Annotated in this window: 111 protein-coding genes, 3 tRNA genes, 1 pseudogene and 1 riboswitch (2 of these 116 cut by a window edge); of the genes and pseudogenes, 78 read left to right on the top strand and 37 right to left on the bottom strand. The window is 61.3% G+C overall.

Going from position 1 to position 110,925, the window contains the following annotated elements; translation table 11 throughout:
• From terL to ASE60_RS20545, 8 genes are all read left to right on the top strand, one after another.
• On the top strand, window positions 1–191 hold the 3' portion of the coding sequence (gene terL, locus ASE60_RS20580) for a phage terminase large subunit (protein WP_057252486.1). It extends 1,210 nt beyond the left edge of the window; 191 of the gene's 1,401 nt are visible here — the last part of the coding sequence; the start codon falls outside the window, past its left edge; it ends in the stop codon at window positions 189–191.
• 8 nt (window positions 192–199) lie between these two features.
• Window positions 200–1,567 carry a phage portal protein gene (locus tag ASE60_RS20575; protein ID WP_057252484.1) on the top strand — a complete coding sequence of 456 codons (1,368 nt, stop codon included), beginning with the start codon at window positions 200–202 and terminating at the stop codon, window positions 1,565–1,567.
• 417 nt (window positions 1,568–1,984) lie between these two features.
• Window positions 1,985–3,133 (top strand): DUF2213 domain-containing protein, encoded by a 1,149-nt coding sequence (locus tag ASE60_RS20570; RefSeq protein ID WP_057252483.1) that lies wholly within the window; start codon window positions 1,985–1,987, stop codon window positions 3,131–3,133.
• Window positions 3,133–3,597 carry a DUF2190 family protein gene (locus ASE60_RS20565; protein WP_057252481.1) on the top strand — a complete coding sequence of 155 codons (465 nt, stop codon included), beginning with the start codon at window positions 3,133–3,135 and terminating at the stop codon, window positions 3,595–3,597. The genes ASE60_RS20570 and ASE60_RS20565 overlap by 1 nt, the downstream gene beginning before the upstream one ends.
• An 11-nt stretch (window positions 3,598–3,608) precedes the next feature.
• Window positions 3,609–4,547 carry a DUF2184 domain-containing protein gene (locus ASE60_RS20560; protein WP_057252479.1) on the top strand — a complete coding sequence of 313 codons (939 nt, stop codon included), beginning with the start codon at window positions 3,609–3,611 and terminating at the stop codon, window positions 4,545–4,547.
• A 12-nt stretch (window positions 4,548–4,559) separates the two neighbouring features.
• Window positions 4,560–4,916, top strand: a complete 357-nt coding sequence (locus ASE60_RS20555; protein ID WP_057252477.1) for a hypothetical protein — start codon at window positions 4,560–4,562, stop codon at window positions 4,914–4,916.
• Window positions 4,917–5,049: 133 nt separating this feature from the next.
• Window positions 5,050–5,544 carry a DnaT-like ssDNA-binding protein gene (locus ASE60_RS20550; protein WP_057252475.1) on the top strand — a complete coding sequence of 165 codons (495 nt, stop codon included), beginning with the start codon at window positions 5,050–5,052 and terminating at the stop codon, window positions 5,542–5,544.
• Window positions 5,544–5,906: a hypothetical protein gene (locus ASE60_RS20545; protein ID WP_057252473.1), complete on the top strand. Its 363-nt coding sequence runs from the start codon at window positions 5,544–5,546 to the stop codon at window positions 5,904–5,906. Before ASE60_RS20550 ends, ASE60_RS20545 begins: the two co-directional genes overlap by 1 nt.
• 8 nt (window positions 5,907–5,914) lie before the next feature.
• On the opposite strand, the gene ASE60_RS20540 is transcribed toward ASE60_RS20545, so the two are convergent.
• Window positions 5,915–6,487, bottom strand: coding sequence for a hypothetical protein (locus ASE60_RS20540; protein ID WP_057252471.1), 573 nt, complete (start codon window positions 6,485–6,487; stop codon window positions 5,915–5,917).
• A 96-nt stretch (window positions 6,488–6,583) separates the two neighbouring features.
• Between ASE60_RS20540 and ASE60_RS20535 the strand changes: the two genes are divergently transcribed.
• Window positions 6,584–7,621, top strand: coding sequence for a phage minor head protein (locus ASE60_RS20535; protein ID WP_057252469.1), 1,038 nt, complete (start codon window positions 6,584–6,586; stop codon window positions 7,619–7,621).
• Window positions 7,621–8,067 carry a hypothetical protein gene (locus tag ASE60_RS20530; RefSeq protein ID WP_057252468.1) on the top strand — a complete coding sequence of 149 codons (447 nt, stop codon included), beginning with the start codon at window positions 7,621–7,623 and terminating at the stop codon, window positions 8,065–8,067. The genes ASE60_RS20535 and ASE60_RS20530 overlap by 1 nt, the downstream gene beginning before the upstream one ends.
• Here the strand turns inward: ASE60_RS20530 and ASE60_RS34730 are convergent.
• A complete protein-coding gene (locus tag ASE60_RS34730) occupies window positions 8,018–8,260 on the bottom strand; it encodes a hypothetical protein (protein ID WP_156414690.1) in 243 nt (80 codons plus the stop codon). The genes ASE60_RS20530 and ASE60_RS34730 overlap by 50 nt on opposite strands.
• Window positions 8,261–8,273: 13 nt before the next feature.
• On the opposite strand from ASE60_RS34730, the gene ASE60_RS20525 reads away from it, so the two are divergent.
• Genes ASE60_RS20525 through ASE60_RS20515 form a run of 3 tightly spaced genes read left to right on the top strand, consistent with a single transcriptional unit; the run spans window position 8,274 to window position 9,590 of the window.
• Complete coding sequence (locus ASE60_RS20525) at window positions 8,274–8,699, top strand: phage tail terminator-like protein (RefSeq protein WP_057252466.1); 426 nt, start codon at window positions 8,274–8,276, stop codon at window positions 8,697–8,699.
• A 1-nt stretch (window position 8,700) separates the two neighbouring features.
• Window positions 8,701–9,186, top strand: coding sequence for a hypothetical protein (locus ASE60_RS20520; RefSeq protein WP_057252464.1), 486 nt, complete (start codon window positions 8,701–8,703; stop codon window positions 9,184–9,186).
• A 14-nt stretch (window positions 9,187–9,200) separates the two neighbouring features.
• A complete protein-coding gene (locus ASE60_RS20515; protein ID WP_057252462.1) occupies window positions 9,201–9,590 on the top strand; it encodes a hypothetical protein in 390 nt (129 codons plus the stop codon).
• A gap of 340 nt (window positions 9,591–9,930) precedes the next feature.
• Here ASE60_RS20515 and ASE60_RS20505 read toward each other — a convergent pair whose 3' ends face one another.
• Together ASE60_RS20505 and ASE60_RS20500 are read right to left on the bottom strand one after the other, a co-directional pair.
• Window positions 9,931–10,593 (bottom strand): hypothetical protein, encoded by a 663-nt coding sequence (locus tag ASE60_RS20505; protein WP_057252458.1) that lies wholly within the window; start codon window positions 10,591–10,593, stop codon window positions 9,931–9,933.
• A 120-nt stretch (window positions 10,594–10,713) separates the two neighbouring features.
• Entirely contained in the window at window positions 10,714–11,175 is a 462-nt protein-coding gene (locus tag ASE60_RS20500; RefSeq protein WP_057252457.1) for a hypothetical protein, read from the bottom strand.
• 60 nt (window positions 11,176–11,235) lie between these two features.
• Here ASE60_RS20500 and ASE60_RS20495 point away from each other — a divergent pair, with 60 nt between their 5' ends.
• From ASE60_RS20495 to ASE60_RS20485, 3 genes are read left to right on the top strand one after another with little or no spacing between them, the layout of a single operon-like run.
• Window positions 11,236–13,338, top strand: a complete 2,103-nt coding sequence (locus tag ASE60_RS20495) for a phage tail length tape measure family protein (RefSeq protein ID WP_057252455.1) — start codon at window positions 11,236–11,238, stop codon at window positions 13,336–13,338.
• Window positions 13,338–14,006 carry a hypothetical protein gene (locus tag ASE60_RS20490; protein WP_057252453.1) on the top strand — a complete coding sequence of 223 codons (669 nt, stop codon included), beginning with the start codon at window positions 13,338–13,340 and terminating at the stop codon, window positions 14,004–14,006. Before ASE60_RS20495 ends, ASE60_RS20490 begins: the two co-directional genes overlap by 1 nt.
• The gene (locus ASE60_RS20485) at window positions 14,003–14,596 is read left to right on the top strand and encodes a DUF2163 domain-containing protein (protein ID WP_057252451.1); all 594 of its coding nucleotides are present in this window, start codon (window positions 14,003–14,005) and stop codon (window positions 14,594–14,596) included. The genes ASE60_RS20490 and ASE60_RS20485 overlap by 4 nt, the downstream gene beginning before the upstream one ends.
• Before the next feature lie 6 nt (window positions 14,597–14,602).
• Here ASE60_RS20485 and ASE60_RS20480 read toward each other — a convergent pair whose 3' ends face one another.
• Entirely contained in the window at window positions 14,603–15,382 is a 780-nt protein-coding gene (locus ASE60_RS20480; protein ID WP_057252449.1) for a hypothetical protein, read from the bottom strand.
• Between the two features lie 90 nt (window positions 15,383–15,472).
• Here ASE60_RS20480 and ASE60_RS20475 point away from each other — a divergent pair, with 90 nt between their 5' ends.
• The 7 genes from ASE60_RS20475 (at window position 15,473) to ASE60_RS20445 (ending at window position 22,549) form a co-directional block, all read left to right on the top strand.
• On the top strand, window positions 15,473–15,877 hold the full coding sequence (locus ASE60_RS20475; protein WP_057252447.1) for a hypothetical protein: 405 nt from the start codon (window positions 15,473–15,475) through the stop codon (window positions 15,875–15,877).
• Window positions 15,878–15,884: 7 nt separating this feature from the next.
• On the top strand, window positions 15,885–18,641 hold the full coding sequence (locus ASE60_RS20470; RefSeq protein WP_057252444.1) for a DUF1983 domain-containing protein: 2,757 nt from the start codon (window positions 15,885–15,887) through the stop codon (window positions 18,639–18,641).
• Window positions 18,641–20,167 carry a hypothetical protein gene (locus tag ASE60_RS20465; protein WP_057252442.1) on the top strand — a complete coding sequence of 509 codons (1,527 nt, stop codon included), beginning with the start codon at window positions 18,641–18,643 and terminating at the stop codon, window positions 20,165–20,167. The genes ASE60_RS20470 and ASE60_RS20465 overlap by 1 nt, the downstream gene beginning before the upstream one ends.
• Window positions 20,168–20,179: 12 nt before the next feature.
• Window positions 20,180–21,265, top strand: a complete 1,086-nt coding sequence (locus tag ASE60_RS20460; RefSeq protein ID WP_057252441.1) for a pyocin knob domain-containing protein — start codon at window positions 20,180–20,182, stop codon at window positions 21,263–21,265.
• A complete protein-coding gene (locus ASE60_RS20455) occupies window positions 21,265–21,609 on the top strand; it encodes a hypothetical protein (protein ID WP_057252439.1) in 345 nt (114 codons plus the stop codon). The genes ASE60_RS20460 and ASE60_RS20455 overlap by 1 nt, the downstream gene beginning before the upstream one ends.
• Entirely contained in the window at window positions 21,596–21,997 is a 402-nt protein-coding gene (locus ASE60_RS20450) for a hypothetical protein (RefSeq protein ID WP_057252437.1), read from the top strand. Before ASE60_RS20455 ends, ASE60_RS20450 begins: the two co-directional genes overlap by 14 nt.
• Before the next feature lie 72 nt (window positions 21,998–22,069).
• Window positions 22,070–22,549 carry an NUDIX hydrolase gene (locus ASE60_RS20445; protein WP_057252435.1) on the top strand — a complete coding sequence of 160 codons (480 nt, stop codon included), beginning with the start codon at window positions 22,070–22,072 and terminating at the stop codon, window positions 22,547–22,549.
• A gap of 6 nt (window positions 22,550–22,555) precedes the next feature.
• On the opposite strand, the gene ASE60_RS20440 is transcribed toward ASE60_RS20445, so the two are convergent.
• A complete protein-coding gene (locus ASE60_RS20440; RefSeq protein ID WP_057252433.1) occupies window positions 22,556–22,810 on the bottom strand; it encodes a hypothetical protein in 255 nt (84 codons plus the stop codon).
• A gap of 258 nt (window positions 22,811–23,068) precedes the next feature.
• Window positions 23,069–23,365, bottom strand: coding sequence for a hypothetical protein (locus ASE60_RS33980; protein WP_200964194.1), 297 nt, complete (start codon window positions 23,363–23,365; stop codon window positions 23,069–23,071).
• Window positions 23,366–23,603: 238 nt separating this feature from the next.
• Between ASE60_RS33980 and ASE60_RS20435 the strand changes: the two genes are divergently transcribed.
• The 4 genes from ASE60_RS20435 to ASE60_RS20425 all read left to right on the top strand — a co-directional run bounded on the left by ASE60_RS20435 (window position 23,604) and on the right by ASE60_RS20425 (window position 25,132).
• Complete coding sequence (locus ASE60_RS20435) at window positions 23,604–24,128, top strand: N-acetylmuramoyl-L-alanine amidase (RefSeq protein ID WP_057252430.1); 525 nt, start codon at window positions 23,604–23,606, stop codon at window positions 24,126–24,128.
• A 29-nt stretch (window positions 24,129–24,157) separates the two neighbouring features.
• Window positions 24,158–24,481, top strand: coding sequence for a hypothetical protein (locus tag ASE60_RS20430; RefSeq protein WP_057252428.1), 324 nt, complete (start codon window positions 24,158–24,160; stop codon window positions 24,479–24,481).
• A gap of 12 nt (window positions 24,482–24,493) precedes the next feature.
• Window positions 24,494–24,667 carry a hypothetical protein gene (locus tag ASE60_RS35245; RefSeq protein ID WP_192495225.1) on the top strand — a complete coding sequence of 58 codons (174 nt, stop codon included), beginning with the start codon at window positions 24,494–24,496 and terminating at the stop codon, window positions 24,665–24,667.
• Between the two features lie 99 nt (window positions 24,668–24,766).
• Window positions 24,767–25,132: a hypothetical protein gene (locus tag ASE60_RS20425; protein WP_057252426.1), complete on the top strand. Its 366-nt coding sequence runs from the start codon at window positions 24,767–24,769 to the stop codon at window positions 25,130–25,132.
• A 409-nt stretch (window positions 25,133–25,541) separates the two neighbouring features.
• Here the strand turns inward: ASE60_RS20425 and ASE60_RS33975 are convergent, their stop codons facing one another.
• The 6 genes from ASE60_RS33975 to ASE60_RS20395 form a co-directional block, all read right to left on the bottom strand.
• The gene (locus ASE60_RS33975) at window positions 25,542–25,949 is read right to left on the bottom strand and encodes a GFA family protein (protein ID WP_082615947.1); all 408 of its coding nucleotides are present in this window, start codon (window positions 25,947–25,949) and stop codon (window positions 25,542–25,544) included.
• 92 nt (window positions 25,950–26,041) lie between these two features.
• Entirely contained in the window at window positions 26,042–26,308 is a 267-nt protein-coding gene (locus tag ASE60_RS20420) for a hypothetical protein (protein WP_057252425.1), read from the bottom strand.
• Window positions 26,309–26,863: 555 nt separating this feature from the next.
• Window positions 26,864–27,355 (bottom strand): hypothetical protein, encoded by a 492-nt coding sequence (locus tag ASE60_RS20415; RefSeq protein ID WP_057252423.1) that lies wholly within the window; start codon window positions 27,353–27,355, stop codon window positions 26,864–26,866.
• A 366-nt stretch (window positions 27,356–27,721) separates the two neighbouring features.
• Window positions 27,722–28,282: a YidB family protein gene (locus tag ASE60_RS20410; RefSeq protein WP_057252422.1), complete on the bottom strand. Its 561-nt coding sequence runs from the start codon at window positions 28,280–28,282 to the stop codon at window positions 27,722–27,724.
• A gap of 212 nt (window positions 28,283–28,494) precedes the next feature.
• Window positions 28,495–28,761, bottom strand: a complete 267-nt coding sequence (locus ASE60_RS20405; RefSeq protein ID WP_057252420.1) for a hypothetical protein — start codon at window positions 28,759–28,761, stop codon at window positions 28,495–28,497.
• A 1,413-nt stretch (window positions 28,762–30,174) separates the two neighbouring features.
• Entirely contained in the window at window positions 30,175–30,585 is a 411-nt protein-coding gene (locus tag ASE60_RS20395) for a hypothetical protein (protein ID WP_057252417.1), read from the bottom strand.
• 174 nt (window positions 30,586–30,759) lie between these two features.
• Between ASE60_RS20395 and ASE60_RS20390 the strand changes: the two genes are divergently transcribed.
• Window positions 30,760–31,071: a hypothetical protein gene (locus tag ASE60_RS20390; RefSeq protein ID WP_057252415.1), complete on the top strand. Its 312-nt coding sequence runs from the start codon at window positions 30,760–30,762 to the stop codon at window positions 31,069–31,071.
• Between the two features lie 3 nt (window positions 31,072–31,074).
• Here ASE60_RS20390 and ASE60_RS20385 read toward each other — a convergent pair whose 3' ends face one another.
• Window positions 31,075–31,338 carry a hypothetical protein gene (locus ASE60_RS20385; protein ID WP_156414689.1) on the bottom strand — a complete coding sequence of 88 codons (264 nt, stop codon included), beginning with the start codon at window positions 31,336–31,338 and terminating at the stop codon, window positions 31,075–31,077.
• 58 nt (window positions 31,339–31,396) lie between these two features.
• On the opposite strand from ASE60_RS20385, the gene ligD reads away from it, so the two are divergent.
• The gene (gene ligD / locus ASE60_RS20380) at window positions 31,397–32,371 is read left to right on the top strand and encodes a non-homologous end-joining DNA ligase (protein ID WP_057252412.1); all 975 of its coding nucleotides are present in this window, start codon (window positions 31,397–31,399) and stop codon (window positions 32,369–32,371) included.
• On the opposite strand, the gene ASE60_RS20375 is transcribed toward ligD, so the two are convergent.
• The 6 genes from ASE60_RS20375 to ASE60_RS20350 form a co-directional block, all read right to left on the bottom strand.
• Window positions 32,319–32,819 carry a hypothetical protein gene (locus ASE60_RS20375; RefSeq protein ID WP_057252410.1) on the bottom strand — a complete coding sequence of 167 codons (501 nt, stop codon included), beginning with the start codon at window positions 32,817–32,819 and terminating at the stop codon, window positions 32,319–32,321. The two genes, ligD and ASE60_RS20375, sit on opposite strands and share 53 nt — an antisense overlap.
• Before the next feature lie 397 nt (window positions 32,820–33,216).
• Window positions 33,217–34,410 (bottom strand): glycosyltransferase family 4 protein, encoded by a 1,194-nt coding sequence (locus ASE60_RS20370; RefSeq protein ID WP_057252408.1) that lies wholly within the window; start codon window positions 34,408–34,410, stop codon window positions 33,217–33,219.
• Window positions 34,411–34,412: 2 nt separating this feature from the next.
• The gene (locus tag ASE60_RS20365) at window positions 34,413–35,657 is read right to left on the bottom strand and encodes an O-antigen ligase family protein (RefSeq protein WP_057252406.1); all 1,245 of its coding nucleotides are present in this window, start codon (window positions 35,655–35,657) and stop codon (window positions 34,413–34,415) included.
• The gene (locus tag ASE60_RS20360; protein WP_057252403.1) at window positions 35,654–37,216 is read right to left on the bottom strand and encodes an undecaprenyl-phosphate glucose phosphotransferase; all 1,563 of its coding nucleotides are present in this window, start codon (window positions 37,214–37,216) and stop codon (window positions 35,654–35,656) included. The genes ASE60_RS20365 and ASE60_RS20360 overlap by 4 nt, the downstream gene beginning before the upstream one ends.
• A gap of 59 nt (window positions 37,217–37,275) precedes the next feature.
• The gene (locus ASE60_RS20355; RefSeq protein WP_057252401.1) at window positions 37,276–38,448 is read right to left on the bottom strand and encodes a glycosyltransferase family 4 protein; all 1,173 of its coding nucleotides are present in this window, start codon (window positions 38,446–38,448) and stop codon (window positions 37,276–37,278) included.
• Between the two features lie 5 nt (window positions 38,449–38,453).
• Window positions 38,454–39,029 (bottom strand): polysaccharide biosynthesis/export family protein, encoded by a 576-nt coding sequence (locus ASE60_RS20350; RefSeq protein WP_057252881.1) that lies wholly within the window; start codon window positions 39,027–39,029, stop codon window positions 38,454–38,456.
• A 204-nt stretch (window positions 39,030–39,233) separates the two neighbouring features.
• Between ASE60_RS20350 and ASE60_RS20345 the strand changes: the two genes are divergently transcribed.
• Complete coding sequence (locus ASE60_RS20345; RefSeq protein ID WP_057252399.1) at window positions 39,234–41,423, top strand: exopolysaccharide transport family protein; 2,190 nt, start codon at window positions 39,234–39,236, stop codon at window positions 41,421–41,423.
• Between the two features lie 55 nt (window positions 41,424–41,478).
• On the opposite strand, the gene ASE60_RS20340 is transcribed toward ASE60_RS20345, so the two are convergent.
• The 3 genes from ASE60_RS20340 to ASE60_RS20330 form a co-directional block, all read right to left on the bottom strand.
• On the bottom strand, window positions 41,479–42,666 hold the full coding sequence (locus tag ASE60_RS20340) for a GNAT family N-acetyltransferase (protein WP_309140261.1): 1,188 nt from the start codon (window positions 42,664–42,666) through the stop codon (window positions 41,479–41,481).
• Window positions 42,667–42,876: 210 nt separating this feature from the next.
• Window positions 42,877–43,617, bottom strand: coding sequence for a metallophosphoesterase family protein (locus ASE60_RS20335; protein ID WP_057252397.1), 741 nt, complete (start codon window positions 43,615–43,617; stop codon window positions 42,877–42,879).
• 33 nt (window positions 43,618–43,650) lie between these two features.
• Window positions 43,651–43,863 (bottom strand): DUF2842 domain-containing protein, encoded by a 213-nt coding sequence (locus ASE60_RS20330; protein WP_057252395.1) that lies wholly within the window; start codon window positions 43,861–43,863, stop codon window positions 43,651–43,653.
• Window positions 43,864–44,037: 174 nt separating this feature from the next.
• On the opposite strand from ASE60_RS20330, the gene ASE60_RS20325 reads away from it, so the two are divergent.
• Window positions 44,038–45,141 carry a COX15/CtaA family protein gene (locus tag ASE60_RS20325; protein WP_057252393.1) on the top strand — a complete coding sequence of 368 codons (1,104 nt, stop codon included), beginning with the start codon at window positions 44,038–44,040 and terminating at the stop codon, window positions 45,139–45,141.
• 75 nt (window positions 45,142–45,216) lie between these two features.
• Here ASE60_RS20325 and argC read toward each other — a convergent pair whose 3' ends face one another.
• The 3 genes from argC to ASE60_RS20310 form a co-directional block, all read right to left on the bottom strand.
• Window positions 45,217–46,149, bottom strand: a complete 933-nt coding sequence (gene argC, locus ASE60_RS20320; protein ID WP_057252391.1) for an N-acetyl-gamma-glutamyl-phosphate reductase — start codon at window positions 46,147–46,149, stop codon at window positions 45,217–45,219.
• A gap of 151 nt (window positions 46,150–46,300) precedes the next feature.
• A complete protein-coding gene (gene speB, locus ASE60_RS20315; protein WP_057252389.1) occupies window positions 46,301–47,263 on the bottom strand; it encodes an agmatinase in 963 nt (320 codons plus the stop codon).
• A 127-nt stretch (window positions 47,264–47,390) separates the two neighbouring features.
• Entirely contained in the window at window positions 47,391–48,182 is a 792-nt protein-coding gene (locus tag ASE60_RS20310) for a phenylalanine 4-monooxygenase (RefSeq protein ID WP_057252387.1), read from the bottom strand.
• 115 nt (window positions 48,183–48,297) lie between these two features.
• Here ASE60_RS20310 and ASE60_RS20305 point away from each other — a divergent pair, with 115 nt between their 5' ends.
• Window positions 48,298–48,771 (top strand): Lrp/AsnC family transcriptional regulator, encoded by a 474-nt coding sequence (locus ASE60_RS20305; RefSeq protein ID WP_057252385.1) that lies wholly within the window; start codon window positions 48,298–48,300, stop codon window positions 48,769–48,771.
• Between the two features lie 29 nt (window positions 48,772–48,800).
• Here ASE60_RS20305 and ASE60_RS20300 read toward each other — a convergent pair whose 3' ends face one another.
• From ASE60_RS20300 to ASE60_RS20285, 4 genes are all read right to left on the bottom strand, one after another.
• A complete protein-coding gene (locus tag ASE60_RS20300) occupies window positions 48,801–49,139 on the bottom strand; it encodes an antibiotic biosynthesis monooxygenase (RefSeq protein WP_057252383.1) in 339 nt (112 codons plus the stop codon).
• 104 nt (window positions 49,140–49,243) lie between these two features.
• Window positions 49,244–49,711, bottom strand: a complete 468-nt coding sequence (gene rpsI / locus ASE60_RS20295; protein WP_057252381.1) for a 30S ribosomal protein S9 — start codon at window positions 49,709–49,711, stop codon at window positions 49,244–49,246.
• A gap of 2 nt (window positions 49,712–49,713) precedes the next feature.
• Window positions 49,714–50,178: a 50S ribosomal protein L13 gene (gene rplM, locus ASE60_RS20290; RefSeq protein WP_057252379.1), complete on the bottom strand. Its 465-nt coding sequence runs from the start codon at window positions 50,176–50,178 to the stop codon at window positions 49,714–49,716.
• Between the two features lie 225 nt (window positions 50,179–50,403).
• Window positions 50,404–50,835, bottom strand: coding sequence for a PaaI family thioesterase (locus tag ASE60_RS20285; RefSeq protein ID WP_057252377.1), 432 nt, complete (start codon window positions 50,833–50,835; stop codon window positions 50,404–50,406).
• Window positions 50,836–51,003: 168 nt separating this feature from the next.
• Here ASE60_RS20285 and ASE60_RS20280 point away from each other — a divergent pair, with 168 nt between their 5' ends.
• Window positions 51,004–51,825, top strand: coding sequence for an enoyl-CoA hydratase (locus tag ASE60_RS20280; protein ID WP_057252375.1), 822 nt, complete (start codon window positions 51,004–51,006; stop codon window positions 51,823–51,825).
• A 12-nt stretch (window positions 51,826–51,837) separates the two neighbouring features.
• Here the strand turns inward: ASE60_RS20280 and ASE60_RS20275 are convergent, their stop codons facing one another.
• The gene (locus ASE60_RS20275; protein ID WP_057252374.1) at window positions 51,838–52,674 is read right to left on the bottom strand and encodes a DMT family transporter; all 837 of its coding nucleotides are present in this window, start codon (window positions 52,672–52,674) and stop codon (window positions 51,838–51,840) included.
• A gap of 179 nt (window positions 52,675–52,853) precedes the next feature.
• On the opposite strand from ASE60_RS20275, the gene ASE60_RS20270 reads away from it, so the two are divergent.
• From ASE60_RS20270 to ASE60_RS20240, 7 genes are all read left to right on the top strand, one after another.
• Window positions 52,854–53,282, top strand: coding sequence for a CoA-binding protein (locus tag ASE60_RS20270; protein WP_057252877.1), 429 nt, complete (start codon window positions 52,854–52,856; stop codon window positions 53,280–53,282).
• A 204-nt stretch (window positions 53,283–53,486) separates the two neighbouring features.
• On the top strand, window positions 53,487–54,770 hold the full coding sequence (locus ASE60_RS20265; RefSeq protein WP_057252373.1) for an O-acetylhomoserine aminocarboxypropyltransferase: 1,284 nt from the start codon (window positions 53,487–53,489) through the stop codon (window positions 54,768–54,770).
• 38 nt (window positions 54,771–54,808) lie between these two features.
• Entirely contained in the window at window positions 54,809–55,204 is a 396-nt protein-coding gene (locus ASE60_RS20260; protein ID WP_057252875.1) for a hypothetical protein, read from the top strand.
• 108 nt (window positions 55,205–55,312) lie between these two features.
• Window positions 55,313–55,717 (top strand): FixH family protein, encoded by a 405-nt coding sequence (locus ASE60_RS20255; protein ID WP_057252372.1) that lies wholly within the window; start codon window positions 55,313–55,315, stop codon window positions 55,715–55,717.
• Complete coding sequence (locus ASE60_RS20250) at window positions 55,714–57,144, top strand: efflux RND transporter periplasmic adaptor subunit (RefSeq protein WP_057252370.1); 1,431 nt, start codon at window positions 55,714–55,716, stop codon at window positions 57,142–57,144. The genes ASE60_RS20255 and ASE60_RS20250 overlap by 4 nt, the downstream gene beginning before the upstream one ends.
• Complete coding sequence (locus tag ASE60_RS20245) at window positions 57,141–60,329, top strand: CusA/CzcA family heavy metal efflux RND transporter (protein WP_057252368.1); 3,189 nt, start codon at window positions 57,141–57,143, stop codon at window positions 60,327–60,329. The genes ASE60_RS20250 and ASE60_RS20245 overlap by 4 nt, the downstream gene beginning before the upstream one ends.
• Before the next feature lie 211 nt (window positions 60,330–60,540).
• Window positions 60,541–60,885 (top strand): cupin domain-containing protein, encoded by a 345-nt coding sequence (locus tag ASE60_RS20240; RefSeq protein WP_057252366.1) that lies wholly within the window; start codon window positions 60,541–60,543, stop codon window positions 60,883–60,885.
• A 38-nt stretch (window positions 60,886–60,923) separates the two neighbouring features.
• Here the strand turns inward: ASE60_RS20240 and ASE60_RS20235 are convergent, their stop codons facing one another.
• Window positions 60,924–62,162, bottom strand: a complete 1,239-nt coding sequence (locus ASE60_RS20235; protein WP_057252364.1) for a cytochrome P450 — start codon at window positions 62,160–62,162, stop codon at window positions 60,924–60,926.
• 204 nt (window positions 62,163–62,366) lie between these two features.
• Here ASE60_RS20235 and ASE60_RS20230 point away from each other — a divergent pair, with 204 nt between their 5' ends.
• The 9 genes from ASE60_RS20230 to ASE60_RS20190 all read left to right on the top strand — a co-directional run bounded on the left by ASE60_RS20230 (window position 62,367) and on the right by ASE60_RS20190 (window position 74,956).
• Window positions 62,367–63,014, top strand: a complete 648-nt coding sequence (locus ASE60_RS20230) for a VOC family protein (protein ID WP_057252362.1) — start codon at window positions 62,367–62,369, stop codon at window positions 63,012–63,014.
• Between the two features lie 162 nt (window positions 63,015–63,176).
• On the top strand, window positions 63,177–64,034 hold the full coding sequence (locus ASE60_RS20225; protein ID WP_057252360.1) for an endonuclease/exonuclease/phosphatase family protein: 858 nt from the start codon (window positions 63,177–63,179) through the stop codon (window positions 64,032–64,034).
• A gap of 18 nt (window positions 64,035–64,052) precedes the next feature.
• Window positions 64,053–65,612: a phospholipase D family protein gene (locus tag ASE60_RS20220; protein WP_057252358.1), complete on the top strand. Its 1,560-nt coding sequence runs from the start codon at window positions 64,053–64,055 to the stop codon at window positions 65,610–65,612.
• A gap of 291 nt (window positions 65,613–65,903) precedes the next feature.
• Window positions 65,904–66,536: an ATP-dependent Clp protease proteolytic subunit gene (locus ASE60_RS20215; protein WP_057252356.1), complete on the top strand. Its 633-nt coding sequence runs from the start codon at window positions 65,904–65,906 to the stop codon at window positions 66,534–66,536.
• Window positions 66,537–66,819: 283 nt separating this feature from the next.
• Complete coding sequence (gene clpX, locus ASE60_RS20210) at window positions 66,820–68,097, top strand: ATP-dependent Clp protease ATP-binding subunit ClpX (protein ID WP_034803621.1); 1,278 nt, start codon at window positions 66,820–66,822, stop codon at window positions 68,095–68,097.
• Between the two features lie 374 nt (window positions 68,098–68,471).
• On the top strand, window positions 68,472–70,892 hold the full coding sequence (gene lon, locus ASE60_RS20205) for an endopeptidase La (RefSeq protein WP_057252354.1): 2,421 nt from the start codon (window positions 68,472–68,474) through the stop codon (window positions 70,890–70,892).
• A 220-nt stretch (window positions 70,893–71,112) separates the two neighbouring features.
• Entirely contained in the window at window positions 71,113–71,388 is a 276-nt protein-coding gene (gene hupB, locus ASE60_RS20200; RefSeq protein ID WP_057252351.1) for a DNA-binding protein HupB, read from the top strand.
• Window positions 71,389–71,513: 125 nt separating this feature from the next.
• Window positions 71,514–71,679: riboswitch (FMN riboswitch) on the top strand.
• A gap of 78 nt (window positions 71,680–71,757) precedes the next feature.
• Window positions 71,758–72,672: a DMT family transporter gene (locus ASE60_RS20195; RefSeq protein ID WP_192494661.1), complete on the top strand. Its 915-nt coding sequence runs from the start codon at window positions 71,758–71,760 to the stop codon at window positions 72,670–72,672.
• An 88-nt stretch (window positions 72,673–72,760) separates the two neighbouring features.
• Entirely contained in the window at window positions 72,761–74,956 is a 2,196-nt protein-coding gene (locus ASE60_RS20190; RefSeq protein ID WP_057252347.1) for an esterase-like activity of phytase family protein, read from the top strand.
• Between the two features lie 108 nt (window positions 74,957–75,064).
• Here the strand turns inward: ASE60_RS20190 and ASE60_RS20185 are convergent, their stop codons facing one another.
• A complete protein-coding gene (locus tag ASE60_RS20185) occupies window positions 75,065–75,541 on the bottom strand; it encodes a MarR family transcriptional regulator (RefSeq protein ID WP_057252345.1) in 477 nt (158 codons plus the stop codon).
• A 219-nt stretch (window positions 75,542–75,760) separates the two neighbouring features.
• Window positions 75,761–77,598 (bottom strand): annotated as a pseudogene (locus ASE60_RS20180) (methyl-accepting chemotaxis protein).
• Window positions 77,599–77,981: 383 nt separating this feature from the next.
• On the opposite strand from ASE60_RS20180, the gene ASE60_RS20175 reads away from it, so the two are divergent.
• The 3 genes from ASE60_RS20175 (at window position 77,982) to ASE60_RS20165 (ending at window position 83,208) form a co-directional block, all read left to right on the top strand.
• A complete protein-coding gene (locus ASE60_RS20175) occupies window positions 77,982–79,262 on the top strand; it encodes an exonuclease SbcCD subunit D (protein ID WP_057252872.1) in 1,281 nt (426 codons plus the stop codon).
• Window positions 79,262–82,720: an AAA family ATPase gene (locus ASE60_RS20170; RefSeq protein WP_057252342.1), complete on the top strand. Its 3,459-nt coding sequence runs from the start codon at window positions 79,262–79,264 to the stop codon at window positions 82,718–82,720. Before ASE60_RS20175 ends, ASE60_RS20170 begins: the two co-directional genes overlap by 1 nt.
• Before the next feature lie 89 nt (window positions 82,721–82,809).
• Window positions 82,810–83,208, top strand: a complete 399-nt coding sequence (locus ASE60_RS20165; RefSeq protein ID WP_057252339.1) for a cupin domain-containing protein — start codon at window positions 82,810–82,812, stop codon at window positions 83,206–83,208.
• A gap of 254 nt (window positions 83,209–83,462) precedes the next feature.
• Here ASE60_RS20165 and ASE60_RS20160 read toward each other — a convergent pair.
• Window positions 83,463–83,538, bottom strand: a tRNA-Val gene (locus tag ASE60_RS20160).
• A gap of 452 nt (window positions 83,539–83,990) precedes the next feature.
• Here ASE60_RS20160 and ASE60_RS20155 point away from each other — a divergent pair.
• The 25 genes from ASE60_RS20155 (at window position 83,991) to ASE60_RS20030 (ending at window position 107,989) form a co-directional block, all read left to right on the top strand.
• Window positions 83,991–84,067: transfer RNA gene (locus ASE60_RS20155), tRNA-Asp, on the top strand.
• Between the two features lie 76 nt (window positions 84,068–84,143).
• A tRNA-Asp gene (locus ASE60_RS20150) sits at window positions 84,144–84,220 on the top strand.
• A gap of 298 nt (window positions 84,221–84,518) precedes the next feature.
• Window positions 84,519–84,884: an NADH-quinone oxidoreductase subunit A gene (locus ASE60_RS20145; RefSeq protein ID WP_057252337.1), complete on the top strand. Its 366-nt coding sequence runs from the start codon at window positions 84,519–84,521 to the stop codon at window positions 84,882–84,884.
• A complete protein-coding gene (locus ASE60_RS20140) occupies window positions 84,875–85,456 on the top strand; it encodes an NADH-quinone oxidoreductase subunit B (protein ID WP_057252335.1) in 582 nt (193 codons plus the stop codon). The genes ASE60_RS20145 and ASE60_RS20140 overlap by 10 nt, the downstream gene beginning before the upstream one ends.
• Before the next feature lie 17 nt (window positions 85,457–85,473).
• Window positions 85,474–86,079, top strand: coding sequence for an NADH-quinone oxidoreductase subunit C (locus tag ASE60_RS20135; RefSeq protein ID WP_057252333.1), 606 nt, complete (start codon window positions 85,474–85,476; stop codon window positions 86,077–86,079).
• 57 nt (window positions 86,080–86,136) lie between these two features.
• Complete coding sequence (locus ASE60_RS20130) at window positions 86,137–87,327, top strand: NADH-quinone oxidoreductase subunit D (RefSeq protein ID WP_057252331.1); 1,191 nt, start codon at window positions 86,137–86,139, stop codon at window positions 87,325–87,327.
• Window positions 87,327–87,584, top strand: coding sequence for a hypothetical protein (locus ASE60_RS20125; protein ID WP_057252329.1), 258 nt, complete (start codon window positions 87,327–87,329; stop codon window positions 87,582–87,584). Before ASE60_RS20130 ends, ASE60_RS20125 begins: the two co-directional genes overlap by 1 nt.
• 16 nt (window positions 87,585–87,600) lie before the next feature.
• On the top strand, window positions 87,601–88,728 hold the full coding sequence (locus ASE60_RS20120; RefSeq protein ID WP_057252327.1) for an NADH-quinone oxidoreductase subunit E: 1,128 nt from the start codon (window positions 87,601–87,603) through the stop codon (window positions 88,726–88,728).
• A gap of 11 nt (window positions 88,729–88,739) precedes the next feature.
• Entirely contained in the window at window positions 88,740–90,044 is a 1,305-nt protein-coding gene (gene nuoF, locus ASE60_RS20115; protein WP_057252325.1) for an NADH-quinone oxidoreductase subunit NuoF, read from the top strand.
• Between the two features lie 6 nt (window positions 90,045–90,050).
• A complete protein-coding gene (locus tag ASE60_RS20110) occupies window positions 90,051–90,701 on the top strand; it encodes an NADH:ubiquinone oxidoreductase (RefSeq protein WP_057252320.1) in 651 nt (216 codons plus the stop codon).
• 110 nt (window positions 90,702–90,811) lie between these two features.
• A complete protein-coding gene (gene nuoG, locus ASE60_RS20105; protein ID WP_057252318.1) occupies window positions 90,812–92,893 on the top strand; it encodes an NADH-quinone oxidoreductase subunit NuoG in 2,082 nt (693 codons plus the stop codon).
• Between the two features lie 20 nt (window positions 92,894–92,913).
• Window positions 92,914–93,957 (top strand): NADH-quinone oxidoreductase subunit NuoH, encoded by a 1,044-nt coding sequence (gene nuoH, locus ASE60_RS20100; RefSeq protein WP_057252316.1) that lies wholly within the window; start codon window positions 92,914–92,916, stop codon window positions 93,955–93,957.
• Between the two features lie 64 nt (window positions 93,958–94,021).
• A complete protein-coding gene (nuoI, locus tag ASE60_RS20095) occupies window positions 94,022–94,513 on the top strand; it encodes an NADH-quinone oxidoreductase subunit NuoI (RefSeq protein ID WP_025426590.1) in 492 nt (163 codons plus the stop codon).
• 138 nt (window positions 94,514–94,651) lie between these two features.
• Window positions 94,652–95,266, top strand: coding sequence for an NADH-quinone oxidoreductase subunit J (locus ASE60_RS20090; protein WP_057252871.1), 615 nt, complete (start codon window positions 94,652–94,654; stop codon window positions 95,264–95,266).
• A 27-nt stretch (window positions 95,267–95,293) separates the two neighbouring features.
• The gene (gene nuoK, locus ASE60_RS20085; protein ID WP_034803568.1) at window positions 95,294–95,602 is read left to right on the top strand and encodes an NADH-quinone oxidoreductase subunit NuoK; all 309 of its coding nucleotides are present in this window, start codon (window positions 95,294–95,296) and stop codon (window positions 95,600–95,602) included.
• A 7-nt stretch (window positions 95,603–95,609) separates the two neighbouring features.
• Window positions 95,610–97,604 (top strand): NADH-quinone oxidoreductase subunit L, encoded by a 1,995-nt coding sequence (gene nuoL / locus ASE60_RS20080; protein WP_057252315.1) that lies wholly within the window; start codon window positions 95,610–95,612, stop codon window positions 97,602–97,604.
• A complete protein-coding gene (locus ASE60_RS20075) occupies window positions 97,604–99,115 on the top strand; it encodes an NADH-quinone oxidoreductase subunit M (RefSeq protein WP_057252314.1) in 1,512 nt (503 codons plus the stop codon). Before nuoL ends, ASE60_RS20075 begins: the two co-directional genes overlap by 1 nt.
• A gap of 19 nt (window positions 99,116–99,134) precedes the next feature.
• A complete protein-coding gene (gene nuoN / locus ASE60_RS20070; RefSeq protein ID WP_057252312.1) occupies window positions 99,135–100,577 on the top strand; it encodes an NADH-quinone oxidoreductase subunit NuoN in 1,443 nt (480 codons plus the stop codon).
• Window positions 100,574–101,341, top strand: a complete 768-nt coding sequence (locus ASE60_RS20065) for a biotin--[acetyl-CoA-carboxylase] ligase (protein ID WP_156414688.1) — start codon at window positions 100,574–100,576, stop codon at window positions 101,339–101,341. Before nuoN ends, ASE60_RS20065 begins: the two co-directional genes overlap by 4 nt.
• A gap of 26 nt (window positions 101,342–101,367) precedes the next feature.
• Entirely contained in the window at window positions 101,368–103,035 is a 1,668-nt protein-coding gene (locus ASE60_RS20060) for a ribonuclease J (protein WP_057252310.1), read from the top strand.
• Between the two features lie 58 nt (window positions 103,036–103,093).
• Complete coding sequence (gene mce, locus ASE60_RS20055; protein ID WP_057252308.1) at window positions 103,094–103,498, top strand: methylmalonyl-CoA epimerase; 405 nt, start codon at window positions 103,094–103,096, stop codon at window positions 103,496–103,498.
• A 127-nt stretch (window positions 103,499–103,625) separates the two neighbouring features.
• Window positions 103,626–103,895: a DUF1467 family protein gene (locus ASE60_RS20050; protein WP_057252306.1), complete on the top strand. Its 270-nt coding sequence runs from the start codon at window positions 103,626–103,628 to the stop codon at window positions 103,893–103,895.
• A 732-nt stretch (window positions 103,896–104,627) separates the two neighbouring features.
• Window positions 104,628–105,956, top strand: a complete 1,329-nt coding sequence (gene proS, locus ASE60_RS20040) for a proline--tRNA ligase (RefSeq protein WP_057252303.1) — start codon at window positions 104,628–104,630, stop codon at window positions 105,954–105,956.
• A 19-nt stretch (window positions 105,957–105,975) separates the two neighbouring features.
• Entirely contained in the window at window positions 105,976–107,286 is a 1,311-nt protein-coding gene (locus ASE60_RS20035) for a lipoprotein-releasing ABC transporter permease subunit (RefSeq protein ID WP_057252301.1), read from the top strand.
• 16 nt (window positions 107,287–107,302) lie between these two features.
• Window positions 107,303–107,989 (top strand): ABC transporter ATP-binding protein, encoded by a 687-nt coding sequence (locus ASE60_RS20030; protein ID WP_057252300.1) that lies wholly within the window; start codon window positions 107,303–107,305, stop codon window positions 107,987–107,989.
• 135 nt (window positions 107,990–108,124) lie between these two features.
• Here ASE60_RS20030 and ASE60_RS20025 read toward each other — a convergent pair whose 3' ends face one another.
• Both ASE60_RS20025 and ASE60_RS20020 read right to left on the bottom strand, forming a co-directional pair.
• Window positions 108,125–108,592: a DUF5680 domain-containing protein gene (locus ASE60_RS20025; RefSeq protein WP_057252298.1), complete on the bottom strand. Its 468-nt coding sequence runs from the start codon at window positions 108,590–108,592 to the stop codon at window positions 108,125–108,127.
• A 79-nt stretch (window positions 108,593–108,671) separates the two neighbouring features.
• Entirely contained in the window at window positions 108,672–109,244 is a 573-nt protein-coding gene (locus ASE60_RS20020; RefSeq protein WP_057252297.1) for an FG-GAP repeat protein, read from the bottom strand.
• Window positions 109,245–109,658: 414 nt separating this feature from the next.
• Between ASE60_RS20020 and dnaE the strand changes: the two genes are divergently transcribed.
• Window positions 109,659–110,925, top strand: partial view of a DNA polymerase III subunit alpha gene (gene dnaE, locus ASE60_RS20015; protein WP_057252296.1) — the beginning only. 2,231 nt of this gene lie beyond the right edge of the window; 1,267 of the gene's 3,498 nt are visible here — the first part of the coding sequence; the start codon lies at window positions 109,659–109,661; its stop codon lies beyond the right edge, outside the window.

Genomic DNA, 110,925 nt, shown 5'->3' with positions numbered 1-110,925 from the left:
CACGGTTCAGCCCGTTCTCTGCCCAGGCGGAAGCGGGCAACGTCCTGCTCCTTCGAGCGCCTTGGAATGCAGCATGGTTTTCGTCGCTCGAAGGCTTTCCTGAAGCGACACATGATGACGACGCCGACAGCACGAGCAGAGCATTCAATGCGCTTCTGAGCGCAAGCACGTTCACGCTGGCGAACGTTTAGGAGCGGACATGGGAAACATCATCGCTTTCGTCCGCGACAGCCTGACGAACATGGTTGCCAACATCGGCACCAGCCGGGACAAGGCGGCGTCGACCTTCTACTCGATGCCGGTGCTTTCGGACGAGGAACTGCTCAACGCCTACCGTGGCGCGTGGCTACCGCGGAAGATCGTGGATATCCCGGCATTCGATAGCGTCCGTGCCTGGCGCGACTGGCAGGCGAAGAAGGCTCAGATCGAGCTTATCGAGGCCGAAGAGAAGCGCCTCAACGTCAAGGGCAAGATCCTCGAAGCCAAGATCAAGGCTCGGCTCTGGGGCGGCGCTGCCGTCGTCATCGGTACCGGCGATCAGAACCTGACCGAGCCACTCGACGTCGAGCGCGTTGGCAAAGGCGGCCTGAAGTACCTCACGGTCATCTCGCGTCGCAATCTGACGGCGGGCGAGATCGATCGCGACCCGGCCTCCGAATGGTACGGCAAGCCCAAGGTCTACCAGATCAAGTCGACGGACGGCGTGCAGGTCGACATTCACCCGTCGCGCCTGGTCGTCTTCAACGGCGCCGCCCAGCCTGACGAGGAGATCGTCACCACGACCTATGCCGGCTGGGGCGACAGCGTGCTCCTGTCGGTCGTCGAGGCGATCAAGCAGGCCGACGGTACTGCGGCGAACATTGCCAGCCTCGTCTTCGAGGCGAAGGTCAACGTGATCCGCATCCCCGACTTCATGCAGAACGTCGGTGATGAGCGGTACCGCGCCAAGATCCTTGAACGCTACACACTGGCGGCCACGGCCAAAGGCATCAACGGCGACCTCCTCCTCGACAAGGAGGAGGAGTTCGAACAGAAGACGGCGAGCTTCGCCACACTCCCAGACGTGCTCATGTCGTTCATGCAGCTGGTATCCGGCGCGGCCGACATTCCGGCAACCCGGTTGCTCGGACAGTCGCCGGCAGGGATGAACGCCACTGGTGAAAGCGACCTTCGCAACTACTACGATCGCCTGCAGGCCATGCAGGAGGTCGAGATGACACCGGCAATGATGCGCCTCGACGAGTGCATCATCCGCAGCGGGACCGGCTCGCGCGACCCGGATATCTACTACGAGTGGGCACCGCTCTGGGGCATGTCGGAGAAGGAAAAGGCTGACGTCTTCAAGACGAAGGCTGATGCCGCGCGCCAATTGGTGGGCACTTCGCCGGGACAGGAAATTATTCCTCGTGAGGCTGTGTCCGACGCTCTGGTTAATGCGCTCGTCGAAGATGGGTCGCTGCCCGGCCTGGACGCGGCGATCGAGGAATATGGCAAGCTGAGCGAGCAGGAGCCCTCCGAAGACGAGCTTGCGGCCGCAGCAGTCGCACAGTCAATTCAGGAGCGATGAACCCGATAGGCTCATCAAGAGGCCGAGAATATCACCATGAAAAGTGCGGCCCAGAGTAAGGCCGACAACTCGGCCGCCAACAGAAATCCAAATGTGGTGTCGCTCATACAATCCTCCCTAGGCAACCTCCATTGCCGGGAGCAACTATAGGGGAGAGACGACGGCTCCGCTACTAACTAAGACGCAAGCAGTGAGTAAATCAGAACGCCGACAGAACCCCAGAAACCAACTATTACCAGCGCCATCGCGGCAACCAAAACCTTTGTCACGACAAAACTCCTTCGACTGTTGTGCGGGTCCAAAACCTAGCCCAGCGCTGAAATTTTAGTATCGGACCATGGTCTGATCTCGCTGCTTGCGTTGACGGTGTGTCGGACCGCCATCGCCGCAGATCGTTTTTCTTCTGAGGTACTACTCATGAAATTTACAGACACTGCGCCGATCGCGGGCACGCGACGGACCGCCGACGGCTACCTAGTTGCTGAGGTCCGGACAGCGCGTACTGGCATCCAGGACTATGCCGGTCACGAGGTCGGCAAGCCTGAATTGCCGGTGGTCAAGGTCTATCGTCCGGCCGATCAGGTCTTCGCCCGCGACAGCCTCGGCAGTTACGCCCACAAGCCGGTGACGAACGATCACCCGACCGAAGTGGTCACCGCCGACACATGGAAGGCAGTATCGGTCGGCCAGATCGGCGATGAGGTGGCGCGCGACGGAGAATTCGTCCGCATCCCGCTCGTCGTTATGGACGCCGCGGCAATCAAGGCGATCGACGAGGGCAAGCGCGAGCTTTCCGCCGGCTACACCTGCGATCTCGCATGGGAGCCGGGCACGACGCCCGAGGGCGAGAAGTACGACGCCATCCAGAAAGATATCCGGATCAACCACGTCGCCATCGTCGAGCGTGGCCGCGCCGGATCGCAAGCTCGCATCGGCGACGGTGCGGGACAGTGGGGCGCCGCCCCGTTCACCAGTGATCAGAAACCGAAAGAGGAAAAGATCATGACCCTGAAGACGGTTACCGTCGATGGCATCCCGGTTGAAGTAACCGACCAGGGCGCCACGGTGATCGGCACGCTCCAGCAGCGCCTTGCCGACGCCGTTTCCAAGCTTACCGCCACCGAAACGGCACATCAGACGGCTCTGGCCGCCAAGGATGCCGAGCTGGCGAAGAAGGATGCCGAGATTGACGCCACGAAGGCCAAGGTGCTTTCCGACGCCGACCTCGACAAGCGCGTTCAGGCCCGCGCCGATCTCGTCGCCAAGGCCAAGGTTCTGGCGAAGGACGTCAAGACCGCGGGCCTGTCCGATGCCGCCATCCGCAAGGCTGTGGTCGTCGCCAAGATCGGTGATGCTGCGGTCGCCGACAAGTCGGACGCCTACATCGATGCCCGCTTCGACATGCTCGTCGAGGACGTGGCCAAGAACCCCAGCGATCCGTTCCGCAGTGTCGTCAAGCAGGGGCTGACGTCGGACGCGGACCTCACCGACTCCAACAAGGCTTACGAGGCAATGCTTGCTCGCGATCGTAACGCTTGGATGGGCAATCAGAAGGAGAACGCATAATGGCCTTCCCTCCCGTCTCCTATTCGCGTGATACCCCGGCCGGCTATCCCGGCATGATCGCGACCAGCGAGCCGCATTTCATCACCTCGATGATCGTTGCGGCCGCCTCCGGCAACATCCCGTTTGGGGTCGGCGTCATCTACGACACCGTCGAGGACACGGTGAAGCTGCCGGCCGCCATCGGCAAGTTCGCCGGCGTCGCCGTCGTCGATCGCACGCTGCCCTTCGCCAACGGCGAGGTCTACAAGCCGTACGACCAGATCAGCGTCATGAAAAACGGTTCGATCTGGGTCACTGCGCTTGTCGCTGTCGCCCAAGGCGATCCCGTCTACATGACGCCAACAGGCGGCTTCACCAACGTTTCCAACTCGTCGGCCAACCAGCTGATCGAAAATGCCGAATGGGCAAGCGTCACGAGCGGTACCAACCAGCTCGCGCGCCTGCGCCTGGGCGTCACCAAGTAAGGAGAACACAGATGTTCACCACTGACGCGCCCGCGCTGGCGCTGAACTTCCTCCGCACGGCTCAGAACTACATCGAGCCGGGCATCTACGCTCGCGAGTATCCGGATTTCCAGTATCGTGAACTGGTTCCGGTCGATAATTCGGCGCCGGACTGGACCACCGCCATCGACTTCTTCTCGATGGGCGACGACGTCGGCCAGGCGCGAGAGTTTGCTCCGGATGGAGATGACATCCCGTTCGTCGACTTCAAGCTCGACAGCGGCAACAGCCGTGTCTGGATGGCAGCAATCGGCTACCGGTACAATCTGCAGGAGCTTGCCCATGCCCAGGCCTATGGCATCCGCCTGCAGAACGACCGCGCTGATGCGGCCCGTCGCAAGTACGAGCAGTACGTCGACAACGTCGCATTCCTCGGCCGCTCCAAGCTCGGCATGCAGGGCTTGCTCAACACGACCTCCGTTACCGCACTCACCGCGGCGTACGGGGCGGGCGGTACGGCGACCTGGACCACCAAGACGGCCGACGAGATCCTCGCCGACGTCAATAGCGTCCTCGGTGTGATCTTCACTGCCTCCAACGGCATCGAGCAGGCAGACACCATCCTGCTCGACCAGGACCGATATGCACTCATCGCCACAAAGCGTCTCGACGCGACGATGACCACCACCATCCTGGAACACATCCAGCGCGCAAACATCTACACCATTCGGACCGGCCGGCCGCTGACGATCCGTGCCGTGTTCGGGCTGGAAAACGCTGGCGCCGGGAGCACCCACCGCATGGTGGCTTACCGCCGCTCGCCCGACGTCGTGAAGATGCACGTGCCGATGCCGCTGCGCTGGTTGCAGGCCGAGCAGCGCCTGCTGAAGTTCGAAGTGCCGGGCATCTTCCGCCTCGGCGGTGTCGAAGTTCGTCGTCCCGGCGCGATGCGCTACCTCGACGGCATCTGAGGAGTTTTCGCTATGTCCAAGATTACCATTCAGAATACGCGCCCGGGTGGCTTCGGCATCCCGGGCGGTCCGGTCATTGCCGGCGGCGGCTCGCTCGAAGTCGAAACATCAGACTGGAAGACGATCAAGGGTCATCCGGTGGTCAAAGCCTGGGTGGATGCCGGCCATCTGACCCTTGATGGCGACGAGGAGGGTGCTGACGAAGGCGACGGTTCGAAGTCCGTGACCGAAGTCCTCGCGATGGCAACCGACCCGAACGTGCAGTTCATGTCTTTCAAGGCAGCAGCAGCCAAGCTGCTCGGCGACAAGACGCCGGCCAAGAAGGACGAGATCATCGCCGCTCTCGAAGACCTGGCAACCAAGCCCTGAAAGCAAATGGGGCCGCTGTAAAGACAGCGAGCCCCCTCCCTACGCCAGCAGTGTGAGTGCTGGCGCTCCCTGCTGTGAGCAAGAATGCACCGCCTTTATTGATGAAAGACTAATGTAATCTGAGAGGAATGACATGGCCGGATATGGCGATAACGACGGCTTCACGGCTTACGCTACGGCGGCCGGCTATGTCTTCCCCGATGGCACGACCGATGCTCAGAAGACCGCAGCGCGCCAGCGCGGTTCTCTGGTGATCGATCGGTACGAACCTCGGATCAATGGTCACCGCACCGGCGGATATGCCCAGGAGCGGGCATGGCCACGCACCGGCGCGTCCACCTATCACGGGGAGGCGATCCCATCGGGTGAGGTGCCAACCCCCATCATCAACGCTTCCTATGAGGCGGCATTCCTCGAACTGACGAACCCGGGCAGTCTTTCGCCCGTTGTCACCGGCACATCTACGGTCAAGCGCGAAAAGGTCGGGCAGCTTGAAGTCGAGTATGCGACTTCGTCGTCGACCGACATCGACGATGTGGTTGCACTGGCAACGCCGGTCGTCACCGCAATCGAGGGTCTGCTCTGGCCGTTCCTGACGCCGATCTGGCCCGGGGCGCTGGTAGTCTGATGGCCAACCCGCTTTACGCCCGTCTGCAAGCCACGGCGCAGCGCCTCATTGCCAAGTTCGGCCAGGTCGGCGTCGTCACGCGCATCACTCCTCCCGACAACGTTCTCGGCGGCGAGCCCGTGACCACGCCATACCCGGCAACACTTGTCCCGATGGCCTACGAGGCCCGCTACATCGACGGCACCACGATCAAGACCGGCGACATGCAGATCTACATCTCGTCCGTCGGCCTGGCGATCGAGCCGACCGTCGGCGACGTCGTCACGGCCAGCGGCAACGACTACGCCGTCATCGCCGGGGATCCGAACAAGTTCGACGGCATCACGCCGGTTGTGTTCATCGTGCAGGGAAGAACTCGCTGACCGGCGGCTTAGGGCATCTCGATCACGATGTCGTCGATGAGGTGCGCTTTTCCGTCTACTAATTCTACGAGGGACGCGTCTGAAAGCTGATCAAGTACTGTGGTTACATCGATATGCGCAGGCGTATGCGGATTTTGCCAACGACGTTTCGCGATTGCTTTTACGATCTCGGGCTCGGTCGCGTGTGCGCCACACTCATATACCGCTCTTAGCACGATGGCATGCTCTGGCTTTAGCGGTACGACCATTTTCGCCCTCGCGTCCCAAATGATCGCCAGGACAGCGAATGGCGTCAACCACGGCAGCTGCGCCGCGGAGACTGTAGCGAAAACGGCATTTGGTAAGGTCGTGCCCATAACAGAGCGCCAGTTAACGATGAGGTTTCTTGGTCGAATGTAAAAGCCGGCGGGCTCCTCTCCGGCCAAGACAATTTGGTGCTCATTGCCACTAGACTCATCAAAATAGTGGTCGGCTTGGCTTTCTGTCTCCCTAACCAGCAGTTTCTCCAGGATCGCAATATCTGCGGCACTCGTAGCGATCCCTGCGTTTGTGAGTGGTTCTGCAGCGACATCGGCAATCATGTTTTTGCCCCGTTCGATTGGACCCGAAGAAGCTCAGATAATGCCACAACTTCCCGAATAGTCGACTTGTGCGACCGGGGTGCGAAGAAAGACCCTATGACATTTGATGACCTGATTGCCACCTTCGAGCCGAGACTTGCCGCTGCATTTCGAGAGGCTTTCGACGAGATCCGCTCGTCCATCGTCCTAGCACGCGTCATTGAGCGGCTTGATCGTGGTGATATCAACGGCGCGGTCGAGGCAATGCAGATCGAGCCCGAAGCCTTCTCGGCACTCGAAATCGCCCTGCAGGAGGCCTTCAACGCTGGCGGCACGAACGCAATCGGTGAGCTGCCGAAGGTGACCGACCCGCAGGGCAACCGGGTCATCTGGCGCTTCGGCGTTCGCAACCCGGCCGCCGAGGCGATCCTGCGCGAGTTGTCGTCGACCATGGTCACCCACATCACCGACGACCAGCGGCAGGGCATCCGCCAGGCGCTGGAAGCCGGACTTGCCAGAGGCGCGAACCCGCGCTCGACGGCGCTCGACGTTGTCGGCCGCGTCAACAGAGTGAGCAAGCAGCGTGAGGGCGGCGTTATCGGCCTGACCCGTCACCAAATCGCGTTCATCGAGCGGGCGCGCCTCAATCTCGCGTCGGGCGACCCGAAGCTGATGGGCGAGTACTTCGAGCTTAAGACCCGCGACAAGCGCTTCGACCGCACCATCGCGGCGGCTATGCGGGAGGGGAAGCCGATCACCGGCGACGCTCTCACCAAAGTCCTCGGCAGGCTGCGCGACAAGAACCTGCTTCTCCGCGGCGAGATGCTGGCGCGCACTGAGACTATGATGGCGCTCGGCTCGGCCCGCGACGAAGCGATCCGCCAGCAGATCGAAGGCGGCAAAGTTCAGGCGCAGGACGTCACCAAGATATGGCGAGATGCTGGCGACAAACGCGTGCGTCACACGCACCGCGTCTTGAATGGCCAGGCAGTAGGCATAGACGAGGTGTTTCAGAGCCCATCCGGAGCGCTCCTGCGCTACCCGGGCGACCCGCGCGCGCCGGTCAGCGAGATCGCGGGCTGCCGTTGCCGGCTTGAATACAAGATCGACCACATCGGCGCCGTCGCGCGCCGTTTCCGTGCGGAGGCCGTCTGATGGCGACGCTGTCGTTCAGCGCAGCGGTCGCTCAGTGGGCCGACAAGATCGAGGGCGCGGTCGAAGCGGTCTTTAAAGAAAGCGTGCAAGAGGTCGTTGAGGAGATGCAGACGCCCGTCGGGCAGGGCGGGCGAATGCGCGTCGATACTGGCTTTCTGCGCGCCTCCCTGCTTGCGTCTTCGACGTCGATGCCGGCCATCAACGCCTCGTCCAAGCCAACCGAGGGCAGGGCATATAGTCCCGACTTCGCTCAGGTGGAAGCGGTGATTGCGGGCGCCGACATCGGGGATACGCTCTACTTCGGCTACACCGCAGCATATGCCGGCCATCGGGAGTATGGAGCAAACGGGCAGCCTGCCGACGGCTTTGTCCGGATGGCCGCTCAGAACTGGCCGATCATCGTGGATCGGAAGGCGGCAGAGTTGAAGTCTCGTCTGGGACTTTAATCGCGGCATTCACCTCGGTTCCGTTCTCGATGGAGACCAGCAGGCCAAGTTGAAGCACGGACAGTGCCTTGCGCGCCGCTTTGAAGGTGGTGTCGCCTCGCACTGTCGCGCCGTCGCCGCGTCCCAATGCCAGCAGGGCGTCGTGGATACGCTCGTAGACTTCATCGTCGCTGAGAGGCGGCTTTTCAGACATAGGCAATCGATACATGGCGACCGGTACCGACGCAATCATCTTCAAGGCGCTGACCGATCGGCTGCGGGCCATGCCGCAGGTTTTGCCGATAGCCGGCCCGAACGTCGTCTTTCCGGCGGCGGGACAGCCTACGCCGGCAAAGTACCTGCGCCTGTCCTTCATGCCCAACCGGACGCGTCAGATCACCATGGGCGACGATCCGCAGCAGAAGCGAGGGTTGTTGCAGGTCTCGGTCGTCTGGCCGGTCGGGCAGGGCATCATCGACGCGCTCGCGGTGGTCGACCAGGTCGTTGACCACTTCAAGAACCAGACACTCTTCGCCTCTGGCGTGAGGATCACGATCAGCAGCGAGCCTTGGGCGGCTGGCCCACTCCAAGAGGACGACCGGGTACAGATCCCCGTCTCCATTCCCTACCACGCCTTCGAACCGGAGAACTGACATGGCAAACAAGGCAACGAAGAAGGGCAGCAAGGTCTATGTTTGCGCGCTCGCCCAGAATACCGATTTGATCCAGTCCGCTTATGTGGCTCTAACCTGGGTGCAGGTCGGCAAGGTCGGCAACGTCGGCGATTTCGGCGCCGACAGCACGATGAACAGCTACAACACGCTCGACGAGCCGGTGACCCAGAAGCAGAAGGGCACGGCGAACGCCGGCGACCCGCAAATTGAGGTCGCGTCCGTCTTCGATGATGCCGGCCAGATCATCCTGCGCACCTTCGGCGACCCTCTCAACCTCGACAATATGGCGATCAAGATCGAGCGCAACGACGGCGGCGCCGGGAAGACGAACACGATCTTCTACAGTCGCGGCGTTGTTTCCGGCCCGCTCTACCCGGGCGGCGGCTCCGACGACTTCGAGCTCGAGCGCTTCACGATCGGCCTTAACCAGCTACCGATTCGCGTCAACCCGACCATCATCCCGTAATCTGAAGGTGAACCATGGACATTTCCAAGCTCGTCAATTCTGAACAGCTCTACGAACTGAAGCTCACCGGCCCGGATACGGACGAACCGATCGGCATCCGCTTCATGATCCGCTCGACCGAGAGCGACGCCGTCAAGCGGATCGCCCGCCAGCATAGCGACAAGTTCCTCGCCAGCCGCAAGAAGAAGCTGACGGCATCCAAGGTCGAGGCCGAGTACCTGGACCGGGCGGCGGCCGCGATCGCTTCCTGGGACTGGGGCGATCACGATTGGAAGGGCGAGAAGCCCGAATGCAACTTCGAGAAGGCCCGCGAGGTGCTGGAAGAGGCCGGCTGGATCTATGATCAGGTCGCATCTGCCGCGGAGGATCGCGCAAATTTTACGAAGAGCTCGGCGAGGCCCTAGCCGAGGCGGTCGCCGTCATCGCTCGATATGACAGCGTCCGAGATAAGGATGGCGAGACCAGGCGGGAACGCAATGAGGCGTTCGAGACTGAAAGTCCAGACGCAGAGGTGCCCGAACACGGCACCTTCATCTGGGATTGGTTCTGGGAACTCCGGCAGTCACAGCCGCCGGGCTTCTCGGGGCCGGTACCGGTTTCGAACCTTGATCTGATCGCCTGGTGCCAAGTCACGGGCAACATTGTCACACGCGAAGAGGCCTCAATTCTCAAGGCGATCGATGCGTGCTTTTGCGCTGAGATCGAGAAAGAGAGTGAGGCGATTAGAGCCAGAGAAGCTGCAAACTAACTGTCGGATGGCCCACCGTTCTTTGTCTTGGGTTTCCCTTTCAGTTCGACGACGCGGGCGCGGATCTTCTCCAACAATTCACGGGCGTCTTTCTGGACAAGCAACGCTTTCTCGATCGCATCGTCGGAACCGTAAATTGCGATAGAATCTACAACCCGGTCCACGCGGCGGAGTTGAGTCTCCGCTTTGCGCTCGATCTTCCTGAGCTCAGTGATGTTGGCTGCGGTGTCAACGGAGGCCGCTAATGCGGCGATAATCTCGGGTTCGTTGGAAACAAACTCCTCGCGTTGTTCCTCTTCCTTTTGGCGACGCTCTTCACGACGCTGCTCCGGCAACGATTGGTGTAGCGAGGGTAGGCGGTTCATGTGCCGGAGCGCTTCCGTCTTCGCTATGTCGACAGTCTCATACGGTTCGGAAAAATACGGTTCACGTCGATCGTTCGGGTCACCGATAGTGAATTTCCACCCACCATCGGATTCGAACACGGTGACGTTCTTGCCCTTGTAAACCTGAGTCGGGTTTCCCTTCTCGGAGGCACCCCATTCCTGTCGACGAGGCAGCGATTCTTGGTGCGCTTTCGGCGGTCTAGACTTCTGAAATAGATAAATAGCAGCACCTGCTGCGACCAATAAGACCAACCAGAAAATGCTAGCCTCCATTCGTGTGCGTCACCTTCGATCAAAGTGAAACACGCGTGTTGATTGATGTCGAGGCTCTAATATCCGCCTGGGCGAGAATAGGCACTTCGCCTACCGCACTTGTTCCCGATGGGCTCGGTGCTATTTATAAGGCATGTAGCTCGATCCGCCCCACACGCTCTGGTTCGGGAATGTAGCTTTCGCCGCCTCTCTGGCTTGGTCGAGTTTCTCGCTCAACGCGGTATCCGAAACAGCCTCGAACACCGGGTCGTCGAGTTTTGATCCCGATGGAAGAGCCTTTTTTAGATCTAGCGCGGCGCGGATGGCTTCAGTAACGCACACCGCAGTACCGATGGTGTTGCCCTTGTTTCGCTCGGCACATTTCGTTCGCAACGTTTGAGCCGCCGTCGGGTAAAGGTTCTCGAATGCGTCTAGTGTTTTGACGGCCACATGTGCATCGGGCAAGCACTCAGCGACCCCGACGAAAGTCCCCGTTGTCGCTTTGCAATAATCCACGGCTCGCGGATCGGCTTTTTCATCTGCCGCCTGGGCTAAGCAGACGTTCGCCAGAAAAATCAAAATCGCAACCGCAGTGCTGCGCATGAATCATCCTCCGATTGAAACGGCGGGACGATAGCGCACGTTCTCCGAAAAGGAAAAGCCATGGCAGACATCGCCCAACTCGGTATCCAGGTAAAGACGGACGGGACCGAGCGCGCCACGACGGAACTGAACAAGGTATCCGGTGCGGCGGCGCGGGCGCAGGCCGAGGTTGACGGACTGACCACCGCAAATCGTGGTGTGACTGGCGCGGCGTCAGCTGCCGCGAAAGCATATGCCGCCGAGGGCACCGCCGCTGCGGCGGCATCGAAGCAAATCCATTTGATGAACGTGGCGGCGAACCAGAACAGTCACAACGCGGGGGGGAGGGGCAATCTCGCCAACATCGCCGCTCAGTTCCAGGATATTGCCGTTTCCGCCCAGATGGGCATGGGGCCGATGCAGATTGCGTTGCAGCAGGGAACTCAGCTCGCCGCTGTGTTGTCGACAATGGAGAACCCAGTGCGGGGGCTCGGTGAAGCATTCCTGTCGGTCATATCGCCGGTAAGCCTGATCACAATTGGTCTGATCGCACTCGTGGCCGCTTTGCTGCAGTTCGTAAACTGGTCGAAGCTCGCCCAGTCCGCGCTGATAGGCCTAGCCGACGTGTTGGAGCCGATCGCCCCCTTTGCGATCGGAGCGGCAGGGGCTTTGACCCTGCTGTACGCTCCCACCATCGTCGGGGGTATTGTTTCTTTGATCGCTCTGCTCGGTCGCCTTGTCGTACAGTTGGGTATTGTTGCCGGCGCGTTCGCCTTGGCAAACCCTGCGATTGCCTTCGTTGCGGGTATTACCGCAGCTGTCGCCGCGGCCATCGTTTTCCGCGACGAACTGAAGGAGATCTTTGGGCGCGACATCGTCGCCGACGCGAAAAACGGCATCAATACCGTCATCGGCGCATTCATTGGCGGCTACGAAGCTATCAAGGCGGTATGGGGACGGCTCCCTGAAGCGATCGCAGATTTCGTCTATTCGACCGCAGACATGGTCATTCGCGGTATCGAGAGCATGGTTCAGAAGGCCGTAGATGGCCTCAACAACCTGATCAACAACTATGCGCTTTGGATGGAATCCATTGGGCAGCCGCTTAAGAATTACAACGACTTGATCATTGAGCCCGTGAAGTTCGGGCGTATAACCAACTCCAACTCCGGAGCTCTAGGCTCAGCCATGGAGGCCGCCCGCGATGCCTACAATTCCGCTCAAGGAACTGACTATGTCGGCGGCGTGGTGGACGCCATCGGTCGAGGCGCGTCGGCTGCCTCTGACAAACTGCGCGAGCTCGCTAAAGGCCTGACCGACGTCGACGAGAAGTCGAAGAAGCGCGCTGGCAAGAGCGAGCAGGAAAAATACGCCGACATCGTCGCCGGGGCGAAGCGCCAGATCGCAATGCTCGAGGCGGAGCGGGACGCAATGGGCCTCACAGAACGGGCGGCGGCCGCGCTCCGATATGAGCAGCAGTTCCTGAACGAAGCGCAGCAGCGCGGCATCTCGCTCACTGACGCCCAGAGGAGCGAACTGGCTGGCCTCGCCGAGACCATGGCGTCGATCGAGGAAGAGACTCGGCTGTTGGGCCAGGCGCTCGACTTCGGCAAGGTGCTCACCCAAGGCTTTTTCGATGACTTCTTCGCCGGTATCGAGCGCGGAAAGTCGATATGGCGATCCTTTGGTGACGCGGCACTCGGGGTCCTCGATCGCATCGCAGACAAGCTGCTGACCGACGTCATCGACGCCGTGTTCACGGTCAGCAATGCGGGGAAGGGTGGCGGTGGCCTGTTGGGACTGCTCGGCGGCATCTTCGGTGGCGGCTCATCGTCTGCCGATCCTTGGGCAGGTCTGCGCGGATACGCGACCGGCACCTCGTCGGCACGACCCGGGGTCGCTTGGGTCGGCGAGAAGGGGCCTGAGCTGGTCCGCTTCAAAGGCGGCGAAGAGGTGATCCCGAATCATCGCCTGTACCGGCCAGCAAACACCAACGCACCCGCACAAAGCAGTTCGCCCGCTCAAGCGCAGCCGATGCAGGTCGTCCTTCGCGTCATCGGGGAGGAAGGTCCGATGTTCCGGCCGACAATCCGATCCGAGAGCGAGAACGTGACCATCGAGAACATCCGCGCCTACGATCAGGGCAAGCAAAACGAGTACGACAACGGCGGTGAGGTCTACTGATGCCGGATCCAGTTCCTCTTCCGAAATTCACCGACGGACGGAAGGATTGGGCCGAATGCAGGTTCGACCCAATCCAGCCTCGCAATAGTGATCAGATGGAAGGCCGCCGAACCGAAAGCCAGACGTTCGGAACGCCCTATTGGGTCGCCAGCTACGTGACCCGTCCGCTGCTTCGTCCTGAGTTTGGCGTCATGGATGCTTTCATGATGCAGCTTGACGACAATGGGCAAACGTTCTTGGCTCATGATGTCTTCCGGCCCCGACCTCTAGCTCACGACACGGGTCTCCCGCTTTCCGGCACCAAAGCCGGGGGTGGGGCTTTCAACGGCGATGCCGTCCTTCAAGCAATCACGAACCCGACCACGATCGTAGTTTCCGGGCTTCCTGCTGGGTTCCGTCTGTCGGCCGGGGACTACGCCGAGATCAGGAAGAGCCAGCTTGTGCGGTCCCTGCATCGGATCATCGCGCCGGCGACCGCAAACGGAAGCGGCGTCGCGACGCTGACGATCCGATACGGCCTGGATACCGGCGTCTTCAACACAACTTGCACCGTTCATTTCGAGAAGCCTTCGTGCACCATGCAAATCGATCCCGGCAGTTACGACGGGAAGAAATCATGGGCAAACCGCTCTCCCTCGTTCACAGCAACTGAGGTTTTCTACTCATGAGCATTCTTGATCCCGCCGTCGTCGCTGCTCTTGAGAGCGGGCATATTTCACGTATCGACCTGATCCGCTTCGATTTGCCCGGCAAGACGGTTGGCTATCATCGGGGCGGTCGGCCCTACACTTACAATGGGCTGACCTACCTGCCGAACCGGTTCATTCAGCCGGGGGAGATGCGCAGCGCGCTCGGGGTCTCGGTCACCAGCCGAACGGTGCGCTTCTCGAACATCCCGGTCACGGATCCCGAGGATGCGATTGCGCAGCTTGAACTTTATGACTACCCCAACTCTCCGGTCATCATCACGCATCTCGCCGGCGTGCCGAACAGCGACCAGGTGCTCGGCATCCTTGCCTCCAGTATCTATGAGATTGACAACGTCCGCTACGAGAAGGGCGCTGTCGATGACAACGGCACTCGCACGCTCTCGGTCACAATCGAGCTTCAGCCGCCCGGTCGGTCGGCGCGAGGTCAGACGCTGGTGAAGCGATCTCAGGCCGAGCAACAATTTGACAATGACGAAACCGACACGGGGCTCGAATATGTCGCCACAGTCGGAACGATCCCAGAAGAATGGGGACAGGTTTCACGGTAAGGAGGTCTATGGTTGGCCGTAGCGCACGCGTTTTAGCACGTCGCGAGGATTGTTCGTGACGTCGGAATTATAGAACCGCGATCCAGTGATCGTGTTGCCATCGTCTCGCAGACGGAGGTGCAGGTCTTTGGAACTGCCGCAGCCAGATGAGTCGATCATTGCGAGAACCTTCATTACCTCGTCGGGCGTCTTTTCATCCAACCTGACCATGGCGGGAAACAAAGGAGCGCAACTCGCGCCGTTGTCGCGAACGAGCTGTCCTTGCCGATCGAACAGGTAGGTGAAACGTGCGCGATCGCGCTTGTGCGATCCACGATGGGCATTCCCCCACATGGCATAGAGATAGGGGGCCACGGTGATGACCGACCCGAGATCATTTGACGGCCCCAGCGCCTCAAGCTCGAGAACCACAGAGTAGAGACGGCTTCCGCTCAAGGGCGAATCCAACGCGAGGGAGTAGGTCCGGCGGACACCTTCTCGTTCGTCCAGATGGGTAATTTGTATTGTCTGCAGGTAGGGTGCCTTGGCAAAATCCGGGAGTTTCGGGTCTTTGCGGTTGTTCAGGCTTCGTGTCGTTTCGGAGCGTTCCCAACCCTTAAAGTCCCTAGCCAGCAGGGCCTCCAGTTCACCGATAGGCATCCCCAGTTTGAAAACCGAACTGGGTAACAAGTCTGCGGGCGTCACGGACTGCCCGTCGGCGACCACGCTGGTAGGGGCCGCTGCCGGCGACCCCGGCAGCAACGAAATTGCGACTACGGCGAGCGCTGCAACGATATAGCGAAGCACAGCAGATCCTCTTGTATTTCGACCAGTCACGGCAAGCGAGCCGCCCTGGTTGTCTAATTGCAATTCATAGTCGTGTCATCGAGAGAGTTCATGGAACGGTTTCGTATCGGATCGGCCACGCTCGAGCGTGAGCTGTCGACCCCCTATGCCTATGGCTTGGCCGATTGCTTTCACCTCGGCTGCGCCATGGCGGACGTGTTGCACGGCACATCGCTCGTCGAGAAATATCGCAGCGCCTACAAGACCCTGAGGGGGGCGCATGTCGCGCTGCGCCGACGCGGATTTTCGAGCCTTGTCGATTTCTGGTCAGCTGAACTTGGTCAGGAACCGGACGGCGCCGCGTCGGCGCAATACTTCGACCTGGTCATTCTGCGTCTTGCCGATGGCGCCGAGCATGTCGGCGTCTGCAACGGCCTGCGCTTCACCACCAAAACCGAGAGAGGCCGTTCCGATCATGGCCTTTCCGACGTCATCGCGACCTTTCATCTCGGATAGTTCCTAAATGGCAATATTCTCTGCAATCGGCACGCTGCTGGCGGGCACGGCGACACTGTCGCTGTTCGGCGCCTCCATCTCTGTCGCGAAGCTGATTGGTGGCGCTCTGGCTTTTGGCACCAAATTCGCCTTCTCGAAAGCGACCCAGCCGAAGAAGCAGAAGTTCACTGCCGTTCAAGGGCAGGTGCAGATGGGCGGCGACGTTCCTGCCGGTTCGCTTTTCGGCACTGGCAAGACGAAGGGACACCGCGCCTACTACGCCAAGTGGGACAAAGGCAACAAGATGAATGCCGACGTCTTCATTCTGGCCAACGGCTGGTGCGATGGGCTGGAGCCGTACGTCTATATGTTTGGCGCGAAGGCTAATCTTGTTGCGAAGCCTGTGGTTGGCGGGGAAGCCGCTCGCTACTTCGTCGAAGGCTACATTGATGGCGACGGCAACAGCTCGATCGATATTCGCTTTTATGACGGTCGACCGGGGCAGGTGGCTGATGCCGAGCTTGTCTCAAAGACTGCCGCTCTGGGCAATTCGTGGAAAGCGACAAGCCGTCTGAGTGGCTTCTGCTACGTCGTCGTCTACCGTTACTATCATCTCAAGTTCTTCCGTGATGCTGGCAGGGGGCGCCCGGACTTTGAATGGGTGTTACGCGGCCTTCGCGAATACGATCCGACGAAAGATTCCACGGTCGCGGGCGGCAACGGCCCGCAGCGTCTCAACGATCCTTCGACCCATGTGCACACACTCAATCCGGCGATCCATCGCCTCAACTATCAGCTTGGGCTCCGAGGTCTGCGCTCTGGCCGCACGATTGTGGGCGAGGGCAAGAGCCTCGGCCAACTCGATCTCGCGTCCTATTTCACGGCCATCAACTATTGCCGCACGCTGAGAAAGGGAAAGCCGGTCTATCAGTGTTCGCTTTGGGTGGACGGCGATACCGACCATACCGAAGCGCTGTCTGCCTTCGATGACGCGATGGCGGGTTATAGCGTCAACAGGCGCGGCCTTTCCGGCGTCATCGTCGGCGCGCCGCAGATCCCTGTTCTCGACATCACGCCGCAGGACATACCGGCGAAGCGCGCTAAGCAGAAGCAGCTCCGCAAGTCGGCCTTTGCGCTCTACAACCATCTATCCGGCCAGTTCACCTCTCCGGATGCTATGTGGAATCCGGAAAGTCTGAAGACAGTGGTCGTCAATGCGGACGTTGCCGCCGACAAGCGCCCGCGGCAGACGTCCAACGACTTCCTTCAGGTGCACGACGCCGACGTCGCTCAATATCTGCTCAGCATCCGCTATCGCCAGAACCGCAAGGGTGGCACGGCGACGGTCCCCGTCAGCCGTCGCGTGGGCTTTGCAGTGCAGGAAGGTGAATGGGTCACCTACGAAGGCAAGACCTGGATGGTCGCGGAATGGCGGCTCTCGGAGCAGTTCGAAGGCACACTCGAACTCACCGAGGCGGGCGCCGACATCTATGACGACGCCGACATCGAGCCGGGCCCGATCGTCATTCCGCCCGTCGCACCGATCAATCCTTCGCAGCTGTTCACGGTGCAGAACTTCAATGTCCTCGGGGGCATGATCCAGGGCGGAAACGGCTATGATGTACCGGCGCTCGAATTCGTCTGGGACCCGCCGGATGATCCGACCATGACCGACGTGCTCTTTGTCTATCGCGTCGACGGGACCATCGAAGAGTTCACCGATCAGTGTGCGGAGCCGGAAACCGGTCGGTACCGGACTACGAAGAACGTCCTATCGGACAAGGTCTATGTGGCCCGGGCGACAATCAAGACCAATCCCGATCGCTTGCGGACTTTCACGCCATGGCGGACCACGGCAACCGCCACGGGGTCGATTAGCGTTCAGGTCGGCCTCGGTCAGGTTCTTGACGATGTGAAGAACCGCTTCGAAGAGCTTCAGGGCGAGTTCGACGGCGTTTGGCGAAAGTTCGAAGACCTGACGACCGCGTTCTCAATTGAGGGCGCGGTGGGCGAGATCAAGCGGCAGGAGTTGAAAGCTGCCGTCGGTGACGCCTTTGCGCAGATTATCGAAGAAAGGCGCGTGCGTGCTTCTGATGACGAGGCGATCGCCCAGCTCTACACGGCGCTGACGGCGACCGTGGGCAGTAATCTGGCGCGGTTGATCACCGAAGAGACGGCGCGAGCAACGGCCGATAGTGCGTTGGCGAGTTCGATCACCTCGCTCACCGCTCAGGTCGATACCAATCTCGCGCGCCTGGTTACCGAGGAAAGCACAAGAGCGAGCGCGGACAGTGCCTTGAGCACTTCCGTCACTCAGCTCGATGCCACAGTCGGCACCAATCTGGCACGGCTCATCACCGAGGAGCAGACGCGCGCCAATGCCGATAGCGCATTGTCGACCAGCATCAACGGCGTGAGCGCTGATGTGAACGGTCGTTTCGCCGGCGGGCTGGTGAAGTTTCAGGCGGCAGCCGATCAGTCGGGCGTGAATGCCCGATTCTCGGTCATGCTCCGGGCGACCCTCGCAGACGCGTTCAAGGACAGTGGCTTCTACATCGAGATCTACACTGAGGGGGGCGTGCTCAAATCACGCTTCGCGGTGAAGGCCGATCAGTTCGTCGTCTGGAACGGTGGCAGCAACGCCTTCCTGCCGATCGTCATCGAGGCCGGCGAGTTGAAGCTCAACATAGCAAACATTGGCCTGGTCCGCTCCGGGCGCATCCTGTCCCAGAACAACAAGATGGACATCAACCTCAACAACGGAACGATCGAGATCTATAGCTGATGGTTCGCACAATGATTGGTGTCGATAGCACCGGCGCCGGCTGTATCAAGATTATGAAGAGCGACGCTGACGACCCGCGCACGACGCCGGATAGTCAGCGTTGGAAGTTCTTCTACAACAGCAAGGTGGGCATTCAAGCGAACTTGTGTGACGTCTGGGTCGTGAACACGTTCCAAGCCGGCAACGGCGTCACCTACTATCCACCGGGAAGCAATTCCGCGACGTTCACATACATGTCGCTCACCGTTGCGCAGGGAACGCTCTGGGGCTTTCGTAACACGGTGTTCCCTACGCTCCGCTACAATGTACCGCTGTTCGACGTGAAGGCGAAGAAGGGCGGTGGCAGTAACGTCTACAACCAACAGATGGTCGCCTGGACCGACAGTGGTGAATATTACAACGGGCAAGGTGGGTACTATGCGGTGGGAAATTACGCGCAATTCGGATGGGCGCAGAACCTCGTTCTCAACAATTCGCTTGGAAATTTTGCGTACGGGGCAGCGGTCATTGTCACCCCGAATGACACGATCGACGCGTTCAACAAGTTCCGCTCTCGCGACAAGCGGCTGGTTGTCTGGAATTTGCCCGGAGACAATACCGAGCCGGATGACGCGCCGGTTCTCGCCCCGAACGGCAGCAAGACGATCAAGATTACGTCTACGGAAATGAAGATCGCGAAACCGGGATACAACGTGGATACGGCGACCATTCAACAGATGGCGTTCGATCCCTCGAGGCTCCCGGTCAAAGTCATCGCAGCCGCGGATATCTCCCTTCCTGCTGGTATCAGCTACTACAACACCGGCATTTCCCTGCCGGATACCATCGCGCTCGACGTTCATTTCTACGACAGTGCGACGATCATGTACCCGTCCAATCCGCAGGTGCTCGATTTCGGCGCCGAATACTGGTTTGACGGGACGAACATCGGCTTCAACGCATCCAAGGCGATGCGCGCCCGGTTCATGCTCTATCTGGAGGATACCAGCGCGCCGACCGGTGGGAGCAACAAGGTCCTGCGGAAATTCACCGAGGGAGGCGTGGACGTGGTCCAGTTCCTTCGTCCAGGCTCAGCGAACCCACCGTCGTGGAAGGACATCGTCATCGATAGTCGGCGTCCTCAGGTCCAGATCCTGGCGCAGGGGTACTTTGCGGTTGGCGCCGGCAACGACCTGATTACCGACATTCCGTTCGATGGGACGGGCATGTTCCCGATGGTGAAATACCTCACACAACACGGCGCGGGGAACGGTGCGAGTCTCGGGCAAAACAACCTGCCGATGTCGTGGAGCGCGCTGTGGCGCCTGCCGTTCGTCAAGCGCCTGCGCTACGTCTACAATTTCAACCAGCTGCACGCGGGCGAGAGCACCTACTGCGAACTGACTGCGAACAAAGCCCGGTTCCACACCTTCGCGGGCAACGTCGGCGATTACTACAATCGCAGTGACAGCCCGGGCAACTGGCACACCTCGGGCGCCTACGCGCCTATCGGCATCCGCTACTACATCTTTGGAATTCCAGCTTAGGAAGCTCCCAACATGACTACTCCTTACACGACAGGGACAATCACCCTGACGAATGGCAGTGCCGTGGTTACCGGCGTGGGCACAGCCTGGCAGACGGCGCTTATCGCCGGGGGCACGATCTTCGTCGATGCCAGTGGAAACTCGCTGCCGATCCTCTCGGTCGACAGCAACACCGCGATCACGGCGGCCGTCAAATGGCGTGGTGCGACCGGCACCTACGCCTATGCGATTGTGCGGGACACAGCCTATGGCGAGCAGACCGTCGCTAATGCCCAGGCGCTTGCGACCTACCTGCAGCGACTGGACAACGCTTCCCTGTCGTCGATTGCGTCGCTGGCGCCAGCGGTTGATCGGCTGCCGTACTTCACCGGGAATGCAGCAGCAGCGCTTGCCACGTTCACAGCCTTCGCGAGAACGCTGCTCGACGATGTGAATGGCGCGGCCGCCTACGGCACTCTGGGCGAAATACCCAACGCGCAATTGCCGATAAGGCTTCGCCAAAGTGGTGGCGCCAACGTGGTCACCAATGCCGACGACGCAGGCGACTTCGGGATAGCCTTTTGTGATGCCACCGCTGCCAATATCCCGGTTGCTGCGGCTGGTATGCTGTTCACGCTGTCGGTCTTTTCGAACTCGAAAGCGCAGTACTACTTCAGGGTTCCTGACGGGCGCGTCTGGTTCAGAACGCAAAGCACGACTTGGAGTGCGTGGAAGCAGTGCATCTTCCGTGACGACATTCTTGCGGCCGTTTCGCAGTCCGGTGGACTACCGACCGGCGGCATCATGGACCGAGGGTCCAACGCAAACGGCTTTTACTTCCGATATGCCAACGGCGTCATGATTTGCATTTCGCCGACGATATCATTGGCGCCAGACACTGCGGCGGGCTCGCTTTGGGTTTCTGCGGATACACCGTGGAACATGCCGGGGACAATGATGAGTGGCGATTTCGTCGTTATCTACTCGGCGTTTACTGGGCAGCGTTGGACGTCCGCGCGCCCTACCAGCACAACGCAATGCTACGTTCGTCAATGGTCATTTGCCCAGGGAATAACCCCCGTCGGCGGCGTCGCCGTGGCAATAGGAAGGTGGTTCTAATGAGAATTGAGCTTTCGCCGAATAGGCGAGATGACACGCTGACTGTCGTCAAGGCCGGCGACATCCTGACGATCAACGGCGCAGCTTTCGACTTTTCCGCCCTGCCAGACGGCGCAACGATCCCGGCAGGCGAGATCCCGTGCGAATGGATCATCGGGCCGGTCGAGCGAGTGGCCGGCCGTCTTCATCTCACATTGATCCTGCCGCACGGCGCCAATCCCTCGGCAGCGGTCGCCTTTCCGGCTGCGCTCGACAATCCTCCGGACGGGCCGCTTGCCCTGCCATTCGATCCGCCACCCGTTGAACAATTGATTGAAGAGGAACCAGCCGATGTGGACGCCTGATCCCGCCAAAATCATCACCGCCGAGCAAAAGGCGGCCGAGGCGATGGCCACTCTGCGGACCGCATTTACTGCCGCGATCCAGCGCCACCTCGACACCAAGGCTAACGAGCGGCACTACGACAACATCCATACGGCGATCGGCTATCGTGACGATCCTAACGAGGGATTTGCGGCCGAGGCCGAGGCTCTGTTCGTTTGGCGCTCCGCTGTCTGGACTTATTCGACGGCCGAACTTGCCAAGGTGTTGGCCGGCGAGCGTGAACGGCCGAGCCTAGAGGAGTTCATGGCCGAGCTGGAAGCGGCCTGTCCGTTTGTGTGGCCAATGGCGCGGCCGGCGATGCTCGGAGGGCAATTGCCCGTCGAAAGAGACAGCGGCAAACTGGGTTAATTTAGCATTTCCTTACTCTACCGACGTCGTCGCCTCTTGCCGGGAATCAAACTTCGCTACAAATTTCTGCGAATGAAGAGAGCGCTGTCCCATCTCGCGCGCCTCAAGCGCCACGTACAGACCATCCTTAATGGTGGTGCCGCGGAGCAGTTCGGCGCGCTTTGTGTGCGTGGGGAACACCCTAGTGAATGTGAAGTCCTATTGATCACCACCCGAGAGACCGGACGCTGGACCATTCCCAAAGGATGGCCGATCAAGGGGCTTTCACCTCACGAGGTCGCGGAGCGCGAGGCTTGGGAAGAGGCTGGCGTCAAGGGCCGCGCCAAGAAGAGGGTCTTCGGCTACTACACCTACATCAAAGCGCTGGATGATGGCAGTAAGCTGCCGTCCGTGGTCGAAGTTCATCTCGTCCAAGTGAAGCGGACCAAGAAGCGATTTCCTGAGCGCCGGCAGCGGAAGCTTGCCTGGATGGCGCCGGCGGAGGCGGCATCGATGGTTGCTGAGCCCGAACTCAAGGGATTGTTGGGCCGCGTGGCAGGCCTCGCACGGTAGAGTTCCTTAGTGACTTTGCAATTCAATCCGGTCCAGGAGTGATACGACTTCGGCCTGCATGTCCAGGCACAGCGCCTGATACTCGTTGATCAATTCCTCGCGGCGGGGGTGCTCCTTCAGCAGATTGTCGACGGTCTGCGCGGCCAACGCGTAGGACTCGAACAGATCGTAAAGCGTCGGGTTCCTGGCTGACCGCAACTGCTCACGGTGATGAGGCAAGACCAACGAGAGCCGCGCCCCTCCGAGCTTGACCAACGACATTTGTCACAGCCTTTGTCGCGTCATTTTTGCCGCGTCACGACAGATTCCAGAATGTCTTCTTTTTGCATGCTGCGGGCAGTGCCGCAATGGGGGTCCCATTCCATCTGAGCGGAAGCCCTCTCGCGCCTACTGCACGTCAGGCACTGAATATCGAAGCTGTTAGAGCAATCCACGGCCGTGTGTGAATTCGAACGCTCAGACGGGGCCTCTTCTCTTATTCGTAGGAGAAGGGGCCTTTTGCGTTTCAGAGCGCCCTGGTCACGACCGGTGTTGTGTGCTTCGAACAAGAGCACTAGGATTTGTTGACGAGATGGCCACAGTCAGAAGCCGGGTTACCTCCTCTTCGATCCCTTTGCTTGCTACCTCGTACTCAAATACAAGATGTTGATCTGGTTGTTCTGCTTCTCGCAGTTCTTCTAACCGTTCGGCGGAGAGTGCATACGCCTCGAAAAGGTCATTCAGCTCCGCCGGGCAGACATCAGCTTCGAGCGCCCGTCGAAATTTCGGCAGTCTCACCCATAAACGGCAACGCCCTAGTTCCTTGAGTTTCTGCATTTCCTTCTCCCTTCCAGTGCAATCTAAGATAGCGCAGCCAAGGAAGGATTAAATCGAAATTTCAATTGCGAGGGATCTCGCTATCAAGCCGACGCGACCAAGGTGAGGATGCGCAAGCATCAAGAGGGCTGGCTGCCTACCGCCATCTCGCGTTCGTCTCGAACTCGCAGACTGAGGAATGGCTTCTTTCCCGGGCCGTCCGCCCCGATACGTCCAACCTACCATCAAGGACATCGCTATGACCTACCGCCTGCCGCTGGAATGGCTCCAGCCGGTGAAGATGTCGCGCATCATCGCGCATTGGAGTGCCGGCGCCTATCGAGCCTCAGAACTCGACAAGGAGCATTATCACCTCATTGTCGAGGGATCGGGTAACGTGGTCCGCGGCGACCACACGATTGCCGACAACGTAAACACGGCCGATGAGGACTATGCGGCCCACACGCGCGGATGCAACACCGGCTCGATCGGTGTTTCGCTTGCCTGCATGGCCGGCGCGATCGAGAGCCCATTCCATGCCGGCAAGTTCCCGATGACGGAAACGCAGTGGCATCGGGCCATGGATGTCATCGCGCAACTGGCCGAGTTCTATAAGATCCCGGTGACCTCCAAGACGATCCTTTCCCATGCCGAGGTTCAGCCGAACCTGGGCATCAAGCAGGCCGGCAAGTGGGATTTCACCCGACTCCCGTTCGCGCCGAACGTCATCGGCGCCAAAGCATGCGGCGACAAGATGCGCGCCGAAGTCAAAGCACGCCTCTAACCAACCTCCCAACATCGAAGGAAACGAACATGCGTTCGCTGATCATCGTATCGGCGGCGGCCCTTGTGCTGTCCGCTTGCACCACTACCACCGGCTCGATCGACACCGCGATCAAGAACAACCTGCCGAAGACCTGCGCACTGCTTGAGACGGCACACGCCGCGTTCATTGCTGCCTCGGTCTCCGGCAACATCAAGGCATCCACCATCGCCAAGGAGAAAGCCGCCTACGACGGCGTTCGCGTCATCTGCGCCGATCCGGGCAGCGTCACGGCTGCCAACGCGCTCGTCGTCGCTGCGACCGCCTACGCCACCGTTTCTCTCGCCCTCAAAGAAGCCCGCGCGGCTCAGTAGAAAGGAAACATCATGCAAAATGTCTCGAAAGCCATCGCCGCCGCTGTCGGCGGGGCAGGGGTCGGCACTGTCGGCATCCCCTTCATGCCGGAAGGCACGCCCTGGTATGGCTATCTCGCGCTTTACGCGCTCACAATCGGCCTGCCGGCAGTCCTGACCTATCTGGCGCCGAAGAACCAGCAGTAAAGCATCCGGCGGGCTCTCAACCTCGGGGGCCCGCCATCATTTTCAGCACGAGCGGCATTGAAGACAACGAGGGGCATAATGGGGCTTGAGGATCAACCGATGGAACTCCCGAAGCGCGCACAGAAACTCGAATGGAATCTGAACACGATCATCCAGCTCGTGACCCTCTTCGGCATGTGTGTTGGCGGCGTCACGATCTGGGTGAACAAGGGGCGGGACATCGAGGAGCTTCAGAAGTGGCGCAGCGCAATGGAAGCCCGGAGCGAAGAGCGGTTCCGTGCACTCGAATCCGAAGTGCGGAAGATCGACAACCTCGCCTATCGCGTTGCGTCGACCGAACAGTCGTCGACGTCGACAGCCGCCGCGATCAAGGATCTGCAAACGCTGGTCAGCCAGCAGTCCGGCGATCTGAAGGTGATCAAGGAGATTTTGCAGCGGGTCGAAGGCGGGCAGTTGAGGAGGTAAACGACGCACGAAATTATGGCGTTAGAGCGAGGACAACCAGCCAAGATGCCAAGGCGATCAAAAGCCAAACCCGAGCGTGCCTAAACCGTTGCCGTCTGGTGCTTTCCCAATCGTAGGACATGAGCTGCCTCCTTTCGGTGGCGCACAATGTCAGATTGTGGCCGGCGTAGGAAGATGTTTCCCCAGCGGACGCACAGAAAAGTGCAATGGTTGCCGGCGTCGTCGCCTTCATGATGAAGGGGGGATTTCACATGCGGTTTATTTGGATCGCGGTCGTGTTACGCTGTCGATGTGTCGCAACTCAAAGTTTTCCGGTCGTAGCGGGTGTGGATGCGAATGGCAACGCCTCCTCACACCGCCATTGAATCAACCGATCCGATCTCCCGCAACCATTTAGTGGGTATTGAACCTAACCCGGAAGACCATCTAGTTGGGGAATGTTTTCCAAACGCGCGTCCCATTCCGCTCGGCTTGCAAAGCAGATATGCGCACTTGGTCGGATGTCGATCACGCTATCAATACTCCCAGCAGGTACAACCACCATAGCGCCCTTCAATTGAACACTCGGAAGAGCAGATCCGCACTTAGTGCAAAAGCTTTTTTCGTGTCGGGTCTCTGGAACCCGGTAGGTCTGGATGCTGTCATGACCAGAAACCCAAATTATCGTCGCTGTCGATGAAAACAAATTGGCCGCATGTGCAGACCCCGTGTCCTTTCGACAGCGCTTGCAGTGACAAAGAAAGAAGCTCTCAAACTCACCTGAGATTTGAAATTTAACGGTACCACACAAACAGGAGCCAGCAGTCGTTTCGGTCATAATGATGTACTCATATTCGTTTGACGCGGAATCGCCGCAGTGGATGCAGCCTGCCAGATTAATGGGTCCTGAGCCTAGTGCTTCGTTGGGCGCTAGTGTCGCGTGCTATCGGACGCAAGCTCTATGTATCGCCCGATCGACCAGAGGTAGGCGACAATCTCCAGCTTCAGGGGATCGCGGTCGCCGTACTTCTCGGTGATGCGGTCGAGTTCGTCTCTTGCTCGATGCTGTTCCTCGATATCGCCAAGCACGTACCTGTCGTGGCCTATGGCCATGATCTCGCAGCCGGCCGCAATCATCTCAGACACGAAATCCGGTATTTCGCTCGGCTTCATCATTCGCCGCTTGCTTTGGGCCATCTCAATCCTCCTTTGATCGAGCAGGAAGGGTAGGGCGGCACTAAGTAGATCCGCTAGGCGCAGAAATGGTTCCTAAAATTTGGGGGTAGACGCGCTCCGGGGTCACTCGCGCCAAGTGCGGTTGACGCTCAACTAGGAATGGCAACGCGAATGAGATTCGGCAATGCGGGTAGGACCTTTGCGGGGAGAGTATCAGACCTAAGTCCGAGGCGGTGACCGAATGACGATAGCCCTTAATGCAGGGTGGAGTTGGGCCATCCGCGTCGCGTCCTCCTTTTTGCTTCCGAAGGCCGCGGCCATATGGGGGGAAGCCCCATGGCGGAACCTTTTCCTCCCCCCTACGTTTTGTAATGCTCTCGATCCTCAACCCGGTCGATCGAGGCGCCTCTAGGCCCGGCTGCCATTAGCGTCCCCGCTAGGTGTGGGGCCTACCGAGGTGAATGATGCTCGCAATTCTCGGCAAAAGCCGGGCGCTGGTTCACCTCGCCGGTCCTGCTTCAGCGGGGCCGTTTTTTTATTCGAAAGGCGAGGACGGGGCCAGGAAGTGGGTGGCAATCAAGCGTCATGTGTGCGGGTGACGTGTAAATTTCCCTCCAACCACATGGCACTCTCGAAAAGAGCGGCTTCATCCCACAAGCCTTGCCGGAACTGTTCGGTAATGTGGCGGGCCAGCCGATCGGCACGTTTTCCGTATCGCGGGATGCTGCACCAGATGCACACTCGATCGAATGTCCGTTGGAGCATGTCAAGTTCGTCGGCGCTGAGTGGTTGGTCGGCAATCTCCCGGATCGAAACCGCCTGGTTGCCGTGCGAAAGCGAGTCCGCGTTCTCTTCCAGAGCCGCCGATTTATAGTAGCCGATCATGTGTTTCAGAGCGCCGCTCTCCCGAGTGCCGCTTTGGTAACAGCTAATAATGCGTCTTGCGATTGCCTCTGCGGCCTCACTATTCCGCGACAGGCCGAGCCCGCGCAGGACGTCCACGAAGATCTGTTCGATCTGGTTGATTTCGTGAGGGAGAAGTACCTTTGAATTGGTCGTGAGGGACATCACGCGACCTCCTGTAACCTGGGGCGAAAGCGTGACGTCTTCCAGTCGTCGGGGCCCTAATAACTGCCCAGCGATGTTGAAGTATGCGCCGAACTGATGACAACGCAATACCCGAAGAGTTCGCCGGGTGGACCCCAGAGCGCGCAGTGCTTGGGGCGGGTCGCGCCCTGGGGGCCTAGCGTCAACGGTGTGATGACGCTCAACCAGTAATGGCGGCTCACTTTCTATTTGACAATGCCCTAAATCAATCTTTCCGTGCAGGGAAAGAAATGGCCCCGATGGGGCGGGGCCAAAAAGAGAGAGATACTGTTCCAACGAGCCCTAGTACACTTAATCACCTGAATCTAATGCCGGAACGTCGTGGCCTCACACGATCTGGGGCTTCACCGACGGGACGGAGCCGGGCGCGCCTGCCTCGTCATCCACATCAGATGGCAACTGGCCGTTCGGAGTGAGATCGTCAACGGCCGTCGGAAGTTCGCGGCTCAAACGGCTTAGAATTTCCGCGGGGGGCAGGCCTGTGCGTGCCGAGAGGTCGTTGAGCACCTCTGGGCCAAGCACCTCGGACAGCTCGCGATCGCCGACTGGCTTATTCTCCCCGGGGCGAACCCATGAGTTAGCCGTTTCGCCGTGCCCCTTCTGTTCAAACTGCCGGAGCAACTCGCCAAGACTTCCACCGAGCCCACCTCCTGAGGCAGCGCCCCCAAACAGGCCACCAAGACCTCCGAGACCACCCATGCCCGTTTGGCTGCCGCCCGCCAGTCCTCCGAGAAGATCGCCCAATCCTCCGCCCGCTTGCGGTTGACCATCAGGTCCGAGTTGTGCCGGGTTTCTGAGCCCCTTCAACAACTCGCCAATTTTATCCCGGTTCTGGTAGCCGGCGACCGCCAGAACCCCCAGAAGCGCCTTCAATGCGTTGCTAACCATTGCTCGTCTCCCTGACGTGTTGTTGTTTGATGATCGCTGCGGCTCTTTCGGGTCGCCGCCGTGGGTCGCATAACCGTCAACGTCCCGGCACCTTCCAGGTTCCGTTGAAATCGCCAGATGCAAGGCGAAATCGGCCCGCGCTGTTCACCACACAAACAGGTGGTTGCAGCCTGCCAGAGTAATGGGTACTGAGCCTAGTGCTTCGGTGGGCGCTAATGCCGCGTGCCTTCTGAGGCAATCTCTATGTATCGCCCGATCGACCAGAGGTAGGCGACAATCTCCAGCTTCAGGCTATCGCGGTCGCCGTACTTTTCGGTTATGCGGTCGAGTTCGTCTCTTGCTCGATGCTGTTCCTCGATATCGCCAAGCACGTACTTGTCGTGGCCTATGGCGGTGATCTCCCAGCCGTCCGCAATCAGCTCAGACACGAAATCTGGTATTTCGCTCGGCTTCATCATTCGGCGCTTGCTTTGGGCCATCTCAATCCTCCTTTGATCCAGCAGGAAGGGTAGGGCGGCACTAAGTAGATCCGCTAGGCGCAGAAATGGTTCCTAAAATTTGGGGGTAGAGAGCCGGACCCCAGAGCGCGCAGACGCGCTCCGGGGTCACTCGCGCCAAGTGCGGTTGACGCTCAACTAGGAATGGCAACGCGAATGAGATTCGGCAATGCGGGTAGGACCTTTGCGGGGGAGTTATCAGACCTAAGTCCGAGGTGCTTGCCTCAAAGAAATGGCCCCGTCGTTTCCGACGGGGCCTCAGAGCGCGCGTACTATACCGATCGTGTAACATAAGGGGCCGCATTCTTAAAACTGTCGATGGAACCCCAGCCTTTGATCCGTGCGGTCATCGGCAATGCACAACGGTCGCCGATGCGGAATGTTCCCTATGCGGCGGTGCGACAACGAACCTACGACCTTTGCGCGGCCATATGGGACTGAAGTCCCATGGTGGAACCTTTTCCGCCGCCCTACGTTTTCAGCTGCTCTCGATCCTCAACCCGGTCGATCGAGGCGCCTCTAGGCCCCGCTGCCATTAGCGTCCCCGCTAGGTGTGGGGCCTACCGAGGTTATTGATGCTCGCAGTTTCTCGGCAAAAGCCGGGCGCCGGTTCGCCTCAGGTCCCGTTCAGCGGGGCCTTTTTTTATCCAACCAACTCCGCAGACGGGGAGGCGGGACTACTACCACCCGTTGCGCAATTTTCGCTCCGATGGCCAGGCTTCGGTCGCCGGGGTCCGAACCTTTATCCAGTGGACCGTTCGGAAATGGTCCGACGGGACACCCGACACGTACGACAACCCGATCGGCGCCCGCTATATCCTCAGCCACCCTGCGGATAAACTCGTCCGCGCCGGGGGCACTTACTTGGCCCTCGATCACGACGCTGTTTCCGAGCACTCTAAAGCAGAGGCCTTGCGTATCAAATGGAGCTTCGGCCGCCAGCGCATATTTTAGGGAGGCGATAAGTCCCGAGGAATCAGACCCCTCCCCGGCGCGACAGCCAAATTCGGGTGGGATTAGGATCATCGCCAGAACTCCTTTATTGGAGTTCCAACCCGTCCGTACGAGCATTGTTCCCAGCCGCGTGCGCTTTCCTTCGCCTATGGAGACTGCGCAAAGAAATGGCCTCGTCGGGGTGACGAGGCCAGAGGCTCCTTCGGACTTCACTCCGGGGATTTGGTGAAGCCGGCCTGCCCCGAGGGGGGGTCGGGATCAGGACACGCCAGAAACGCACATACGGCGAAAAGGTTCCCAGCAGGCAGGGAGCGAGCCAAAAAAAGAATGGCCCCGAAACGCGTCGACCGGGGCCAGAAGGAAGGGTGGCAGAGCCCCGGAAGAAACGGAGCCCGGTCTAATAACGCACGGTCATCAAAGTCGTTCCGCGCCGTTTTTTTGTCAACGACACGACGGATAGGCCGATGGCCCCATGCCGCGATACTCCGGCTGAAAGAACGTGCATTCGAACCGGCTGGTCAGGGCCGTTAGCAGCGCATGCGTGATCGCCGCCTTGGCATCGTCCCGTTTGCTGGCATCAATGCCGACGAAATCCTTGGCTATCGCCTCGGGCACCTTCCAGAGTTCGTCCGCCAATAGTTCGACGATCTCTGCTTCGTCTATTACCACACCGTCCCGCTCGAGACGGTGATTGCCGCGGATGCCGGTGACGATGGACTGAGCAATCCAATGAGCGCTCGATTTCTCGCGCCGCCGTGATCGACCAGTGCCGGCGAACGCTCGCTTTATGGGCTCCCGTGTGGTCACGAGGCGGATGTAGATGCCTTGATCAAGGTGCTTGTGATCGGTCATGGGATCACGCCTGCTTCGACGGAGGCCAGACCGCCGGCCGGAAAGCCGAAGCCGCCCCATTTCTTGCAGCCAGGGTGCTCGCAGAGGTGCGCCCGGGGGCCTTCGGTTGACTTCTTTGCGGCGGACGGATCGTCGCTCACAGTAGGCCTCCCTCCCCAAATTTGGGGAATTCGAATGCTAAAGATTGTTCTTCTTTTGTTCTTACATTATCTCAACCTCATGGTCGAGACAATCGGTGAAGCCTTCAGCCTCGGATGGCGCCTCAAGGCGCGCTGCGCCTACGGCAAGCGCGAGGGCCTGAAGTCTATCCGCGAATGCACATGGACCTATGATCTCGATATGCTGACGCTCGTCACGACGCGCGGCCGCGACTTTCCCCTCGCAATACTTGCTTCCCGGCTCCGGTGCCCCCGCTGCGGGTCGCGTCTGGTGTCGGTGGTCTTTATCCCGCCGGCGGATGGAGATCAGAGGAGGGGCGCGGCCTAGCCTTCAATGCACCGCCGCTGGCTTTGCTTTGCGAAGGAGCACGCCGGCGGCCTCGTCGAACATGCGGTCCTTGGCGTCCAGCGCGAACCAATGATTATGTGCAAGCTCGATCAGCGCGACGGCGACCTCTCGCTCAGACCAGCCAGCGGCCTGCGCTTCCTCAGCCACTGCCCGGAACACTTCCTCCATCGCCATTTGGCAATCTAGATCTCGATCGGGATAAGCTTCACCGCGCTTGGGGGCTGAAAATATCGGCTGTTTCGGCATGGCGTTCCTCCTTGTGCAGCAGCTTAGACGTTTTCGCTGGTTCGTGCGTTAATGCGTCATGGCTAAAACACCTCGGAAGAGATCAACTCCCACACCGCTGTCCGAGCCGATGCCGCGGCGGGTCGATCCCTGCGTCGCAACCCTCGTCGACAAGCCGCCGAAGGGTCCGGAGTGGGCCTTCGAGGTGAAGTGGGACGGGTACCGACTGGCGGTGCACGTCGAGCCAAGCGAGGTGAGGGCGATCACGCGCGGCGGATATGATTGGTCCAAGAAGTTCGGCTCGATCGTCACCGAGGCGCGCGAGCTCGGCCATGCGACAATGATCATTGATGGCGAGGCTGTCGTGCTCGACGACCAGGGCCGCTCCGATTTTGGTCTGCTGCAGCGCGCGGTCGGCAGGCGTCCGAGCCTGCACGATGCCGCAGAGATCATCTTCTTCGCCTTCGATCTTCTCTATCTCGACGGCCAAGACCTCCGGATGATGCCCTTAGTCGAGCGCCGGCAACTGCTCGAACCGATCGTCGCCGGCAGGACTGGCGCGATTCGCTTCTCGGAGGAGGTGCACGCCGAGGGCGCCGAGTTCTTTCGCGCCGCTTGCGAGCTCGGCCTCGAAGGCATCATCGCAAAGCGTCGAGACAAGCCCTATCGGTCGGGCCGCCGGCCGGAATGGCTCAAGATCAAATGCACGCGGCGCGACAGCTTCGTGATCGTCGGCTATGAGCGATCGACGGTGCCAGGTGCGATCGGTCGCCTGCTGCTGGCTGCCAAGACGGGCGACGGCCTCGTCTACGTCGGCGGCTGCGGTACCGGGTGGAGCAACAAGGAATCGGTGCAGCTTCGCGAACTGCTCGATGCTATCCCCGCGGGGCGGCCGCCGGTGGCACTGAAACGCAAGGGTGCGATCTTCTCCGAACCGCTGCTCGTGGCGGAGGTCGAGTACCGAGCCTGGACACAGGACGGCAAACTGCGGCATCCGTCATTTAAGAGGGTCGGCCAGCGGGCCGAGGAGATGGAGGTTTACCATCTCTATTAAGCGCTGATCTTTGCAACTGTCGACGGCCCAGGCGGAGCTCCACCATCAGGCGCACCAACCACCCTCTGACGTCCGAGATAGCAATGAATTCTTCTATATGGTCGATGGCATATTCGAGCGTTTGTTCGGTGAGAGCAGTCGCCTCTCTCGGCGAGGCAGTCAGGCTCCGCGCCCATGCCGACAAGTCGGGCAACAAATCTACGACGGTGGTGCCGCCGCTGGCCGTCATCGTGTGGTCAATCGAAAGGCTGACCTCCTTCAAGCGCGCTTCGAGTTCCCGCGCATCACGCGTGCCGCTCATGAACAATTCGAGGGTGCGGCGAGCCAGCCACTCCCCCTCGTCGCTTTGGCGGCTTATTGCGCGCGCATTCACGACCTTCTCATAGACCGTCGAGACGACAGTGAAGTCTTGAGGCAGAATGTAACCGGATTTCTGCGGATAAAACATAGCGCAGTTTCCTCCCTTGGGGCGAAAGCGCATATGATCTCCCAGCCGCCGGAGCCCTTCTTAAAGTCCAGCGATAATCTCATTGTGCGCCGCCGGAGGCGCAATGGATAGTAACTTTGACATGTTGAGCGGGGTCAAATGGAAACTCGCGGCGCGCTGCATCCGCGATTTAGAATTGATGCGGATGCAAGGTCGTGACGCTGAGTCCCGAAATAATTCCCGAAGTTGGGATCTAGACACGGCGCAATCGCCTGCGCTACAAGGCCTCCAACAAAGTAGACCTCTCTCCTGGGGGTCAAGGGGTCGTGGGTTCGAATCCCGCCGCTCCGACCATTTTTCTCAATCCTCAATCCCCCATAGAGCGATTGATCTGTTTTTCATTTCCCTCTTTGCAGCGCTACTCCGCCGGCTGAAGGATAGCCGGTACGCGGCGTTTGGCGGCCGCCTTCTGATAGAGCGTTTCCGTTTGATCGAGCATCACGTCGAGGGTGAAGCGGTCTTTCAGTCTTTGCGCGATGGCGGACAGTTTTCCGAACGTTTCCGGTGTGGCGGCTTTAACCATCGTCTTGGCGAGCAGGGACGTGTCGTCACTGTTCGGCAGGATGAAGCCGTTCTGGCCATCTTCGATGACCGTGCGGGCACCGCCGATATCGGTGGCGATAATAGGCTTGCCTGCGGCCGCCCCTTCCAGCATCACGTAGGACATGGCTTCGTAGCGGCTCGGCATGACCAGAAGATCGAATGCCGGTGCGGCCTGCGGTCCGGTGAAGGCCGAGGTCAGGTGCATGCGGTTCTGCAATCCACTCTCGGCCATTGCCTTGCGCAGGCTCCTTTCGAGTTCGCCCGCGCCGACCATCACCAGATGGCTGTTTTTCACGGATGCGGCGACGCTCTTGAAAGCGGCGATCAGCCGCTCCGGCGCCTTTTGCGCCGAGAGGCGGCCAATGAAGCCGAAGACGAAGGCATCCGGCGCGATCCCGAAGCTGGCGCGAATCGTTTGCGCCATCTCGCATGAGGGCGGGGCAACGCCGTTGACGATCACCGACATCCGCTTTTCCGGCATGTTCAGCGACAACGCGTGACGATACTCATCCTCCGAAACGCAGATCAGACGGTCGGTGAGAAAACGGGCGAGGCCCCATTCGATCGTGCCGTAGATGAGGCGACCGGCGCGGCCGAGCGTCGGGTCGAGGGTCCGGAAGGCGTGCGGGGTATAGACACGCGGAACATGGGGGCCGGGCAGGCGCAGGCGCGTCAGCGCGCCGGCCTTCGAACTGTGGCCGTGGATGATGTCGAAATTGCCGCGGCGAATGAGGCGGCGCAATTCAAGAAAGCGGCCGATATCAGAAGGTCCCGGCGGGCGCTTCATATCGACGGCGTGGACGGCCGGCAGGCCGATTGCCTTCAATTCGCGCACGAAACCTTCCTCGGCGCGCACCGGCGAATAAACTGCCTCCACATGGTGCCCGCGCTCGTGCACGCCGCGGCAGAGGTCGAGGAAATGTCGGCCCGAGCCGCCGCCGCTTGGTTCCAGCACTTGGAGCAGGCGCAGGGGAAGGGCCGGGCGCCGGCCCGCAACGATGTGTTCCATGATCAGGAGCTCCAGCCGGCGCGTGCCTGCCGGCGATGGCGGTATTCGAGAGCGGCACATCCCCAGATGATGCCGAGGAGCAGGTAGAAATGGCGCCAGTGGTCGGTATCGATGACATTGCCGACGCCGACATGGCCGAGAACGGCGACCCAGGCGATCATCAGGTAGGTTTGCCAGGGGCGGTTGAGCAGCAGGAAGCGGAAGCCGAGCGAAAGCGTCCAGATGATCAGCGTGACATAGCTGATGAAACCGAGCCAGCCGTAGGACGTCAGCGACTTCAGCCAGACATTGTGCTCGTCTTCCGGGAAGATCGTGCTGAAGACCATCGGCCCGATCCCGAGCGGCTTCTCCATCGACATCAGGAAGCCCAGGCGATGGCGGTCGAAACGGCCGAGATGCCCGCCGTCATAATCCTGCACGAGCTGCGACCGGCTGGAAAAGAGGGTTGCGACTCGCTCGGATTGAAGGGCGACGAGAAGAGCGCCGACGACCATAAGCCCGCCGACGAGCGCCAGCACGAGGATCCTGAGGCGGAAGAGGCCGCTGCGTTCCTTGAGCAGCATGACGAAGACGAAGGCGACGACGCAGAAGAGATTGAGCGCCCAGGCCGCACGCGAAAACGACAGGAAGACACCGAGCGCGAGAACCATCAATGCGGCGATCTTCGGCGGTGCCTTCTGGATCGGCTGCGTCAGGATGCCATGGATCAGATACATGGCCGGCACCGAGAGAAACGGCCCGAATACGTTGGGGTCCTGAAAGGCGCCCTTGGCGCGGCCATAGAGTGTGAAGTTCTCCGCGCCCGGAACTGCGCCGAAATAGCCGAGAATGCCGAGCAACGCGGTAATGATGGCCGCTGCCACCCAGGCATTGAAGATCAGCCGCAGGCGCTCGTGGCGGTCTTCGATGATCGCGGCGTAGAACACCGACGATAGGGCAAGAAAGCCAGAGACCGCCATGTACATCGGGCCCTTGGTCAGGTCGACCATGACCGTCAAGGACAGGATGCCGCCCACCATGAACAGCGTCAGGAGCGCGAGCAGGGGAGCGACACTGCGGGAAATCTTGAGACCGAAGAGCGCCCACAGGCCAATGAGCGCGACCAGGAACAATTCATAGGGCGCGGGCTCGAAGATGACGAAGCCGGAGAGAAATACGGCGAACGCCACGAGCCCGGAGCCAAGCAGCGAGAGCGCCGCAAGCTGGGGACGCGCGATCGGGAACCGGCCTGTCTCGACGGTGCTCAATAGGCGTTCTCGGTGTTGAGAAGCCGGAACGGTGTCAGGAACAGGATCTTGAGATCGAAGAGCAGCGACCAGTTTTCGATGTAGTGGAGATCGAACGCCGTGCGCAGGCGGATCTTCTCATCATTGTCGATCTCGCCGCGCCAGCCATTGATCTGCGCCCAGCCGGTAACGCCTGGCTTGACGCGATGGCGAGCGAAATAGCCTTCGACGACGTCGGAATAGGTCCGGTTCTGGGTCTGCGCCGCGACGGCGTGCGGACGCGGCCCAACGAGCGACAGTTCGCCTTTCAGCACGTTGAAAATCTGCGGCAGTTCATCGATCGACGACTTGCGGATGAAGCGGCCGACCGGCGTGACGCGAGGGTCCCCCTTGGTCACGGCGTTGCGTGCCGAAGGGTCGCTCATATGCGTATACATCGAGCGGAACTTGTAGACCTCGATCGTCTCGTTGTTGAAGCCGTGCCGCTTCTGCTTGAAGATGATCGGGCCGGGAGAGGTGGCTTTGACCGCGATGGCGGCGCCCAACATGATCGGCCATAGGAGCACCACGGCAACCAGGCTGAAGAAGATGTCGAAGCCGCGCTTGGCGACCGAGTCCCAATCGGCGATCGGCTTGTCGAAGATGTCGAGCATGGGCACATCGCCGACATGGGAATAGCTACGAGGACGGAAACGCAGATTGTTGGCGTGGGCCGCGAGCCGGATGTCGACCGGCAGGATCCAGAGCTTCTTGAGGAGCTCGAGAATGCGTTTTTCCGCCGTCAGCGGCAGCGAGATGATCAGCATGTCGATGCGCGCCAGGCGCGCGAACTCCACGAGCTCGTTGACCGTTCCAAGTTTCGGATAGCCGGCGATGACGTTCGGCGAGCGGCGCTCGTCGCGGTCGTCGAAAATGCCGCAGATACGGATGTCGTTATCGGGCTGATCCTCAAGCGTGCGGATCAGGTCCTTCGCCGGCTGGCCGCCGCCGACGACAACAGCGCGGCGTTCCATCGTGCCGTTGCGGGCCCAGTGGCGAATGGAATAGGCGATGAAGGCACGTTCGGCGACGAGAAAGAGCGCGCCACCGACGAACCAGCCGCCGAACCAGACGCGGGAATATTGGTGGCCGGATTTCAGGAAGAAGAGGGCGATGGCAATCCCACCGAAGGCGACCGCCCAGGCCGCGAGAATGCGCGGCATCACGCGCAGACAGGCGCGCAATGCAGGGATCTGGTAGGTATCGGCGATCTGCATCGCGGCAACCGCCAGCGCCGAGCCTCCCATCAGTATCGCCAGATAGAGCGGCAATTGCTCGAAGCCCGGTTGAACGTAGAGCGCGTTGATCGCGTAGCCGATGGCGAAGAGCGCGCTGAACTCGAAGAGCCGCATCAGCCCCATGATCATGGCCGGCGAATAGGTGTCGGCCCGGAACTGTTCGGCGATTTGCCGCGCCAGCGGATTGAGTTCTGCAGACGGCTCGCCGCTCGGCATCTCGCCCGGCGCACGGGAGCGGATTTCCGAAATCTTCTTGCGAAGCGCTTCGGGATCGAATGAATCCGGGCGGTCAAACTTGTTCATGGCTGTCTTCCGGCGCTGAAGTCCCTCAGTCCGGATAGCAGAAAGCCACTAAGAAACGCTTACGTTGTAGACGACACGCTATCCGTGGACGGCTGGTAACGGCACAATTCCCGGTAGAGCTCTAGCATATCGGACGACATTACCGAAGCGGCGAATCGCGATTTGAATGTGTTCGGCTCAGGCATGACCCGCACCGCCCAGTCCTTCTCGCTGATCGAGCGCGCCATGATGGCGGCCAGTGACTGAACGTCGGCCGGTTCGGCGAGCGCGGCGCTGGCGGCCCCCAGTATTTCCGGGATGCCGCCGACACGGCTGGCAATGACCGGCTTTCTCGCCGCAAGCGCCTCGAGGACGATGTAGGGCATGGACTCGGCCCGCGAGGGAACGACGACGTTGCGCGCCAGCGTAAACGCCTCACGGGTCTTCATCGCCGGTTGCATCCTGATACGGCGGCTCAGACCTTGCTGCAGCATCAGTTCGCTATATTCCTGCTGCTGTGGGCCGTCGCCAATCATCAACGCCGAAAGCGGTCGCCCGACGAGGCGCTCGGTCCGCGCGAACGCCTCCACAAACAAATCGGGACCCTTCAGGTCCCGCATCATGCCAATATAGAGAAAATCGACAGCATCCGGCCGAGGGGCGATCACCTCGAACTCCCCGTCGTCGATCCCATTGTAGATCAGTTCGTGCCGTACACGTGGCGCACCGACCTTGGTGAAATAGGTCTGGCGCTCGAAGTCGCAGACAAAAACGAGCGCATCCGCGAGCCGCTCCTGAACCCGTTCCAGCGGGAAGACAAGCCGCCCGATCAGGGAGCGGCGGCGATAGTGGAGGCTCCCCCCGTGCGGGGAATAGAGGCGGGCTACGCGATACCTGTTGACCCGCAAGGCTGAACCGATGAGGCGGGCAATGGCGCCACCCTTGGCGCCGTGCCCATGCAACACATCCGGTCGCAAACTTCTGATTTCCTTGTAGCCGCGCCATAGCGCGGCAAGATCCGACGGCCCGACTGAGCGGTGAATCGGCATGCGAACGAGGCCGAGCGCCAGATAGGGCCGGATCTCGTCGAACAGTGAATCCTCGTGACTACCCCCGGTGGTGCTGTCGCAGAGAATGCCGACCTCATGGCCGGCGCGGGCGTGCGCCTCGGCAAGATCGCGCACATGGCGGAAAATTCCGCCGACGGGCGATCTGAAACAATGGATGATGCGCAGGGGACGCTGTTGCTGCATCGAGATCAGAACAGGCGTTCGCGGACGTAGATCGTATCGCCGGCGAGAACCGCGTCGGTGATCGGAACGCGGCCGGTGATGATGCGGCCGTTGATCTTGCGGGTAATGTCGGCGTTGGATTGGTTGGCGCGCGGCGAGAAACCGCCGGCGACGGCAATCGCATTCTGCACCGTCATCCCGGGCACGTAGGCATATTGTCCGGCCTGGCCGACTTCACCCATGATGAAGACCGAGCGGTAGCGATCGACCTCGATCGTCACGTCGGGGTCGCGCAGATAGCCCTGGCGCAACTTGGCAGCGATCATGCCTTCGAGCTCCGGCAGGGTCTTGCCGCGCGAGGCGACAGTGCCGATCAGCGGAAACGCGACGTAACCGGCCTGGTCGACCGTATAGGTGCCGCTGAGGCCGGCCTGTTCGAAGACGTTGATGCGCAGGCGATCGCCGCTGTCGAGGCGATAGGGCTGGATGGTGGCTTCGCTAAAAGCCTTCGGCGCCGGCTGGTAGCTTGTGCAACCGCTGAGCAACATCGACAGCACTGCCGCCGTGATCGCGAGACCTGTCTTGATAGCTGCGGTTGACATGCGGTTCATAGGCTCCGGAAACGACCCACCTTTTCAGACGTTATCGATCCGTTAGGGTTAATAGCCGGTAAACTCGCGGTAGAATTTTTGCGCCGTATCGCTGCAACGGGGAGGGGTTTATCACCCGGAGGTTGATCGTATTAACCCTTGCGTTACCATGTTCGTTTACCCTCCGGCAAAATTTGAGGGTTCGGAGCCAATAGCATGTCGGGAAGCGGCAGCGGTCAACAGGATGTGGATATCGACCTCGGCGCCCTGTTTCGCGCTGTCTGGGATCGGCGCGTCAAGGTGTTGCTCGCAACAGCCTGTGTGACAGCACTCGCCTTCGGTGCGGCAAAGATGATTGCGCCGGACTATCAGAGCGAAACCCGCGTGCTGATCGAATCGCGCGAGCCGGAGTTCAGCGGCCCCAATCAGTCTTCGCAGGCCGGCGCCGATCGTGTCTTCGACGAATCCGGGATCTTGAGCCAGGTGCAGGTGCTGCGTTCGGCGGACCTCATCAAGCAGGTCGCGCGCAATATGAAGCTCTATGAGCTGAAGGAGTTCGATCCATCGGCAGCACCCTCGGCGCTTTCGGATCTTCTCGTCATGCTCGGCCTCAAGAAGAACCCCTTGGAGATGCCGCCAGAGGAGAGGGTGCTCAAGGAATTCAACGACAAGCTCCAAGTCTATCAGGTCGAGAAGTCCCGCGTGATCGCGATCGCCTTCACCTCGAAGGACCGCCAGCTCGCGGCCGCCATTCCGAACGAAATGGCGAAGGTCTTCCTTACGTTGCAAAGCGGCGCCAAGCTCGACACCAATTCCGAGGCGACCCGCTGGCTGGAACCGGAGATCGCCAATCTGCGCGAGAAGGTGCGGGATGCGGAAGCGAAGGTTGCCGCCTACCGCTCTTCGTCCGATCTGTTGCCGACCGGCGAGACCGAGAATTTCGCGACGCGGCAATTGACCGATATTTCGACCGAGCTGACCCGGGTGCGCGGCGAGCGCGCCAATGCGGAGGCACGCGCTGCCGGCGTGCGCTCGGCCCTTGCAAGCGGCCGGGCGGCGGACACGATCACCGACGTCGTCGGCTCGCAGATGATCCAGCGGCTGAAGGAGACCGAAGCGAATCTGCAGGGGCAGGTTGCCGACCTTTCGACGACATTGCTGGATGGCCACCCACGCCTGAAGGCACTGAAATCGCAACTCGAAGGCATACGCGGACAGATTCGCAGCGAGACCCGCAAGATCCTGGCGAGCCTGGAAAACGAGGCCAAGGTCGGCGAACTGCGCGAGCGGCAGCTCGTCCAGCAGCTGAACGCGCTGAAGGCTCAGTCCGCACAGGCCGGCGAGGAAGAGGTGGGACTGCGTGCGCTGGAGCGCGAAGCGACCGCGCAACGTCAGTTGCTCGAGACCTATCTCGCACGCTACCGCGAGGCGACGTCGCGCACGGTGGAAAATGCGACACCCGCCGATGCACGTGTGATTTCAAGCGCGGTGGTTCCCACGAGCGCGAACTTCCCGAAAGTGCTGCCGATCACGATCGTTGCCGCCCTCGCGACGTTCCTGTTGAGCTGCGTCGTGATCATGCTTGGCGAACTGTTCAGCGGCCGGGCGCTGCGTCCGGTTTCGGCAACCGGCGAGCGGCTGGCACCGGTTCGCCCGCGGCCGGCCTTGGCTGCAAGCGCCACCGATATCCCGATCATGGCAGCGGATAGGCAGCCTGAAGTGGCGCCTGTCACCGAGGATAATGATGCAGTCGAACTGGTGCCGGCGGCGCAAATTCCGGCTGCAGATACGGACACCGTGGAGGCTGCCGCCGAACCGGACTTCTCGATCGAGGCGGTGGCGGAACATCTTCGCGCCACCGGCGCGCGTGTTGCGATTTCGGTGTCGCCGGGCGGAGACGAAGGATCGACCGCAACCGTGATGCTGGCGCGCTTGCTGGCTGAGGACGATATCAAGGTGGTGCTGATCGACCTGACCGGTTCGGCCTGCCCGACGCGCCTGATGGCGCGCTCGCCGCAGCTTCCCGGAATAACCAACCTGCTGGCGGCTGAGGTGCCCTTCACGGATACGATCCACGCCGACCGCTTCTCTGATGCACACGTCATTCCCCAGGGCGATGCGGATCCGCGGCAGGCGATGCGGGGCATCGAACGGCTGAAGATGATCATCGACGCCCTGACCAACGCCTACGATCTCGTTCTAGTCGAGTGCGGCCCGGCGGACGAAATGGCTGTCGAGAAGATTGCCGGCCGCGATGGCGCAGAGATCATCCTCTCGGCGCCGTCGGTCAGTGATGAGCGGATCGTCGAGGTTCTGACCGGTTTCGGTGCGGCCGGTTATCGCGACATCGTTCTCATGACCGGGCAGGCAGCCGATCCGGAGTATCCTGACCGGGATGCCGCCTAACCGACGACGGCGTGTCGAAAGCGAGAAGTCAACGCGGGCTGCTGCTGTTCGGCCTTCAGTCCCCGGTGCTTTGTGCACCGATTTTGCCTTGCCTGAACCGCCTCGCTCGCTGCAGGCGGGCGTAAACGGCCTTGTTCGACTTCGCCGCTGCCTTTGCGCGTACGACAAGGTGATGGCGCAGGGCGGCAAGGCGCCCCGGGAGGGTCACCGGTAATGTAATGTCACGCAACGGCGTCTCGATCGTGCACCAGGATCGCTTGTAGGGTTGGTCGCCGACACCGAAATCGAACAGGCGCACGCCTTGCGTCGAGAGGCGTTCGATCATCCGATAGAACAGCAATTCACCCGGACTTGCTTCGCCTGCCAGCGTCTCGTCGATCGAGCCGAATTGGCAGATGACATGGTCGCCCTTGAGCGAAATCCCGGCGACGGCAACGACCTGCCCGTCACGTTCTCCTCTAAGCCGGATGGCGTTGAGCTGCATGAGCTGTGGGTTGCCGTACTGATGGGAGGCAAGCGCATGGAAGAAGGCCTGTGTCTCGGCGTCCTGAAAGACGTCGGGAAGGCCGAGTGTTGCGAAGCGCGTCGCCTTCTGCCGGAAGAAGGTATCGAGCAACGCCTGCGCCTCGCCGGGGGTGCGGGCGATCACGTAGTCGTAGCCGCCCATCTCCGTCAGTCGTCGTTCGGAGATGCGCATCTTCTTGCGGCGGCGCTTGGCGTTGATCTGCGCCAGTGTGAGTTGAATGCTGCCGAGGAGGGGCAGCTGGAATGACGAATTGGGGTTTGCGACGCCTGGAAGTGCGGCAAAGGGGCTGACGCCGCCACGCCACTCGCTCGGCATCCGGTCGAGCATGACGACATCCGCAAGGCCGCGGAGCGCCGTTCGAATATCCCGGGCCAAGGCGTGGGCCAGTGCCGGAGTCATGACTGCGGAGGCGCCGTCGACAAAGAGCCCCGTGTTGAGGTTGCTGTGTTCCATTCCGATCAGGCGGGCTGTTCGAAACAGGCGCCCGTGCCTGAGTTCCAGCGGCAGAATGAGGAAAAGCTCGCCATTGAACGCAACGCGCAGCAGCAAGAGATCGCTTCCGTGCGTCTCTGCCCAGGCACGGCACCAGTCGTAGGCATGATGCAGCGAGTTGCCGGCAAGACCGTCGAGCGAACGCCATTCGGCCTCCAGCGGCTCCATGGCGCGGTGGATCGAAATATCGAAGCGGCGCGTGACATCGGACGGACCCACACGCATGGACGCGCGCGGGCGACGGTCGCCGGAGCCTTCCATGGTCAGATCGGAGTTCGTCATCGAAGGTGCCATCCGGTCCCTGTTGCCGAGCGATTGAACCTCAAGCCGGCTACGATCCGTTTAATGCGATAGCTCTTATGAACGGCATTTGAGAATAACCCGGGAACGCAGTTAGCAAAGCGTGAAGCGTTGCCGGGCCAGCGGCGCGGCCGTTCAGTCGAGAAAGCCCGTGGCCAGTGCCTTTGCCCATTCCAGCCGGTTGCGACTGGCTGCGAGCCGGGACATCGTCATCCAATCATAGGGAACGTTGCGGAACGTGACGCCCCATCCTGACGGCGTCTGCTCGACGACGGCGTAGCGTGCGTCCGGCGAACCCGCCTCGACCTTGTGCGGCACAGGTTGGTCGTCGTCATAACCTGGGCAGCCGACGCTGCCGGGATTGACGACGAGGCGGCCGTCTGAAAGGCGGACGGCGCGCTGGATATGCGTGTGCCCGCAAAGGATGACCGGATAATTGATGCCGGCGGCTTCAGCCTCGATTGCCGAACGCGGCGCCATGTGGACGGTGCCGTCGGTCGTCAAAGCCTCTAGCCAGTAGGTTTCATCGTTCGTCGGCGTCGCATGGCACAGGAAGAACGTTTCCCTGTGGACGTGCGCGACGGGCAGGGTGGCCAGCCATTCGCGGTGCTCCGGCTGCAATTCATCGTAGGCAGAGCGATCCGATAACCCCAGGTCCCGGGGGTCGACTGTCAACAGATAGCGATCGTGATTGCCTCGGATCGAGGGGATCGCGCGCTTCATGAGGATGTCGGCAGTGCGCGCTGCATTGAGCGGGCCGCTCACGTGATCGCCGAGGTTGACGATGTCGGTGATACCGAGCGCATCGATGTCGGCGAGAACGGCCTCGAGCGCGAGATCGTTGCCATGGATATCGGCGATGACTGCAAGTCTCACGGGCGTCTCCTCGAATGGCCGCTGCGCTTTGGCTCAGCGATCGCGAGCCGGCTTTTCCATCCATTTGATAATCAGCATGGCTGGCAATATCCAGAGCAGGCCGGTGAAGAAGAAGTAGGCCAGATGCACCCACCAGGGTGCGGCGCCGAGCAGCAGCGAGGCAAAGGTGACGGCAGCCAGTGCGTAAACGACGACGAGGATGATGATCAGGATCGTGCCGATCAGCTTTCTGAGGCGTACGGGCATTTCACTTCTTTCAGATGGCTTGCATGGGCGCGGACCGACCGCGACGGCATGCCGCAAAGGTTTCGGTCTTGTTTTGCATGCCGCTCTGGTGCAAATCAACGGCTTTCCGAAAGGTGCGACCGTTGATCCGTCCGGTCGCGCCGCCAACAACCCTGCGATACCAGAGGCAAAATAATGGCCGGCGTCGAAATGGCGACAGAACAGATGCTTCGAAACGAGATCGGCAAGACCGAGCGCAACCGCCGGCAGATCCGCGGCTGGCTCGCCGTCGTTATTTTCACGCTCTTTGCGCTCGTGCTTGTCGGTGGTGCAACACGCCTCACGGAATCGGGGTTGTCGATCACCGAATGGAAGCCGATCCACGGTGTGATCCCTCCGCTTTCGGCCGCCGAGTGGGAAGAAGAGTTCCAGCTCTATCAGCGCATTCCGCAGTACCAGAAGATGAACAACGGCATGACGGTTGACGAGTTCAAGACGATCTTCTGGTGGGAATGGGCGCATCGCCTGCTGGCCCGCACCATCGGGATCATCTTCGCTCTGCCGCTCGCGTTCTTCTGGCTGACCGGCCGGGTCGAGCGCAAGCTCCGGATGCCGCTTCTCGGCATCCTCGCCCTTGGCGGCTTTCAGGGTTTCATCGGCTGGTGGATGGTTTCTTCCGGCCTCGTCGAGCGCACAGAGGTCAGCCAGTATCGGCTGGCGACGCACCTCGTCATTGCCTGTCTGATCTTCGCCTCTTGTATGTGGATCTTCCGTGGGCTCAGTCCGCATTCCAACGACACGGCGCCCACGGATCGTTCGCGCAAGATGGCAATGATCATCGCCATCTTCAGCCTGTTCCAGATCTATCTCGGCGCGCTCGTCGCCGGCCTCGACGCCGGCTTCAGCTACAACACCTGGCCGCTGATGGATGGAGCGATCGTTCCGCAGGACCTGTTCCTGCAGCAGCCCTGGTGGATCAATCTGTTCGAGAATCCGAAGACGGTGCAGTTCGTTCACCGGATAGGCGCCTATGTGCTGTTTGCCTTCGCGCTGATGCACATGATTGACTCTCTGAGGGCTGCTCCTGAGACGACCCATGCGCGGCGCTCTGTGCTTCTGTTTCTGCTCGTCTCAGCCCAGGCGGTCATCGGCATCACCACGCTGGTGCTGCAGGTGCCGATCGGCTGGGGCGTGCTACACCAGGGCGGTGCCCTTGTCGTGCTCGGTTTCGCCATCGCCCACTGGCGCGGTTTCTACGGCGAATATCCGCGGCCGACGGCGATCGAGCTGCGCGACTGACGCGTGAAGAATGCCGAAATGACAAAGGCCCCGGCGGGATCGCCGGGGCCTTCTTTTTTCAGCTGCTATTGCCGATCAGGCCGACAGCATCAGGTCCATGTTCTGGACGGCCGCGCCCGATGCGCCCTTGCCGAGATTGTCGAGCAGGGCAACGAGGTTCACGTGATTGCCGCCGGCGGTGCCGAACACGAAGAGCTTCATCGTGTCCTTGCCGGCAAGCTCGGTCGCGTCGATGCGTGCGAGCTTCTCGCTTTCCGCAAGCGGTACGACCTCGACGATCGACTGCCCGGCATAGTGCTCGACCAGCGCCGAGTGGATCGTCTCCAGCGTTGCGCCGGCGGCAAGATCCTCGAGATAGAGCGGGACCTGGACGATCATGCCCTGCGCGAATTTGCCGACCGAGGGAGCGAAAATCGGCGCACGGTCGAGCAGGCCGTGCATCTTCATCTCGGGCACGTGCTTGTGCTTGAGCGGCAGGCCATAGAGGAAGTGCGGCGCGCTGATGTGGTCCGCATTGGTCTCGTCTTCCATCTGCGCGATCATCTGCTTGCCGCCGCCGGTGTAGCCGGAAACAGCGTTGACCGTGACCGGGTAGCCGTCGGGCACGATACCGGCCTGGCGCAGCGGCCGGATCACGCCGATCGCGCCGGTCGGATAGCAGCCGGGATTGGCGACGTGGCGTGCATCGCGGATCTTCTCCGGCTGCGCCTTGTCCATTTCGGCAAAGCCATAGGCCCAGTCCGGGGCGATGCGGTGTGCCGTCGACGTGTCGATGATGCGCACCTTGTTGTTGCCGGAAACCATTGAAACCGCTTCGCGCGACGCATCGTCCGGCAGGCACAGAATGGCGATGTCGGCGTCGTTCAGGAGATCTTCGCGCATCGTGGCGTTGCGTCGTTCCGCTTCCGGGATGGAAAGCAGTTCGAGGTCGCTGCGGCCGGCCATGCGCGTGCGGATCTGCAGGCCCGTGGTGCCGTGTTCGCCATCGATGAAGATCTTCGGTTTCATGATTTTCCCGTTCTGTCAGTGATTTACGGATAGTTCCGGAATCATTCTGGCATAAAATTGAATCAATTTCTCAACAGGCCGGCGGACCGCCGCCAGCCCTGTCAGTTCCTATACAAGCAGCCGCCCCTGGTCGCAACGGCGATACGGTTCTTCAGCGCAGCGGTGCGCGTTCCGCAAGTTTCTCCGCATGCAGTCCCAGCATGAACATGGCGACAGTGGCGCCCGCGATTGCGGTGACTTCGGCATGGTCGTAGGCGGGTGCCACTTCGACGACATCGCTGCCGACAATCGTCAGGGCGCCGAGCTTGCGCAGCACCGAGAGGATCTTGGCGCTCGACGGGCCGCCGGCAACCGGCGTGCCGGTGCCGGGCGCGTAGGCCGGGTCGAGGCAATCGATGTCGAAGGTGAGATAGGCCTTGCGTTCGCCGACCTGCCGGATGATCGTTTCGGCAATCTCGGCAGCACTCATTTCCTCGACGTCATAGCCATAGAGAATGCGAATACCGCAGTCTTCGGGTGCGTGGGTGCGGATGCCGATCTGGATGGAGGCGTCGGTATCGATCAGGCCCTCGCGCGCGGCACGTCCGACGAAGGAGCCATGATCGATCCGCCCCCGTTCGTCCGGCCAGGTATCCTGGTGTGCGTCGAACTGCACGAGGGCGAGGGGGCCGTGGATGGCCGCCTGCGCCTTCAGGATCGGATAGGTAATGAAGTGGTCGCCGCCGAGCGTCTGCAGATAAGCGCCGCTTCTGATGATTTTCACCGCTTCGCGCTCGATCGTCGCCGGCGTCTTCGAATGGTTGCCATAGTCGAGCAGGCAGTCGCCGTAGTCGATCGTCGCCATCGCGGCAAAGAGGTCGCGCTCGAAGGGGTACTGCGGATCGTTGTCGAAGATGGCGGAGGCGCGACGGATCGCCTGTGGCCCGAAGCGGGCGCCAGGACGGTTGGACGTGGCGGCATCGAAGGGAATGCCCCAGACGACGGCGTCGATACCCTTCAACTGCTTCGAATATTTGCGGCGCATGAAGGAGAGAATGCCGGCATGCGTCGGATCGGATGCCGCCGATGTGAGTGAGCGCGCCGTCAGCGCATGATCGATTGTCCTGTTGGCCATGTCCCGTCTCTGCTTCAGGGCGGGATGAAGAGAGCCGTGTGCTCGTATCCCGCTCTAACTTGTGGTGGCGAGACGTTGGACAATCGTCGCCGGCAAGGCAAGGCCCTGCCGGCCGATTCTTCCGCGATTACGAAGCCTTGGCTTCGTAGGTCGGGGCGAAGTCGCCAAGCGCCTTCGCTTCAGTGATGCGCGCGGCGATATCTTCCTCGATGATCGTTTCGAGCTGGGCGAAGCTGTCGATCACGTAATAGATAGGCTGCACGATATCGATGCGATAGGGCGTGCGCAGCACGGTCATCAGGTCGAACGGCCGGAACTCGACACCTGGTGTCTCCATGGCGTTGCGCGTCTCGTTCGGCGAAGAGACGATGCCTGCGCCGTAGCAGCGGCGGCCCTTTGGCGTGTTGATCAGGCCGAACTCGACGGTGAACCAGAAGATCCGGAACAGATGCCAGGAGTAACCTTTGCCGAGCGAAGCGGCCTTCTCGCCGAAGCGACGGACGAAGTGGGCGTAGCTCTGGTTGGTGAGCAGCGGGCAGTGCCCGAAGACTTCGTGAAAGATGTCGGGCTCTTCGATGTAGTCGATATGCTCACGCCGGCGGATGAAGGTCGCCAGCGGAAACTTGCCCTGGGACAGAAGCTCGTAGAAACGGGACGGCGGAATGAGCGCCGGCACGCCTTCGACGCCGAAGCCGGTGGTTTCCGCAAGACGGCGGTTCACGTCCTTCAGCTGCGGCACATGATACGGCCCCAGGTCGAGCGTCTTTGCTCCTCCCAGATATTCGTCGCAGGCCTTGTCAGCGAGAAGCTTCATCTGCCGCTGATAGAGCTCGCCCCAGATCGCATCTTCTTCCGGGGTGTAAAGATATGTGCCGTCAGGCTCCGGTAGCTTGGCGGTGTATGTGCTTTCCTTGGTCATGACGTCTCCTCATGTCGTCAGAACAACTCTTTCTGTTGCAATTGTATCGCTGATGGAGCGAGTATTTGTTTCAGAGTTGTCAGATCGTCGCCTGTTGGCGAGAGGAAATTTCGCTATGCCGCCCGATGTGAAGGAAAATTTCCAGCCGTTGCGCAAATTGTTGCGGCTGATTCAAGCCGATAGCGGTCAGTCGCTGTCGGAGCTGGCGGAAAAGGCGGGCATGTCGCAGAGCTCGGCTTGGCGGCGGCTGCAGGAACTGGAGACGGACGGGGTCATCCGTAAGCGTGTGGCGCTTCTCGACCCGGCAAAGCTGGATCTGAAACTCTGCATCATCGCTCACGTGACGCTGGAGGATCATCATGACGAGGCGATCGCAGCCTTCTCGGCGTTGGTGCGCGATCGGCCGGAGATCATGGAATGCTACGCTTTATCCGGCACCTTCGATTACATGCTGAAGATCCGGGCCACCGACGTCGAAAGCTACGATGCCTTCATGACGCGTTACCTGATGCGCAATCCGCACGTGCGCACGGTCGTTTCGAGCTTCGTGTTGCGTGAACTCAAGTCGACGACGGAACTACCGATCTGAAGCGGCCGGGAATGGCGACTGCCGGGGCCCTATGAGCGCTCGAACCCGTATTGCCGCTCGATCTTGCCGACGCGCACCTGGTAGTCCTCGTACCAGCGCTCGCGGCCGAGCCGCTGGGCGGTCAGATGCCGGACGTCACTTTTCCACGCCGCGATGCTCTCCTCGTCCGCCCAATAGGAATTGGTGATGCCGAAGCCATCAGCACCGCGCACGCTTTCGAGCCCGAGAAAACCTGGCTGTTCGCGCGCCAGCCTCTCCATCTCCGTGCCCATATTGTCGTAGCCGTGATCGCCGGCCGTCCGTCGCGAGGAGAATGTCACGATGTAGTAGGGCGGCTCTGGGGTCTTGGCGGCGGGGGAACTTGCCATGCTGTGCCTCGGAGGATCGATGCTGCGGGATATGGTGGGGGCGATGATAACAAAAAAAGGCGGAGCAAAGCCCCGCCTTTCCAAGTGTCGCAGTTTGGAAGCGATTAACGCTTCGAGAACTGGAACGAACGACGTGCCTTCGCACGGCCGTACTTCTTACGCTCGACCACGCGGCTGTCGCGGGTGAGGAAGCCACCGCGCTTCAGAACGGAGCGCAGGCCCGGTTCGAAGTAGGTGAGGGCCTTGGAGATGCCGTGACGAACGGCACCGGCCTGGCCGGAGAGACCGCCACCGGCGACCGTCGCGTCGATGTCGAACTGGCCGTCACGGGCAGCTGCGACGATCGGCTGCTGCAGGATCATCTGCAGAACCGGACGAGCGAAGTAGTCGAGGTACGGCTTGCCGTTGATGGTGATCTTGCCCGAGCCGGGCTTGACCCATACGCGGGCAACAGCGTTCTTACGCTTGCCGGTCGCGTAGGAGCGACCCTGGGCGTCGACCTTCTTGACGTGAACCGGAGCAGCCGGTTCCGCGGTCGTGGCGATGTCCTTGAGAGCGGAAAGGTCGGCCATTATTAGGCGCTCCTTGTGTTCTTGCTGTTCAGCTTGGCGACGTCGAGGACGGCCGGCTGCTGTGCTTCATGCGGGTGGTTGGCGCCTGCGTAAACGCGCAGGTTCTTCATCTGGCGACGGCCGAGCGGACCACGCGGAACCATGCGCTCGACGGCCTTCTCGATGACGCGCTCCGGGAAGCGGCCCTCGATGATCTGGCGCGCGGTGCGCTCCTTGATGCCGCCGGGGTAACCGGTGTGCCAGTAGTACTTCTTGTCGGTGTACTTCTTGCCCGTCAGAACTGCCTTCTCGGCGTTGATGACGATGACGTTGTCGCCGTCGTCAACATGCGGGGTGAAGGTAGCTTTGTGCTTGCCGCGCAGGCGGTTTGCGATGAGGGAAGCGAGGCGACCAACAACGAGGCCTTCGGCGTCGATGATGATCCACTTCTTCTCCACCTCTGCAGGCTTCTGAACGAAGGTTGCCATATCTAAACTCTTTCTTTGGACCCGGGCGGCGAACCGCCGGGCGTTTCTTGTTGCTTGGTTTTGCCCGGTTTCCCGGACAAAAGAAGAAAGCGGCCCTTGAGGACCGCGATCTGCGGCAGCTTATACGCAAGTGCGAAACAAGCGTCAAGAACGTGAAATCTGCGCGATGGAAATAAATATAAGTAAAAACAATAAGTTACATGTATGGTATTTCGTTACCACATTTTAACGCGGCGGAATCGAATAGGTCGCCGTTGCATGGGCCACGAGATCGTCGTCACCGACCTTGACGATCGATGCGTCGAGAACGGCGAGCCGCTTGCCGAGTTTGAGGATCCGGCAGGTGCATTCGAGCGGTTCCGGTTCCGGCTTGCGCAGGAAGTTGATGTTGAGATTGGTGGTAACCGCAAGCGCGACCGGACCGATATGGGCGATCAGCGCGACATAGGCGGAAACGTCCGCAAGCGCGAAGAGGGTGGGGCCTGAGACGGTGCCGCCCGGACGGATGTGCCTTTCGTTCGGATCGAGCCGCATGGTGGCAAAGCCTGGCCCCACCGCCGTGACGTGAAAGACCTTGCCATCGGTGTGGACCTGCGGAAAATCCGTGTCGAGAAACCGGTTGAGTTCGTCGACGGTCATGTTCGGCTCGATGGTCATTCATAGCATCCTTCAACATATTCGCCTGCCACCTGAAACCGGCCGACGGCCGGACGCAAGGCGGAAAAAGGTCTTAGACGGAACGCGTCGCCTGGTTCTCCGGTCAGCTTGCACCGCGCGCGCGTCCGGCGTACCACCAAGCCCGAGTAGAAGTTTCAGGAGAAAGAGATGGCCGAAGTGGTATCGTTCAAGAAGGAAGAGCCGAACGGCCTGCTGCTGCGCGAACGCTCCGGGCCGGTGCTGCGCCTGACGCTCAACAACCCGCCGGCCAATGTACTGTCTATCGCCATGATGGAGGCGCTGCACGCCGAGTTCGATGCGGTCGCCGCCTCCAAGGAAATCAGGGTTGTCGTGCTTGCCGCGTCGGGCAAGCTGTTTTCGGCGGGGCACGACCTCAAGGAAATGACCGCGCATCGCGAAGACGACGACCGGGGCCGGGCCTTCTTTGAACAAACGATCCGCCTCTGTGCCGATTTGATGCTGAAGATCACCCGGTTGCCGCAAGCCGTCATCGCTGAGATCGACGGGCTCGCAACCGCTGCCGGCTGCCAGCTTGTCGCAAGCTGCGACCTGGCGATCTGCACCGACAGTTCCACGTTCTGCACGCCGGGCGTCAACATCGGGCTCTTCTGCTCGACGCCGATGGTCGCGCTTACGCGTGCGGCGCACCGCAAGCAGGCAATGGAGATGTTGCTCACCGGTGAGACCATCGACGCCTCGACCGCCAAGGACTTCGGCCTCGTCAATCGCATCGTGCCGCAGCAGTATCTGCGCCAGGTGGTCGACAAATATGCGGCCGTGATCGCCTCGAAGTCGCCGCAGGCGCTGAAGATCGGCAAGGAAGCCTTTTACCGCCAGGCGGAGATGGACCTGCCGCAGGCCTATGACTACGCCGTCGGCGTGATGGTCGAGAATATGCTGGCTCGCGATGCCGAGGATGGCATCGGCGCGTTCCTCGGCAAGCGCATGCCGGAGTGGAAGGAAGACTGATCTGCGGCGTCGTCAGGCCAGCTTCAGCAGCAGCGCGCCGAGCGCGATGACGCAGGCAGCGGCAATGCGCCAGACGCTGACCGGTTCCTTGAGGAACACGACGGAGATCACCACCGCAAACAGGATCGACGTCTCGCGAAGGGCGGCGACGGTGGCGACCGGTGCCTTGGTCATCGCCCAGAGCGCCAGGCCATAGGCGCCAATCGATCCGGCGCCGCCGATCAGACCCCGCCACCAGTTCTTATAGACGTGGCGGGCGACCGGCTTGATGCCGCGGCGGGCAAAGGCCCAGGCGAAGAGCAGCACCGGCGGCAAGAGCGCCATCCACAGCGTGTAGGAAATCGCATTGCCCGATACGCGCGCGCCGATGCCGTCGACAAAGGTGTAGCTGGCGATGACGCAGGCGTTGAGGAGGGCGAGCACGATCGCGTGTTTTCCGCCCTTTCTGGACTCGAAGGCGAGCGTCAGCACGCCGACAGAGATTGTCAGAATGCCGAGCATCGTACCGAAGGTAAGCTGTTCGCCGATCAGCGCGCCGCTGGTGGCCGCGACGATCAAGGGCGCAGTACCGCGCATCAGCGGATAGACAAGACCGATATCGCCAGCGCGATAGGAGGCGGCGACGAGCTGGAAATAGGCGAACTGGAACAGGGCCGAAACCAGGATGTAGGGCCAGGCTTCCGGCTTCGGCAGGGGCAGGAATGGCAGGAAGGGGATGGCCACGGCGGCGGCCCCGAGCGCGATCATTGCTGCGTCGAGCGATTTTTCCGAGCCTGCCTTGACCAGGGCATTCCAGGTCGCGTGCAACAACGCCCCGAACAGGACGAGCGCAATGACTTCAAGCGGCAAGATGGAACCTCGGAAACGATGTGGCGGGCCTGGTGAAGCTTGTGGCGCCGCTCGCACGCAAATGCAACCGTAAAGTCTTGTATTGCGTCAGGGTCTGAGGCGCATTGCTGCACGAAGTTGACTTGGAAGGGAGCGGCCCCATTATACGGCCGTTTAATTAGATGGATCAAAAGCCCCACATGAATCACGACCCCTATCCGGACTACTATCTCGCCGACATCCTGCGCGAGACCAAGACGATCGCTCTCGTCGGTGCCTCGCCGAATGCCGAGCGGCCGAGCCATCGGGTCATGGCGTTCCTGTTGCGCAAGGGCTATCGGGTGATTCCGATCAACCCCGGCCATGTCGGCAAGGCCATTCAGGGCCAGACCGTCGTCGGCCGGCTCGCCGACGTGAAGGAACCGGTCGACATGGTCGATGTCTTCCGCGCCGCCCATGCCTTGCCGGCGCTCGTTGACGAGATCCTGGCGCTGGACACGCTGCCGAAGGTGATCTGGGGACAGCTTTCGGTGCGCCACGACGGCGCAGCGGCGAAGGCGGAAGCGGCCGGGATCAAGGTGGTCATGGATCGCTGTCCGGCAATCGAATATCCGCGCCTGATCGGCTGATCTCGGCCCGCAGAACGGCTGCGGCTTGCGCAACCGTCAGTTTCGTAAAAATCCTCTTTGACCGCACACGTAGGCTCTGGAATAGTGCCGCCACCTCCGCGCTGGGCCACGGAGGTTCGATAGCGGATCACACGCAGATTCAAGGTGATAGAGCGTCCTCGGCGCGCCGGCTGGCGGCCGCGCTCTGGTCATGGGAGGGACGAAATGACGAAAGACAACCCTGGTTTCAACACGCTCGCAATCCATGCAGGGGCACAGCCCGATCCGACCACGGGCGCGCGGGCGACGCCGATCTACCAGACGACGAGCTTCGTCTTCAACGACACCGACCATGCCGCGGCACTCTTCGGCCTCCAGCAGTTCGGCAACATTTACACCCGCATCATGAACCCGACCCAGGCGGTGCTGGAGGAGCGCATCGCGGCGCTCGAAGGCGGCACGGCTGCGCTGGCCGTTGCCTCCGGCCATGCGGCTCAGCTGCTCGTCTTCCACACGATCATGAACCCGGGCGACAATTTCGTCGCAGCCAACCGGCTCTATGGCGGCTCGGTCAACCAGTTCGGCCACGCCTTCAAGTCCTTCGACTGGCAGGTGCGCTGGGCCGATCCTGCTGACCCCGCCTCGTTCGAGGCGAAGATCGACCGGCGCACCAAGGCGATCTTCATCGAGAGCCTCGCCAATCCCGGCGGCACCTTCGTGGATATCGCCGCCATCGCCGAGGTCGCCCGCAAGCACGACCTGCCGCTGATCGTCGACAACACCATGGCGACACCCTATTTGCTGCGGCCGCTGGAGCACGGCGCCGATATCGTCGTGCATTCGCTGACGAAGTTCATCGGCGGCCATGGCAATTCGATGGGCGGTGTCATCGTCGACGGCGGTACCTTCGACTGGTCGAAGTCGGGCAAGTATCCGATGCTTTCGGAGCCGCGTCCGGAATATGCCGGTGTCGTGTTGCACCAAACCTTCGGCAACATCGCTTTCGCCATTGCCGCGCGTGTCCTGGGACTGCGCGATTTCGGTCCGGCAATCTCTCCGTTCAATGCCTTCATGCTCGTGACCGGCGCCGAGACCCTGCCGCTGCGCATGCAGCGCCATTGCGACAACGCGCTTGCGGTCGCCAAGTGGCTGAAGACGCACGACAAGATTTCGTGGGTCAACTATGCCGGGCTTGAGGACGATCCCAACCACGCGCTGCAGCAGCGTTATTCGCCGAAGGGTGCCGGTGCCGTCTTCACCTTCGGCCTCAAGGGCGGCTACGAGGCGGGCAAGCGCTTCGTCGAGGGGCTGGAAATGTTCTCGCATCTGGCGAACATTGGCGACACACGCTCGCTCGTCATCCACCCGGCCTCGACCACCCATCGGCAATTGACGCCCGGGCAGCAGGTAGCGGCCGGCGCCGGCCCCGATGTCGTGCGTCTGTCGGTCGGCATCGAAGACGTTTCCGACATCATCGCCGATCTTGAGCAGGCGCTGGCAAAGCTCTGATGCGTCGGCCGGTCGCAACTTTCCGTGACCGGCTTCCAATGAACGTCGCGCTATGCAAGCATAGCTGCATGTTCGCTGTCGTCGCGCTCCGGCGCTTTCTCTGTGTGTTGGCGTTGCTCGGGATCGTAATCGGTCCCGTGAGCGTCAGCACGGCTGCGAGCGCCATGGCCCTTTCATCCGACATGCAGATGGATGCCATGACAGGCCTGGACGACATGTCCTGCTGCCCGGAGCAGCAACCCGTTCAGAAGAACGATTGCGGCAATACGTGCCCTCTCGCACTCGTCTGCTCTTCCATCATCCTTGCGCACGGCAGCAAGGCCAATAGCTGGCGCGTCGATCTGTCGGCACGCGAACTGTCGCATCCGATGCTGCAGGAAAACCGTCTGCCGTCTGTTCTCGTCGAACCGCCGGCACGGCCTCCCAAAGCCTGATCTCACCCTTTGATCCGCTGGATTTGCTCTGCCCGAGATGGCGGAAGCATCCGACTATGATGATTTTTCAGGGATGCGGCCGATGTGCCCGTCCTGGGTGAGATTCTTATGACTGCAGTCAAATCTTCTGCGAGAACACTGCTCGCATCGCTCTCCATTGCGCTGGTCGCAACTACCCAATCCCACGCCGCTGCGACGGACTACGAGTTCCAGCTCGTTCAGTCGGAGGTCGCGCAAGGCCCCGAGGCGACCGTCGCAGTCCGTCTCGTCGACAAGAGGACCGAAAAACCCGTCTGCGACGCCATAATCTTCACCACCCGAATGGACATGGCTCCGGAAGGCATGGAAGCGATGACCACCCCGGTCGAGGCCCTGCCGCCGACGGAGCCCGGTGTCTACCGCTTCAAGACGAACCTCAGCATGGAGGGCGGCTGGCGCTTCAAGCTGGCGGCAAAGGTCCAGGGTGAGGCCGAAACCGTCCAGGGCGAATTCGATCTGCAGGCGACGCCGTGAAGACCTTCAAATTCCTGCTCCTCGTTAGCTCCCTCGCCGTTGCCGGCGGGGGAGGCTACGTGGCGGGCACGCAAAGCCTTGCCACCCACATCAACAGGATCTTCTCCGAGCAAGCGCTCGGGGAAACCATGCCCTCTGCAGTCATGCCGACCGGCAAGGTCATCTACTATCGTAGTTCAGACGGTTCGCCGGAATACTCGGCCACACCGAGAGAGACCGCAGACGGTCGTGCTTTCGTTGCCGTGCGCGAGAGCGAGGACATCTCCTTCGACACGGTGAAGAAAGCTGCTCCCCAAAAGGCTGAAGCCACGCCGACGGCGGGCGAGCGAAAAGTACTCTATTACCGCAACCCCATGGGCCTTCCAGACACCTCCAAGGTGCCGAAAAAGGACTCCATGGGCATGGACTATCTTCCCGTATACGAGGGAGAGGAGGCGGACAGCTCCGTCGTGAAGGTCTCGCTCGGCAAGTTACAGCGGACCGGGGTGAAGACGGCGACGGCAGAGAACGCCGTCGTCAGCCGCCAGGTGCGGGTGCCTGGAACGGTCACGTTCGACGAGCGCCTGGTGCGGATCGTCTCGATGCGCGCGAACGCATTCATCGAGGGCGTCGCCGATGTGACGACTGGCGACCGGGTGCGGAAGGGCGACGAGCTCTTCCACTTCTTCTCGAAGGACATCGCCAAGGCCGGGGCCGAATACGCCACGGAACTGCGCGGTGGTGGCGAGCCAGACCTCGACGTCGGCGGCGCGCTGCAACTGCGCAATCTCGGCGTGCCGGAAGAGACGGTCAAAGCGATCGCCCGGAGCCGGACGGTGCCCAGAAGCATCGCCTATCTCTCCCCGAGCGATGGCGTCGTCCTCGAACGCAGCGCGACGACCGGCATGATGGCCGAGGCTGGCGATGTCCTCTTCCGGATTGCCGACATGTCGAAGGTGTGGGTGATCGCGGACGTACCCGAATTCGATGCCGCGACCATCCGGCAAGGCGCGCATGCGACGGTCCGGGTGCGGAACCTGCCTGGCAAGACCTTCGAGGGCGCAGTCGATCTGATTTATCCCGAGCTTCAGACGCAGACGCGCACCGCCAAGGTGAGGATCGAGCTTTCCAACGCCGAGGGCCTGCTGATCGCGAACATGTACGCCGAAGTCGAGATCGCCTCCGGTGCCACCGCCCCGGTCGTCGCGGTGCCCAACAGCGCCGTTATCGACACGGGCGACCGACAGGTGGTGTTCGTCGACAAGGGCGAAGGCCGCTTCGAACCGCGTGACGTCGAGCTCGGAGCGCGCGGCGATGACCGAACGGAAATCAGGAAAGGCATTGAAGCCGGAGAGAAGATCGTCGTCTCCGCCAACTTCCTGCTCGACGCCGAGAGCAATCTCAATGCGGCTCTAAGCGCCCTCACTGCGGACGAGGTGAAACCATGATCTCGAACGTCATCGCCTGGTCCGCTCGCAATCTGGTGCTGATCATCGTTGGGGCCGCCCTCTCAATCGCCGCGGGTGTCTACTCGTTGCGTTCGCTTCCGCTCGACGCCATTCCCGATCTCTCGGATGTGCAGGTCATCGTCTTCACTGACTATCCCGGTCAGGCGCCGCAGGTGGTCGAGGATCAGGTCACCTATCCGCTGACGACGTCGATGCTGACGGTACCGCGGTCGAAGGTCGTGCGCGGCTTCTCCTTCTTCGGCATCTCCTTCGTCTACGTCATATTCGAGGACGGGACCGATCCCTATTGGGCGCGAAGCCGCGTGCTCGAATACCTCAACGCCGCCGCAAGCCGGCTTCCCGAAGGCGTCTCGCCGAGCCTCGGCCCGGACGCGACGGGTGTTGGCTGGGTCTACCAGTACGCCCTTGTCGCCAAGGAGCTGTCTCTGGCCGAACTGCGCTCGTTGCAGGACTGGGTCGTGCGCTTCGCCGCCTCGAAGTCCGACGGCGTGGCGGAAGTCGGGAGTGTCGGCGGCTTCGTCAAGCAGTACTCCATCGTCGTCGATCCGGCGCGTCTGCGCGCCCAGAACGTGACGCTGAAACAGATCGCCGACGCAGTGCGCGCCAGCAACCGCGACGTCGGCGGGCGGACGGTCGAGATTTCCGAGTTCGAGTTCATGGTCCGTGGCCGCGGCTACCTGCAGGGTATCAAGGATATCGAGAACATCGTGCTGATGACCGAAGGCGGCGCGCCGTTACGCCTCGGCGACGTGGCGCGGGTGGAGACGGTTCCCGATGAGCGGCGCGGCATCACCGAACTCAACGGCGAAGGCGAGGTCGCAAGTGGCATCGTGCTGCAGCGGGTCGGCGAGAACGCCCTCAACGTCATCGACAGCGCCAAGAAGAGCCTGGCGGCGATCAAGGATAGCCTGCCGGCTGGCACCGAGATCGTGCCCGTCTATGACCGTTCGGAGCTGATCAAGGCGGCGATCGAGACGCTCAAGGGCACGCTGGTCGAGGAGTCGATCATCGTCGCACTGGTGACGATCGCCTTCCTCCTGCATGTGAGGAGCGCGCTCGTCGCCATCATCATGCTGCCGATCGGTATCCTGATTTCCTTCATCGCGATGCGGGCGCTTGGCATCGGGGCCAACATCATGAGCCTCGGCGGCATAGCGATTGCCATCGGCGCGATGATCGATGCGGCGATCGTTATGATCGAGAACGCCCACAAACACCTGGAACGCGCGCCGCCCGACAAACCCAGAGCCGAAGTCCTGATCGAAGCGGCAAGCGAGGTCGGCCCGGCACTGTTCTTCAGCTTGCTGATCATCACCGTGTCCTTCCTGCCGATCTTCACACTGGAATCGCAAGAGGGGCGACTGTTCGGACCGCTTGCCTTCACCAAGACCTTCGCGATGGCGGCGGCGGCGTTGCTGTCGGTGACACTCGTTCCGGCGCTGATGGTCCTGTTCGTGCGCGGCCGGATCGTGCCGGAGCACAAGAACCCGCTCAACCGCTTTCTGATCTGGACCTACCGTCCGATCATTGCCGGCGTGCTGCGGGCGAAGACGATCACGATCCTGCTCGCGGTCGCGGCGCTCGCCGCAACGGTGTGGCCGGCGCGTCAGATCGGCAGCGAGTTCATGCCGACCCTCAACGAAGGCACGCTCATGTACATGCCGACGACCTTGCCCGGCCTGTCGGTGACCAAGGCGGCTGAGCTGATGCAGACGCAGGATCGGATCATCAAGTCCTTCCCCGAGGTCGAGACGGTCTTCGGCAAAGCGGGCAGGGCGCTGACTGCCACAGATCCGGCCCCGACGGAGATGTTCGAGACAATCATCACCCTGAAGCCGAAGTCGCAATGGCGGCCAGGCGTGACCATCGACAGCCTCAAGCGGGAGATGGATGCAGCTCTTCAGTTCCCCGGAGTCTCCAACGCCTGGACCATGCCGATCCGCGCCCGCATCGACATGTTGTCGACCGGCATCCGTACGCCCGTCGGCGTCAAGGTCTACGGAACTGACCTCAAGGAGATGGAGCGGGTGGCGCGCGACATCGAGACGGTACTGAAGGCCATCCCCGGCACGTCCAGCGCCTACGCCGAGCGTGTCATAGGCGGATACTTCCTCGACATCGTGCCGGACCGCACCGCGCTCGGGCGCTACGGCCTCAGCATCGGTGACGTGCAGGATGTCATCGCCACGGCGCTTGGGTCCGAGGTGGTCACCTTGACCGTCGAGGGAAGGGAGCGCTACGGCGTCGCCGTCCGTTATCCGCGGGCCTTCAGAAGCGATCCACAGTCGATCGCGCGCGACATCGAGGTCGCGCTTCCCGGCGGCGGAACGGTGCCCCTCGGTGCTGTCGCCGACGTCAAGCTCGAACGCGGTGCGACAACGATCCGGACCGAAAACGGCCAGCTCGCGGTCTACATCTTCGTCGACATCGCCGACCGCGATCTTGGCAGCTATGTCTCCGAAGCTCAGGAAGCCGTCGCGAAGAGCGTGTCGCTTCCATCAGGCTATTCGGTCGCCTGGAGCGGGCAGTACGAGTATCTGGAACGGGCAAAAGCGCGCCTCGCGATCGTCGTGCCACTGACCCTCGCGCTGATTTTCCTGCTGCTCTACCTGAACTTCAAAGCGCTGACCGAGACCCTCATCGTCATGCTGTCGCTGCCCTTCGCGCTCGTTGGCGGCATCTGGCTGATGTGGTGGCTGGGCTTCAACGCCTCGGTGGCGGTGGTCGTCGGCTTCATCGCGCTTGCTGGCGTGGCGGCAGAGACGGGTGTGATCATGCTGATCTATCTCGACCAGGCGCTTCGCGAACGCCGTGAGGAATGCGACCGCGAAAAGCGCCCCTTCACGCGGGACGACCTGCATCACGCGATCATGGTCGGAGCGGTGGAACGGGTGCGACCGAAGATGATGACGGTCGTGGCGATCATCGCAGGGCTGGTGCCGATCCTCTGGAGTACCGGGGCCGGATCGGAGATCATGCAGCGCATCGCCGTGCCGATGATCGGCGGCATGATCTCGTCGACGGTGCTGACGCTGGCGGTCATCCCGGCAATCTACGGCCTGGTGAAGGGCTGGCGGCTGCCAGCCCTAGCCGACACCCGGTCGCCGACGAGAGCGGCCAGCGCCGGGCTTCTGACGCCGATAGACGGCAGGATCCAGCGGTAGACGAGTGAAGGTTCAAGGTCGGATGGGGCAGGAGCCGAGTTGCTTCGAAATGCCGGTCCACGTCCGCCTCGATCGAGGAATGGCGGCACCAGCAGAACGGAGGCGGGAATATCCTCGAAAAAACAATGGACGTTGCCCCGGAGGTGTGTGACGAAACCAAATCTGAAACCCATGACGGGGGAGGTTGCAGTGCCTCCAGCAAAGGTGCCCAATGGCGAATATGCAGAAGTTCGATCTGTCTTCCGTCGAGCCGGAAACCGGCACGCCAGCTGCCGACCGGCTGATCTCCGGGGCGCCGCAATTCAGTACCTGGAACCTGGAGGAGGCCGATGGCGGCCTCTATGCCGGGGTCTGGGAATCGACGCCCGGCAAGTGGCGGATCGTCTATGAGGAGTGGGAATATTTCCACATCATCTCCGGCTATTCGATCGTCACGCAGGATGGTGGCGAGGCGGCGCATTTGCGCGCCGGCGACAGCATGATCCTGCGTCCGGGCTTCGAAGGGACCTGGGAGGTCGTGGAGACAACCCGCAAGGACTACGTCATCCGCTTGTGAGTGCCGAAGCGCCGGAGATTGGGCGGTCTTCGATGCAGCTACCAGACGAGGTCGAGACGCTCCAGGCCGTGGAAATGAAACGCGTCCTTCACCTCGGGCTCGTTCTTCAGCCGCATGTCCGGCAGCCGCCGAAACAGGATCGGCAGCGATAGATTGAGTTCAAGCCGGGCCAGCGGCGCCCCGATGCAGAAATGCAGGCCGGCCCCGAAGGAGACATTGGCGCCTTCATCGCGCGTCGGCCGGAACGCATTCGGGTCCGTGAACTTCTTCGGGTCGACATTTGCCGCCCCGAGCAAAAGGCCGATCTTGTCGCCCTTGCGAAGGGTGATGCCGTCTTCCAGCTCGACATCCGAGAGAGCGTAACGCTGGAAAATATGCAGCGGTGCCGCAAAACGCAGGCACTCCTCGATCGCCAGCCCCGTTGATGCCTCCGTGGCAAACAGATCCTCGGCGGAAGGTCCGGATTGCAGGATGGTTCTCACGGCATTGCCGATCTGATGCACAGTCGCTTCGTGACCGGCATTGAGGAGCAGGGCGGTGGTCGAGACCAACTCTGCCTCGGAAAGTCGTTCGCCATCCTTTTCCGAGGTGATCATGTGCGTCAGCAGGTCATCGGCGGGATTGCGGTGTTTCTCGGCGATGATCTCTCGCAGATAGGCGGCAAATTCGGCGGAAGCCTGGTTGGCGTCGAGTTCGGTCTCGTGGCTCGGGTTGAAGACATACATCCGGACCATGCGGTGCGACCAGTCGAGAAGATCGGGCGCCGCCTCGACCGGTATGCCGAGCATGCGGGCGATGATCGTCACGGGGATCGTTTCGGCGTACGTCTTGAGCAACTCGACCTCGCCGTCGCCTTCGAAACCATCGATAAGGGCGTGCGACAGCTGCTCGATATCCGGTCTCAGCTGTTCGATCTGCCTTGAGACGAACGCCCGGTTGACCAGGGTGCGCAGCCGCGTGTGTGCCGGCGGCTCGAGCTCCAGCAGCGAATGTTCCTCCAGCGCGTCGAAGTCCCTCAGATGTGGCTTCGGCGCCGACAGGCCGACCTCTTCGCGCGTCGCCACATGCAGGATCTGCCGACCGAAACGGCGGTCGCGGAGCAGCACGTTTACCTGGTCATAGCCTGCGAAATACCATTGTTGCCGCTCCTCCCAGAAGAAGGCCGGACATTGCGCGTGGATTTCGGCATAGGCGGCGAGCGGCTCACGGTAGAAAGCGGGATTGCGCGCATCGATAGAAACGCGCCTTTGGGCGCCGTCAATGGTTATGGCAGGCATGCAACGGGCTCTTTACAGAATTTGACCGACGTCTATTTCTACGGGAACCGGCGTTCAGCCGGCAAGTGCAGATATCCCTCCGGCCATCGGCATGGCGTTGACAGTGTCGGTAATGGTCGTCAATCTCCTGGCGCTGCGTAGGGCGCATCGGCAAGAGGCTGAAAGGGCACGCCCGCCTACGGGAGACACACCGTAGTTGCGCCCATGCCAAACCTTGAAAACCTGAAGAAGCAGGCGAAGCAGTACCTCAAATGGCATCGCGAACGGTACCATCCGGTCGCAGCGGAGATCAGGGCGGCCTTGCCCCGTTACCGTGACCTTGATGACGACGCCATTCTCAAGGCGGAGTTCAAGCTCGCCGACGCGCAGGAGCTGATCGCGCGCCAATCGGGATTCGATAGTTGGCAGGCGCTCAAATCAGGAGCCCTGACAATGACCCCGCACTCAAAACCCACCACATCGCAGCCGGTGCTGCAGTCGACCGCCGCTCAGCTGTTCGTTGCCGATATCAAGGCTTCGTGCGACTTCTACGCGGAGAAGCTCGGCTTTGCCGTCGATTTCGTCTACGGCGACCCGCCCTTCTATGGGCAGGTGATCCGCGACAGTGCCAGGCTTGCTCTGCGCCTTGTCTGCGAGCCGGTCTTCGTCGGCGACATCCGCCAACGCGAAGACTTGCTTTCGGCTGCCATCACGCTCGAAACCGTCAATGACATCAAGCAATTGTTCCTGACCTATCAGGCTGCTGGCGTACACTTTCACCAGCCGCTGCGGACAGAACCCTGGGGCGCCCGCACCTTCATCGTGCTCGATCCGGACGGAAATCTGATCCTGTTCGCAGGGCCGGCCGACTGATCGAGAGCGGCGAAAATGGACGCCGGCGATGCTCGTGCTGTCCCGGCATCCACCCGTTCGCTCCCGTATTGCAGTTGCGAAACAACTTCTGTTCTCCGCCCTTTTTCAGTGGCGCCCGGTGACCTATTTGCGCAATGATGCGGGCAGCAGGCAGGGAGCGGCATGGCAAAAAACCAGTCCAGTCTATCGGCGGGGATCGTGGCAGCGATCCGCAAGCGGCGTCCCACGGTCGTTCATCGCGAAACTGCGGTGAACCGCGGCGATATCGTCATCGCCTCCTACAACATCCATAAATGTGTCGGTACCGACGGCCGTTTCGATCCCGGGCGGACCGCCAATGTGATCGGCGAACTGGGCGCCGATATCGTTGCGCTTCAGGAAGCGGACCAGCGGTTCGGCGAGCGTGCCGGTCTTCTCGATCTCGAACATCTCCGGCGCGAGGCCCATCTCGTTTCGGTGCCGATCTCCGGCTTTTCGGCGAAGGGGCATGGATGGCACGGCAATGTGCTGTTGCTACGCGAGGGCGCCGTTTCCGATGTGAGGCAGCTGAAACTCCCAGGTGTCGAGCCGCGTGGCGCACTCGTCGTCGATCTCGACCTGAAGGTCGGCCCCTTACGCATCATCGCCGCCCATCTCGGTCTTCTCAGGCATTCCCGCGCCCAGCAGGCCGAGGCGATCCTTGAAGCGGCAGCCGGCGCGAACGGGCGGCCGACGCTGCTCATCGGCGATCTCAACGAGTGGCGCATGGGCCGGAGATCGTCACTGTCGTTCCTAAGTCCGGTTTTCGATCCGTCGCACGCCACGGTCGCGAGCTTCCCGTCGCGTTTTCCGCTGCTGCCGCTCGATCGCGTGCTTGGCAATCCGCACCACCTGGTAACGTCGGTCGCCGTGCATGACTCACCGCTTGCGCGGATCGCCTCGGACCATCTGCCGGTGAAAGCCTCCATCGCCTTGAAGGCTGCCCAACAGGATCACCGCGACGGAAATCGGGTTGGGGCCGGCCGTGCGGGGTCGGTCTGACGGCGAGGCGCGCTTTCGATGTTATCCTCCGTTCTGATCATCGTCGCCGCGATCGTCGGTGTGGTCGTGGCGGCCATCCTCTACATCTATGGCCGGTTCGGACGGCGCCCGCACGGGCTGCCGTCAACGGCACTTCCGGTGGCCGAGGCCGGTACGGAACTCGATCGGCTTATCATGCCCCTTCTTGCCGGCCGCCCGAACGCAAATGGCGTGGCGCTCGTGTCGGACAGTATCGAGGCCCTGGTAGTGCGCGCGCATGCGGCGCGGCGCGCCGGGCGCAGCCTCGATCTGCAGTATTATTACTGGAAGGATGATCTGACCGGTCTTCTGCTGGCCCGAGAGATTTTGGCGGCGGCCGACAGAGGCGTATGTGTCCGGTTGCTGCTCGATGACATCAACGCCGGCATTCATGATCGCATGTGCATCGCGCTTGACGCCCACCCCAATATCGAGGTGCGGCTCTTCAATCCCAGCCGGGCGCGGACCGACCGCTTTCGCCGCGGCTTCGAGATGGCGATCCGCGCCTTCAGCGCCACCCGCCGCATGCACAACAAGCTGTGGGTGGCGGATGGCCGGGTCGCAATCGCCGGCGGGCGCAACATCGGCGACGCCTATTTCGACGCCGCCGAGCTTTCCAACTTCCGCGACCTCGACGTCTGGATGGTGGGGCCGGTGCTGGACCAGGCGTCCGCCATGTTCGACCGGTACTGGAACAGCGACTCCGTCCTCCCGATCGCTGCACTGCGCACGCCACGCAAGCAATATTTGCCGGCGCTCCGTGAGGCCGTCGACGGGCTTGCCCGGACACCCGCGGGCCGGTTTTACATCGAGCGCGTCGACAAGGTTGCCCAGGAAACCGGCATCTATCACGGCACGCGGCGGCTTCACTGGAGTTCGCAGATCCGCCTGGCATCCGACCCGCCGGAAAAGGCGCTGATGCAGCGGCGCCAGAACTGGTTGCTGCGCGAACTCTTCCCGTTGATCGAAGCGGCGACGCGGGATTTGAGGATCATCTCTCCCTATTTCATCCCCGGCGTTGCCGGCACGCGAGAGCTTGCGGCCATCGTTTCGCGCGGAGCTCGGGTCGCGGTGCTGACCAACTCTCTCGCAGCGACCGATGTCGCAGCCGTTCACGGCGGTTACATCAAGTACCGCCGGAAGCTCATCCAGGCCGGCATCGCTCTCTTCGAATTGAAGGAGCAGGGCGACGTTGCCGAAGGGCACCGCATGACGTTGTTCGGGCGCCGCAATGCGAGCCTGCACAGCAAGGCTTTCGTGGTCGATGGCTTGAACGGGTTCGTCGGCTCGATGAACTTCGACCCCCGCTCCGCATCGCTCAATACGGAAATGGGTGTCGTCTTTGCCGATGCGGCTCTTGCCGGCGAGCTGGCCAGCATGTTCGAGGAGGAGACCTCGCCGTCGATCAGCTACCGGCTCGGGATGGACGGTTCACGGCTTGTCTGGCGTGATCGCGCCAACGGCTCCGAGCGGCTGTTGCGGCGCGAGCCGGATGCCAGCCTTGCCAGGCGGATGATTGCCAACCTGATCCGTATTCTGCCGATCGAGTCACAGCTCTAGGAAGGCGGCGCCGCCGATACACGATTTGCCGTTCGTTTACCGACGTCATCGAACCCTGTGTGAAATGCTCGGTCGCGGCGGCTTGCGGCGCGCATGTCGGCGAAAAAAGGTTCTATTGACAACCATGTGTGGAGGAGCGCCGAACTTCGCAGCAAAGGGCGCTTCGATTAAGCTTATCGAAGCTTCGCGACTTGAAGTGAAGGGTGTTGACACTCTATGTAGGGACAGAAGGCAAATCCCGTGATTCCCGGCTCGCAAAGGTTTTGCGAGCCCGATTGATGAAGGTTCGATATGAGAAATCCCGTTGATACCGCCCTGGCACTGGTGCCGATGGTTGTTGAACAGACCAACCGCGGTGAACGTTCCTACGATATCTTTTCGCGCCTTCTGAAGGAGCGCATCATCTTCGTCACCGGTCCGGTCGAAGATCAGATGGCGACGCTCGTCTGCGCCCAGCTCCTTTTCCTCGAGGCGGAAAACCCGAAGAAGGAAATTGCGCTCTACATCAATTCCCCGGGTGGCGTCGTCACCTCCGGTATGGCGATCTACGACACGATGCAGTTCATCAAGCCGGCGGTCTCGACGCTTTGCGTCGGCCAGGCGGCCTCGATGGGTTCGCTGCTCCTGGCGGCCGGCCACAAGGACATGCGCTTCGCCACGCCGAATGCGCGCATCATGGTTCATCAGCCCTCCGGCGGTTTCCAGGGCCAGGCTTCCGATATCGAACGCCATGCCCGCGACATCCTCAAGATGAAGCGCCGCCTCAACGAGGTCTATGTCAAGCATTGCGGCCGTACCTACGAGGAAGTCGAGCAGACGCTCGATCGCGACCATTTCATGAGCGCGGACGAAGCTCTGGAGTGGGGTATCGTCGACAAGGTACTGACCTCGCGCGAAGAGATCGAAGGCACCGAGCAGGCCTGATAACGCGCTTTTGTGTCGCGATAGATGTAATTGTGACACAATTGTAATGGCTCAAGGGCTTTATCGTCAGGGTAAAGCCGGTAATATGGACCGTTAATGCTATGTTGGATTCTGAGGGCATAGTGTTCGGATGAGTTGGGAGAGTCGTTGCAGCCGCATCGGGCATGGTCGCCCAGGTGCGGTAAGTACTCCCGGAAGCCCTGCGTGAGGATAGGCTACAGGGCGAATTGAGTGGTCCGCGATACTTCGCTTGAAGTGTCCGGCGTGCTGGAAGGAAGTGGAAATGAGCAAGGTCAGCGGAAGCAACGGCGGTGACTCGAAGAATACGCTTTATTGTTCGTTCTGCGGCAAAAGCCAGCACGAAGTCCGTAAGCTGATTGCCGGACCGACCGTCTTCATCTGCGATGAATGCGTCGAACTGTGCATGGACATCATTCGCGAAGAGAACAAGACCTCGATGGTCAAGTCCCGCGACGGTGTGCCGACCCCTCAGGAAATCATCAAGGTCCTCGACGAATACGTCATCGGCCAGCAGCAGGCGAAGCGCATCCTCTCGGTGGCCGTGCACAACCACTACAAGCGCCTGGCGCATGCCGCCAAGGGCAGCGACGTCGAACTGGCGAAGTCCAACATCATGCTCGTCGGCCCGACCGGCTGCGGCAAAACCTATCTCGCCCAGACGCTCGCCCGCATCATCGACGTGCCGTTTACCATGGCCGACGCCACGACGCTGACCGAAGCCGGTTACGTCGGTGAAGACGTCGAAAACATCATCCTCAAGCTGCTCCAGGCCGCCGACTACAACGTCGAGCGCGCGCAGCGCGGCATCGTCTACATCGACGAAGTCGACAAGATTTCCCGCAAGTCCGACAACCCGTCGATCACCCGCGATGTTTCGGGCGAGGGCGTGCAGCAGGCGCTGCTCAAGATCATGGAAGGCACTGTTGCTTCGGTTCCGCCACAGGGTGGTCGCAAGCATCCGCAGCAGGAATTCCTGCAGGTCGACACCACCAACATCCTGTTCATCTGCGGCGGCGCATTCGCCGGCCTCGACAAGATCATCTCCGCCCGTGGCGAGAAGACCTCGATCGGTTTCGGCGCGACGGTCCGCTCGCCGGAAGATCGCCGCGTCGGCGAGGTTCTGCGCGAACTCGAGCCGGAAGATCTGGTCAAGTTCGGCCTCATTCCGGAATTCATTGGCCGCCTGCCGGTTCTGGCGACGCTCGAAGATCTCGATGAAGATGCGCTGATCCAGATCCTGTCCGAGCCGAAGAACGCTCTGATCAAGCAGTATCAGCGCCTGTTCGAGATGGAAGACGTCGAGTTGACCTTCCACGAGGACGCGCTGCGCGAGATTGCCCGCCGGGCGATCGTGCGCAAGACCGGCGCCCGCGGCCTCCGTTCGATCATGGAGAAGATCCTGCTCGACACGATGTTCGAGCTGCCAACGCTCGAAGGCGTGCGCGAAGTGGTCATCTCCGACGAGGTGGTCAAGGGCGCGGCGCGGCCGCTCTACATCTACTCCGAGCGGTCGGACGAAAAGACCAACGTTTCGGCCTGATAACGCCGAATTATCGTTTGAGAAGCCCGCCTTGTGCGGGCTTTTTCATGTTCGCGCACTTAGCTGTTGAGACAAAGGCGCCCGAGCGCAGATTTCACAATTCGATTGTTGCTAAAGTGTCTCAAACAACGCAATGATGTCACGATTCAATGAAGGACCTTTATCGTTGCGCGTCCTTGAGCCTCGTTCTCCGTCGCAAGGCCCGCAACAGAAATGGTGCGTAGTCAGAAGGACCCGGCCACGGTTGGTGGGTGTCGCGTCCAGCCTTGAAATGGACGCGGTGGCACTCCACTTTGATGTGGAAAATATGACAACCGGGAGTGCCTGCGGGGCTCCCGGGAACGGGCCCGAAATCGGGACGGAAAGGAAATGACATGACGAACAAAACGTCACCGGCGACTGAAAGCGCGACCTACCCGGTCCTGCCGCTCCGCGACATCGTAGTCTTCCCGCACATGATCGTGCCGCTCTTCGTCGGCCGCGAAAAGTCGATCCGTGCGCTTGAGGAAGTCATGGGCACCGACAAGCAGATCATGCTTGCCACCCAGATCAACGCCACCGACGACGATCCGGAACCGTCCGCGATCTATGAAGTCGGCACCATCGCCAATGTCCTCCAACTGCTGAAGCTGCCCGACGGCACCGTCAAGGTGCTGGTCGAAGGCCGCGCGCGCGCCAAGATTGACGGCTACACGCCGCGCGACGAATTCTATGAGGCATCAGCGCACACGCTGAGCGAGCCGGAAGAAGATCCGGTCGAAATCGAAGCGCTGAGCCGCTCGGTCGTTTCCGAGTTCGAGAGCTATGTGAAGCTCAACAAGAAGATCTCCCCCGAGGTCGTCGGTGTCGCCAGCCAGATCGAAGACTATTCGAAGCTGGCCGATACGGTCGCCTCGCACCTGTCGATCAAGATCGTCGAGAAGCAGGAAATGCTGGAGACCACCAGCGTGAAGATGCGTCTGGAAAAGGCGCTCGGCTTCATGGAAGGTGAGATTTCCGTCCTGCAGGTCGAAAAGCGCATCCGCTCGCGCGTCAAGCGCCAGATGGAAAAGACCCAGCGCGAGTACTACCTCAACGAACAGATGAAGGCGATCCAGAAGGAACTCGGCGACGGCGAGGATGGCCGTGACGAGATGGCCGAGATCGAGGAGCGCATCGCCAAGACGAAGCTCTCCAAGGAAGCGCGCGAAAAGGCTGACGCTGAACTGAAGAAGCTGCGCCAGATGAGCCCGATGTCCGCGGAAGCGACCGTGGTTCGCAACTATCTGGATTGGCTGCTCGGTCTGCCCTGGGGCAAGAAGTCGAAGATCAAGACCGACCTGAACCATGCCGAAAACGTGCTCAACACGGATCATTTCGGTCTCGATAAGGTCAAGGAACGCATCGTCGAGTATCTCGCCGTGCAGGCGCGTTCGTCGAAGATCAAGGGCCCGATCCTGTGCCTCGTCGGCCCTCCGGGCGTCGGCAAGACCTCGCTCGCCAAGTCGATCGCCAAGGCGACCGGCCGCGAATATGTGCGCATGGCGCTCGGCGGCGTTCGTGACGAAGCCGAGATCCGCGGTCACCGCCGCACTTATATCGGCTCCATGCCGGGCAAGGTGGTGCAGTCGATGAAGAAGGCGAAGCGGTCCAACCCGCTGTTCCTGCTCGACGAAATCGACAAGATGGGCCAGGACTTCCGCGGCGATCCGTCGTCGGCTCTGCTCGAGGTGCTGGATCCGGAACAGAACTCGACCTTCATGGACCACTACCTGGAAGTCGAATACGACCTGTCCAACGTGATGTTCATCACCACGGCCAACACGCTGAACATTCCGGCGCCGTTGATGGACCGTATGGAAGTGATCCGCATCGCCGGCTACACCGAAGAGGAAAAGCTGGAGATCGCCAAGCGGCATCTGCTGCCGAAGGCGATCCGCGACCACGCGCTGCAGCCGAAGGAGTTCTCCGTGACTGACGGAGCCCTGATGGCGGTCATCCAGACCTACACGCGGGAAGCCGGTGTTCGTAACTTCGAGCGCGAATTGATGAAGCTCGCCCGCAAGGCGGTGACCGAGATCATCAAGGGCAAGACGAAGACGGTCGAAGTCACGGCGGACAACATCAACGACTACCTTGGTGTTCCGCGCTTCCGTCACGGCGAAGCCGAACGCGACGATCAGATCGGCGTGGTCACGGGTCTTGCCTGGACCGAGGTCGGCGGCGAACTGCTGACGATCGAAGGCGTCATGATGCCCGGCAAGGGCCGCATGACGGTCACCGGCAACCTGCGTGACGTGATGAAGGAATCGATTTCGGCGGCGGCGTCCTATGTCCGCTCGCGGGCGATCGATTTCGGCATCGAGCCTCCGATGTTCGACAAGAGCGACATCCACGTGCACGTGCCGGAAGGTGCGACGCCGAAGGATGGTCCGTCGGCCGGTGTCGCCATGGCAACCGCGATCGTGTCGATCATGACCGGCATCCCGATCTCCAAGGACGTCGCGATGACCGGCGAGATCACGCTGCGCGGCCGCGTGCTGCCGATCGGCGGTCTCAAGGAGAAGCTGCTGGCAGCGCTCCGGGGAGGCATCAAGAAGGTGCTGATCCCCGAAGAGAACGCGAAGGATCTCGCCGAGATCCCGGATAACGTGAAGAACGCGCTCGAAATCATCCCGGTTTCGCGGATGGGCGAGGTGCTTGTACACGCCCTGGCGCGCATGCCGGAACCGATCGAATGGGACCCGGCAAGGGAGCCGGCAACCGTCGCAGTGGTTGATTCGCAGGACGAAGCAGGCACCTCGATCGCCCACTAAAAAGTGCCGGTGAATGGGCGCAGCGACCTCACGCGGCGCCCATTTTGCAGAAAAATTGGGAAGACCGGCCTCTGGCCGGTCTTTTTTGTTGTAAAAGCGCCCTGCAAGCCTTGCATTCCAAGGGATTAGGCGCAATTGGGAAAGGCAAGACGCGGGCGATGCGCAAGCCGCCGCGGCTTAAAACACAGTCGTTTCGAACCAATCTGAAAGGGGTGGAAACATGAACAAAAATGAGCTCGTGTCTGCCGTTGCTGAGAAGGCCGGACTTTCCAAGACCGACGCATCTTCTGCAGTTGATGCAGTTTTCGAGACCATCCAGGGCGAGCTGAAGAGCGGCGGCGACATTCGCCTGGTCGGCTTCGGCAACTTCTCGGTTTCGCGCCGCGAAGCCTCGAAGGGCCGCAACCCGTCCACGGGTGCGGAAGTTGACATCCCGGCTCGTAATGTGCCGAAGTTCACGGCCGGCAAGGGCCTGAAGGACGCCGTCAACGGCTGATCAGATTTGCTTGGCGGTCGGACACGAGGCCGGCAGTCCAGGTATTCGAGGGTTCGGCGAAAGCCGGACCCTTTCGCATTCCGGGGGGCTGCCCTTGCGGCCTCCTGCCATTTGCTCTACGGCTTGCCCATTCTCAGGGCGGGGTGAAAGTCCCCACCGGCGGTAAGGGCGCTGCAATATCATGCGGTGACCCAAGCCCGCGAGCGCCTTTCTCCTGAAGCGGGGAAGGGGTCAGCAGATCCGGTGCAATTCCGGAGCCGACGGTCATAGTCCGGATGAAAGAGAATGGTCGTCGGCACGAAGAGCAGGGCTGCCCGGCGTCGTGCCGTGCGCTCATGCGTCCTGATTTGTGTTTGTCCATTTCTCAGGATGCGTGACATGAATCAGACTTCCCTCGGTTTGTCCTCCTCGCGCGCCATGGCCGGTGCCGGCTTCATGGTGCTGGCCGGTATTGCCTTCGCCGGGCTCAATGTCGTTACCCAATGGCTGACGATGAAACTCGGCTTTCCCGCTGCCGCCACGGCCTTCTGGCAATATGCCTTCGCCCTTCTCTTTTCTTTGCCGTTCCTGCGGCGCGTCGGACTTTCGGCGATGCGCACCGATTACCCGTGGCGCCACGTCGTGCGCGTGGCCCTCGCGGCCTTCGGCGTCGGGGCCTGGGTCTCCAGCCTTGCGCATGTGCCGATCTGGCAGGCGATTGCCCTGGTGATGACCTCGCCGTTCTTCATCATCCTTGGCGCTCGCCTGTTTCTCGGCGAACGCGTCGGTCCGGCCCGCTGGACCGCGACCGCGGTCGGATTTGCCGGTGCGATGATCATTCTTGAACCCTGGTCGGACAGCTTCACCTGGGCAGCGCTGCTGCCGATCCTCTCCGCCTTGCTCTGGGGCGCCTCGTCGCTCATCACCAAGAGCCTGACGAGCAGCGAGCGTCCCGAAACCATCACCATCTGGCTGCTTGTCCTTTTGACCCCGATCAATGGCGCCATTGCGCTCACGGCCGGTTTCGCGGTGCCGCAGGGCATGGCGCTCGGCCTTCTCGTGCTCGCCGGGGTCATGACAGTGTTCGCGCAATATTTGCTGACGCTCGCCTATACGGTTGCCGACGCCGCCTATGTGCAGCCCTTCGATGATTTGAAGCTGCCGCTCAATGTCTTTGCCGGCTGGCTGGTCTTCGGTTACGCACCGACAGGCTATCTCTGGTTCGGTGCGGTCCTGATCCTTGGCGCGTCACTGTTCATCATGCGCAACGAGAGTCGGCGCGAACGGGAGGCTGTTGCAACCTGAACGGTGTAAAACCCGGCCGGTGTCATTCGGCTGTCATCGCAGTCGCGCAGAACCCCCATGTTTTCAGTATTCTCCATGGGGGATTTCAATGATCATTACTTCGCGCGTGACCGCCTTCGCGGCCGTCCTTCTTGCTTCCGCGGCATTTCCTGCGGCGGCTGAACCTGTATTCAATCGTATTGCGTCCTTTGCCGTTGCCGACAATCTGCCCGATGGTGACGCGCGCAAAGCGCCGACGTCCGCCGAGATCATCACGGCCAGCGAAGACGGCAATACGCTGATCTACTCCGACAGCCCGGGCAAGCGCGTCGGCCTGATCGACATCACCGATGCCAAGGCGCCGAAGGCAGCCGGCACAATCTCTTTCGACGGTGAGCCGACCTCCGTTACTGTTGCCGGCGCCAAGGCGCTCGTTGCGGTCAACACGCGCGAAAGCTTCGTCAAGCCTTCCGGACTTCTGGCAATCGTCGACCTGGCGTCGAAGAAGGTGGATGCGACCTGCGATCTCGGCGGTCAGCCGGATTCGGTGGCCGTCAACAAGGACCGCACGCTTGCGGCCATCGCCATTGAAAACGAGCGCGACGAGGAAGTGAACGACGGCAAGATCCCGCAGATGCCGGCCGGCGATCTGGTGATCCTGTCCTTGAAGGACGGCGTTGCCGATTGCGGCTCGCTGAAGCGCGTGACGCTGACGGGTCTTGCCGAAATCGCTGGCGAAGATCCGGAGCCGGAGTTCGTCTCCTTCAACGGCAAGGACGAGATTGCGCTGACGCTGCAGGAGAACAACCACATCGTCATCATCGACGGCAAGACTGCGACGGTGAAGACGCACTTCTCTGCTGGCACCGTCGACCTCAATGATATCGACATCAAGCGCAACGGCGCCATCGCCTTCAAGGACGAGCAGCCGGGCCGCAAGCGCGAGCCCGATGCCGTGAAGTGGCTCGACGATAACCGCATCGTCGTTGCCAACGAAGGTGACTACGAAGGCGGCTCGCGCGGCTTCACGATCTTCGACACCAGCGGCAAGGTGCTCTACGAATCAGGCGCCAGCTTCGAGCATGCCGTTGCCGCGATCGGCCACTACCCGGAAAAGCGCTCGTCGGCCAAGGGCGTGGAGCCCGAAGGTCTGGAAGCGGCCAAGTTTGGCGACGACAACCTGTTCTTCCTGCTCGCCGAACGGGCTTCCGTCGTCGGCGTCTACAAGGACACGGGTGCGGAGCCCGAACTGCTGCAGCTGCTGCCGTCGGGCATCTCGCCGGAAGGCGCCGTCGCGATCTCGTCGCGCAACCTGCTTGCGACCGCCAATGAAGTCGACCTAGGCGAGGACGGCGGCGCACGTTCGCATGTGATGATCTATGAGCGCGCTGAGGGCGAAGCCGCCTATCCGCAGATCCGGTCCGCCGAGAAAGACGGGCTGCCGATCGGCTTCGGTGCACTCTCCGGTCTTGCTGCCGTCTCGGACAAGCCGGGCTTCCTGCGCGCCGTCAACGACTCGGTCTTGTCGTCGCAGCCGACGATCTTCACCATCGACGCCACCCAGAAGCCGGCGCTGATCACCGAGACGCTCGCCATCACCCGTGACGGCGCACCTGCTCAGAAACTCGACATCGAGGGTATCGCCAATGACGGGGAAGGGGGCTTCTGGCTCGCATCCGAAGGCAATTCCGACAAGCTCTACAGCCACGCGCTCTTCCACGTGAACAAGAAGGGCGAGATCAAGAAGGAAATCGCTTTGCCTGAGGCGCTGCGTGCCGGCGAAACCCGCTTCGGCTTCGAAGGCATCACCGTCGTTGGCGAAGGCGACGACCAGACGCTGTGGATGGCTGTTCAGCGCGAATGGAAGGACGACGAGAAGGGCTTCGTCAAACTCGTCTCCTACAAGCCGAAGAGCGAAGAGTGGGGCGCGGTGCGCTATCCGCTCGAAAAGGCCGGTGGCGGCTGGGTCGGCCTGTCGGAAATCTCCGTTCATGGTGACTACGCCTACATCATCGAGCGCGACAACCTGATCGGCCAGGCAGCCAAGCTCAAGAAGATCTATCGCGTCGCGCTGACGGAACTGAAGCCGGCAGGACTCGGTGGCGAACTGCCCGTCGTCAAGAAGGAAGAGGTTCGTGACCTCATTCCGGACCTGAAGGCGCTCAACGGCTACGTCGTCGACAAGGTCGAGGGCTTCACCGTCGATGCAGCCGGCAATGGCTACGTCGTCACCGACAATGACGGTGTCGACGACTCCTCCGGCGAAACCCTGTTCTTCTCCATTGGCGCCATCAACGCGATGTAAGCGTTAACGCCCGGAGAAAACGGAAGAGGCCGGGACATGATGTCCCGGCCTCTTTCTGTTTCGGACTGGCAGGAAATAAATAGCACGATCCCGAATAGCGGGCGCCGACTAGCGGGCGACAGCGACCTGCGCTGCCTCTTCGGCCTCATCCTTGCGCTTGCGGATCTCATCCGTCCTGTCGACCAGCTTGCCGACGATGCCGTAGAGGGCATCGAGTTCCTCGTCGTCGAGCGCCGAGAAAATCTCCTCGAGCAGCTGCTTGCGTGGATGCTCTGCGGCTTCAAGCACGACGCGACCCGTTTCGGTAATCGAGACGATCTTGGCGCGCCGGTCCTCGGGATCGGGCTTGCGCATCACCAGGCGGTCGCGTTCCAGACCGTCGATGGCCTCGGTGACCGTGCGCGGCGCGAAGTTCAGCGCACAGGCGATATCTGTCGAGCGACAGGGACCGAGCTTGCTCAGGAAGAAGAGGAACTTGCTGCGTGCCAGCGACACGCCTTCTTCGGTCATCGATTCGTTCACCAGCCGGTGGACCCGGTGGTAGAGCTCGAACAGTCTATCGGAAACTTCAAATGTCTTCTTCATGATCGTCGCTGGAATTTCATGAGGTGCCATGTGAAATGGCAGTAACATTAGTGATAGTTACAATTGCCACCTTTGTCGACAGAAACCTCTGAGACTTCACGGTAAGCACTTGGAGGCAAAGAAACGGCCGCCGTTTCCGGCGGCCGTTTCTGTTGGTTTGTCAAGAATTTCGTGTCTCGAACCCGCCCGCGAAAAACCAAGCACGGGCGTGCGTCGTGGTTATGCCGCCCGGCGTGTCGAGCCGGCCGACGGCGCGTAGCCGTAGGCCTGAGCCTCTTCCAGCGTGAAGCGGGCGATCAGCTCGCGCAGGCGGCCGGCTTCCTGGGCAAGCGTGGCGCTTGCGGCATTGGCTTCCTCGACCATGGCTGCGTTCTGCTGCGTCACCTGATCCATCTGGTTCACGGCGGTGTTGACCTCCGACAGTCCGGCGGACTGCTCCTGCGCCGAGATGGCGATCGCATCCATGTGCTGGTTGATCGTGACGATGAAGCCTTCGATGGTGCGCAGAGCCTCGCCGGTTTCGCGCACGAGCCGGACGCCGCTTTCGACTTCGACGGCGGAGTTGCGGATCAGGTCCTTGATCTCCTTGGCCGCATTGGCCGAGCGCTGGGCAAGTTCGCGGACTTCCTGAGCGACGACGGCGAAACCCTTGCCGGCATCACCGGCGCGGGCTGCTTCGACGCCGGCGTTCAGCGCCAGAAGGTTCGTCTGGAAGGCAATTTCATCGATGACGCCGATGATGTTCGAGATCTGGCTCGACGAATGCTCGATGCGGCCCATGGCATCGACGGCGCCCGAGACGATGGCGCCGGATTTGCGGGCGCTTTCGTTTGCCTGGCTGGCGACGGCACGGGCTCGTTGGTGCGCTTCGACGAATTGCCGACATTGACGGTGATCTGGTCGAGTGCTGCTGCGGTTTCTTCCAGTGAGGCCGCCTGCTGCTCGGTTCGGCGCGACAGGTCGTCGGCACTCTGGCTGACTTCGCGCGCACCGCTGTCGATGCTGCCGGAGCTGGCCGAAACGGCAGCAAGCGTATCGGCCAACTGAGCGACGGCCTGGTTCAGGTCGTGGCGGAGCTGCTCGAAGTCCGGCGCAAAGGGTTCGTCGAGCTGGAAGGCGAGATCGCCGGAGGCAAGCCTGCGCAGGCCACCAGCAAGACCGGCCGTCGCTTCCTGGAGGCGGTGCTGAGCCGCAGTTTCGGCTTCCTCGGTCAGACGCAGGCGATCGGCCTCAGCCTGGGCGCGCTGTGCCTGGGCATCCGCTTCGAGCTGCTGGTTGGTGATTGCCGCCTGACGGAAGACTTCGACGGCACGGGCCATCTCGCCGATTTCGTCCTTGCGGGCGCCGTAGGGGATGCTGCTGTCCGTGTCGCCTTCCGCAAGGCGCGCCATCGAACGGGTGATGATCTGGATCGGGCGGGCGATACCGCGCACGGCATAGAGAATGGCGCCGAGCACGATGATCGCCGCGACGGCGATGACGGCCATTTCGATCATGCGGATCTGGTCGTGCGTTGCCGAGCTTGCTGCAACCGCGGCGTCGGCGCCGGCGACGTTGAGCGCGCGCACTTCCTTGATCGCCTCGTCGACCTTCTGTTCGGTCTCCCGCATCTCGACCTTGAAGACGCTCTGCGCCTTCATGTTCTCAAGGTTGTTCGAGAGCTTGACCATGCCATCGGCGATGGCGAGGTAGGCCTGATAGGCAGCGCGTACCTTTTCCAGCGCGGCCTTGTCGGCGTCCGTTACCATCAGCGCCGCATAGTCGTCGGCGAGCTTGTTGAAGCCTTCGACGGTCTGGCCGATGACTTTTTCCGCGGCCTTCTTTTCGAAGGGCGTCAGCGAGATCAGGTGGCGCGCAAAGGCCATGCGCGTATCGGAAAGCTGGGTTTCGAGCGCGCGGGAAAGCGAGACACGCGGCAGCCAGGTGGTGGCGATCTCGTTGTTGCGCTCGTTCATCATCTTGATGCCGCCGAGCGACGAGACGGCAAGCGCCGCGACGATGACGGCGACCACGAGGAAAAGGGCAATGAGCGTATGTGAAATCTTGAGCCGTGACATAGGTTCCCCCCGGAAGGACGGCCGTCCATAAAAGCTGTACTTGATGAAGTCGTTCCGGCTCTTGATCGTCATGACGGAGCGGATGCCGAAGCAGGAATCATTCCGGTGCCTGGATGCGCTGGGAGCGCAGCCGGCGGAAACCTAGCGAACAAGATGTTACAAAAGCCCTAATCGATTAAAGTGAGTATAATCTGATATTTGCTGGTACTCCGGCGGTGCTGTTGACCATTCGTTTTCGGCAAATCCTGCGGGGATGTTCTGTATTAGTCTTGGCTTTACTTGGCTGGTCTGAAATATGCTCGTCTGCAGCAGGCCAATCTCCCACCGTGGATGAAGGGTCGACGCTGATTGACGGGCGGCGGCCTGCCGGGCCATGGTCGGCCATGCCCTTCCGCTTCGTCCATACCGCAGATCTTCATCTCGATTCGCCCCTCCGCAGCCTCGCCCTTAGAAACGCCGACCTCGCTGAGATCGTGCGCGGCGCGTCCAGGCGCGCCTTCGTCAAGATCGTCGATCTCTGCATTGCCGAAAAGGTCGATGCGCTGCTGATCGCAGGCGACCTCTATGACGGCAGCCAGACGTCGATGAACACGGCGCTGTTTCTCGGGAGGGAGTTGCGCCGGCTGGATGAGGCGGGGATCCGGGCGTTCATCATCCGTGGCAACCACGATGCCCAGTCGCAGGTCACCAACGAGCTCACTTTGCCGCCTTCGGCGCATGTGTTCAAAGGCAGAGCGAAGGCCGTTCTTGCCAAGACCTTGGCAAGCGGGCGCGACGTCTATGTGCACGGGGTGAGTTTCGCCAGCCCGCACGCGCCGGAAAGCCTGCTGCCGGCCTTTCAGCCGCCGATGTCGGGGGCGCTCAACATCGGCATGCTGCACACAAGCCTTGCCGGTGCGGCCGGCCATGATCTCTACGCGCCCTGCAGCGCCGCCGACCTCGTGGCACATGGTTTTGACTACTGGGCTCTCGGCCACATCCATCAACGCCAGATCCATGCAACGGCCCCCTTCGTCGTCATGCCCGGCATACCGCAGGGCCGCGATGTCAACGAAGCCGGTGTGAAGAGCGTGACGCTGGTGGCGATCGATGACGACGGCCGGATCGAGATTAACGAGCTGCCGATCGGCATCGCCAGTTTCGAGCGCCTGTCAGTCGATATTGCCGGCCTCTCCGAGTGGCGCGACGTGCTCGATGCGGTCAGGCAGGCGCTTGTGCGGACATCTGTGGATACGCCGGCGGAAAATGTGATCCTGCGCGTAACGCTGACGGGCGCAACACCGCTGGCCTGGCGCCTTCGCCGCGACACGGATTTGCTGCGCGCCGAGATCGACAACATCGCGGCCGGCATCGTCGGTTGCTGGATCGAGAAGCTGGAACTCGCCTGCGGCAATCCCCTGGTGGAAAAAGCGGGTGCAATGCTGGATCCGGTCGATGAGCTGGTGGCCCTCGTCGAGGCCGATGTTCTGCCGGCTCACGGATTTCGCCAGGAAGTCCGGGCAGCCGTGGAAGATCTGCTGCAACAACTGCCTCCTGAGCTGCGCCAGGCGTTGGCACCCGATGAAGACGCGATCGAGCGCCTCGCTTTCGAGGCCAGCGCGTCGGGAGGCACGGAAGTGCTTGCCCATCTTCATGGCAGCGGTTCCGGCGAGGGCATCCACTGATGCGGCTCAGCGCGCTCGATCTCGTCCGCTATGGCAAATTCACCGATCGCCGCCTCGACTTCGGTGAGAGCGTGGCCGGCGTGCCCGACCTGCACATCGTCTACGGGCCGAACGAGGCGGGCAAGTCAACGATGTTCTCGGGCTTCCTCGATCTGCTCTTCGGGATCGAGCACTCGAGCCCCTATGGGTTCCTGCATCCCTATCCGACAATGCGGGTCGGTGGCACCATCGAGGCGGCTGATCGGACGCACCGCGTGTTCCGGGTCAAACGCAAGTCGAACTCGCTGGTCGGCCCCGACGATCAACCCTTGCCCGACAATCTCTTCTCCGGTGTGCTGGGCGCGATCGACCGCGACACCTATCAGACGATGTTTTCGCTCGATGACGAGAGCATCGAGAAGGGCGGCGAGGCGATCCTGAAGAGCGAGGGAGAGCTTGGGTCGCTGTTGTTTTCCGCAAGCTCCGGCCTGCCGGACAGTACGGCGATCCTTGCCGCCTTGCGCGGCCAGGCCGACGCCTTCTACCGGCCACAGGCGCGCAAGCATCAGCTTGCAGAGCTGAAGGCGCAGCTTGACGCCCTGAGGGCGGAGCGAAATGCCCTCGACATCAACGCACGCGAATATGCGGCGCTGCGCAAGACGCTGGCGCAAGCACGCGACCGGCATGAGGAAGCGATCACACGTCGCGCCGAACTTCGGGTCGCGCAGTCTCGCCTGAAGGCGGAGATCGAGGCCCTGCCGCACTTTGGCCGGCTGCGTGCGCTTCGCATGGAACTGGCGAGCGCGCCGGTACTGCCGGTCCCGCCGACCGAGTGGGCAGCCGAGCTGCCGGCGCTTCGCCGCCAGGAAGCGGAGATCGAGGTCAGGCTTCGGCAGAACCAAAGCGAGATGCAGCACCGCCGCAATGCGTTGGAAGAGCTTCCGCTCGACAAAAAAGGGCTGTGCCTGGCCGAACGGCTGACGGCGCTGCAGGAGACGGCCCTCGATGCGCGCTATGTCACGGCCGCGCGCGATATGCCGTCGCGATTGGAAGAGTTGGCGAGAACGTCGACGGAGATCGTCGGTTGCCTGCTGCGGCTCGGTGAACCGGCAGACCGCGACCCTGCCGATCTGCTGCTGCCGGCAGGTGTCGGTGCGCGACTGCAGGATCTGGCGCGCCGACATTCTGCACTGGCCGAACGGTGCGCTTCGGCTCACCACGAAGTGCAAGCCGCGGTCGAGGAAAAACGGATCGCTGAATGTGAGCTGGTGCGGATTGATGGAGAAGGGGGGCTGGCGGACACCTCCGGTCTTTCGGGGCGACTGACGCTGCTGCGTCGCAGTGACTGCCTGCTTCGGAAACAGGCCGCGGCGCAATCTCTGGATCGGCTGGAAGCGGAACTTGCCGACAAGCTGCTGCAGCTGAAGCCTTTCGCTGGAAGCGCCGACGATCTGCTGGCGCTCAGCGTTCCAGCGCCCGGAGCGCTTGAGGCGTTGCGTAGGGCCGCAGCCACTTTGGAAGAGCGGCAAGCGCGCGTATCCGATCGCGTTGCCGGCGAGCAGGAGCTGCTTGTGGGCGAGGAGGCGCGGCTGGCCGCGCAGTCCGCCGTTGGCGGCACTCTGGACGATGTTTCGGCCGCGGCACTGCGTCGCCGTCGTGACGAGGCCTGGGAGCGGCACAAGGGCCGGCTTCTTCAGGAAACGGCTGTCGCTTTCGAAGAGGCGATGGGTAGGGATGACGAAGTTACCGCGCTGCGCCTCGCCGAAACGGCGCGGCTTGCCGATATGCGCGGCCTGTCTCTTTCGATCGCCGAGAGACGCGCCCGCCTTGCGGCGCTGCGCGAGCAGCAGCAGCGATGCAGCGAGGAGGTGGCGCTCCAGGCGCAGTCTCTGGAAGTCGTCGTCACGTCCTGCGGCTTGCCGAGCGTCACGGGCTTGCTCCAACTGGAAGCCTGGCTCGCTATCCGGAGTTCGGCGCTCGAACTTCGCGCGCAATTGCGCCCTGTCCGTCTGGAGTTCGACCGGGCGCATGCCGAGGAGGCCGAAGCGATTCGCGGGCTCAGCGACGAACTCGCCGGCATCGGCATGGAAGGAGGGCTGTCGGAGCGACTCGACGATCTCCTGCAGATCGCAGAGCGCGTCGTATCGCAGGCACAGACCTCAGCCGCCGCCCGCAACACAGCCCGCGAGGCGGCAAAGCGCAGCGCGATGGTTCTTGAAGGCCGACGCTCGACCCTTGATCTTGCTGAAACCGAAATGACTACCTGGCAGGAGCAGTGGAATACGCTTCTTGCCAAGAGCTGGCTTGCGGAACGCAGCGAACAGCTTGTTCCGGAGCAGATTGGTGCGATGCTTGCGATCCTGCAGGACCTGGACAAGCTCGTACAGCGCAAGGCCGATCTCGAGTATCGTGTCGCCGGGATGCGCAAGGATCAGGCGGCTTTCGAACGTGCCATCGCCGACCTCGCTGGCGGACCGCTGACAGACGATACGTTCACAACCTTTACGGCGCTCAAGGCGCGTGCCGCCGAGGCCCAGCGGCTTTCCGACCGCCGGGCGACATTCCTGTCGGAACTGGCCCGCTTGGACGACGAGCGACGCGCAATCTGTGCCGAACAAGAGCTCCACATGGCGCGCCGGCGCCTCGTCCTCGCGTTTTTCGACTGTGAAACGGTCGACGATGCCATGCAGCAGCTCGAAGCCGCGCGCGAGCAGGGGCGCCTGCGCCAGCGAATCGCCGAACTGGAAGCGGATATCGCCTCCCGATTGGGCGTTGCCACCTGCGAGCAGGCCGAGGCGTTGCTTGCGGAGCTCGATGAGGCCGCGGTCCTGTTGGAGTTGGCGCGGCTCGATGCGGCGCTCGAAGACGGAGACCGCGATGTCAGCGAGTTGCACACGGATATGCGCGGCAAGGAGAAGGCGCTTGCCGATGTCGAAGGCGGGGACACGGTTGCCGAGCTCGATCAGAAGCGGCGAACGCTGCTGCTCGACATCGAGAACAGGGCGCTTGCCTATCTTCGGCTCCGGGCCGGCGTCATCGCAGCGGAGACGGCGCTTCGGCTTTTCCGCGAGCGCCACCGCAGCGCGATGATGCGCCGCGCCTCCGAAACTTTCAGCCGGATCAGTGGCGGCGAATATTCCGGCCTGTCGGCGCAGTCCGACAAGGGGCAGGAGTTCCTGATCGCAAATGCCGCGGGTGGTGGATCGAAACTTGCCAAGGATCTCTCCAAGGGCACCCGATTCCAACTCTATCTGGCGCTCAGGATCGCCGGCTATCACGAAATCGCGGCAGCACGCGAATCGCTGCCCTTTATCGCCGACGACATCATGGAGACCTTCGACGACGGGCGTGCTGGCCGCGCTTTCGAGCAAATGGCCGAAATGGCGCGCGTGGGCCAGGTGATCTACCTGACGCATCACGAACATCTTTGCGAGATCGCCCGCAGTGCCTGCCCGACTGTGACAATCCACAGGTTATGATAGGCTCGCGGGCGTGGCGGTGCCTGTTGGCCGTGACGCGCTTTCGCTGAAAAGAAGCGCCGCAAACGAAAAACCCGGAGGAACGAGAGATGGACATCATACCCGGTGGGTCGAGACCTTCGACGCGCGCGCCGGCTGAGTATTTCACCGGTACGGTGCGGCAGGATCCGGTCATCGAGACCGCAGATCCGGCGCGGATCCGCGCCGTAAGCGTTACCTTCGAGCCGGGCGCCCGCACGGCCTGGCACACCCATCCACTCGGTCAGACATTGATCGTGACTGCCGGCCGCGGCCTCGCGCAAAGCTGGGGCGGCCCGGTGCGCGAGATTCGCGTCGGCGACGTGGTCTGGTTCCCGCCGGGCGAAAAACACTGGCACGGTGCCGCACCCGATACCGCAATGGTTCATCTTGCGATTCAGGAAGCGCTCGACGGCAAGGCTGTGGATTGGCTGGAGCATGTGACCGACGAACAGTATCGCGGGGCGTAGAGCCACGCGACAGAATCAGCTGACCGACAGGAACGGCCGGTCACGTCGATGGTGGGGAGTGCATGGCTGACGGCGGCTGTCAGGCACAGCCGCTTCTGTCCCCGACAGGCGCCGCTCAACATCAGCGCTATCGTGGCACAGATAGGCGTCGCCGGAGCGAACGCATTCTCGGCCTATGAACAGTCACGAACGCAACAAGGTTCTAACGCCGCGAGGTCGCTATCTTATGCGATGAATTGGGAGGAGAAGGAAAATGGTGGGCGATGAGAGACTCGAACTCCCGACATCCTCGGTGTAAACGAGGCGCTCTACCAACTGAGCTAATCGCCCTTCCGCGTTTGGACCGGATCAGTCCGCCGCGTCGGTGGCCGTGATCTAGGCGTAACCGAAAAAAACCGCAAGAGCATTTGTATCGTTTTTATGATTTTTTTTGTCTTGGATCGCGCGATGCCCTGAATTGCCGGGGTTCCTGGTTGTGGACAAGAAAGCGTGTCTTTGGCCGTCACCCGTGGCAGGGGAGGGCGAGAGATAAAGATTTGCCGTTCGGGATCACTGCACGGGATGGAAGAGGCGATCGGAGTGGGCATGTGGCTGCGTCGTGCGCATGATCCGGCCTCTTGAACTTTGTCATCACCTTACCCTCTGGATCAATTTTCATTCCGTCACGGATTTGTCTTCAAACACGCTTGACACCCAAATGCGAACCGCTTAGTTAGCCGCTCATCGAACGGGCAAGCCCGCTCGGTGCCGGGGCGGAAACGCTCCAACCAAGTCAAGATGATGCGGGTGTAGCTCAGTCGGTTAGAGTGCCGGCCTGTCACGCCGGAGGTCGCGGGTTCGAGCCCCGTCACTCGCGCCACTCTTGATCTGGAATTGCCTAGGCATTCTCAGGAAGCGCCGATGGTGGTAATAATGATCGTTCGCGGTCATCATGCGCGGGTGTAGCTCAGTCGGTTAGAGTGCCGGCCTGTCACGCCGGAGGTCGCGGGTTCGAGCCCCGTCACTCGCGCCATTTCTTCTTCTTAAACTCATCCTGTTTTCGCGTGCGCTAGCCCTGATTTGTGCACTGCGGCAATCTGTCTCTCCTTGCCGCTGTTTACGGTAAAGTCGGTCACGGCTTGCGATTCCGAGCTTTGTCGTCTCCACCCATTCGATCCTGTGTCGCGAACCGGTTTAATTGACCCTTGAAGGCTTGCGCACGGGCGCGGGCTGCGCTAACCACTCTGGCGTTGCAACATATTTTTCGGCCTGCGAGATCTGTTGTTCTGGTGCTCTCCCATGCGCCCTCCCGCAGGCAGGGACGGATAACAATGACTGAACTTCTCGGTTCCTACGTTCCGATCGCGATTTTCATTGGAATCGCATTGGTGATCGGTGTGGCGCTTCTGATTGCTCCCTTCGCCATCGCCTTCAAGGCTCCTGATTCGGAAAAACTGTCGGCCTACGAGTGCGGCTTCAATGCGTTCGATGACGCCCGCATGAAGTTCGACATCCGCTTCTATCTCGTGTCGATCCTCTTCATCATCTTCGACCTCGAAGTGGCCTTCCTCTTCCCCTGGGCGGTTTCGTTCCATGAGCTGGGCTGGTTCGGCTTCTGGTCGATGATGGTCTTCCTCGGTGTGCTGACGATCGGCTTTATCTATGAATGGAAGAAGGGAGCGCTGGAATGGAACTAGCAGCATCCGGCACCACGCTCGTTGCGCCCAAGCCGAAGGGGATCATCGATCCCTCCACCGGCAAGCCGATTGGCAGCAATGATGCATTCTTCGGCGAGATCAACAATGAACTCGCTGACAAGGGTTTTCTCGTCACCTCGACGGATGAGCTCATCAACTGGGCCCGTACCGGCTCGCTGATGTGGATGACCTTCGGTCTCGCCTGCTGCGCGGTCGAGATGATGCAGATGTCGATGCCGCGTTATGATGCCGAGCGTTTCGGTTTCGCGCCGCGCGCCTCACCGCGTCAGTCCGACGTCATGATCGTCGCCGGTACGCTGACCAACAAGATGGCGCCTGCGCTCCGCAAGGTCTACGACCAGATGCCGGAGCCGCGCTACGTCATCTCGATGGGCTCCTGCGCCAATGGCGGCGGCTACTACCATTATTCCTATTCGGTTGTTCGCGGCTGCGACCGCGTCGTTCCCGTCGACATCTATGTGCCAGGCTGTCCTCCCACGGCAGAAGCGCTGCTTTACGGCGTGCTTTTGCTGCAGAAGAAGATTCGCCGGACCGGCACGATCGAGCGCTAAGGCAGGGGGTCTTTGATATGAGTGAAGCCCTGAACGAGCTTGCGTCCTACCTGCGCGAAACACGCGGTGCGCTGATCTCCGACGCGTCGCTGAACTATGGTGAACTGACGCTGACGACGACGTCTGCGAACCTCATCGCGCTGCTCACCTTCCTGCGCGATGACGTGCACTGCGCTTTCATCAACTTCGTTGACGTCTGCGGCGTCGACTGGCCGCAGCGTCCCGACCGTTTCGATGTCGTCTATCACCTGCTGTCGCCGCGCCAGAACCTGCGCGTGCGCATTAAGGTCCAGACCGGCGAGAACGAGCCTGTGCCGTCGGCGACGCCGGTCTATCCCGGCGCCGACTGGTTCGAGCGTGAAGCCTACGACATGTACGGCATCCTGTTCACCGGCCATCCGGACCTGCGCCGCATCCTGACGGACTACGGTTTCGAAGGACATCCGCTGCGCAAGGACTTTCCGGTCACCGGTTTTGTCGAGGTCCGTTACGACGACGAAGCCAAGCGCGTCGTCTACGAACCCGTCGAGCTGAAGCAGGAATTCCGCAACTTCGACTTCCTCTCTCCCTGGGAAGGCACGGATTACGTCCTGCCCGGCGACGAGAAAGCGAAAGCACGGTGAGACTAAATGGCCCGCGGTAGCCGTTGAACGGCTACCGTCCGGCCTGGAGCAATCGGTATGACCGAACATAACGTCCGCAATTTCAACATCAACTTTGGTCCGCAGCATCCGGCGGCGCACGGCGTTCTTCGTCTGGTGCTCGAGCTTGATGGCGAAATCGTCGAGCGCGTCGATCCGCATATCGGCCTGCTGCATCGCGGCACCGAGAAGCTGATCGAGACCAAGACCTATCTGCAGGCCGTGCCCTATTTCGACCGCCTCGACTACGTGGCGCCGATGAACCAGGAGCACGCCTTTGCGCTGGCGATCGAGAAGCTGACGGCGACGGAAGTGCCGATCCGCGGCCAGCTCATCCGCGTCCTCTACTCGGAAATCGGCCGCATCCTCTCGCACCTGCTGAACGTGACCACGCAGGCCATGGACGTCGGTGCGTTGACGCCGCCGCTCTGGGGTTTCGAAGAGCGCGAAAAGCTGATGGTGTTCTATGAGCGTGCCTGCGGCGCGCGCATGCACTCGGCCTATTTCCGTCCGGGCGGTGTCCATCAGGATCTGCCGCACGAACTGGTCGAAGACATCGGCAAATGGATCGATCCGTTCCTCAAGACTGTCGACGACATCGACGAACTGTTGACCGGCAACCGCATCTTCAAGCAGCGCAACGTCGATATCGGCGTCGTCAAACTCGATGACGCCTGGGCCTGGGGATTCTCGGGCGTGATGGTGCGTGGCTCGGGTGCTGCCTGGGACCTTCGCCGCTCGCAGCCCTACGAATGCTATTCCGAAATGGAATTCGACATTCCGATCGGCAAGAACGGCGACTGCTTCGACCGTTACCTGATCCGCATGATCGAAATGCGCCAGTCGGCGCGCATCATGCGCCAGTGCGTCGATCGCCTGCTCGGCGATGCCAAGGTCGGTCCGGTTTCGTCGCTCGACGGCAAGATCGTTCCGCCGAAGCGCGGCGAGATGAAGCGCTCGATGGAAGCGCTGATCCACCACTTCAAACTCTACACCGAAGGCTATCACGTGCCGGCCGGCGAAGTTTACGCCGCCGTCGAAGCGCCGAAGGGCGAGTTCGGCGTCTATCTTGTCTCCGACGGCACCAACAAGCCCTATCGCTGCAAGATCCGTGCGCCGGGTTACGCGCATCTCCAGGCGATGGATTTCCTCTGTCGGGGACACCAGCTTGCCGACGTTTCGGCCGTGCTGGGCTCCCTCGATATCGTGTTCGGTGAGGTGGACCGTTGATGCGTCTCGTGCCCCTGGCCACGCTTGCTCTGCTCGCCTTCGCATCGGCCGCTTCCGCACAGGAATCGGTCGATAGCGGTGCGACGTCGGGCGGCATGCGGGGGGGCTCGATGGCCGACCTCGTGGCCAAGGGCTACGAGATCAAGGCCGCGGTCGCCAACGGCACGCGCTACATCGTATTTTTGCAGAAAGACCAGTCAGCCTATGCCTGCGAATTCGTCTCGGTGACGAAATCGCGGTGCGGTTCGATTAACTGATAAGGTGTCCACTAGAATGTCCGTTCGTCGACTAGCCGAAGACACCGTCCAGCCAGCGAGCTTTGCCTTCAGCAAGGAGAACGCCGCCTGGGCGAAGGAAACGATCAAGAAATACCCCAAGGGTCGTGAGCAGTCCGCCGTCATCCCGCTTTTGATGCGCGCTCAGGACCAGGACGGCTGGGTAACGAAGGCCGCCATCGAGTCGATCGCCGACATGCTCGGCATGGCCTATATCCGCGCGCTCGAAGTCGCGACCTTCTACACCCAGTTCCAGCTGAAGCCTGTCGGTACGCGTGCGCACGTTCAGGTTTGCGGCACGACGCCGTGCATGCTGCGCGGCGCCGAAGACCTGATCAAGGTCTGCAAGAGCAAGATCGCCCACGATCCCTTCACGCTCAACGAGAGCGGCACGCTCTCCTGGGAAGAAGTCGAATGTCAGGGCGCCTGCGTCAACGCGCCGATGGTCATGATCTTCAAGGATACCTTCGAAGACCTGACGCCCGAGCAACTCGAGCAGATCATCGACCGTTTCGAAGCAGGCAAGGGTGCCGAAGTCACCCCCGGTCCGCAGATCGACCGTATCTATTCCGCACCGGAAGGCGGTCTGACGTCGCTGATGTTGGCTGATCCGGCTCCGGCCAAGGCGGCGACCAGCGCCAAGAAGGTCAGCGACGCGCCGGCCGTTTCCGTGCCGCCGTCCAACGCCGGCCGTGTCAAGACGGCTGCCAGTGAGACCAATGCCTCCCTGAAGACGCCAGCGACGGCAAAGGCGGAAGCCGCCGCCAACGCCAAGGTCGAAGGCGACACCGTCGACAAGTCGAAGCCGGTCAAGGCTGCCGCCGTTTCCGGCAAGCCGTCGCTTGAGGACAAGAACCGTCCGGCCGGCATCGAAAAACCGTCTGCCGTCGACGACCTCAAGCTGATCTCGGGCGTCGGTCCGAAGATCGAGGGCACGCTGAACGAACTGGGCATCTACACCTACGCGCAAGTTGCTTCGTGGAAGAAGGCGGAGCGCGAGTGGGTCGACGGATACCTGAATTTCAAGGGCCGCATCGAACGCGACGACTGGGTCAAGCAGGCCAAGGCGCTCGCCAAGGGCGGCGAAGCCGAATACATCAAGGTCTTCGGCAAGAAGCCGCGGTAAAGAGGTGAATTATGCTCAGAGATGAAGACCGCATCTTTACCAACATCTACGGCCTCAAGGACAAGTCCCTGAAGGGCGCCATGGCGCGCGGCCACTGGGACGGCACCAAGCAGCTGCTCGAAAAGGGCCGCGACTGGATCGTCAACGAAGTGAAGGCTTCCGGCCTTCGCGGTCGTGGCGGCGCCGGCTTCCCGACGGGCCTCAAGTGGTCCTTCATGCCGAAGGAAAGCGACGGCCGTCCGCACTATCTCGTCGTCAACGCCGACGAGTCCGAGCCCGGCACCTGCAAGGACCGTGACATCATGCGTCACGATCCGCACACACTGATCGAAGGCTGCGTCATCGCCAGCTTCGCCATGGGTGCGCATGTCGCCTATATCTATGTGCGCGGTGAGTTCGTCCGCGAGCGCGAGGCGCTGCAGGCGGCGATCGACGAGTGCTACGCCTACGGCCTGCTCGGCAAGAACAACAAGCTCGGCTACGACATCGACATCTATGTGCACCACGGCGCCGGCGCCTATATCTGTGGCGAAGAGACGGCCCTGCTCGAAAGCCTCGAAGGCAAGAAGGGCCAGCCGCGCCTGAAGCCGCCGTTCCCGGCCAACATGGGCCTCTACGGCTGCCCGACCACCGTCAATAACGTCGAGTCGATCGCCGTCACGCCGACCATCCTGCGCCGCGGCGCCGGCTGGTATACGAGCTTCGGCCGTCCGAACAACCACGGTACCAAACTCTATTCGGTTTCCGGCCACGTCAATCGTCCGTGCACGGTCGAAGACGCGATGTCGATCCCGTTCCATGAGCTGATCGAAAAGCATTGTGGTGGCATTCGCGGCGGCTGGGACAACCTGCTCGCGGTCATCCCCGGCGGTTCGTCCGTTCCCTGCGTGCCCGGCGCGCAGATGAAGGACGCGATCATGGATTTCGACGGGCTGCGCGAAGTCGGTTCCAGTCTTGGAACCGCCGCCGTCATCGTCATGGACAGGTCGACAGACATCATCAAGGCGATCTGGCGCCTCTCGGCCTTCTACAAGCACGAGAGCTGCGGTCAGTGCACGCCGTGCCGCGAAGGTACCGGCTGGATGATGCGTGTCATGGAACGCATGGTTCAGGGTCGCGCCCAGAAGCGCGAGATCGACATGCTGTTCGACGTCACCAAGCAGGTGGAAGGCCACACGATCTGCGCGCTTGGCGACGCAGCCGCCTGGCCGATCCAGGGTCTGATCAAGCACTTCCGTCCGGAAATGGAAAAGCGCATCGACGAATACACGCGCAATGCCTCGTCGCACGGCGCGGTTCTGGAAGCGGCGGAGTAACAGGCGATGGCCGGTGCACGCGAGGAGGGACAGATGAAAGGGCAGGCCGAAACAGGCATTCCATTCGCGCGTCCGCTCGGCGGTGATCCGGCCGATCCGTTCGGCATGGCCGAATGGATGAAGGGCCTGCCGCAGGTGTCGCTGCACCCGCTGATGGTTCACCCGGCTGCCGCTGTGGCGGCGGTAACAGCCATCGGTTTCGGTCTGACCAGCCACTTTGCTGGCGCCATGTTCGGCGCGATGCAGGGTGCGGTCGAGGCGGCTCAGAAGCGGGTGGAACCGGCAGAGCAGGACGTTACCGCCGTTGTCGCCGAGACGGCGCTCCCGGCAGAAGCAGAAGCGAAAACGGTCGTGAAGCCCGCCGCTTCGCCAAATCGTATTGCGGCAAAACCGGCCGTTGAGAAGGTCGCGGTCGAGAAGCCGGTCAAGGTTCGCGCGGCGCGCGCCAAGGCGCAAGCTGCTGACGACCTCAAGCGGATTTCCGGTATTGGCCCGAAGCTGGAGCAGGTGCTCAACGCGAAGGGCATTCGCGGTTTTGCCGATATCGCCGGCTGGAGCGAGGCGGACGTTGCCCGCTTTGACGACGAGCTCGGTTTCGGCGGCCGCATCAAGCGGGACGATTGGGTTGGACAGGCCAAGGCGCTGAAGGGCGCGTGAGACAATAGGGGCGGGGACCTGAGACGGTCATCGCCCGCAAGCAGCAAGGCTGTGTTGGAATTGTCCGTCGCCGGAAGGCCGATGGACGGAAGACAGGATTGAGTACGAAGATGGCAAAGCTGAAAGTCGACGGAAAAGAGATCGAGGTACCGGATCATTTCACGCTGCTTCAGGCGTGCGAAGAGGCCGGAGCCGAGGTTCCGCGCTTCTGTTTCCATGAGCGGCTGTCGGTCGCCGGCAACTGCCGCATGTGTCTTATCGAAGTGAAGGGAGGGCCGCCAAAGCCCGCCGCTTCCTGCGCCATGGGCGTGCGCGACCTCCGTCCGGGCCCGAACGGCGAGACGCCGGAAGTCTTCACGACCACGCCGATGGTCAAGAAGGCCCGCGAAGGCGTGATGGAATTCCTGCTGATCAACCACCCGCTCGACTGCCCGATCTGCGACCAGGGCGGCGAATGCGACCTGCAGGACCAGGCGATGGCCTTCGGTATCGACAGCTCGCGTTATCAGGAAAACAAGCGCGCCGTCGAAGACAAGTATATCGGCCCGCTGGTCAAGACCGTGATGAACCGCTGCATTCACTGCACGCGTTGCGTCCGTTTCACGACCGAAGTCGCCGGTATTGCCGAGCTTGGCCTGATTGGCCGCGGCGAAGACGCCGAGATCACCACCTATCTCGAGCAGGCGATGACGTCCGAACTGCAGGGCAACGTCGTTGACCTCTGCCCGGTCGGCGCGCTGACCTCGAAGCCATTTGCCTTCACTGCTCGTCCGTGGGAGCTGAACAAGACCGAATCCATCGACGTGATGGATGCACTCGGTTCTGCGATCCGCGTCGACACCCGCGGTCGCGAAGTCATGCGCATCATGCCGCGCGTCAATGAGGACATCAACGAAGAGTGGATCTCCGACAAGAGCCGCTTCATCTGGGACGGCCTGAAGACGCAGCGTCTCGATCGTCCCTATGTCAAGAAGGACGGCCGACTGCAGCCGGCGACCTGGGGCGAAGCCTTCCAGGCGGTCAAGGCTGCCGTTGCCAAGACCTCCGGCGACAAGATCGGCGCCATCGCCGGCGACCTCGCTTCGGTCGAAGAAATGTACGCGCTGAAGCAGTTGATCGCAGCACTCGGCTCCGAGAGCGTCGATTGCCGCCAGGACGGCGCCGCACTCGACCCGTCGCTTGGCCGCGCCAGCTACCTTTTCAACCCGACCATCGCCGGCATCGAAAGCGCTGATGCGCTGCTGATCATCGGCTCCAACCCGCGCTTCGAGGCTTCGGTCCTCAACGCCCGTATCCGCAAGCGCTACCGCATGGGCAACTTCCCGATCGCCGTGATCGGGGAGCCCGGCGAGCTGCGCTACGAATACGAATATCTCGGCGCCGGCACCGAAACGCTCGCCGAACTCGTCTCCGGCAAGGGCAAGTTTGCCGCGACGCTCAAGAAGGCGCAGCGCCCGATGATTCTCATCGGCCAGGGCGCGATTGCAGGGGAGGGCGGCGCTGCCGTTCTTGCTGCCGCCGCCAAGCTCGCGGGCGCCGTCGGTGCGGTCACTGCCGAGTGGAACGGCTTTGCCGTTCTGCACACGGCTGCTTCCCGCGTCGGTGGTCTCGACCTCGGCTTCGTACCGGGTGCGAACGGCAAGACGGCGGCCGAAATGGTTACCGCTTCCGACGTTCTCTTCCTGCTCGGCGCCGATGAGATCGACCTTGCCGGTCGCAAGTCCGGCTTCACCGTCTATATCGGTTCGCACGGCGACAACGGCGCGCATGCCGCCGACGTCATCCTGCCGGGTGCGACCTACACCGAAAAGTCCGGCACCTGGGTCAACACGGAAGGTCGCGTTCAGGTCGGCAATCGCGCCGGCTTCGCACCGGGCGATGCGCGTGAGGACTGGGCGATCATTCGCGCACTCTCCGACGTTCTCGGCAAGAAGCTGCCCTTTGATTCGCTTGGCGAATTGCGCTCGAAGCTCTATGCGGCTCACCCGCATTTCGCGGATGTCGACGCGATCGCGACCGGCAACGGCGACGAAATTGCCGCACTCGGCCAAAAAGCCGGTGAGATGGGCAAATCCGTGTTTGCGTCTCCGGTCAAAGACTTCTATTTGACGAACCCGATAGCGCGCGCATCCGCCGTCATGGCCGAATGCTCGGCTTTGGCACGCAACAACTTCAAAGCTGCGGCGGAATGAGCGCGAGGGAATAGAGTATCATGGACGCTTTCGTTTCGACCTATGTCTGGCCCACGATCATCATGGTCGCCCAGTCGCTGCTGCTCCTGGTCGCGCTGCTGCTTTTCATCGCCTACATTCTGCTTGCCGACCGTAAGATCTGGGCTGCAGTTCAGCTCCGCCGTGGTCCGAATGTGGTAGGCCCGTGGGGACTTTTCCAGTCCTTCGCCGACCTTTTGAAGTTCGTCTTCAAGGAGCCGGTGATTCCGGCTGGCGCCAACAAGGCGATCTTCCTGCTCGCACCGCTCGTTTCCGTGACGCTGGCGCTTGCCGCCTGGGCGGTGATCCCACTCAACGCCGGCTGGGTCATCGCGAACGTCAACGTCGGCATCCTCTTCGTGTTCGCCATATCTTCTCTTGAAGTTTATGGCATCATCATGGGCGGCTGGGCGTCGAATTCCAAATATCCCTTCCTCGGCGCGCTCCGCTCCGCGGCACAGATGGTCTCCTACGAAGTCTCTATCGGCTTCGTCATCGTTACCGTCCTGCTCTGCGTCGGCTCGCTGAACCTGACGGACATCGTCAACGCTCAGTCCACGGGCATCGGCACGAATCTCGGCCTGCCGGCGTCGTTCCTCGACTGGCATTGGCTGGCGCTGTTCCCGATGTTCATCGTGTTCTTCATTTCGGCACTTGCCGAAACGAACCGCCCGCCCTTCGACCTGCCGGAAGCCGAATCCGAACTCGTCGCCGGCTTCATGGTCGAGTACGGCTCGACCCCGTACATGATGTTCATGCTCGGCGAATATGCCGCCATCTGCCTGATGTGCGCGCTGACGACGATCCTGTTCCTCGGCGGCTGGCTGCCCCCGGTTGACGTCTGGTTCTTGAACTGGGTTCCCGGCATCATCTGGTTCGTTCTGAAGGCGTCCTTCGTGTTCTTCATGTTCGCAATGGTGAAGGCTTTCGTTCCGCGCTACCGCTACGACCAGCTGATGCGTCTCGGCTGGAAGGTCTTCCTGCCGATCTCTCTTGCAATGGTCGTGATCACTGCATTCGTTCTCAAGCTGACGGGAGCCGCATGACGATGGCTCACGTTTGGCAGCATACCGCCGGTCGCTCCCAGGCCGGCAATTCTGGAGGTAAATGATGGCCGGTCTTTCGCAAGCCGTCAGCTCGCTGTTCCTGAAGGAATTCGTCGGCGCGTTCTTTCTGTCGATGCGCTATTTCTTCAAGCCGAAGGCGACGTTGAACTACCCCTTTGAAAAAGGGCCGGTCAGCCCGCGCTTCCGTGGCGAGCATGCGCTGCGCCGCTACCCGAATGGTGAAGAGCGTTGCATCGCCTGCAAGCTCTGCGAGGCGATCTGTCCTGCACAGGCCATCACCATCGAAGCTGGACCGCGCCGCAATGACGGCACCCGCCGCACCGTGCGCTACGACATCGACATGGTGAAGTGCATCTATTGCGGTTTCTGCCAGGAAGCCTGTCCGGTTGATGCCATCGTCGAGGGCCCGAACTTCGAGTTCGCCACCGAGACGCGCGAAGAGCTTTACTACGACAAGGACAAGCTCCTCGCCAATGGCGACCGTTGGGAGCGCGAAATCGCCCGCAACATCGCAATGGACTCGCCCTATCGCTGAGGCCAGAGCGTAGCGCCGCCCCGGGGAGGGCGGTGCATGTGACATAGGTTTGGGCAACGGCCGGACGCGTGTCCGGCTTTGCCTGTGGAGTGGGGCCTGAAGCGCCTCACGCCGTGCAAGACGAAGAAGGCACCGATCATGGGTCTGCAGGTTCTTTTTTTCTATCTCTTTGCCTTCATCGCGGTGGCGTCGGCATTTATGGTCATTGCGGCCAGGAACCCGGTTTATTCGGTTCTGTTCCTGATCCTGACCTTTTTCAACTCGGCAGGCCTGTTCCTGCTGACCGGCGCCGAGTTCCTCGCGATGATCCTGCTGGTCGTCTATGTCGGCGCGGTCGCGGTGCTGTTCCTGTTCGTCGTCATGATGCTCGACATCGACTTCGCGGAATTGCGGGCGGGCGTGCTCGAATACGCGCCGATCGGCGCGCTGATCGGCCTGATCCTGGCTGCCGAGCTTATCATCGTGGTCGGCGGCGCAACGTTCTCGCCTGAGATCGCCAAGGCGATTTCGATGCCGATCCCGGCCGTCACGGAGCGGACGAACACGGCAGCCCTCGGCGACGTGCTCTATACCCACTACGTCTACTTCTTCCAGATCGCTGGCCTTGTGCTGCTCGTCGCCATGATCGGCGCCATCGTGCTGACCCTGCGCCACCGCGAAAACATCAAGCGCCAGAATATCCCGCAGCAGGTTGCCCGTACGCCCGAGACCGCCGTCGAAGTGGTCACGGTCAAGCCGGGCCAGGGCATCTAAGTCGGACGCGAGATCGAGGAACATAAAATGGAAATCGGAATTTCCCACTATCTCACCGTCAGCGCCATCCTGTTCACGCTGGGCGTCTTCGGCATCTTCCTGAACCGGAAGAACGTCATCGTTATCCTGATGTCGGTCGAACTCATTCTTCTCGCGGTCAACATCAACATGGTCGCCTTCTCGGCGTTCCTGAATGACATCACTGGCCAGGTCTTTGCCCTGTTCATCCTGACCGTCGCGGCTGCGGAAGCGGCTATCGGACTTGCAATTCTCGTCGTCTTCTACCGCAACCGCGGCTCGATCGCTGTTGAAGACGTCAACATGATGAAGGGCTGATTGGGCTATGGATACCATCATCAAGGCTATCGTCTTCCTGCCTTTGATCGGCTTTCTGATCGCCGGCCTCTTCGGTACTTCGATCGGCGCCAAGGCATCGGAATATGTGACAAGCGGTCTGATGATCATCGCCGCTGCGCTGTCCTGGTACGTCTTCTTCGACGTCGCCTTGGGCCACCAGGAGATGATCAAGGTTTCGGTGCTGCGCTGGATCCAATCCGGCAGCTTCGATGTCGAATGGGCGTTCCGCGTCGATACGCTGACATCGGTCATGTTCGTCGTCGTCAACACGGTGTCGACGCTCGTGCATGTCTATTCGATCGGATACATGCACCACGATCCGCATCGTCCGCGCTTCTTTGCCTATCTTTCGCTCTTCACCTTCGCGATGCTGATGCTCATCACGTCGGACAATCTGGTGCAGATGTTCTTCGGCTGGGAAGGTGTGGGTCTCGCGTCCTACCTGCTCATCGGCTTCTGGTACAAGAAGCCGTCGGCGAATGCTGCCGCGATGAAGGCCTTCATCGTCAACCGCGTCGGCGACTTCGGCTTCTCGCTCGGCATCTTCCTCGTCTTCGTGCTGTTCGGCTCGGTCAACTTCGAGACGATCTTCGCCGTCGCCCAGACCTATCTGCCGGCCGAAGGCGCTGCAGCAGGGGAGGCGGTTGTCACCCTGTTCGGTATGCACCTCGACAAGGCTGACGCGATCACTGCGGCCTGCTTGCTGCTCTTCATGGGCGCGATGGGTAAGTCGGCGCAGTTCCTGCTGCACACCTGGCTTCCGGACGCGATGGAGGGCCCGACCCCGGTTTCGGCTCTTATCCATGCCGCAACCATGGTTACCGCCGGCGTCTTCCTCGTCGCCCGCATGTCGCCGCTCTTCGAACTGTCGCCGGACGCACTGACCGTCGTGACGATCATCGGTGCCATCACCGCCTTCTTCGCCGCGACCGTTGGTCTCGTCCAGAACGACATCAAGCGCGTGATCGCCTATTCGACCTGCTCGCAGCTCGGCTACATGTTTGTGGCGCTCGGCGTCGGCGCCTATGGCGCAGCGATCTTCCACCTGTTCACGCACGCCTTCTTCAAGGCTCTCCTGTTCTTGGGTGCCGGTTCGGTCATTCACGCCGTCGATGGCGAGCAGGACATGCGCTACATGGGTGGCCTCAGGAAGCACATCCCGGTCACCTACTGGATGATGTTCATCGGTACGATCGCGCTGACCGGTGTCGGTATTCCCGGTACGCTCTTCGGTACGGCTGGCTTCTTCTCGAAGGACGCGATCATCGAGTCGACGTTTGCCGCGCACAGCTCGGTATCCGGTTTCGCCTTCGCCCTGCTGGTGGTCGCCGCGCTCTTCACCAGCTTCTATTCGTGGCGCCTGGCCTTCATGACGTTCCACGGCAAGCCCCGTGCGTCGTCGGATGTCATGCATCACGTGCACGAGTCGCCGCAGGTCATGCTGGTGCCGCTCTACATTCTCGCCGCCGGCGCACTGATCGCAGGTTTCCTCTTCCACGACCACTTCTTCGGCGAAGGCTATGCCGAGTTCTGGAAGGGTGCGCTGTTCACATCGGCTGAAAACGAAGTCCTGCATGAGTACCACCACGTACCGCTGTGGGTTAAGTGGAGCCCGTTCTGCGCCATGGCGCTCGGCCTCTTCACCGCCTGGTACATGTATATCCGCCGGCCGGAACTGCCGAATTATCTGGCAGACCAGCACCGTGGCCTCTACCAGTTCCTGCTCAACAAGTGGTACTTCGACGAGCTCTACGACCTGCTGTTCGTGCGCTCCGCCAAGTGGCTCGGCACCTTCCTCTGGAAGGAAGGCGACGGCCGCGTGATCGATGGCTACGGCCCGAACGGCATTGCTGCACGTGTGCTCAACGTTACTGACCGCGTTGTCCGCCTGCAGACTGGTTACCTCTATCACTACGCGTTCGCGATGCTGATCGGCATTGCCGCGCTCGTTACTTGGATGATGTTCAGGAGTTCCTTCTGATGACCGATTGGCCCGTACTTTCCGCGGTCACCTTCATGCCGCTCGTCGGCGTACTGCTTCTCTTGCTTGTCAGGGAAGACAGCGCCTACGGCCGCCGGAACATCCTGAACGTTTCGCTGCTGACGACGATCTTCACCTTCGCGGTGTCGGTCTACATCTGGTACCAGTTCGATGCATCGAACCCCGGCTTCCAGATGCTCGAAAAGCACGAGTGGCTCGGCACCGGCATTTCCTATCATCTCGGAGTCGATGGCATCTCGGTGCTCTTCGTCGTGCTCTCGGCCTTCCTCATGCCGTTCTGCGTGCTCGCAAGCTGGCTGTCGATCGAGAAGCGTCTCAAGGCATACATGATCGCGTTTCTGGTCTTGGAAACGTTCATGATCGGCGTCTTCGTGTCGCTCGATATCGTGCTGTTCTACGTGTTCTTCGAAGCTGGCCTGATCCCGATGTTCCTCATCATCGGCGTCTGGGGTGGCAAGGACCGCGTCTACGCCAGCTACAAGTTCTTCCTCTACACGCTGCTCGGCTCGGTGCTGATGCTGCTCGCGATCATGGCGATGTACTGGCAGGCCGGTACCACCGACATCACGCAGCTGCTCGCCTACAACTTCCCGCGCCAGATGCAGACCTGGTTGTGGCTGGCCTTCTTCGCCTCCTTCGCGGTGAAGATGCCGATGTGGCCAGTCCATACCTGGCTTCCGGACGCGCACGTTCAGGCGCCGACAGCGGGCTCGGTCATCCTGGCGGGCATTCTCCTGAAGCTCGGCGGCTACGGCTTCCTGCGCTTCTCGCTGCCGATGTTCCCGCTGGCATCCGACTATTTCGCTCCGTTCGTCTTCACGCTGTCGGTCGTCGCTATCATCTACACCTCGCTGGTGGCGATGATGCAGACCGACATCAAGAAGCTGATCGCCTATTCGTCGGTGGCGCATATGGGCTATGTGACGATGGGCATCTTCGCCGCCAATGTTCAGGGCGTTCAGGGCGCGATCTTCCAGATGCTGTCGCACGGCATCGTCTCCGGCGCACTCTTCCTTTGCGTCGGCGTCGTCTATGACCGTTTGCACACCCGCGAGATCGCGGCCTATGGCGGTCTCGTCAACAATATGCCGAAATACGCCGTCGCCTTCATGGTGTTCACCATGGCCAACGTTGGCTTGCCGGGCACGTCTAGCTTCGTCGGTGAAGTGCTGACCTTGGTCGGCGCCTTCCGCGCCAACACCTGGGTGGCGCTCTTCGCCACGTCCGGTGTGATCCTTTCGGCCGCCTATGCGCTCTGGCTCTACCGACGAGTGATCTTCGGTGCGCTGGAGAAGGAAAGCCTGAAGTCTCTGCTCGATCTTTCCGGTCGTGAAAAGGCGATCCTCTATCCGCTGGTGATCCTGACGATCTTTTTCGGCGTCTATCCGGCACCGATCTTCGATGCGACCGCGGCTTCCGTGGATCTGCTCGTCAACAACTACTCCGCAGCCCTGCAGGCAGCGCAAAACGTTGCGCTTTCGGTGCAATGACCACAGGACGTGATTGGACATGACTGCTGAAACCCTCCTTGCAAGCCTGCAACTCTCGATCCCCGAGTTGATCCTCGCGGTCGGCGCGATGGCATTGCTGATGATCGGCGTGTTTGCCGGCGAAAAATCGGCGTCGACGGTCACCGGCCTTGCGGTTGCCGTTCTGATCATCGCCGGTCTCTGGCTCGTGCTAAAGACCGGCGAAGGCTCGGCCTATGGCGGCGCCTTCCTGTCGGATCCCTTCGCCAAGTTCATGAAGGTGCTGGCGTTGATCGGTTCGATCACGGCACTGGTGATGACAGTCGGTCACGCGCGTTCCGCCCAGATTGATCGCTTCGAGTTCCCGGTGCTTCTGGTGCTGGCAACGCTCGGCATGCTGTTGATGATCTCGGCCAACGACCTGATGTCGCTGTACCTGTCGCTGGAACTGCAGTCGCTGGCGCTCTACGTCGTCGCTGCGATCAACCGCGACAGCATCCGCTCGACCGAGGCCGGCCTCAAGTACTTCGTGCTCGGTGCGCTTTCCTCGGGCATGCTGCTCTATGGCATGTCGCTGATCTACGGCTTCACTGGCCACACCGGCTTTACCCAGATCGCCGCTGCACTGACGGCGGAGGGACGTTCGCTCGGCCTGATCTTCGGTCTCGTCTTCGTGCTCGCCGGTCTCGCCTTCAAGATCTCGGCCGTGCCGTTCCACATGTGGACGCCGGATGTTTACGAAGGTGCGCCAACGCCGGTCACCGCCTTCTTCGCGGCAGCGCCGAAGGTTGCGGCCATGGCGATCCTTGTGCGTATCGTCATCAATGCCTTTGAACCCGTTGTTGCCGACTGGCAGCAGATCATCGTCTTCATCTCGATCGCTTCGATGCTGCTCGGCTCCTTCGCGGCGATCGGCCAGAAGAACATCAAGCGTCTGATGGCCTATTCCTCGATCGGCCACATGGGCTATGCGCTTGTCGGCCTTGCCGCCGGCTCGATGGCGGGCGTTCGCGGCGTGCTGCTCTACATGCTCATTTACATGGTCATGACGCTCGGCACCTTCGCCTGCATCCTGGCGATGCGGCGTAAGGAAGGTGAAAACGTTGAAAACGTCGACGATCTCGCTGGTCTCTCGCAGACGAACCCCTTCATGGCGACCGTCCTGACCGTCCTGATGTTCTCGCTCGCCGGCATTCCGCCGATGGCAGGCTTCTTCGGGAAGTACTTCGTGTTCATGGCCGCAATCGAAGCGCAGCTCTATGCACTCGCCATCATCGGCGTCCTCGCATCCGTTGTCGGCGCCTATTACTACCTGCGCGTCATCAAAGTGATGTGGTTCGATGACGCCAAGGGCGAGTTCGCCCGTACGGCTGGCGAACTGAAACTGGTGTTCGGTCTCTCGGGTCTGTTCGTCCTTGGATACGTCCTGATCGGCGGTCCGCTTGGAAGCGCTGCCGAGGCCGCGGCGCGGACCTTCTTTTGATCGCCCTTAAAAGCGGCGGCCGGATATCGCCCGACGATTTCCGGCACGTCGCTCTCGATGCGGTTGGATCAACAAACAGCGAATGCCTGGCGCGTGCGCGCCAGGGCGACCCGGGCAATCTCTGGGTCACCGCTGTCAGGCAGACCGGTGGCCGGGGACGCCGCGGTCGCGCCTGGTTCTCTGAGCCCGGCAATCTCTACGCATCGCTTCTCCTGATTGATCCGGCGCCGATCGAGCATTTGCATTCCCTGCCGCTCGCGGTTGCCGTTGCCGTGCACCGGGCAATCCGCCAGGTGATGCCGCCGGGCGCTGCACCGGTCGAGATCAAATGGCCGAACGATATTCTCATCGACGGCAAAAAGACCTGCGGCATCCTGCTCGAGGGTGAGGCGCTTGCAGATGGGCGCCAGGCACTGGTCATTGGCTGTGGCATCAACATTGCCGTGCAGCCGGATGAAGCCCTCTATCCCGTGACCTCGTTGAGGAAGGAAGGCGCTTCGGTTTCTCCCGACGAACTTTTCGCGCGGCTGTTCATGACGATGGCGGAGACGTTGTCGCTGTGGGAGCGCGGCGCAGGTATTGCAAAGACCATAGAACAGTGGCGATCCGCCGCCCGCGGCATCGGTGAGACGATAACTGTGAACCTGCCGGACCGGTCGCTTTCGGGTCGCTTTGCCGGTATTGATGAGACCGGGCGGTTGATGCTCGATACCGGGTCAGGCACGATGCACGCGATTGCCGCCGGCGACGTATTTTTCGGATAATTCCTAGAACAAGGGCGCATTACAATATGGCGCAAGAAGAAGAACTGGTGTTCTTGCCGCTCGGCGGCGTCGGCGAAATCGGCATGAATCTTGGCCTATACGGCTACGGACGGCCTGGAAGCCGCCAGTGGATCATGGTCGATTGCGGCGTCACCTTTCCGGGGCCGGACCTTCCGGGCGTGGATCTGGTTCTCGCAGATATCAGCTTCCTGGCGGAAGAGCGCCGCAATCTCAAGGGCATCATCATTACCCACGCCCACGAGGACCATTATGGCGGCCTGAACGATCTCTGGCCGGGCCTTAACGTTCCGGTCTATGCCTCGCCGTTCACGGCAGGCATGCTGGAAGCCAAGCGCGATTTCGAGAGAAGCCGCAGTGAGATCCCGGTGACGATCTTCAAACAGGGCGACCGCATCAATGTCGGCCCGTTCGAGATCGAGGCGGTCGGTGTCAACCATTCGATCCCCGAGCCGATGTCGCTGATCATCCGCACCCCGGTCGGCACTGTCGTTCACACCGGCGACTGGAAGATCGACCTGCATCCGTCGCTTGGGCCCCTGACCGACGAGACGCGATTCCGCCAGATTGGTGACGAAGGCGTGCTGGCGCTCATCTGCGATTCCACCAATGCGATGCGTGATGGTGTTTCGCCGTCGGAACAGGAAGTCTCCGAGAGCCTGACGAAGATCATCGCCAACGCCGAGGGCCGGGTCGCAATTACGACTTTCTCCTCGAATGTCGGGCGCATCCGCTCGATCGCCGAGGCGGCGGAAGAGGCGGGCAGGGATGTGCTGCTGCTCGGCAGTTCGATGAAGCGGGTCGTCGCCGTGGCCGCGGATCTCGGCCTGATGGAAGGGATCAAGCCTTTCCTTGCCGAAGACGAGTTCGGCTACGTGCCGCGCGACAAGGTCGTGGTCATCCTGACCGGTAGCCAGGGTGAGCCTCGGGCAGCACTCGCCAAGATTGCCCGCGACGAGATGCGCAACGTGGCTTTTTCCGCCGGCGATACAGTCGTGTTCTCCTCGCGCACCATCCCCGGCAACGAGAAGGCGATCAACGACATCAAGAATGGCCTGGTCGAGCAAGGCATACACATCATCACCGACAGTGAAGCGCTGGTGCATGTGTCCGGTCACCCGCGCCGCACCGAGCTGCAGCAGATGTATCAATGGCTGCGCCCGCAGATTCTCGTTCCGGTTCATGGCGAAGCCGCGCATCTGACGGCCCATGCCGAACTTGGTCAGCAGTCGGGCATCGCCAGCGTTCCGCGCCTTCGGAACGGTGAAATGCTGCGTCTTGCACCAGGTCCGGCCGAGGTCATCGACGAAGCGCCGCATGGCCGCATCTACAAGGACGGCAACCTCATCGGCGATTTCGAAGAGATGGGCATCGGCGAACGCCGCAAGCTCTCCTTCGCAGGGCACGTCGCCGTCAACGTCGTACTCGACGGCCGCTACGATTTCCTTGGCGACCCGGACATCGTTGCGATCGGTCTGCCGGAATTCGATGACGAGGGCGAAGACATGGAGGATACACTCTATGACGCGATCCTCGGTGCGGTCGAGAGCATTCCGCGGGCAAAGCGCAAGGATCTGGCCATGCTGCAGGAGGCGGTTCGCCGCGCCGTTCGCAGCACGGCCAACCAGACGTGGGGCAAGAAGCCGATTGTAACGGTGTTCGTCACCAAAGTCTGATTGGCGGTCGTCCCGCGGCAGTGTAAGCGGGGCCGGTACAGGACGCGGGAGGATCGCAATGCTCGGAAAAGTGAACCATATCGCCATCGCCGTGCCGGATCTTGCCGCCGCCGCCGAAAGCTACCGCTCGACGCTTGGTGCATCCGTCACCGAGCCGCAGACGTTGCCGGAACACGGCGTAACCGTGGTGTTCGTCACGCTGGCGAACACCAAGGTCGAGCTATTGGAGCCGATCGGCGAGACCTCGCCGATCGCCGCTTTCCTGGCGAAGAACCCTTCGGGCGGAATGCATCACATCTGCTACGAGGTGGACAATATCCTCGCCGCACGCGACGCGCTGCGTGCGGCCGGAGCTCGCGTTCTGGGGGACGGCGAGCCGAAAATCGGTGCGCATGGCAAGCCGGTGCTTTTCCTGCACCCCAAGGATTTCCAGGGTACGCTGATCGAACTCGAAGAGGTGTGACAGTTGACCGCGCGATGCGCGTTTGTCTGATCGGGCCGGCGGCGCTATAAGGCGGACAGAATGTCGCGGATGTCGCGGCGAAACGGCCTGCGGTCGTTGCGTCGATCGCCTTCACCGGGAGCCGGAAATGCCACTGTTTTCAACTTTTGCTATTTACTTCATCATCTGGTGGATCACGCTATTTGCCGTGCTTCCCTTGGGAGTGCGCACGCAAGCGGAGGAAAACAGCGTCGTCCCGGGAAGCGTCGAAAGCGCGCCGGCCAAGTTCAATGCGAAACGGGTCGTGCTTTTGACCACGGCGATCGCGGCTGTCATCCAGCTCGCCTGGTACATCGTCTCCGTCAAACTTGGCTACGGGATCGATTCCATTCCGCGGTTTTACCCGAAATTCTATTGAGAATATCGGCAAGGCGGATGGGCTGAGCCGAACCGCAAGGCTGCCGGGTGCTTGATTTCTGCGTCATGATGACGCCGCGCGCGATGCTGTGGGTGGAACCAGCGCAATTGCAGGGTTGACCGCCGCCGAATTGACATAGTTCAATTTTTACATCTGCTTCGTGCTCGCGACGGGGCGAGAAAAGCAAAAAAAAACAAGGCTAAAAGCCTTGTTTTTCAAGTTTCGCGTGATCCTAATCCGTTTCCGGCGGCAGCGACGAAGCGCGCCTAAGATCTTATCCTCCCAAGACTTGACCGCGAAAGTCGGCAAGAATTTAGTCTTCATGCCTGTTTTGTGAGCCGAAATTAGCCCAAACATTAAGCTGTGTCATCCTGTTTTTTTGCATTTTTGCGACAGTTGGGTAAAATATTCCCGTTGACAACTCCTGTCGCAGTCTTGTTACTAGCGTGCTCTTTTGACGCAGGCTTTTCCGGTCTTTCCCCTCAAAATCAGTGGCTCCGATCTTTCCGGCGATGGCCTGAGAGTAGGGTTTTCTTCCGCCTGCGAAGCAGCTATGAACGCAGGGCTCATAAAGGTTCACGTTGGCTTTGCCGGCGATGGATAATGGAGAGCTCGACCCCGAGAAGCAACGGTCGCCCTTGCCAGTCTACCGGCGAAGAAGGCACCCGAGCTCAACGTCATTTCGCCCGAATCCGCCGATAGTGCGACGTTCATCAAGTTCTGGAACCCGTCATGCGCCTGTCCCGCTTTTTCATGCCCATCCTGAAGGAAAATCCTAAGGAAGCGGAAATCGTTTCCCACCGCCTCATGCTCCGTACCGGCATGATCCGGCAGCAGTCCTCGGGCATCTATACCTGGCTGCCACTGGGCAAGCGGGTTCTCGACAAGGTCAATGCGATCATCCGCGAAGAGCAGAACCGCTCAGGCGCAATCGAACTCTTGATGCCGACGCTGCAGTCCGCAGAGCTCTGGCAGGAAAGTGGCCGCTACGACGCCTATGGCAAGGAGATGCTGCGCGTCAAGGATCGCCAGGACCGGCCGATGCTTTACGGCCCGACGAACGAGGAAATGATCACCGACGTCTTCCGGTCCTACGTGAAGTCCTATCGTGACCTGCCGCTCAATCTCTACCATATCCAGCTGAAGTTCCGCGACGAGATCCGTCCGCGTTTCGGCACCATGCGTTCGCGCGAGTTCCTGATGAAGGACGCCTATTCCTTCGATCTCGATCGCGAAGGGGCAGAACACGCATATAACCGCATGTTCGCGGCTTACCTGCGCACGTTTGCGCGCATGGGTCTTCGCGCCATTCCGATGCGTGCCGACACCGGCCCGATCGGCGGCAACCTCAGCCACGAATTCATCATCCTCGCCGACACCGGCGAATCCGAGGTCTACTGCCACAAGGACTTCCTCGGCTTCGATATTCCGGGCGAAGAAACCAACTTCGAGGACGTCGCCGGCCTGAAGGCGATCTTCGACAAGTGGACCTCGCGTTACGCCGCGACATCGGAAATGCACGACGAGGCCGCCTTCAATGCGGTTGCCGAAGGCGACCGCCTGTCGGCCCGCGGCATTGAGGTCGGCCACATCTTCTACTTTGGCACCAAGTATTCCGAAGCCATGGGCGCCAAGGTTCTCGGCCCCGACGGCAAGGAACATGCCGTGCACATGGGCTCCTACGGCATCGGCCCGACCCGCCTCGTGCCGGCGATCATCGAAGCGTCGCATGACGACAACGGCATCATCTGGCCGAAGTCGATCTCGCCGTTCGATGGCGTCATCATCAACATGAAAGCGGGCGATGCCGCTTGCGACGGCGCCTGCGAGACGCTCTACTCCGAACTCGGCAAGGCGGGATTCGACGCACTGCTCGACGACACGGACGACCGCGCCGGTGCAAAGTTCGCGACTGCGGACCTGATCGGGGTTCCGGTCCAAATCATCGTCGGCCCGCGTTCGATCGCCAACGGTGAAGTCGAGGTCAAGGATCGCAAGACCGGCGAGCGCGAGACCATGACCGTCGAAGCTGCGATCAACAAGCTGATCGCAACGAAGTGAAGAGGCGAGGGAAGGCAGGATGACCGCCGTGACTGAAGATCAGGTGCAGGCCGCAACGCAGCCTGAAAAGTCCTCCAGCCGTCCCTTTTCCGCCTTTGAGCGCATGGTGGCGTGGCGCTACCTGCGTTCCAGGCGCAAGGAAGCCTTCATTTCGGTTATCGCCGGCTTCTCCTTCATCGGCATCATGCTCGGCGTCGCGACGCTGATCATCGTCATGGCCGTGATGAACGGGTTCCGCACCGAGCTGATCTCGCGCATTCTCGGCATCAACGGTCACATGATCGTCCAGCCGATTGACGGGCCGCTCAACAACTATGCGGAACTGGCGACCAAGTTCTCGGGCGTCAAGGGCGTCACCATGGCGATCCCGTTGGTCGAGGGCCAGGTTCTGGCTCAGGGCATCGGCGATAGTTCCACTGGTGCGCTGGTGCGCGGCATCCGCGCCGACGATCTCGGCAAGATGAAGTCGGTTTCCGACCATATCCAGTCCGGCGACATGGTCGGTTTTGCCTCCGGCTCCGGTGTCGCGATCGGTTCGCGCATGGCCGAGCAACTCGGCATCCGCGTCGGCGGAACGATCACGCTGACCTCGCCCAATGGCGACGTGACGCCGCTTGGCATGAATCCGCGCGTCAAGGCTTACACCGTCTCGGCGATCTACGAGATCGGCATGTCGGAATACGACTCGACGATCATCTTCATGCCGCTCGAAGAGGCGCAGCTTTTCTTCAACGCGGAGGGGCTTGCGCAGTCGATCGAGATCTTCGTCGAGCATCCTGATGTCGTCGACGAACTGCGCCAACCGATCGAGGATGCCGCGGGACGACAGATCTTCATTACCGACTGGCGCGACCGCAACAAGACCTTCTTCTCGGCGCTCGAAGTCGAGCGCAACGTCATGTTCATGATCCTGACGCTGATCGTGCTGGTCGCCGCGCTGAACATCATTTCCGGCCTGATCATGCTGGTGAAGGACAAGGGCAGCGACATCGCGATCCTCAGAACGATGGGCGCGACCTCCGGCTCGGTGATGCGCATCTTCTTCATGACGGGCGCCGCGATCGGCGCGGCGGGAACGGTCGCCGGCGTGGCGCTCGGCGTCGTCGTCTGCCTCAACATCGAATCCATTCGGCAGTTCTTCTCCTGGATCTCTGGAACCACACTTTTCAGCCCAGAGCTCTATTTCCTGAGCCAGCTTCCGGCCGACATGAATGCCGATGAGACCGCGCTCGTCATCGTCATGGCACTCACCCTTTCCTTCCTCGCCACAATCTTCCCGGCCTGGCGTGCTTCGCGCCTCGATCCGGTGCAGGCCCTGCGTTACGAATGACAAGGACATCAACTGAATGAATGCGCGCGTGGCACTGCAGCTTTCCGGCGTCGAGCGACACTACGGGGAAGGCGAAACGTTCCTGTCCATCCTCAAGGGTGCGGATTTTACCCTGAGAAGTGGCGAGACGGTTGCGCTGGTCGCGCCGTCGGGCACCGGCAAGTCGACGCTCCTGCATGTCGCCGGACTGCTGGAGCGCCCGGATGGCGGCGAAGTGCTGGTCAACGGCGTCTCCTGTGGTGGCCTCAACGACGATCGGCGCACGGCGATCCGCCGCAACGAGATCGGCTTCGTCTACCAGTTTCACCATCTGCTTCCCGAGTTCTCGGCACTTGAGAACATCATGATGCCACAACTGATCGCCGGCTTGCCCAAGGCTGAGGCCGCCGATCGGGCAAGGGCGCTGCTCGACTACATGCGCATCGGTCACCGTGCCGATCATCGCCCGACGGAGCTCTCCGGCGGCGAGCAGCAGCGCGTCGCAATCGCGCGCGCCGTCGCCAACGCGCCGCTCGTGCTTCTTGCGGACGAGCCGACAGGCAATCTCGATCCGGAAACCGCCGGCTATGTCTTTGAAGCGCTGGAGGCGCTCGCGCGCCAGTCGGGCCTCGCAGCCCTGATCGCCACGCACAATCATGAACTCGCCGGGCTGATGGATCGGCGCGTGACGATCGAGGACGGCAAGGTCGTCGAGATGAACTGATGGCGCCGGCCGCGCGGGCGCGTTGATCGCCCAGCGCCGTTGCCTCCAACTGTCTTTGGCCAGCGCGGAAGAAACGTCTCACAGTTCAGTCCCAGACCGCCCTGGGCGCGGCGTGCGCGTCTTCTGGCGTCGCTCCTAACGCCGGATCAGGCCGCCGCGGTAGTCGAGTTCGTAAGCTTCCTCGCCATCGACGAAGATGACCTCATGACCGGAAAAATGTTCGGTGTCGCCGCGGCTGCTATCGATGTAGTAGCCATGCGCATGCCGAAACTCCATGCCGCCGAGGAAGTGCCGCTTCTCACGATACATCGCCTGTAGGGCAGCCTTGATTACCAGGCCTGCCTTCTCTCCAGTTATGAGCTCGGGGCGCATAATCCGGCCGAAGTAGTTCATCGCCCAGCGCGGTTCGCCATCCTGCCAGACTGTTTCCTGTCCTGCAAAATCGGTTCCGCCGAAATAGCTGTCGAGATAGCGCCAACTGCCCGTTTCGTAGCCGATGTCATGGGAGCCTTGGCGAGAGGAAGGCCGCGGCTCGCCGCCGCCGACATAGGTTTTCGATTTGGCTTCGACGATAAAGTCCTTCAGTTGTTCGAGCGCGGCCATGTGGGTTCCTCATATGTTCTGGCCGAGGATGCCGTGGTCCGTGTTGGCTGTAAAGAACAAATAGAGAACAATCACCTGATTACTGAACGCCGCAAGCCTTCTGGCCGCGATCGTCGTTCCAGTCCTTGAGCAGGACGAGTTCGCCCTTGGTGGCTATGGCCTTGTCGTTGGATTTGCCCTTGCCTGTCAGAACGTTGAGGTCGCACTTCAACGTGTTGTCTAGATCGAGTGTATCGTAGGATGAGTAGGTATAGCCGGCGACCACGAACTCGAAATTGCGGTAGGCGACCGTCAGTTTCTGTTCCCAGCGGTCACGTCCGATGGAATCGTTGTGGCTGGAGATGAGCAAAGAACCGCTCGGCAGCGCCTCGACCCACGGCGCCTGTCCGGCAAAGTCAAAGTCGCCCCAAATCTTGTTCGGGATCGCCGCCTTCAGCTCAAGAGCGCCATTCTCACCGGTCAGATAGAGATAGACACCGTTGTCATCGTCGCTTCCATCTGCGGGGCGCACGATCAGGGCGAGGTCCGCGTCACCGTCCTTGTTCCAGTCGCCGGTCGCCGCGGAGACGATGCGGGCAGGGTCGATCGTTTCGGCCGCGGAGGCGACGGCCGGAACCAGAAACAGCAATGGCAGAATCAGGCGTGCATGCATGTCGGAACGCTCCGCTTGGTTGTTCCTCTTGATATGCGGGCGCGGCGCTTTCCTCAAGCGGCTTCCTGGCAGTTAACCTGCATTCGACTGCCGTGTTAACCATCGTCAACAGAACGTCTGTGCTCGGCTTGACGCGTGAACAAAAATAGAACAAAGTAAAAACATAACGGAAAAGGAGCCATGTTATGACTGATTTTGTTCGTGACCTCGCCGCCTTCGCTTCGATGAGCCTGTTCATCGCAAGCATCTCTTTCATCGCGCTCGGCCTCTGAGGAGCGTCGATATTTCCTCTCAAGCACCTCCCGAAATGCGCCCCCTGGATTGAATAAGGGGGACGACGTGTCAGGTGAAACTGGACATGTCGGGTGATAAACGGGATATCCTGCCGACCAGACAGGAATCAGGGTGCGAATAATGGCAGACGACGGCAAAGCAGCATCGAGCGAGGCGCTTGGTTCGGACCCGCAGTTTGTGCATCTGCGCGTCCACTCGGCCTTCTCCCTGCTCGAAGGTGCGCTGCCGCTGAAGAAGGTCATCGGCAAGGCGGTTGCCGATAATCAGCCGGCGATCGGGATCGCCGACACCAACAATCTCTTTGCCGCGCTCGAGTTTTCGCAGAAAGCAGCCGACGACGGACTGCAACCGATTACCGGCTGCCAGCTTTCCATCGACATGGAAGACGAGGCGGATGGCGAACGGCGCGGCCACGCGCAACATCTCGCGAAGCTGCCCGCGATCGTCCTGATCGCCGCGACCGATGATGGTTACACCCGGCTCGTGGATCTGGTGAGCCGTGCCTATCTCAGCGGCGAGGGCAGCCAGGCGACTCGGATCACGCGCTCCTGGCTTGCCGAAAACGGTACGGACGGATTGATCGCGCTGACCGGTGCGTCGGGCGGCCCGGTGGACCTGGCCCTGAAGGCGGGCTCGACGGCACTGGCCGAAGCGCGTCTCGAGGCGCTGCATGATCTCTTCGGCGACCGGCTCTATATCGAGCTGCAGCGGCACGGCGGATTTGACCGCCGCCATGAGAGCCGGATTATCGACCTTGCATACAAGTTCGACATTCCGCTGGTTGCCACCAACGAAGCCTTCTTTCCGTCACCGTCCGACTATGACGCCCATGACGCCCTGATGGCGGTCGCGCACAACGCGATGGTTTCGGACGACAGCCGCTTCCGCCTGACGCCGGACCACTACCTCAAGAGCCGCAAGGAGATGGCTGCGCTTTTTGCCGATCTGCCGGAGGCGCTGGAAAACACTGTCGAGATCGCACGGCGCTGCTCTTTCATGCTGAAGACCCGCGGACCGATCCTGCCGCGCTTTACCGGCGCCACCGCAGATCCGGAAGAGGCGGAGCGCGCCGAGGCGGACGAACTGCGCCGCCAGGCGGAGGAGGGGCTCGAAGAGCGTCTCGCCAGGCTCGGCATGGCGCCCGGCTATAGCGAAGAGGAGTATCGCGAGCGCCTGGCCTTCGAACTCGGCGTTATCGAGCGCATGAAGTTCCCCGGCTACTTCCTGATCGTTGCCGACTTCATCAAATGGGCGAAGCAGCACGATATTCCCGTTGGGCCGGGCCGTGGTTCGGGTGCAGGGTCGCTCGTTGCCTATGCGCTGACGATCACCGACGTCGATCCGATGCGCTTCTCGCTGCTGTTCGAGCGCTTCCTCAATCCCGAGC

This window comes from Ensifer sp. Root278 (assembly GCF_001429285.1).
GTDB lineage: Bacteria > Pseudomonadota > Alphaproteobacteria > Rhizobiales > Rhizobiaceae > Ensifer.
This window is presented reverse-complemented; position numbering and strand designations above follow the sequence as displayed.

Excerpts from the sequence above, each read along its gene's own strand:
- ASE60_RS20425 (WP_057252426.1), top strand. The coding sequence starts at position 24,767 with ATGGAACTCCCGAAGCGCGCACAGAAACTCGAATGGAATCTGAACACG.
- ASE60_RS20175 (WP_057252872.1), top strand. The coding sequence starts at position 77,982 with ATGCCCTTCCGCTTCGTCCATACCGCAGATCTTCATCTCGATTCGCCC.
- lon (WP_057252354.1), top strand. The coding sequence starts at position 68,472 with ATGACGAACAAAACGTCACCGGCGACTGAAAGCGCGACCTACCCGGTC.
- ASE60_RS20300 (WP_057252383.1), bottom strand. The coding sequence starts at position 49,139 with ATGGCAAGTTCCCCCGCCGCCAAGACCCCAGAGCCGCCCTACTACATC.
- ASE60_RS20110 (WP_057252320.1), top strand. The coding sequence starts at position 90,051 with ATGGCCGGTGCACGCGAGGAGGGACAGATGAAAGGGCAGGCCGAAACA.
- ASE60_RS20235 (WP_057252364.1), bottom strand. The coding sequence starts at position 62,162 with ATGCCTGCCATAACCATTGACGGCGCCCAAAGGCGCGTTTCTATCGAT.
- ASE60_RS20540 (WP_057252471.1), bottom strand. The coding sequence starts at position 6,487 with ATGATTGCCGATGTCGCTGCAGAACCACTCACAAACGCAGGGATCGCT.
- ASE60_RS20390 (WP_057252415.1), top strand. The coding sequence starts at position 30,760 with ATGCTAAAGATTGTTCTTCTTTTGTTCTTACATTATCTCAACCTCATG.
- ligD (WP_057252412.1), top strand. The coding sequence starts at position 31,397 with ATGGCTAAAACACCTCGGAAGAGATCAACTCCCACACCGCTGTCCGAG.
- ASE60_RS20350 (WP_057252881.1), bottom strand. The coding sequence starts at position 39,029 with ATGTCAACCGCAGCTATCAAGACAGGTCTCGCGATCACGGCGGCAGTG.
- ASE60_RS20265 (WP_057252373.1), top strand. The coding sequence starts at position 53,487 with ATGACGAAAGACAACCCTGGTTTCAACACGCTCGCAATCCATGCAGGG.
- ASE60_RS20195 (WP_192494661.1), top strand. The coding sequence starts at position 71,758 with ATGCGTGACATGAATCAGACTTCCCTCGGTTTGTCCTCCTCGCGCGCC.
- ASE60_RS20025 (WP_057252298.1), bottom strand. The coding sequence starts at position 108,592 with ATGGCCGCGCTCGAACAACTGAAGGACTTTATCGTCGAAGCCAAATCG.
- ASE60_RS20460 (WP_057252441.1), top strand. The coding sequence starts at position 20,180 with ATGACTACTCCTTACACGACAGGGACAATCACCCTGACGAATGGCAGT.
- ASE60_RS20130 (WP_057252331.1), top strand. The coding sequence starts at position 86,137 with ATGACCGAACATAACGTCCGCAATTTCAACATCAACTTTGGTCCGCAG.
- nuoL (WP_057252315.1), top strand. The coding sequence starts at position 95,610 with ATGGATACCATCATCAAGGCTATCGTCTTCCTGCCTTTGATCGGCTTT.
- ASE60_RS20555 (WP_057252477.1), top strand. The coding sequence starts at position 4,560 with ATGTCCAAGATTACCATTCAGAATACGCGCCCGGGTGGCTTCGGCATC.
- nuoI (WP_025426590.1), top strand. The coding sequence starts at position 94,022 with ATGGCCGGTCTTTCGCAAGCCGTCAGCTCGCTGTTCCTGAAGGAATTC.
- ASE60_RS20560 (WP_057252479.1), top strand. The coding sequence starts at position 3,609 with ATGTTCACCACTGACGCGCCCGCGCTGGCGCTGAACTTCCTCCGCACG.
- ASE60_RS20505 (WP_057252458.1), bottom strand. The coding sequence starts at position 10,593 with ATGGAGGCTAGCATTTTCTGGTTGGTCTTATTGGTCGCAGCAGGTGCT.
- nuoK (WP_034803568.1), top strand. The coding sequence starts at position 95,294 with ATGGAAATCGGAATTTCCCACTATCTCACCGTCAGCGCCATCCTGTTC.
- ASE60_RS20125 (WP_057252329.1), top strand. The coding sequence starts at position 87,327 with ATGCGTCTCGTGCCCCTGGCCACGCTTGCTCTGCTCGCCTTCGCATCG.
- ASE60_RS20440 (WP_057252433.1), bottom strand. The coding sequence starts at position 22,810 with ATGTCGTTGGTCAAGCTCGGAGGGGCGCGGCTCTCGTTGGTCTTGCCT.
- ASE60_RS20120 (WP_057252327.1), top strand. The coding sequence starts at position 87,601 with ATGTCCGTTCGTCGACTAGCCGAAGACACCGTCCAGCCAGCGAGCTTT.
- ASE60_RS20530 (WP_057252468.1), top strand. The coding sequence starts at position 7,621 with ATGGCGACGCTGTCGTTCAGCGCAGCGGTCGCTCAGTGGGCCGACAAG.
- ASE60_RS20575 (WP_057252484.1), top strand. The coding sequence starts at position 200 with ATGGGAAACATCATCGCTTTCGTCCGCGACAGCCTGACGAACATGGTT.
- ASE60_RS20165 (WP_057252339.1), top strand. The coding sequence starts at position 82,810 with ATGGACATCATACCCGGTGGGTCGAGACCTTCGACGCGCGCGCCGGCT.
- ASE60_RS20090 (WP_057252871.1), top strand. The coding sequence starts at position 94,652 with ATGGGTCTGCAGGTTCTTTTTTTCTATCTCTTTGCCTTCATCGCGGTG.
- ASE60_RS20170 (WP_057252342.1), top strand. The coding sequence starts at position 79,262 with ATGCGGCTCAGCGCGCTCGATCTCGTCCGCTATGGCAAATTCACCGAT.
- ASE60_RS20240 (WP_057252366.1), top strand. The coding sequence starts at position 60,541 with ATGGCGAATATGCAGAAGTTCGATCTGTCTTCCGTCGAGCCGGAAACC.
- ASE60_RS20565 (WP_057252481.1), top strand. The coding sequence starts at position 3,133 with ATGGCCTTCCCTCCCGTCTCCTATTCGCGTGATACCCCGGCCGGCTAT.
- ASE60_RS20455 (WP_057252439.1), top strand. The coding sequence starts at position 21,265 with ATGAGAATTGAGCTTTCGCCGAATAGGCGAGATGACACGCTGACTGTC.
- nuoH (WP_057252316.1), top strand. The coding sequence starts at position 92,914 with ATGGACGCTTTCGTTTCGACCTATGTCTGGCCCACGATCATCATGGTC.
- ASE60_RS20215 (WP_057252356.1), top strand. The coding sequence starts at position 65,904 with ATGAGAAATCCCGTTGATACCGCCCTGGCACTGGTGCCGATGGTTGTT.
- ASE60_RS20445 (WP_057252435.1), top strand. The coding sequence starts at position 22,070 with ATGAAGAGAGCGCTGTCCCATCTCGCGCGCCTCAAGCGCCACGTACAG.
- nuoN (WP_057252312.1), top strand. The coding sequence starts at position 99,135 with ATGACTGCTGAAACCCTCCTTGCAAGCCTGCAACTCTCGATCCCCGAG.
- ASE60_RS20420 (WP_057252425.1), bottom strand. The coding sequence starts at position 26,308 with ATGGCCCAAAGCAAGCGGCGAATGATGAAGCCGAGCGAAATACCGGAT.
- ASE60_RS20570 (WP_057252483.1), top strand. The coding sequence starts at position 1,985 with ATGAAATTTACAGACACTGCGCCGATCGCGGGCACGCGACGGACCGCC.
- ASE60_RS20020 (WP_057252297.1), bottom strand. The coding sequence starts at position 109,244 with ATGCATGCACGCCTGATTCTGCCATTGCTGTTTCTGGTTCCGGCCGTC.
- ASE60_RS20435 (WP_057252430.1), top strand. The coding sequence starts at position 23,604 with ATGACCTACCGCCTGCCGCTGGAATGGCTCCAGCCGGTGAAGATGTCG.
- ASE60_RS20360 (WP_057252403.1), bottom strand. The coding sequence starts at position 37,216 with ATGAACAAGTTTGACCGCCCGGATTCATTCGATCCCGAAGCGCTTCGC.
- ASE60_RS33975 (WP_082615947.1), bottom strand. The coding sequence starts at position 25,949 with ATGACCGAAACGACTGCTGGCTCCTGTTTGTGTGGTACCGTTAAATTT.
- ASE60_RS20260 (WP_057252875.1), top strand. The coding sequence starts at position 54,809 with ATGAACGTCGCGCTATGCAAGCATAGCTGCATGTTCGCTGTCGTCGCG.
- ASE60_RS20415 (WP_057252423.1), bottom strand. The coding sequence starts at position 27,355 with ATGTCCCTCACGACCAATTCAAAGGTACTTCTCCCTCACGAAATCAAC.
- ASE60_RS20035 (WP_057252301.1), top strand. The coding sequence starts at position 105,976 with ATGACCGCCGTGACTGAAGATCAGGTGCAGGCCGCAACGCAGCCTGAA.
- ASE60_RS20145 (WP_057252337.1), top strand. The coding sequence starts at position 84,519 with ATGACTGAACTTCTCGGTTCCTACGTTCCGATCGCGATTTTCATTGGA.
- ASE60_RS20325 (WP_057252393.1), top strand. The coding sequence starts at position 44,038 with ATGGCCGGCGTCGAAATGGCGACAGAACAGATGCTTCGAAACGAGATC.
- ASE60_RS20525 (WP_057252466.1), top strand. The coding sequence starts at position 8,274 with ATGGCGACCGGTACCGACGCAATCATCTTCAAGGCGCTGACCGATCGG.
- hupB (WP_057252351.1), top strand. The coding sequence starts at position 71,113 with ATGAACAAAAATGAGCTCGTGTCTGCCGTTGCTGAGAAGGCCGGACTT.
- ASE60_RS20225 (WP_057252360.1), top strand. The coding sequence starts at position 63,177 with ATGGCAAAAAACCAGTCCAGTCTATCGGCGGGGATCGTGGCAGCGATC.
- ASE60_RS20370 (WP_057252408.1), bottom strand. The coding sequence starts at position 34,410 with ATGGAACACATCGTTGCGGGCCGGCGCCCGGCCCTTCCCCTGCGCCTG.
- ASE60_RS20140 (WP_057252335.1), top strand. The coding sequence starts at position 84,875 with ATGGAACTAGCAGCATCCGGCACCACGCTCGTTGCGCCCAAGCCGAAG.
- ASE60_RS33980 (WP_200964194.1), bottom strand. The coding sequence starts at position 23,365 with ATGCAGAAACTCAAGGAACTAGGGCGTTGCCGTTTATGGGTGAGACTG.
- ASE60_RS20190 (WP_057252347.1), top strand. The coding sequence starts at position 72,761 with ATGATCATTACTTCGCGCGTGACCGCCTTCGCGGCCGTCCTTCTTGCT.
- ASE60_RS20485 (WP_057252451.1), top strand. The coding sequence starts at position 14,003 with ATGAGCATTCTTGATCCCGCCGTCGTCGCTGCTCTTGAGAGCGGGCAT.
- ASE60_RS20330 (WP_057252395.1), bottom strand. The coding sequence starts at position 43,863 with ATGCCCGTACGCCTCAGAAAGCTGATCGGCACGATCCTGATCATCATC.
- ASE60_RS20220 (WP_057252358.1), top strand. The coding sequence starts at position 64,053 with ATGTTATCCTCCGTTCTGATCATCGTCGCCGCGATCGTCGGTGTGGTC.
- ASE60_RS20135 (WP_057252333.1), top strand. The coding sequence starts at position 85,474 with ATGAGTGAAGCCCTGAACGAGCTTGCGTCCTACCTGCGCGAAACACGC.
- ASE60_RS20430 (WP_057252428.1), top strand. The coding sequence starts at position 24,158 with ATGCGTTCGCTGATCATCGTATCGGCGGCGGCCCTTGTGCTGTCCGCT.
- ASE60_RS20470 (WP_057252444.1), top strand. The coding sequence starts at position 15,885 with ATGGCAATATTCTCTGCAATCGGCACGCTGCTGGCGGGCACGGCGACA.
- ASE60_RS20410 (WP_057252422.1), bottom strand. The coding sequence starts at position 28,282 with ATGGTTAGCAACGCATTGAAGGCGCTTCTGGGGGTTCTGGCGGTCGCC.
- ASE60_RS20285 (WP_057252377.1), bottom strand. The coding sequence starts at position 50,835 with ATGACCATCGAGCCGAACATGACCGTCGACGAACTCAACCGGTTTCTC.
- nuoF (WP_057252325.1), top strand. The coding sequence starts at position 88,740 with ATGCTCAGAGATGAAGACCGCATCTTTACCAACATCTACGGCCTCAAG.
- rplM (WP_057252379.1), bottom strand. The coding sequence starts at position 50,178 with ATGGCAACCTTCGTTCAGAAGCCTGCAGAGGTGGAGAAGAAGTGGATC.
- ASE60_RS20310 (WP_057252387.1), bottom strand. The coding sequence starts at position 48,182 with ATGACCAAGGAAAGCACATACACCGCCAAGCTACCGGAGCCTGACGGC.
- ASE60_RS20375 (WP_057252410.1), bottom strand. The coding sequence starts at position 32,819 with ATGTTTTATCCGCAGAAATCCGGTTACATTCTGCCTCAAGACTTCACT.
- ASE60_RS20255 (WP_057252372.1), top strand. The coding sequence starts at position 55,313 with ATGACTGCAGTCAAATCTTCTGCGAGAACACTGCTCGCATCGCTCTCC.
- ASE60_RS20060 (WP_057252310.1), top strand. The coding sequence starts at position 101,368 with ATGGCGCAAGAAGAAGAACTGGTGTTCTTGCCGCTCGGCGGCGTCGGC.
- argC (WP_057252391.1), bottom strand. The coding sequence starts at position 46,149 with ATGAAACCGAAGATCTTCATCGATGGCGAACACGGCACCACGGGCCTG.
- ASE60_RS20395 (WP_057252417.1), bottom strand. The coding sequence starts at position 30,585 with ATGACCGATCACAAGCACCTTGATCAAGGCATCTACATCCGCCTCGTG.
- ASE60_RS20340 (WP_309140261.1), bottom strand. The coding sequence starts at position 42,666 with ATGCGTGTGGGTCCGTCCGATGTCACGCGCCGCTTCGATATTTCGATC.
- rpsI (WP_057252381.1), bottom strand. The coding sequence starts at position 49,711 with ATGGCCGACCTTTCCGCTCTCAAGGACATCGCCACGACCGCGGAACCG.
- ASE60_RS20450 (WP_057252437.1), top strand. The coding sequence starts at position 21,596 with ATGTGGACGCCTGATCCCGCCAAAATCATCACCGCCGAGCAAAAGGCG.
- ASE60_RS20550 (WP_057252475.1), top strand. The coding sequence starts at position 5,050 with ATGGCCGGATATGGCGATAACGACGGCTTCACGGCTTACGCTACGGCG.
- ASE60_RS35245 (WP_192495225.1), top strand. The coding sequence starts at position 24,494 with ATGCAAAATGTCTCGAAAGCCATCGCCGCCGCTGTCGGCGGGGCAGGG.
- ASE60_RS20490 (WP_057252453.1), top strand. The coding sequence starts at position 13,338 with ATGCCGGATCCAGTTCCTCTTCCGAAATTCACCGACGGACGGAAGGAT.
- ASE60_RS20355 (WP_057252401.1), bottom strand. The coding sequence starts at position 38,448 with ATGCAGCAACAGCGTCCCCTGCGCATCATCCATTGTTTCAGATCGCCC.
- ASE60_RS20520 (WP_057252464.1), top strand. The coding sequence starts at position 8,701 with ATGGCAAACAAGGCAACGAAGAAGGGCAGCAAGGTCTATGTTTGCGCG.
- ASE60_RS20475 (WP_057252447.1), top strand. The coding sequence starts at position 15,473 with ATGGAACGGTTTCGTATCGGATCGGCCACGCTCGAGCGTGAGCTGTCG.
- mce (WP_057252308.1), top strand. The coding sequence starts at position 103,094 with ATGCTCGGAAAAGTGAACCATATCGCCATCGCCGTGCCGGATCTTGCC.
- ASE60_RS20465 (WP_057252442.1), top strand. The coding sequence starts at position 18,641 with ATGGTTCGCACAATGATTGGTGTCGATAGCACCGGCGCCGGCTGTATC.
- speB (WP_057252389.1), bottom strand. The coding sequence starts at position 47,263 with ATGGCCAACAGGACAATCGATCATGCGCTGACGGCGCGCTCACTCACA.
- ASE60_RS20500 (WP_057252457.1), bottom strand. The coding sequence starts at position 11,175 with ATGCGCAGCACTGCGGTTGCGATTTTGATTTTTCTGGCGAACGTCTGC.
- ASE60_RS20405 (WP_057252420.1), bottom strand. The coding sequence starts at position 28,761 with ATGGCCCAAAGCAAGCGCCGAATGATGAAGCCGAGCGAAATACCAGAT.
- ASE60_RS20230 (WP_057252362.1), top strand. The coding sequence starts at position 62,367 with ATGCCAAACCTTGAAAACCTGAAGAAGCAGGCGAAGCAGTACCTCAAA.
- clpX (WP_034803621.1), top strand. The coding sequence starts at position 66,820 with ATGAGCAAGGTCAGCGGAAGCAACGGCGGTGACTCGAAGAATACGCTT.
- ASE60_RS20495 (WP_057252455.1), top strand. The coding sequence starts at position 11,236 with ATGGCAGACATCGCCCAACTCGGTATCCAGGTAAAGACGGACGGGACC.
- ASE60_RS20345 (WP_057252399.1), top strand. The coding sequence starts at position 39,234 with ATGTCGGGAAGCGGCAGCGGTCAACAGGATGTGGATATCGACCTCGGC.
- ASE60_RS20385 (WP_156414689.1), bottom strand. The coding sequence starts at position 31,338 with ATGCCGAAACAGCCGATATTTTCAGCCCCCAAGCGCGGTGAAGCTTAT.
- ASE60_RS34730 (WP_156414690.1), bottom strand. The coding sequence starts at position 8,260 with ATGTCTGAAAAGCCGCCTCTCAGCGACGATGAAGTCTACGAGCGTATC.
- ASE60_RS20185 (WP_057252345.1), bottom strand. The coding sequence starts at position 75,541 with ATGAAGAAGACATTTGAAGTTTCCGATAGACTGTTCGAGCTCTACCAC.
- ASE60_RS20075 (WP_057252314.1), top strand. The coding sequence starts at position 97,604 with ATGACCGATTGGCCCGTACTTTCCGCGGTCACCTTCATGCCGCTCGTC.
- ASE60_RS20545 (WP_057252473.1), top strand. The coding sequence starts at position 5,544 with ATGGCCAACCCGCTTTACGCCCGTCTGCAAGCCACGGCGCAGCGCCTC.
- ASE60_RS20515 (WP_057252462.1), top strand. The coding sequence starts at position 9,201 with ATGGACATTTCCAAGCTCGTCAATTCTGAACAGCTCTACGAACTGAAG.
- ASE60_RS20280 (WP_057252375.1), top strand. The coding sequence starts at position 51,004 with ATGGCCGAAGTGGTATCGTTCAAGAAGGAAGAGCCGAACGGCCTGCTG.
- nuoG (WP_057252318.1), top strand. The coding sequence starts at position 90,812 with ATGGCAAAGCTGAAAGTCGACGGAAAAGAGATCGAGGTACCGGATCAT.
- ASE60_RS20050 (WP_057252306.1), top strand. The coding sequence starts at position 103,626 with ATGCCACTGTTTTCAACTTTTGCTATTTACTTCATCATCTGGTGGATC.
- ASE60_RS20030 (WP_057252300.1), top strand. The coding sequence starts at position 107,303 with ATGAATGCGCGCGTGGCACTGCAGCTTTCCGGCGTCGAGCGACACTAC.
- ASE60_RS20270 (WP_057252877.1), top strand. The coding sequence starts at position 52,854 with ATGAATCACGACCCCTATCCGGACTACTATCTCGCCGACATCCTGCGC.
- ASE60_RS20305 (WP_057252385.1), top strand. The coding sequence starts at position 48,298 with ATGCCGCCCGATGTGAAGGAAAATTTCCAGCCGTTGCGCAAATTGTTG.
- ASE60_RS20245 (WP_057252368.1), top strand. The coding sequence starts at position 57,141 with ATGATCTCGAACGTCATCGCCTGGTCCGCTCGCAATCTGGTGCTGATC.
- ASE60_RS20535 (WP_057252469.1), top strand. The coding sequence starts at position 6,584 with ATGACATTTGATGACCTGATTGCCACCTTCGAGCCGAGACTTGCCGCT.
- proS (WP_057252303.1), top strand. The coding sequence starts at position 104,628 with ATGCGCCTGTCCCGCTTTTTCATGCCCATCCTGAAGGAAAATCCTAAG.